Source organism: Pantoea sp. V106_11 (assembly GCF_029967885.1).
Classification (GTDB): Bacteria; Pseudomonadota; Gammaproteobacteria; order Enterobacterales; family Enterobacteriaceae; genus Pantoea; species Pantoea ananatis.
This window is the reverse complement of sequence record NZ_JASCAK010000029.1, coordinates 115,344-230,686: the sequence shown is the minus strand read 5'-3', so window position 1 is coordinate 230,686 and position 115,343 is coordinate 115,344. Positions and strand designations below refer to the sequence as shown.

The window sequence follows — 115,343 nt, the reverse complement described above, 5'->3', positions numbered from 1 at the left end:
TCGATATGGCTGATCATCGGCAACAAAATGCTCAAATTGCCTGACGCGGCGTTAGCACGCAGCATGGCGCGCACCTGCACCATAAAAATCTCGGGTTGGTCGAGCGTGAGACGGATGCCCCGCCAGCCCAGGCAAGGATTCTCTTCACTGATTGGCATGTAAGGCAGCTGCTTATCTGCCCCGATATCCAGCGTGCGCAGCGTTACCGGCTTTTCGTGGAACAGCTGCAGCATGCCCTGATACTGAGCAACCTGCTCTTCTTCCGATGGAAAACCACTTTGCAGCATAAAGGGAATTTCAGTGCGGTAAAGGCCAATGCCGTCAACCCAGCTGCCCAGCGTTTGCTCATGCTCCGGGCTCAGCCCCGCGTTCAGCATAACCTGTATACGTTGACCGCTACGCAGCTCGCCCGGCCTGTCCACGCCGCCTTCAGCCATTTTGCTGAGGGCATTTTCTTCACTAATTAGCCGCTGGTACTCCTGAACCAGAACCGGTTCAGGATCGATCAGCAGTTCACCGCGATAGCCATCGACAATCAGCAAACGTTTATTTAACTGACTGGGTTGAATGTCCGCGCCCATGACGGTCGGAATGCCCATCGCCCGGGTCAAAATGGCCGCATGGGAGTTCGCCGCGCCGTCGCGTACCACAATCCCTGCCAGCCGCTCGTGCGGAATTTCCGCCAGCGTTGTGGCGGTGAGTTCGTCTGCCACCAGCACGAAACGCTCAGGCCAGGCGTTCACGCCCACCAGAGAATCATCGAGATGGAACAGCAAACGTTGACCCAACACCCGCAGATCGCCGGCGCGCTCTTTCAGATAGCTGTCCGTCAGGCTGGCAAACTGGGCGGCAAACTTTTCAATGACGGTTTTGACCGCCCACTCGGCAACGGATCCCCGCTCGATCTCCGCGAAAAGATCCTTTTTCAGGCGGGCGTCCGTTAACAGGTGCGAGTAGAGATCGAAGATCGCCGCGCTCTCTTTTTGCGCGCTGGCGGTGAAGCGTTTACTGAAGCGACGGAATTCACTGGCGGCTTCGGTCATGGCCAGTGACAAACGCTCGCGTTCACGCTGCGGATCCAGCGTTGAGGCGGCAGAAACCTGATCGAGTAAGGGCTGGGTTTCGTCTACCCAGCCCGGCGCGACGGCAACGCCTGGGGCGGCAGCAATGGCCCGAATGCGTGCCAGACGATACTGACCAAACAACTGACTCAGTTGCGATTGTGACAGTAAGGCAGCCAGCTGCGTGGCCAGGGTAACGAGAAACGACTCTTCACTTTCGTCAAACTGCCGATGTTCACGCTGCTGAACCACCAGCACGCCCATAAGCTGGCGGCGGCTGATAATAGGCACGCCAAGGAAAGAGCGATAGCGCTCTTCCTTTACTGAAGGAATGTACTTAAAGCTGGGATGGCTCTGCGCATCGGCAAGGTTAATCGGCTCAGCGAGTCGCCCCACCAGACCGACAATACCTTCATCAAACGCCAGCTTGACCGTTAGCCCACGCGGTTTTTTCAAACCGCGTGTCGCCATCAGGTAATAACAGCGACGTTCGTGATCGGCGAGGTAGACGGAACAGACTTCCGTTTCCATCGCCAGGCAGATCTCATTAACCAGAATGTCGAGTGCTTCATTCAGACGTGGCGCACTCGCCACTTTTTCAACAATTTCTCGCAACTGAGTGAGCATAAAGGGCGTGGCCTATCCTCTTTTACGTCGATGGGCAGGATGATTTCGCTGCACCGCACTCTCCTGCATGGACATCACTACGCCAGCGAATTCTTTCATCACCCGACGATAAACATCGCGCTTAAAAGAGACAACCTGACGGACCGGATACCAAAAGCTTACCCACCGCCAGCCGTCGAATTCCGGCGTGCTGCTGTGCTGCACATTAATGTCTGCGTCATTACACATCAACTGCAGAAGAAACCACTTTTGTTTCTGACCAATACAAACCGGTTTTGTGTCCCAACGCACCAAACGTTTTGGCAACTTGTAGCGCAACCAGTTACGGGTAGATGCAAGTATTCGAACATCTTTGCGGTGTAACCCGACTTCTTCGAACAGTTCGCGATACATCGCCTGTTCCGCGGTTTCACCGGGATTGATGCCTCCCTGAGGAAATTGCCAGGAGTGCTGTCCAAAGCGCCTGGCCCATAACACTTGCCCCTGCCTGTTACAAATTACGATACCAACATTCGGGCGGTAGCCATCATCATCGATCACCGGACTACCTCAAAAGCTAAAATTGAATGGTCTGATTGTTTCACACTCCTTACAGGCGGTAAACCACTGGATTTGCGGGCGCTTAGGGGCGTAATGTCGGGATAACTCACAGACTCATGCGAAGTTATAAACAAAAGTCCGTAAAAAGAGAGATCTTATTCACGTTTTCTGTGGATAGCTTTGTGCAGAACACGGGAGTTAACTGAATAACGTACCAGGATGAATCTGAAGGTGCCAAAAACCAGACCACGATTTACTCTTGAAATATAAGCCTATTTTTTTACTCTGCTGCCTTTTACCCTGCCGGAAAGGGGGCGGATAATTCCTTCGCGCTGACAATTGGCTAAAGATCCACCACAATGCTTTTTATCCACAGCGATCGGCTCAAGCTTGCATCAAACGGCTTAATTTTTGTTGAAAAACAGCAAAGTCAAGGCTGTAAATGGAACCAGTAGGCAACCTGAGACGGGGTTATCCCATTTTTCTGTGGATAACTGGGCTTGAGATCCTGTTCATTGTTGATAGCAAGTTGGGATAACCTGCGACATGAGTTGGAGCCTGCCAATTTCGCTGTAAAAAAAAGTACTATGTTTCATGTTATTATGTGTTTTATACCGCGTTCTTTCCTGTGGAAAACCTGAGGCTGCCGCAGGCTGCTTAATTATTAATCATTATGAGTTATTCACATGACATTCCTTCCCGGGCCACCTGAAGACGAGTCAACACTGCTATCGCGCGCCCAGTCACTGGCAGGTTTAACGCTGCAAACCCTGGCCGACCAGGCAGGCATTCCGATACCGGCCAACCTGAAACGGGATAAAGGCTGGGTCGGGATGCTGCTGGAATGGCATCTGGGCGCCAGTGCGGGCAGTAAAGCAGAACAGGATTTCGCACACCTGGGAATTGAACTAAAAACGATCCCTGTCGATCGCTATGGCAAGCCGCTGGAAACAACATTTGTTTGCGTTGCGCCCCTCACCGGAAACAGCGGCGTCACCTGGCAAAACAGCCATGTCCGCCATAAGCTGGCGCGCGTCCTGTGGATGCCGGTAGAGGGCGAGCGTGACATCCCGTTAGGCGAACGTCGGGTTGGCGCGCCGCTGCTGTGGAGCCCCGACGCGCAGGAAGATGAGATGCTGCGCCAGGACTGGGAGGAGTTGATGGATATGATCGTACTGGGTCAGGTAGAACGCATCACCGCCCGTCACGGTGCCTGGCTGCAGATTCGCCCCAAAGCAGCAAACAGCAAAGCCTTAACGGAAGGGATCGGCGATCGCGGACAGCCCATCATGACGCTGCCACGCGGGTTTTATCTCAAGAAAAGTTTTACAGGCCCGCTTCTGGCACGCCATTTTTTGGTCTGACAGCCTTATTCTCGCGTCCCTGGCGGTATTTAAATGTGAGTTAGACAAATTTGGTGCGTATAATCTTTGTTTAATTTTCGTTTAGGATATGAGTGCAGGTATGTTCGAGTGGATTACCGATCCCAACGCCTGGCTGGCGCTGGGCACCCTGACCATTCTGGAAGTGGTTCTGGGCATTGATAACATTATCTTTCTGTCGTTAGTGGTGGCAAAACTCCCCAAACATCAGCAAGCCCGCGCACGCCGCATCGGTTTGATGGGCGCAATGCTGATGCGTCTGGGGTTACTGGCCTCTATTGCCTGGGTCGCAAGACTGACCAACCCATTGTTTACCCTCATGGATCATGCTTTTTCAGCACGCGATCTCATTCTGTTGTTTGGTGGATTATTCTTGCTGTGGAAGTCCAGCATGGAGATTCATGAAACGATAGAAGGCGAAGAAGCCGAGCACAAAACCAACGTTCACTCGTTCATGGGTGCCATTGTTCAAATCATGTTGCTCGACATCATTTTTAGTCTCGACTCCGTTATTACGGCCGTGGGCCTCTCCGACCATTTGTTTATTATGATGGCGGCAGTGGTGATTGCGGTATTAATGATGATGGTCGCTGCCCGCAGTATTGGTGAGTTCGTTGATCGTCATCCGTCGGTCAAAATGCTGGCTCTCTCGTTCCTGATTTTGGTGGGTTTTACCCTGATCCTGGAAAGTTTCGCGGTGCATGTACCAAAAGGTTACATTTATTTTGCTATGTTCTTCTCGATGGCCGTTGAGTGCCTTAACCTGATGCGCAGTAAGAAAAAAACGCACTAATGTTGTCAAGGGCGGCTCCGCGCCGCCCGGTTATTTTCAGATTGATACGATTAACCCAATCGGTAAAAGGATTTATTACTACACTTTTTGCAGTGGACGATTCGTGAGGATGAGCATAATGAAAGGGCTGAGTAAAATTGTATTATTGGCCGTTGCTGCGGTGACATTGGGTGGATGCAGTTCCAATTATGTTATGGCAACAAAAGATGGCCGGATGATTATGACCGAAGGGAAACCGAGCATTGATAAAGAAACGGGGCTGGTGCAATACACCGATCAGTCAGGCCATACGGTGCAGATCAACAGTGACGACGTTTCTACCATTATTGAACGCTAGATGCGAAAAGTATCGGCCTGTCGCCCCTCCCCCGCGTCGGCAGGCTATTTCTCTCTGTTATCCCCCTTTCTTAGCCGCTACGCCTCGCGCTATAGTCCCTGAAGTCATATTACTTATCCCTACAGAAAAGGAAGCCGGCAATGCACTATCACCGTATCCCCCATAGCTCGCTGGAAGTGAGCCAGCTTGGATTGGGCACCATGACGTTTGGTGAGCAAAACAGCGAAGCCGACGCCCACGCTCAACTGGATTTAGCCCTCAGTTCGGGCATCAACCTGATTGATACTGCCGAGATGTATCCTGTTCCCCCGCGTCCCGAAACTCAGGGGCTGACCGAAAAATATATTGGCAGCTGGTTAAAAAAGACCGGTAGCCGGGATAAAATCGTTCTTGCCAGTAAAGTTGCCGGCCCAACGCGCGGCAACGATGCGTCGATTCGCCCTAATATGGCGCTGGATCGCAAAAATATCCGCGAGGCGCTGGATGCCAGCCTGAAACGTTTAAACACCGACTACATCGATCTGTATCAGCTTCACTGGCCGCAGCGTCAAACCAACTTTTTTGGCAAGCTGGGCTATCAGTACAGTGAGAACAGCGTCCCTGTCACGCTGTTAGAAACGCTGGAGGCTCTGGCTGAGCAGGTGCGGGCAGGTAAGATCCGCTATATCGGCGTGTCGAATGAAACGCCGTGGGGCGTCATGCGTTATCTGCAGCTGGCAGAAAAGCATGAACTGCCGCGTATCGTCTCTATTCAAAACCCCTACAGCCTGCTAAATCGCAGTTTTGAAGTGGGCCTGGCGGAAATCAGCCAGCATGAAGGCGTGGAGCTGCTGGCCTATTCCTGCCTGGCGTTTGGCACGTTGAGCGGTAAATACCTGAATGGCGCGCAGCCCGCGGGTGCACGTAATACCCTGTTTAGCCGCTTTACCCGCTACAGCGGTGAGCAGTCTCAACTGGCGGTGGCGGAATATGTGGCGCTGGCCCAAAAACATCAGCTTGATCCTTCACAAATGGCACTGGCGTTTGTTCGTCAGCAACCTTTTGTGTCCAGCACCCTGCTGGGCGCAACCACGCTGGATCAGTTAAAGATCAATATCGACAGCGCCAACGTGACGCTCAGCAATGAGGTTCTGGAAGAACTCGAAGCGATCCATCGCCGTTACACCTATCCAGCCCCCTGACGGGGACGACCAGCCGTGCGGTGGCAAGGCTGGCCTGTCCGTCATCGTCTTTCAACAGGCGCAGTAGCCTCATTCCAGCGCCAGCAGATCTTCAATGCGCTGCGCGCGGCGGATTTCTCTCGGCTCGCCGTTTTCAAACAGGATCTCAGGAATCAGTGGGCGGCTGTTGTAGTTTGAGGACATCGATGCGCCGTAAGCGCCGGTGTCGTGAAACACCAGATAATCCCCGACTTTCGCGGCCGGAATAGCCCGGGTTTCCACCTTGCCACCTTCAAGCTGGGTGAAAACATCGCCCGACTCGCACAGAGGGCCTGCAACCACGCTGTCGATCGTTGCCTGTTCATCGATCGCCCGGTTATCGCCCGCCATCACAGAGATATGATGGTAGCTGCCGTACATGGAGGGGCGCATCAGATCACTGAAGCCTGCATCCACCAGCACAAAGTGGCGGCTGCCCATCTCTTTTACTGCCCGAACCTGAGAGACCAGCACGCCTGACTCCGCGACCAGGAAACGGCCGGGTTCGATTTCCAGCTTCACGGCATGGCCCAGATGGTCCGCCACGCGCTGGCGTGCCGCGTCCCACAGGCCAAAATAGTGATCGGTATCGATCGCCTCTTCCCCGTAGTGATAGGGAATGGATAAACCGCCTCCGGCAGAGATAGCCTCAAGATCCTGGCCAAATTCCACGACCAAATCCACCATGGCATCGCAGACCTGCTGCAGGTGCGCATAGTCCACGCCTGAACCGATATGCATATGAATGCCGATCAGGCGCAGTCCATATTGTTCGATAGCCGCCTGAGCAGCGGGCAAATCGCTGGGCCAGATACCGTGCTTACTGTTTTCGCCACCGGTATTGGTTTTTTGGCTGTGCCCGTGACCAAAGCCCGGGTTAATGCGTAGCCAGACGGCATGTCCTGGCGAAACGGCACCCAGTTGATGCAGCATATCGACGGATCCGGCGTTAACCGGCACCTTAAGCTCTGCAATCCTGGCAAGCGTAGGGTTATCCAGGACATCGGCAGTGAATACGATTTCGTCACTGTCAGGCTGAAAGCCGGCCACCAGCGCACGCTCAATTTCGCCCAGGGAAACCGAATCAACCTTAACGCCCGCAGAATGCATCAGGCGCAGAATGTGGGTGTTAGAACAGGCTTTTTGCGCAAAGCGCACCACATCAAATGCGTGGAGTTGAGCAATACGCTGTTGGATAACCTGCGCATCATAAGCCCAGAACGGGCCGCTGTACTGACGTGCCAGCGGCAGTAAATTATCGACGTTCAGGGCGGTTTCGGTGGTATTAAGTGGACGAGGCATGGGTTTCTCCTGTGGCAATAAAACCATTAAGCCAGAATCGTGCCATGCCGAAAAATATCTGTTTTAATAGCATCTATGCAAAAATGATATGGAATGATGCATGGCAAAAATCAACTGGCGGCATATCGAGATTTTTCATGCTGTTATGACCAGCGGAAACCTTACGCAGGCTGCGACCCTGCTGCAGACGTCCCAGCCTACCGTCAGCCGCGAGCTGGCGCGACTGGAACGGCAGCTGAGTCTGACGCTGTTTGAGCGCGTGCGCGGCCGCTTACAGCCTACCGTACAGGGCTTACGGCTGTTCGAAGAGGTGCAACGCTCATGGTATGGGCTGGACCGCATCATTGATGCCGCAGAGGGATTACGCCAGTTTCGCCAGGGTGAGCTCTCTATCGCCTGCCTGCCGGTTTTTTCCCAGTCACTGCTGCCGCCCGTCTGCCAGACCTTTTTGCAGCGCTACCCTGATGTCAGTCTGAACATTATTCCGCAGGAATCCCCGTTACTGGAAGAGTGGTTGTCGGCTCAGCGTTACGATCTGGGCATTACGGAAACGCAGCACGCCCCCGCCGGGACCGATCGCCAGGCGCTGCTGACCTGCGATGAAGTGTGCGTGTTACCGCAGCACCATCGCCTGGCGCAGCGCGCCTTGCTGACGCCGCAGGACTTCGCCGGTGAGAACTATGTCAGCCTGTCGCGCACGGATAGCTACCGCCAGCTGCTCGACGCACTGTTTCATGAGCAAGGTGTGACACGCAGGATGGTGATGGAAACCCATAGCGCGGCGTCCGTGTGCGCGATGGTGCAGGCCGGAGTGGGGATCTCAGTGGTTAATCCGCTGACGGCGCTGGATTACGCCGACAGCGGTGTGGTGATGCGCCCTTTTAGCGTCGCTGTGCCTTTTACCGTTAGCCTCGTCAGGCCGCAGCATCGGCCGGCATCCGCGCTGGTAGAGGCGTTTGTGAACCACCTGCAGCAACAGGTGGCCCGTTTTCCTGAGCAGATTGCGGACAGACTCGCTTAGGCATGCACGCGGGCCGCAGCACCGCCGGATTTGCGGAAGGTGATCAAGCAAACCATCAGTCCAACCGCCGCCAGCGCGGCGGCGGCAACAGGAACCGCGGTCAGTCCATAGCCGCGCGCAATCACCGCGCCGCCCACCCAAGCGCCAAGCGCATTGCCAACGTTAAAGGCAGAAATATTAAGGGTGGAAACCAGATTAGGTGCCGCTTTACCGTGACGCACCACATTGATCTGCAGGCCGGGAACCGTGGCAAAGGTTGCCATTGCCCACAGGAACAAGGTGATCTCCGCCAGCCAGAGCGCGTGGCTGGTCCAGCTAAACAGCAGTGAGAACAGCGTAATCAGCGAAAAACTGCCTATCAGGCTCAGGGAGACTTTGCGGTCGGCCATTTTGCCCCCCAGAATATTGCCCACGGTCAGGCCCGCGCCAATCAGAAACAACGTCCAGCTCACGCCACGATCGCTGATGCCGGTAACCTGCAGCAGCAGCGGTGCTATGTAGCTAAACAGGGCAAACATGGCGGCAGCAAAACAGACCGTCATCAGTAATGACAGCCACAGTTTGCCGTTGGCCAGCGCGCTGATTTCGCTCGCCAGATCGACCGGCTTCTCATTCTTATTTCCCGGCAGGCTGGTGATTAAGGCAATGAAGGCCAGTACGCCGATAGCCGAAACGCCCCAGAATGTCGCACGCCAGCCAAACAGCTGACCAAACCAGGTTCCCAACGGCACGCCTAATACATTGGCCAGCGTCAGACCGGTAAACATCAACGCCACGGCAGAAGCCTGACGATCGGCGGAAACCAGACTGGCCGCGACCACCGATCCAATCCCAAAGAAAGCTCCGTGACAGAGGGCGGTAATCACCCGTGCCAGCATCAGCAGGTTATAGCTGTAGGCCAGAGCACACAGCAGATTGCCGATAATAAAAATTACCATCAACAGAATCAGCGTTTTTTTACGGGGCAACTTCGCCGTTAACAGCGCCATGATCGGTGCACCGATTGCTACGCCTAATGCATAGCCGCTAATTAACCAACCTGCGGACGGAATGGACACGCGCAAATCGTTTGCGACCTCCGGCAACAGGCCCATGATCACAAACTCAGTGGTTCCGATAGCGAACGCACTCAGCGCCAGTGCAAGCAATGCAACAGGCATAACACTCTCCCAAAAATGATAATTACAACGAGACGGATGACGCATGCATCCTGATAAACGAGCTATAATTTATGATCTATATCACACTACGTATTACAGCATAGCTACCTGTCATCTGATACTCACATAACAACAACAATCTATTGCGTGTATGGCAATAATTGACACACACATCAACCAGGCTTATTAAACATACAGTTAGCGAGGATGCCGCCGCGTAACGCACCGGACGATGATAAAGGTTGCCAGCGAAGTAGCCGTTTTTTTGCTAATACCGATTTTAGTTATCAATAAAGTATTAGCGTTGCCGATATAGCTCTTATGAATCGCCAGATGAAATGCAGTCCAACTGACGCGGAGAGAGAAAATGCAACGGCTTATCGTTTTGATGGTAATCAGTCTTACAGGCTGCTCAGTCGGCCATTATGAATACAGTAGAGAAGCAGAGAAGCGCGTGGATATGACCGTAACAGGCATTCCCACCGTGCTGGGGCTGGGCACGCTGGGCACGACTATTCCCCTTACCCCTGACTACAGCCTCACGGCCGCCCACGTCGCAAAATATTCGCTTTACCGCGTGAAAGCCTGGCATCCTGAGTGCGATCTCGCGGTCGTCTACCACAAGAACAGCGAAGCCAACCTGCCACCGTCCTTCCGTAACAGCCATATTGGCGACAAAGTGAATCTTTACGGCTACAGCTTCATCTCTGCAATGCCCGTGAGCTCTACCGGGAAAAACCTTGTGAACACCACGCTGGCAAATGACTGGAACAAAGCGAACTGCGTTGTCGTGGCCGCCAATGCGGGCGTGGTTAAGGGCATGTCAGGGGGCGCGGTTTATAATGCATCTGACGACACGCTGGCAGGCGTGATTGTGGGTTACAGCCAGCGCATCAACGACAACAAGAGCGGAAAAACGCTGTATAAAGATGTGGCGCTCTATGTGCCCTACTCACGCTTCCAGACCTGGCTGGATAATGCTGTGAAATCTTAAGGCTTTTCGTCCGGCAGTCCGGGATGTGTGCCCATCTGCTGTTGCGGTGGGTTAAGCCACTTGTCTTCGCGCGTGGCTTCGTAGTCGCGGTTTAGCGGATAGGTAATGCGGTTCTCCGCTTTGCTGACCTCGCCGATCACCAGAAAGCGCGCGTCGGCGTCGCTGTTATTGATAAAGGTGTGACAAATGCCGGTACCGGCCGGAAACGCCACGGCTTCTCCCGGTGACAGCGGATACAATTCGCCATTGATCCACGCGTGTGGATAACCTTCCAGCACGAAGATAAACTCCTCTTCCGCACTTTCCGCATGGGGATAAGACATGCGGCGTCCGGGCGGCAACCTTTCATGATGAATGCCCAGCCGGGTTAATCCAGACAGTTTCGCCAGTGGTGTACCAATGGACATCAGCTCATCGCTATCGGAATAATGTTCGTTGTCTTCGCCTTCCAGCGCTTGCCAGTGAAGAATGCAGTCAGGACGTTGCTTCATGATGATCGCTCCAGGTTGAGATTGTCAGCCTGGCAGACGAGGGGGGATTACTCAAGCGCACATGCCGTGGCGGGTTGCAGAGCAGAAATAAAAAAGGCCGGAATCACCCGGCCTTTAACCAGCATCTGATAATTACTTTGAGCCTGGGCGCAACGCCGGGAACAGAATTACGTCGCGGATGGTGTGGCTGTTGGTAAACAGCATGACCATGCGGTCAATACCAATGCCTAAGCCTGCCGTTGGCGGTAAACCATGTTCCAGGGCGGTGACATAATCCTCGTCGTAGAACATCGCTTCATCATCGCCCGCATCTTTCGCATTCACCTGCTGCAGGAAACGCTCAGCCTGATCCTGCGCATCGTTAAGCTCAGAGAAACCGTTGCCGATTTCACGTCCGCCAATAAAGAACTCAAAGCGATCGGTGATCTCAGGATTTTCGTCGTTGCGACGGGCCAGCGGCGACACTTCAGCCGGATACTCGGTAATGAAGGTTGGCTGAATCAGGTGTGCTTCAGCAGTTTCTTCAAAAATTTCGGTCACTACGCGCCCTAAGCCCCAGCTTTTCTCGACTTTGATGCCAATGGTCTGAGCAATCGCCACCGCTTTGTCGAAATCGTCAAGATCGGCCAGATCGGTTTCCGGACGGTACTTCTTGATCGCTTCACGCATGGTGAGTTTTTCAAACGGCTTACCAAAATCGAATTCCTGCTCACCGTAAGGCACAACCGTGCTGCCCAGGATATCCTGCGCCAGCGTACGGAACAGGCTTTCGGTCAGTTCAATCAGGTCTTTGTAATCCGCATAAGCCATATAGAGTTCCATCATGGTGAACTCTGGGTTGTGACGAGGCGAAATCCCCTCGTTGCGGAAGTTACGGTTGATCTCGAACACGCGATCGAAACCGCCCACCACCAGGCGTTTCAGATACAGCTCTGGCGCAATACGCAGATACATATCGATATCCAGCGCGTTGTGATGCGTGATAAACGGACGCGCTGAAGCGCCGCCCGGGATCACCTGCATCATTGGCGTTTCCACTTCCATAAAATCGCGTCCAACCATGAACTGACGAATGCCGGCCATGATCTGCGAACGGATTTTGAAGGTGTTGCGTGATTCATCGTTGGCGATCAGATCAAGATAGCGCTGACGATAGCGCGTTTCCTGATCGGCCAGACCGTGAAATTTGTCTGGCAGCGGGCGCAGGGCTTTCGTTAACAAGCGCAGCTCTGAGCAGTGAATCGACAATTCGCCGGTTTTGGTTTTGAACAGCTTACCGCGTGCGCCGAGGATATCGCCCAGGTCCCATTTTTTGAATTGCTCGTTGTAGATACCTTCAGCCAGATCGTCACGTGCCACGTACAGCTGAATGCGGCCGCCCACGTCCTGCAGGGTAATGAAAGACGCCTTGCCCATGATACGGCGCGTCATCATACGGCCAGCCACGCTGACCTCAATGCCTAAGTCTTCCAGCTCTTCGTTACTCTTCTCGTCATAGCTGGCATGCAGCCGATCGGAGGTGGTATCACGACGAAAATCGTTAGGAAACGCCACGCCGTTTTCACGCAGCACGCTCAGCTTCTCGCGACGCGTTTTCAGTTCGTTATTTAACTCAAGTGCGACGTCAGCGCTCTGCGGTTGTTGTTCAGACATGTCGGTTCCTTATAGCCCTGCTTTTAAACTTGCTTCAATGAAACGGTCCAGATCGCCATCCAGCACCGCCTGCGTGTTGCGCGTTTCCACGCCGGTACGCAGATCTTTAATACGTGAGTCGTCCAGAACATAAGAACGGATCTGGCTGCCCCAGCCAATGTCAGACTTGTTGTCTTCCAGCATCTGCTTCTCGGCATTTTTTTTCTGCATTTCAAGCTCGTACAGCTTCGCCTTCATCTGCTTCATCGCCTGATCTTTGTTTTTGTGCTGAGAGCGATCGTTTTGACACTGGGTGACCGTACCGGTTGGAACGTGGGTAATACGCACCGCCGATTCCGTACGGTTAACGTGCTGACCACCTGCACCAGAGGCGCGGTACACGTCAATACGCAGGTCAGCCGGGTTGATGTCGATATCAATATCGTCATCCACTTCCGGATAGATAAAGGCTGAACTGAAGGAGGTATGGCGGCGACCACCGGAGTCAAATGGACTCTTACGTACCAGACGATGTACGCCGGTTTCGGTGCGGAGCCAGCCAAACGCGTAATCGCCAGACACGCGAATCGTCACCGACTTAATGCCCGCGACTTCACCTTCTGACTCTTCAATAATTTCTGTTTTGAACCCTTTGGCTTCTGCCCAACGCAGATACATGCGCATCAGCATGCTGGCCCAGTCCTGCGCTTCTGTTCCACCAGAACCGGCCTGCAGATCGATGTAACAGTCGGCGCTGTCGTACTCGCCAGAGAACATACGGCGGAACTCTAGCTCGCCGAGCTTGCCTTCCAGCGCGTCCAGCTCGGCGACCGCTTCGTTGAAGGTTTCTTCGTCATCGGCTTCTACCGCCAGATCAAGCAGCCCCTGCACATCTTCCAGCCCCTGGCTCATCTGATCGAACGTATCCACGATGGCTTCCAGGGAGGAGCGTTCTTTGCCCAGTGCCTGAGCGCGTTCAGGCTCGTTCCAGACGTCGGGCTGTTCCAGCTCGGCGTTTACTTCCTCAAGGCGTTCTTTCTTAGCATCGTAGTCAAAGATACCCCCGAAGAACGTCGCTGCGTTCGCTGAGGTCCTGAATACGGTATTTGACCGGGTTGATTTCAAACATGTGTTTAGCGTCTTTTTTACGTTCGATGGAATAAGAAATTTAACCTGCGAGTTTACCCGAAACCGACGGCGGTTTGTAGCGTTGAGAAAATGCGCAGAGGTTAATCTTTCGTTGAGCCAGCTGGACTGGCTCTGCCGACGCGGGCGTGGCAAGGTTAAACTGGCAACGGCGGGAATGTGAGGCCCCGCCGTCACCGCTGGCTAACTGAGCGGCCAGAGATGTTCAATGATCAGCTGGACGGATCGATTGCCGCGATACTCATTGATATCAAGCCGATAGGCCAGTTCGACCTGGCGCACGCTGCTGTCAGGCCACAACGTGGTATCCACGTTGAACGCGATACCGTCGATCAGCGGTCCGCCCTCCAGAGGTTCAACCATGACCTTCAGGTGACGTTCACCAACGAGGCGCTGCTGCAGTAGCCTGAACCGGCCGTCGAAAGCGGGCTCAGGGAAAGACTGGCCCCATGGGCCGGCATCACGCAGCACTTCCGCCGTCTGAAGAGAAAATTCAGCGGGCTGCAGGGCACCATCCGACCAGATGACGCCCTGCAACGCTTCGCCGGCCAGCCATTCGCCCACCAGGTCCGCAAAACGCTGACGAAACTCGTCGTAGCGGGCTTCTTCCAGCGACAGTCCGGCGGCCATCGCGTGACCACCAAACTTCTGCATCAGGCCAGGATGCAACGTATCAAGACGCTCCAGCGCATCGCGCAGATGCAGACCGGCAATCGATCGTCCCGATCCCTTCAGCATGCCATCACCGGCCGGTGCGAAGGCAATAACCGGGCGATGAAAACGCTCTTTCAGGCGGGAAGCCAGAATCCCGACCACGCCCTGATGCCACTCAGGATGATAAAAGGCCAGCCCCAGCGGCAAATCGGTTTGCTCGTTCTCCAGCTTTTGGCATAACGCCAGTGCCTCGCTCTGCATCCCCTGCTCAATCTCTTTGCGCATCTGGTTAAGCGCATCCAGTTCGCTGGCTAACATGCGCGACTGGCTGAGATCGTCGGTCAGTAACAGCGCCACGCCGACAGACATATCGTCCAGCCGACCGGCAGCGTTAAGCCGGGGCCCCAGGGCAAAACCCAGGTCGCTGGCGGCCAGCTGTCGGGCATCGCGGTTGGCGATTTCCAGCAGGGCCTTGATGCCCGGACGGCACTTTCCGGCCCGAATACGGCTCAGGCCCTGCCACACTAAAATGCGGTTGTTGGCGTCCAGCGGCACCACATCTGCCACCGTGCCCAACGCCACCAGATCGAGCAGGTCGGCCAGATTGGGTTCCGACCGCGTGACGCCAAACCAGCCCTGAGTGCGCAAGTGGGCGCGCAGGGCCATCATCAGATAGAAAGCGACGCCCACGCCCGCCAGCGAACGAGAGGGGAAATGACAGTCAGGCAGGTTGGGATTAACGATAGCATCGGCGTCAGGCAGCGTTTCGCCCGGTAAGTGGTGGTCGGTCACCAACACCGCAATGCCGTGCTGATGCGCAAGCGCCACACCCGCATGGGACGAAATGCCGTTATCGACGGTCAGAATCATCTCTGCACCGCGCGCGCGGGCCTGCTCAACCACTTCCGGACTCAGGCCGTAGCCATCTTCGAAACGATTGGGCACCAGGTACTGTACGTTGCTGCATCCCATGCTGCGCAGCGCCAGCACCGTCAGAGCGGTACTGGTGGCACCGTCAGCGTCGAAATCCCCGACGACCATAATGCAGCGGCCATCCAGCAGCGCCTGATGAAGCAGGTTAACGGCCTTGTCTATGCCGCTCAGTGCACTGAAAGGGAGCAGGTTTTTCGCGCCCCTTTCGAGCTCGGCGGCGTTGGTGACGCCACGTTGCAGATAAAGCCGACGCAGGAGCGGCGGTAAATCTGCCGGTAGCCCCGGCAAATCGGCTACCGCTTCACGGCGACGTAACTCGACTTCGTGCTTTACCACGCCTTAACCACCACGCTTTTGATTATCCAGTACCTGCTTGAGCTCCTGTGGACTTTGATAGCCGGGGATCATCATGCCACTATCAGTCAGAATCGCCGGCGTGCCCTGGATACCAAACAGTACGCCAAGCTGGTACTGCTTGCCGATATCAATCGTGCAGGAGGCTGGCGCATCCATCTTCGGCACATCGCCTTTCATCGCCTCATCAAAGGCTTTATTGCGATCGGCGCTGCACCACACGGCCTTCATGGCGCTGGCAACTTTGCCGTTCATGCCTTCACGTGGGAAAGCCAGATAGCGAACGGTGATGCCCAGCGCGTTGTAGTCAGCCATTTGTTCGTGCAGTTTGTGGCAGTAGCCACAGGTGATATCCGTAAACACTGTCACCACATGCTGCTCTTTGGGCGCTTTATACACGATCATTTCCGGAACCAGCGCCTCAACTTTTTTATCCAGTAGCGCGTTCGTCACGTTGACCGGCTGAGCACCGCTGACATCGTAAAGCGGTCCCTGGATCATGTGTTTACCATCATCGGTAACGTACAGCACGCCGCTTTCGGTGAGCACGGTTTTAAAACCCGGCAGCGGTGCAGGTTGGATCTCAGCCTGGTGCAAACCCAGTTTCTTCAGGGAAAGCTGAATGGCGCTGTCATCAGCGTGGGTCAAACCGGAAAAAGCGCTGGCCAGCAGCGCCAGCATGGCAACATGTTTGTTCATTGTTTTCCTTACTCTCCGCCAGCTATGCGCGCGGATGATGCTGTTGATGTAACAGTCGCAGACGTTCCGTGGCGACATGCGTATAAATCTGCGTCGTTGAGAGGTCGCTGTGCCCCAGTAACATCTGTACGACACGTAGGTCAGCCCCATGGTTCAGCAAATGCGTGGCGAAAGCATGGCGTAACACGTGGGGAGAAAGCTTTTCGCTATCAATGCCCGCCAGCATGGCGTAATGCTTGATACGATGCCAGAAGGTTTGCCGCGTCATCTGCTGGGCACGGTTACTGGGGAAAAACACGTCCAGCGTCTGCCCATTGAGCAACCACGGCCGCCCGTGCTCCATATAGTATTCCAGCCAGTGAACCGCCTCTTCACCTAATGGCACCAGCCGCTCTTTATTGCCTTTACCGATCACGCGCACCACGCCCTGGCGCAGGCTGACGTCATTCAGGGTCAGTCCCACCAGTTCCGAAACCCGTAAGCCGGTGGCATATAACAATTCCAGCATGGCTTTATCGCGCAGTTCAAGCGGCACGTTGACATCGGGTGCCTGCAGCAGGCGATCCACCTGCGCCTCACTCAGATCTTTTGGCAACCGCTGGGGCAGCTTGGGCGCGGCCAGCATCGCGCTGGGATCGTCAGTGCGCATCTTTTCGCGGTACAAATACTGAAACAGACGGCGCATGGCGCTGAGCAGGCGTGCAGAGCTGGAGGCTTTATAGCCGCCTTCCAGTCTCTCCGCGAGAAACTGTTGCAGATCGGGCGCGCTCAGAGTTGTCAGCGTTAAGCCGTGATGCGCCAGCCAGCCGGTGAGAGTTTGCAGATCCTGCCGATAGGAGGACAGGGTATTTTGCGCCAGATTGCGCTCGATCCACAGCGCATCAAGAAACTGTTCTGTCAGTTCACTATCTTGCACGTTTTCCCCACCGTTCAGTATGAAATCGTGCTCATTATGCCTGATTCAACCCTGCTTCTGATACAATTACGCCAAAGTCAGGATTAACAGAGCACTATCTGCATGAAAATAGGTCTTTTTTACGGTTCAAGTACCTGTTACACCGAAATCGTAGCGGAGAAAATTCGGGATTTTATTGGCGACGAGCTGGTGACGTTGCACAACGTGAAAGATGACGATCCGCGTCTGATGGAAGACTATGATCTGTTGATTTTGGGGATTCCCACCTGGGACTTTGGCGAGCTGCAGGAGGACTGGGAGGCTATCTGGCCCCAGTTGCCGACGCTCAATTTGCGCAACAAGATCGTGGCGCTGTACGGCATGGGCGACCAGATTGGCTACGGTGAGTGGTTTCTGGATGCTTTAGGCATGCTACATGAACTGCTCCAGCCGATGGGGGTGCAGTTTGTGGGCTACTGGCCGCTGGACGGCTATGACTTTACCAGCCCCAAACCGCTGAGTGCCGACGGCAAGCAATTTGTCGGACTGGCGCTGGATGACGTCAATCAGTTTGAAGCCACGGATGAGCGCGTTGAGCAGTGGTGCGAGCAGATTCTGACGGAAACCGCCGAGCGGCTTTAAGCCGCGCGCTAAAACGCAATCCTGAAATCCTGGCAAAGGACGCGCCGTCGATACGCCTGTATTTGGAAAGCCTGACCTGGAAAAGCGTGTTCTGAAATCGGCACGCTTTCTCGTGATGCGCTGTTCAGGGCACGCTATTTAGCGTCTTGCGGTTTCGCTGAAACAGCATGACCGCAAGGCGCGCCACGCCTCTGGCTGCATGTTGTCCTGCATCAGCCAGAGCCGTAAGATCTTGCCCTTGCGGTTTCGTGCGACCAGCAACACCGCGCCAGGCAACCAGTACAACGGCTGCTGCGTTTGCCAGTCTTCTCCCTGCCAGTGCCACTCACGATTGCTGTCGCGCCGTAACCGTCCATGCCGTTGACGCAAGCGGCGATCCTGTTTCCATCCTTCCCACAGCACCACCACGACCAGCCCGGGCTTTATCATCCACTCTGCCGCAGGCAGTTCCATAATGCCAACGCCTGCTATCGTTACTGACAGCATCAGTGCGAGGATCAGGCGTGCGCGCAAAGAGGGATGAAGTTTACATTGCCACCGGACCGCGTTCACGATTACGCTGCTGAATCAGATTCACCATGCGTTTCAGCTCGGGATCGGCAGGCTCACCGTGGTTCATCATCCAGTTGAAAAGATCGGGATCGTCACTTTTCAGCAGTGCGATAAACACCTGCTTATCGGTATCATTTAACGTGTCATATTCGTACTTAAAGAACGGCATAATAGCGACATCCAGTTCCAGCATGCCACGACGGCAGGCCCATTGAACGCGCGATTTATTATGAATATCCATGCATTCGTTTCCACATTTCACATCGTGGCAGCTAGTGTACCCTGGATTACTGCTGGCTGCAGGTTCACAAACCGACCCTGTGCAACGCGCCGCAGACTCAGGCTTTTTTTACACATCGGCACGCGTTTTGTGCGCCCTCTTTAGTAAACAGGTTGCATTGCCAGTGTGCTCTTTTACCATTGAAGACATTGTTTCGGATGAACCTTCAGACTCAGGATTTATCGATGCCAACATTTACGCTTCCCCCACGCCAACCTGCGGCCTCATCACGTCTGCCGCTCACGTTAATGTCTCTGGATGCCTGGGCACTGGTTGCCGTGGTCGGCCCTGACAGCACGTCCTATTTACAAGGCCAGTTGACCCTGGATGTGGCGGCACTGGATGCCTCTCATCACCTGCCTGCCGCCCACTGTGACGCCAAGGGCAAGATGTGGAGCAACCTGCGCCTGTTTCATCGCGCTGAGGGTTATGCCTATTTGGTGCGTCGTGAGTTGCGGGACACTCAGCTGCCGGAGTTAAAAAAATACGCCGTATTTTCTAAAGTTACCCTGACCGCGGATGACGATGTCGCACTGCTGGGCGTGGCGGGTTTCCAGGCCCGCGCGGCGCTGGCCAATGTTTTTGACACGCTGCCTGACAGCACCACCCCGGTGGTACAGCAGGGCGACACCACGCTGCTGTGGTTTGCCCATCCAGCAGAACGCTTTCTGCTGGTCACGTCGCCCGCCCAGGCCGATGCCCTGAAGCAGACGCTGGCAGACGATGCGCAGTTCAATGACAGCACCCAGTGGCTGGCCCTGGACATCGAAGCCGGAATTCCGGTTATTGGCGCAGCCACCAGCGCGCAGTTTATTCCCCAGGCCGCAAACATGCAGGCGCTGGACGCGATTAGCTTTAAAAAGGGCTGCTATACCGGCCAGGAGATGGTGGCCAGAGCCAAATACCGGGGCGCGAATAAACGGGCGCTCTACTGGCTGTCAGGACAAGCCAGCCACCTGCCCGCCGCCAACGATTCCCTGGAGCTGCAGATGGGCGAGCGCTGGCGTCGCACGGGCACCGTTCTTGCTGCGGTGCAACTGGACGACGGCGTCATCTGGGTGCAGGTGGTCATGAACAACGATCTGGAGCCGGACAGCGTATTACGGGTTGAAGGCGATGAAGGCGGTAAGCTGATGATTCAGCCCTTGCCTTACTCGCTGGAAGAAAGCTGAGTTCAGGGGCGGGACCACGTCCCGCCCTGTGACGTTACATAACGTAGAAGTAGATGGCGCAGAAATTGCAAACACAACCGCCTAAAACAAACGCGTGCCATATAGCATGGTTAAACGGCACCCGACGCGCGACGTAAAAAATCACGCCCAGGGAATAGATAATGCCCCCCGACGCCAGCAGCCAGATGCCCCCCGCCGACAGTTTCATCGCCAGCTGATAGACCACAATCAGCGACAGCCATCCCATGCAGAGATAGGTCACCAGCGACAGTGCCTTAAAGCGTTCGGCAATCGTCAGCTTAAAAATAATGCCCAACAGTGCCAGGCCCCATATTACCGCCATCAGCCCATAGGCGAGAGGCGACTGCAGACCAACCATCAGAAACGGCGTGTAGGTGCCAGCAATTAACAGGTAGATTGCGCAGTGATCCACTTTTTTCAGTACGCGCTTCGCACGTGGGTGGCTGACGGCGTGGTAAAGCGTTGAGGCCAGAAACAGCAGAATCATACTGCCGCCATAGAGGCTGGAGCTGACAATGGCGGTCAGCCCGGCATTCATGACCGATGCCTTATCGAGCAGCAGCATTAACCCTACAATGCCGAACAGACAACCCAGTCCATGACTAATACTGTTGGCAATTTCCTCTGCCAATGGATAACCCTGCGTCGGCAAACTTTTGTGACTCATAACATTCCTGCCTGAAAGTGATAGCAACTGCAGATTTATCGTCCAACAGATTACCCAGAAAAACTTTCAGTGTACAAGTGTAAGCTTAAAATAATTATTGCGGTCACCTCCCCTTCGAATTCTGTTAAAATGCGGGCCAGTTAATTGCCGGGTGAGCTTTTCCATGTTCTCGCATCACGATCTTGCTACCCTGAACGATCTTGAAATGCAGGTTTATCAGTACATTATCAAACATCGTGACAGCGTCAGTTACATGACCATTCGCGAGCTGGCTGAACAGGCTGCGGTATCGACCACAACGGTATTACGCTTCTGTCGCAAGATGCAGTGTGAAGGATGGTCAGAATTCCGTATCCGACTGCGTCTGGCCAGGGAACAAACCGCGCCTGCGCTGCCTGTCTCCGGCATCGCAGATATGCTGAGTTTTTTTAAAAGCATCAATAATGATGAGTTTGAGCAGGTCATACATCGGGCTGTGGGGATGATTAATCAGGCTGAGCGGGTGTTTTTTATTGGTGTCGGCACATCGGGCAGCCTGGGGAAATACGGGGCACGTTTTTTTTCGAACGTAGGCAAATTCAGCCACGCGATCGACGATCCCTATTATCCGATCAGTCCGAGTTTATATGAAAATGCCCTGGCCATTATTCTTTCTGTCTCCGGCGAAACGGAAGAGGTGCTGCGCATTGCCAGTCAGTTCAACCTGAATCAGTGTAAAATCATCGCCATTACGAATAGTGAAACCTGCTCGCTGGCAAAAATGAGCGACTTTACGGTGTCCTATCATGTACCGGTGATACGTATGCCCGACCAGAGCGATATTACGACCCAGGTGCCTGTCATGTATATTATCGAGTCACTGGGTCGGCAACTGGGTAAATAAAACAAAGCGTTTTTTAGCTGTAACAAATCCCTTTTTCGCGGCGGTGTTATAGCGTGACATTATTAAGTGCTTTGCTACACTCACCCCAATTTAATCCTCAGGGGAGAGTGCATAATGAGCTTACCAAAAACGTTTCTGTGGGGCGGCGCGGTCGCGGCTCATCAGGTAGAGGGCGGCTGGGATCAGGGCGGTAAGGGCATCAGTATTGCTGATGTACTGACCGGCGGCGCTCATGGCGTGGACCGCGTCATCACCGACGGCGTCCAGCCTGGAAAATTCTATCCAAATCATCAGGCTGTTGAATTTTATTCTCATTACAAACAGGATATCGCGCTGTTTGCTGAGATGGGATTTAAATGCTTCCGTACCTCAATTGCCTGGACCCGTATTTTCCCTAACGGCGATGAACCGCAACCCAATGAAGCCGGCCTGCAATTCTATGACGACCTGTTTGATGAATTGCTTAAATACGGTATTGAGCCGGTTATTACTCTCTCCCATTTTGAAATGCCCTATCACCTGGTAAAAGAATACGGTGGCTGGCACAATCGTAAGGTTGTCGATTTCTTTGTGCGCTTTAGTGAAGTTGTGCTGAAGCGTTATAAGAATAAAGTGAAATACTGGATGACCTTTAACGAAATTAACAACCAGCGTAACTGGCAATATCCGCTGTTTGGTTACTGCTGCTCAGGCGTTATTTTCACGGAACATGAAAAACCTGAACAGGCGATGTATCAGGTCATGCATCACCAGTTTGTTGCCAGCGCCAAAGTCGTGAAGCTGGGCCACGAGATCAACCCGGAGTTTAAGATTGGCTGCATGATCGCCATGGTGCCGGTTTACCCCTTCTCCTGCCATCCGGATGACGTCATGCTCGCTCAGGAAGCGATGCATCAACGCTATGTCTTTAGCGACGTGCAGATGCGCGGTTACTACCCGGCTTACGCCCTGAAAGAGTGGGCGCGCAAAGGCTATCATATCGACATGGAGCCTGAAGACGCTGAAACCCTGCGCAATGGCTGTGCCGATTATGTGGGCTTCAGTTATTACATGAGTACAGCCGTTCAGACCCGCGCCAGTGGCGTTGATGATCCTATTACCGGCTTCGAAGGCACGGTGAAAAATCCGCACGTTAAAGCCTCAGACTGGGGCTGGCAGATCGATCCTGTTGGTCTGCGGTATGTTCTTAATGATGTGTATGAACGCTATCAGAAACCCCTGTTTATTGTTGAAAACGGTTTTGGCGCCATCGACAAACCGAATGCGCAGGGCGTGATAGAGGATGATTACCGCATTGATTATCTGGCCGCGCATATTGAAGAGATGAAAAAAGCCGTCATTCATGACGGGGTGGATCTCATGGGGTACACGCCCTGGGGCTGTATCGACTGCGTGTCTTTCACTACCGGTCAGTACAACAAGCGTTACGGTTTTATTCACGTGAATAAAAACGATGACGGCAGCGGAGACTTCTCGCGCTCCAGGAAAAAGAGTTTTGCCTGGTATCAACAGGTCATCGCCAGCAATGGTGAAAAGCTGTAAGTCGTTTGCCGCAGCGCCCTGCTGCGGCATCATTCTAGCGCCCGCCGGCAGCATCGATAATGCTGCCCGTAATGTAAGAAGCGGCATCGCTGGCTAACCAGACAACGGCTTCTGCGATTTCTTCGGCATAGCCGCCACGCCCCATTGGTATGCCGCTGGCCAGCCTGTCTACCCTGCCGGGTTCTCCGCCGTCAGCATGCATCTCGGTGTAGATCATCCCCGGACGTACGCCATTGACCCGAATTCCCTGCTGGGCCACTTCCAGCGACAGGCCTTTGGTCATGGTGTCCATTGCGCCTTTCGATGCCGCATAGTCGACATATTCGTTTGGCGACCCCGTGCGGGCAGCTGCAGAGGAGACATTGACGATGCTGCCGCCCTGACCGCCATGATGCGTGCCCATGCGCCGGACGGCTTCACGACAGCAAAGAAATGTGCCAAGCACATTCGTGGCAAAAACCTGCTGAATACGTGAGGCATCCAGCTGCTCAAGGCGACATTGTTGGAACAGAATGCCGGCGTTATTCACCAGCAGCGTGAGCGGCAGATCTTCCTGATCCAGCCGTTGAAACAGCGACATCACCTGTGTTTCATCGCTGATATCGGCCTGAACGCTAAAGGCCTCACCGCCGTTACGTATAATCTCATCTACAACCTGATGGGCTTCACTGGCACGTGAACGGAAATTGACCGCCACCCGGTAGCCTCGGGATGCCAGTAAGAGGGACGTCGCGCGACCAATGCCGCGACTGCCGCCGGTAACGAGTGCGAGCTGCATACAAACCTCCATAAAAAAAGGGCCGAAAATCGGCCCTCATAACTTAACGCGTTAAGCTGACTTACGCATAATCGCTCATCGGGACACACGAACAGAACAGGTTACGATCGCCAAAGACATCGTCCAGGCGCTTCACCGTTGGCCAGTATTTATTGTGGCTGCCTGCAGGGAACACGGCCAGTTCACGGCTGTAGGAATGAGACCATTCTCCGATGACTTCCATTTGTGTATGAGGCGCGTTAACCAGCGGGTTATCCTCAAGTGACCACTCACCCGTTTCCACCCGGCCGATTTCCACGCGAATCGCCAGCATGGCATCAATAAAGCGGTCCAGTTCAATTTTGCCTTCTGATTCTGTCGGTTCGACCATGAGTGTTCCGGCGACCGGGAACGACATGGTGGGCGCATGGAAACCGTAGTCGATGAGGCGTTTCGCGATATCCAGTTCACTGATACCGGTTTGCTCTTTTAACGGACGAATATCAAGAATACATTCATGCGCTACGCGGCCGTCGCGCCCTGCATACAGGATGGGATAGGCCGATTTTAGCCGGCTGGCAATATAGTTAGCGTTAAGGATCGCGACCGAACTGGCCTGCTTCAGCCCTTCTGCCCCCATCATACGGATATACATCCAGCTGATAGGCAAAATAGACGCGCTGCCAAATGGCGCAGCGGAAACTGCGCCCTGCTGCGTCAGCATGCCGTCAATTTGTACAACGCTGTGGCCCGGCACAAACGGCGCCAGATGGGCTTTCACGCCGATCGGTCCCATTCCCGGCCCACCTCCGCCGTGCGGGATGCAGAAGGTTTTATGCAGGTTAAGGTGCGAAACGTCTGCGCCGATGTAGCCCGGCGTGGTAATGCCTACCTGCGCGTTCATGTTGGCGCCATCAAGATAAACCTGGCCACCGAACTGATGCACAATCTGGCACACCTCGCGAATAGTTTCCTCGTAAACGCCGTGGGTGGACGGATAGGTCACCATAATGCATGACAGCTTATCGCCAGCCTGAGCCGCTTTTTCACGCAGGTCGCCCAGATCGATGTTGCCCTGCTTGTCACAGGCGACCACCACGACATCCATGCCCGCCATCTGAGCCGAAGCCGGATTAGTACCGTGCGCCGAGCTGGGGATCAGGCAGAGATGCCGTTCACCCTCACCGCGGCTTTCGTGATAACGACGAATCGCTAACAGACCGGCATATTCACCCTGCGCACCCGAGTTAGGCTGCATGCAGAGTGCATCGTAACCAGTCAGTTGAACCAGCCACTGTGAAAGCTGCCCAATCATTTGCAGGTAGCCGCCAGCCTGTTCAGCCGGGCAGAACGGGTGCAGTTCGGCAAATTCAGGCCAGGTGATCGGGATCATCTCGGCGGCGGCATTGAGTTTCATGGTGCAGGAACCCAACGGAATCATGGCCTGATTCAGCGCCAGATCTTTTTTCTCCAGGCTGTGCATATAGCGCATCATCTCAGTTTCGCTGTGATGACGGTTAAACACCGGATGCGTCAGAATCTCGCTTTCACGCTGCTGCGCGGCCGGAATGGACGGGTTGTCAGCCGTGACCAGGCTGTCGAGTCGATCGATATCCTGGCCGTGCTCATCCCCCAGCAAAATAGCGAACAGTGTAACGATGTCTTCACGGCGCGTGGTTTCATCCAGCGTGATACCGACGGCATTGAGAATGTCGCTACGCAGGTTCACACCGAAGCTCAGCGCACGGTTGAGTACGCCCGCTTTATCCGCAACCTCTACCGTTAGTGTGTCAAACCAATGGCTATGACGCAGTTTAAGCCCGCCACGCTGCAGTCCGGCAGCCAGAATATCGGTAAAGCGGTGGATACGCGACGCAATACGTTTCAGCCCGACCGGCCCGTGGAACACGGCATACAGCCCGGCGATATTGGCCAGCAGCACCTGAGAAGTACAGATATTGGAGTTCGCTTTTTCGCGACGGATATGCTGCTCACGGGTTTGCATCGCCATGCGCAAGGCGGTGTTGCCTGCGGCATCGCGGGAAACGCCGATAATGCGGCCAGGCATTGAACGCTTATGTTCGTCGCGGCTGGCGAAGAAGGCAGCATGCGGGCCACCATAACCCATTGGCACACCAAAGCGTTGGGCCGAACCGAACACGATATCCGCGCCTTGTTTGCCCGGAGATGTCAGCAGCACCAGCGCCATAAAGTCGGCAGCGACGCTGACAACCACCTTGCGCGCTTTCAGCTCGCTAATCAGGTGGGTGTAGTCGTGTACTTCTCCCGTGGTGCCCACCTGCTGTAGCAGCACACCAAACAGGTTGTCGTGGTCCAGTGCTTTGGCCGGGCTGTCGATAATCAGTTCAAAGCCAAAGGTTTCGGCACGGGTACGCACGACGTCCAGCGTTTGCGGATGAATATCGTCAGCGATAAAGAACCGGGTCGCGTTTTTCAGTTTGCTGATGCGTTTTGACATCGCCATCGCTTCGGCGGCGGCGGTCGCTTCATCCAGCAGAGAAGCGGAGGCAATGTCCATGCCGGTCAAATCGATCGTAACCTGCTGGAAGTTAAGCAGGGCTTCAAGCCGTCCCTGCGACACTTCTGGCTGATACGGCGTATACGCCGTGTACCAGCCGGGGTTCTCCAGCATATTTCGCAAAATCACCGGCGGCGTAATCACCGCGCTGTATCCCATGCCGATCCAGGATTTATAAAGCAGGTTTTGCCCGGCAATGGCCTTCAACTCAGCCAGCGCCTGTTGTTCAGTTGCGGCATCGCCCACCGCTGGCGGGCCTGGCAACTGAATGTCGGCGGGAACGATAGAACCAATCAACGACGCCAGAGAGCTGGCACCGATCGCCTCCAGCATGACGGCCTGTTGTTCTGGCGACGGACCAATATGGCGCTCAATGAAGGCACCGTTGTATTCAAGCTGGCTGAGAGTCTGAGTCATGAGCTGTAAATCCTGAATCGGGCTGGGGAACAGAGAATGCAAGTCAGATATCTGCGGCCTCAGTTTGAGGCCGCACGACGATTACTCGTCAATGGAGGCTTTATAAGCATCCGCATCCAGCAGCGAGTCGATTTCTGACTCATCGCTGGCCTTAATCTGGAATAACCAGCCGCCTTCATAAGGCTCGCTGTTAACCTGTTCAGGGGAATCGTTAAGGGCGTCGTTGACGGCAACGATTTCACCGCTGATGGGCGCGTAAATGTCTGAAGCGGCTTTGACCGATTCCGCAACTGCGCACTCTTCTCCGGCAGAGAAAGTGGCACCGACCTCAGGCAGGTCAACAAACACCATATCGCCGAGCAACTCCTGCGCATGTTCGGTGATACCAACGGTATAGGTACCGTCCGCGTTTTTGCGCAGCCATTCGTGACTGTCGCGGTACTTCAACTCCACTGGCACATTGCTCATCGCCCTTTCTCCTGTAATTATGTTTTACTGCGCAACCGGTTTTCCGGCGCGAACGAAAATTGGTTTAGTGACTTTCACAGGCATTTCACGGTTACGGATCTCAACAATCGCGTTTTCCCCAATCCCTGCCGGCACGCGGGCCAGTGCAATGCTGTAACCCAACGTCGGTGAGAAGGAACCGCTGGTGATCACCCCCTGCTGCAACTGACCCTGCTGATCGGTAAAACGCACCGGCAACCCGTTACGTAGAACGCCTTTTTCCGTGAGGATCAGCCCAACCAGTTTTTCAGTGCCCTTTTCTCGCTGGCTTTCCAGCGCTTCACGTCCGATAAAGTGGCGGTCGCCAGGTTCCCAGCTAATGGTCCAGCCCATATTGGCCGCCAGCGGCGATACGCTCTCGTCCATTTCCTGACCGTAAAGATTCATACCCGCTTCCAGACGCAAGGTGTCGCGTGCGCCCAGCCCGGCGGGTTTGACGCCCGCACTCAACAAACGCTGCCAGAATCCGACGGCATCGGCGGCAGGCAGCGCAATTTCATAGCCCGCTTCGCCGGTATAACCGGTTGTGGCAATGAACAGTTCACCGGCCTGCACGCCGAAGAATGGCTTCATGCCCTGTACAGCCTGGCGCTGTGCGTCACTGAATAAGGTTTGGGCTTTTTGCTGTGCCTGCGGGCCCTGTACAGCAATGAGTGCGAGATCGTCACGTTCTGTTAACGCGACGCCGTAACCCTGTGCATGCTCGCCGATCCAGGCCAGATCTTTTTCACGCGTCGCGGAGTTGACCACCAGACGAAAAAACGTCTCGTCCATAAAATAAACAATTAAATCATCAATTACGCCAGCGGAAGCATTCAGCATGCCGGTATACAGGGCTTTGCCCGGCTGAGTCAGTTTGGCGACGTCGTTTGCCAGCAGGAAGCGCAAAAACTCGCGCGTGCGCTCACCTTTTAAATCCACAATGGTCATGTGCGAAACATCGAACATGCCCGCGTCGCTGCGCACGGCATGATGCTCATCCATCTGAGAGCCATAGTGCAACGGCATCATCCAACCGTGGAAATCCACCATCCGCGCGCCATTTGCCTGGTGCTGTTCAAACAAAGGTGTGTGCTGAGTCATAACTATCCTGTGCAGAAACGAGTGAGTTTGAAACCACGCGCCATGTAGCCGACGCAAACGTTCTCTTTGCCTTGACGTTACCACCGAATCAGGCGATTAACCATAAGCAAAGCGAGGTCGAAAGACGTTGCACAGCCTAACCAGGCCCCGGGTTAATCAGGATAAAAAACTATAATTTTGTGATTAACCACGCAATAAATACGCCATAGTGATTTATTCACAGCAAATTTATGCGCGCAGTCCAGCAGGATGTTAAAAAAATAGCGGGTCGAAAACAGCCATGGATAAAAAAAAGTAATGCGAAACTTCACGCAAAATTAGAATAAATCAAACGATGCGCAGTCAGAGTGCAGCCCTGCATTTTTACGGTACAGCGGAGGGTGAGCATAAAAAAAGCCAGCAATTATGCTGGCTTTTTACGGGTGAGCGGCGTTACCGCAGCCATGCTGGCATATCGTTCAGGCCCATGGCCTGACGCAGCATTACCGGCTTCACGCCCGGCAGGTTGTCAGCCAGTTTCAGGCCCAGATCGCGAAACAGCTTTTTGGCTGGATGATTGCCTGCAAACAGTTCACGAAAACCCTGCATTCCGGCAAGCATCATGGCAGCGCTGTGTTTGCGACTGCGCTCGTAGTGGCGCAGATAAAGGTGCTCGCCGATATCTTTGCCCTGCTGGTGCAGGCGGCGGATTTCGCCAATCAGCTCAGCAGCATCCATGAAACCCAAGTTAACGCCCTGTCCTGCCAGCGGATGAATGGTATGTGCCGCATCGCCCACCAGCGCCAGCCGGTGAGCGGCAAAGTTACGTGCATAGCGTGCCGTAAGCGGGAAACACTTGCGCTCGCCTTCCAACTGGCACAGCCCCAGGCGCATATCGAACGCGACCGACAGTTGTTGATTAAACAGCGCCTCCGGCATGGTTTCGAGACGGCTGGCTTCCTGAGGAGAAAGAGACCAGACGATAGAACAAAGATGGGGATCCTGCATCGGCAGGAAAGCCAGAATGCCATCGCCGTGAAAAACCTGGCGCGCTACGCCGTCGTGTGGCAGCGCCGTGCGAATATTCCCGACCAGCGCATGATGATCGTAATCCCAGAACGTCAGGGGAATATCGGCTTTGTTACGCAACCAGGAGTTGGCCCCGTCCGCCGCCACCATTAGCCGTGCACTCATCATGCTGCCATCCTGCAGCGTAATAAAGGCTTCATTATCGCCAAAGGCCACCTGCTGCAGTTGGGAAGCAGGCAGCAGCGTAACATCACTGCACTGGCTGGCGCGCTGCCATAAGGCGCTGTGGATCACAGGGTTTTCGATGATGTGCCCAAGATGCGTCAGGCCCTGCTGCTCACCGTCAAATGCGATCGTACCGAAGCTGTCGCGATCCCAGACCTCCATTGCCTGATAAGGGCTGGCACGGAGCGACAGAATCGTTGACCAGACGTCCAGCTTCTGCAAAAGACGTTCACTGGCCGCGTTAATTGCGGATACGCGTACGGATGGCGATGCGCCTGCATCAAATTGCGGCCCGGCAGACTGCTCCAGCACGGCAATGCGTAATCCGCTCCCTTGCAGACCGCAGGCTACTGCCAGACCCACCATACCGCCACCGGCGACCACTACATCGTAAGTTTGCATCAGTGCCTCTCAGTTAACGCTTAACCCAGCCGAGCGTACGCTCGGCCAGAAGATTTCTCAGCCATGGCAGGTGATCCATTGCCAGCAGGCCAAGGTTGCGCCCGACGACCAGCGGCGCATGGCGGTTGGCAAACATACGCACCAGGCCGTCAGTGATGCCCACGGTAATGGCCCGATCCTGCTGGCGACGTTGGCGGTAATGTTGCAGGACCGCATAGCTGCCAGGGTCCTGCTGCTGTCGGTGCGCGGTTGCCAGGGTTTCTGAAAGCGACATCACGTCACGCAGGCCAAGATTGAACCCCTGACCGGCAATAGGATGCAGCGTCTGTGCCGCGTTACCAACCGTAACGACGCGATGGGAAACCACCGAATCGGCCTGCTGCAGCGCTAACGGATAAACGTCACGCTTACCGGTATGGATAAATTTGCCCAGTCGCCAGCCAAACGCGCGCTGAAGCTGGCTGAGAAACGCCTCGTCACTCCAGCTTTCGACCTGCGGGCGCTGATCCAGCGGATGGCACCACACCAGCGAGAGGCGATTATCTGACATTGGCAACAGCGCCAACGGGCCAAACTCGGTAAAGCGTTCAAAAGCCCGGCCCTGATGGGGAAGTTCACTGGTGACGTTGGCAATAAGCGCTAACTGCTGATAAGGCTCGGTGTGCCACTGCATGCCGCAGGCGGCCGCAACGGCTGAACGGGTGCCATCAGCGGCTACCAGCACATCGCCTTCCAGTTGTTCATCATTATCAAGCGTGACCCGCACGCTTTCCTGGGATCGGGCCACCTGAGTGACGCGCGCGGGACAGCGCAGTGTGACGCCAGGTGCCTGTTTTAACTGTGTGAACAGGCTTTGCCCTACGTCGAATAATTCAACCACCTGCCCCAGCGCGGGAATCGCATAATCGCTGGCGGCGAGTGACACGAAACCGGCATGGCCGCGATCGGATACGTGAATCGTGGTAATCGGTGTGGCACGGGGGGAAATCCGCTGCCAGAGATTGATATCAGCAAGCTGCTGGCAGGTTCCGGCAGACAGCGCAATCGCCCGGCCGTCATAGCCCGGATGCGCACGGCTGCCAGGCTCGCTGCTTTCAATCAGCGTCACGGGCAGTTTACCCTGTGTCAGGTGCGCGATGGCCAGCGCCAGGGTGGCGCCGGTCATTCCTCCACCGGCGATAAGAATGGTCATAACGCGCGTGCCGCCGCCATCAGCGATTCGATTGCATCAGGATCTTTCACGACGCTGTCGGTGAGGTTCTCAATACCGGTTTCGGTAATCACAATGTCATCCTCGATGCGGATGCCGATACCACGGTATTCCACAGGGACGTCAGCATCGGGCGCGATATACAACCCCGGTTCGACGGTGATAACCATGCCCGGCTCCAGAATACGATCGCGGCTTGGTGTGCCGTAGTGCCCCACATCGTGGACATCCAGACCCAACCAGTGGCCCAGACCATGCATAAAGAATTTACGATGGGCATCTTCAGCGATCAGCGTATCTACCTCGCCCTGCATTATCCCCAACTCAACCAGTCCAGTGACCATAATGCGCACGACGTCATCATTAACCTCGCGGATGCTAACGCCAGGGCGGAATCGGGACAGTGCCGTTTCCAGTGATTTGAGTACGATGTTGTACACCGCCCGCTGCGGCTGAGTGAATTTACCGTTAACCGGGAACGTCCGGGTAATGTCACCCGCATAGCCCTGCCATTCACATCCGGCATCGATAAGCACCAGATCACCGTCCTGCATCTCACACTCGTTTTCGGTGTAGTGCAGAATGCAGCCGTTTTCGCCGGAACCCACAATCGTGTTGTAAGACGGGAATCGCGCACCGTGGCGGTTAAATTCGTAATGAATTTCGCCTTCCAGATGATATTCGTACAGGCCCGGACGACAGGCCTGCATTGCGCGCGTATGCGCCAGCGCACTGATCTCACCCGCACGGCGCAGAATGGCAATCTCTTCCGGACTTTTGAACAGGCGCATCTCATGCACCCAGGGACGCCAGTCTGTCAGGCTGGCAGGCGCGCTGAGATTCTGGCGAAAACCCTGCCGCAGTTTATCCAGCGCACCGAACACCAGTTTATCGGCTTCAGCATATTGGCCCAGCGCGTGGTAAACCTCATCCAGGCCGTTCAGCAGCAGGTGGAGTTGTTCACCAATATCGTTCCAGGGAAGGGCACGATCCACGCCGAGCTTAGCGGGCGCAGCATCCTGTCCCAGACGGCGGCCAAACCAGATTTCTGCAGTCAGGTCGCGAACACGATTAAACAGCACACTGTGATTGTGGTTCTCATCACTTTTGATCAGCACCAGTAACGCCTGAGGCTCATTGAACCCCGTGAAGTACCAGAAGTCGCTGTTCTGACGAAACGGATATTCGCTATCATTACTGCGCGTTACTTCAGGCGCGGCAAAAATTAACGCTGCGCTGCCCGGAACCATTTTCGCCAGCAGCGCCTGACGGCGCTGCTGAAAATTTTCCAGTGAAATCATGTCTGCACTCCCTGTTAAACTCAGATAGCTGGCTTAGTGTAGCGTTGGCTTTTGTACTTCTGGCGCAGTCGGTTGCGGACGAGTGAAAGTGTCGTGGCAAAGTAGTGCTGCAACACGAACGTACTCAATCACCTCTTCCAGCGACTGCTCTAATTCTTCCTGATCTTCGTCTTCGTCGTAGCCCAACTGAGCAATCGTGCGCAGATCGTCAATGGCCTCGCCCGTTTCACCGGTGACCTTATCCAGTTTAGGCTGGGTTACGCCCAGACCAAGTAAAAAATGGTTTACCCAGCCCGCCAGTGCATCAGCGCGATCAAACACCGTAATGTCATCATCGGCGGGCAGCATCAGTTGAAAAAGGAAGCCATCGTCCTCTAGCGCAGTCGCAATGCTTTCATGCAAAGACTGCAGTGGCAGGGACAGCGTCTGCGAAAAAGCCATGCCTTCGTTCGCAAGATCGTGGACCAGCGTTTTCCAGCTGTTATCCGCGTTACCGCCACATAAGATGCCGCTGAGTAAGCCGTGCATTTCCGCAGGCGTCATGCCCACGCCATGCTGTGAGAGCGCCGCCGCCAGCGCGTTGTAATCGGGGGTTGCGTTCTGTGAAGACATCATTTTTCATCGTCGTTGGCTGTAAGAGTTCGTGGTATGCTACCACTAGCTGCCTCAAGGTTTCCAGAAAAGGGGTTGTATCTTATTTCTCAGGTCTATATAGTTGCCCGCCTCCCAGGCCATTGAAGGCTAAGGGGAATGGCGAGCCAGGTAATCAGTCAGGAAGGTGGCATGTCTGCACAACCGGTAGATTTACAAATTTTTGGTCGTTCTTTGAGAGTGAATTGTCCGCCTGAACAGCAAGATGCGCTGAACGCGGCAGCAGAAGATCTCAATCAACGGTTGCAAGATTTAAAAGTTCGCACTAGAGTCACAAATACAGAGCAACTGGTGTTCATTGCCGCGTTAAACATTTGCCATGAACTGGCACAAGAGAAAGGTAAGACGCGTGACTATGCTGCTAACATGGAACAACGAATCCGTATGTTACAGCAGACAATTGAACAGGCTTTAGTTGAGCAAGGTCGCATAACCGACCGCCAGGATGCGAAGTTCGAATAACACTTCATGGTCAGTGTGCTACACTAACGGTGAAGTCAATTTTCTCTGAGATGTTTGCAAGTGGGCCAGTCCCCTGAGCCGATATTTCATACCAACAGAATGTGACGCTCCGCAACCTGTGAGCATGCTCGGTCCGTCCGAGAAGCCTGATGGTTGCGACGGCATGTTCACCTTGAACCAAGGGTTCAAGGGTTACAGCCTACGGCGGCATCTCGGAGATCTCCTTTCTGGTCGTACTGCATTACCTCCCACCAGGCATGATATAATGCGTCGCTTAAGCGACTTTGTCTGGGGGACACCATGTCAGCACCCTCTTTAGTACTGCGTCAGGACATCCGTCAGCACGTTCGCCACCTACGTCGCGCTCTGAGCGCTGAGCAGCAACATGCGGCAGCCGAACAACTCGCCCAACATGCGATCAACTTTGCACCACTGGCCGATGCCAACAACGTGGCACTGTTTTTGTCTGTTGATGGCGAAATCAATACACGACCGCTTATCGCCAGGCTGTGGCAGCAAAACAAACGGGTTTACCTGCCGGTTCTGCACCCCTTCGCAGCGGGCCATCTGCTTTTTCTGCGCTATACGCCAGAAACACAGTTAATCCAAAATAAACTGCGCATTCCCGAACCCCCGCTGGATATCCGCCATCTGATCACGCTGGATGAACTGGACGTAATGATGGTACCGCTGGTGGCGTTTGATCGCGCCGGACAGCGTTTAGGAATGGGGGGCGGCTTCTACGATCGCACCTTACAGAACTGGAAACAGCATGGGTTTTTACCGGTGGGTATCGCTCATGACTGTCAGCGGGTTGACGCGCTGCCTACAGCGGCGTGGGACATTCCTTTGCCGGCCGTGCTGACGCCATCAAAACTGTGGCTATGGGATGAATAAACCCGGGCATGCTTGTGTGCCCGGGTAGGTGACAGCGTGGGATCAGTAAAGCAGGCGGGCGCGAATCGTTCCCGGAATCGCCTTCATCAGCTGCAGAGCTTTCTCTGCCAGTTCGTGCTCAGCATCAATGTCGATGACCACATAACCCATCATCGGAGAGGTTTGCAGGTACTGAGCGGCAATGTTGATGCCTTGTTCAGCGAAAATCTGGTTGATCGCGGTGAGAACGCCCGGACGGTTTTCGTGAATATGCAGCAGACGACTGGCGCTAATGCCGTGCATCGGCAATGACACTTCCGGGAAATTGACGGCGGACAGCGTTGAACCGTTATCCGAATATTTCGCCAGCTTGCCCGCGACTTCAATCCCGATATTCTCCTGCGCTTCTTCCGTCGATCCCCCGATGTGCGGCGTCAGGATAACGTTGTCGAATTCGCTCAGTGGGGAAACAAACGGATCGCTGTTGGTCGCCGGCTCTACAGGGAACACATCAATCGCAGCGCCACCAACCTGCTTGCTGGCCAGCGCTTCGCACAGTGCAGGAATATCTACCACGGTGCCGCGTGAGGCGTTTATCAGCAGGCCGCCAGGCTTCATCTGCGCCAGCTCATTGGCAGAAATCATATTTTGCGTAGAGGCGGTTTCCGGGACATGCAGGCTGACAACGTCACTCATATTTAGCAGCTGCGTCAGGCTACGAACCTGTGATGCGTTGCCCAACGGCAGCTTGTTTTCGATGTCATAGAAGTAAACGTGCATGCCCAGACTTTCTGCCAGCACGCCCAGTTGCATACCGATATGGCCATAGCCAATGATACCCAGCTTTTTACCGCGCGCTTCAAAAGAGCCTTTGGCGATTTTATTCCAGATACCACGGTGCGCTTTGGCATTCGCTTCCGGAACACCGCGCAGCATCAGCAGCATCTCGCCAATAACCAGCTCGGCCACAGAGCGCGTATTTGAGAAAGGTGCGTTAAAAACCGGGATACCGCGTTTCGCTGCGGCATTTAAATCAACCTGATTCGTTCCGATACAGAAACAGCCCACCGCTACCAGTTTTTCTGCAGCGGCAAAAATCTCTTCGGTCAGTTGGGAACGGGAACGGATACCGATAAAATGCGCATCGCGAGCGGAAGCTTTTAACGCCTCGGCATCCAGTGCGCCTTTGTGGAATTCAATATTGGTGTAACCTGCAGCACGAAGATTTTCCAGCGCGCTCTGATGGACACCTTCCACCAGCAGGAACTTAATTTTGTCTTTTTCCAGTGATACCTTTGCCATTTCCCAACCCTATTCAGAATTCAACGAGGACTGAACGCAGTCAGCCGTCTGTCAAAATATCAAAAAAATCGCCTGCGGCAATACAAACGATTGCCTGACCGCCAGCATGGCAGGGCTCAGAGGACGTACTTTGCCAGACAAAATCGTGGGTTGGCCGCATCGAGAAGAACGAACCCGCTGCCGATGACGGTTATGTGACATAAGTCACCAAATTTCAGCCTGGTGAGAAAAGTTTTTTTAAATCAAAAAAAGCGGGCGCCCTGTTGTGCGCCCGGTGCTTTATTTTTTGAGGGTTTTGACACCGTCAGGTCCGCCAATCAATGCGACATCTGCGCCACGCGTGGCGAACAGCCCCACGGTGACAACGCCAGGCAGGGCATTAATCGTTTTTTCCAGCTCGATGGGATCGAGAATACGCAGGTTGTGCACATCAAGAATGATATTACCGTTGTCGGTCACCACATTCTGACGATATTCCGGCAAACCGCCCAGCTTCACCAGTTCACGCGCGACATAGCTTCGCGCCATCGGGATAACTTCAACCGGCAACGGGAAGCGTCCAAGCACGTCCACTTCTTTGGATGCGTCGGCGATACAGATAAACTTTTTGGCGACCGCCGCGACGATTTTCTCGCGAGTTAAGGCAGCACCGCCCCCTTTGATCATCTGCATTTGTGGGTTAATTTCATCGGCACCGTCGACATAAATGGCCAGATCATCAATCTCGTTCAAATCAAACACCTGAATGCCCAGGCTTTTTAGCTTTTGCGTCGACGCTTCGGAACTGGATACGGCCCCCTCAATCTGATGTTTAATGCTGCCGAGCGCATCAATAAAGTGAGCGGCCGTAGAACCCGTACCGACGCCAACGACAGTACCGGGCTGCACATAATCCAGTGCGGCCCAACCAACAGCTTTTTTCAGTTCATCCTGGGTCATGATATGTTTAGAACCTGTGCGATAAGGAAATGCGCGTAGTATAAAGCAAGGCTTGCTGAAAATGCTCGGATGCATTGGGCGGATTTAATGCTTTGGAAGCCAGCCCACAAAAATATCGCTGACATTTCCGTTGGAATATTTGTGGCATAGTAACGTCCATCCTGAAGGAGAGAGAAAAATAATGAAACGCCCGGACTACAGAACGCTTCAGGCGCTGGACGCAGTGATACGTGAACGCGGATTTGAACGTGCCGCACAAAAACTTTGCATTACGCAGTCTGCCGTCTCGCAACGCATTAAACAGTTGGAAAATCTGTTTGGTCAGCCGTTATTAGTTCGTACGGTACCGCCTCGTCCCACTGAACAGGGGCAAAAGCTGCTCGCACTTCTGCACCAGGTTGAGTTACTGGAGGAAGAGTGGCTGGGCGATGAGAACAGCGGCACCACGCCGCTACTGCTGTCGCTGGCGGTCAACGCCGACAGTCTGGCAACGTGGCTGTTACCGGCATTAAAAGACGTACTGGCCGATTCGCCTGTGCGCCTGAACCTTCAGGTTGAGGATGAAACCCGCACTCAAGAGCGTCTGAGACGAGGCGAAGTGGTTGGCGCAGTCAGTATTCAACCGCAGCCGCTACCCAGCTGTCTGGTGGATCAACTGGGTGCGCTGGATTATTTGTTTGTGGCGTCAAAGGATTTTGCAGAGCGCTTTTTCCCCAATGGTGTAACGCGTTCCGCCCTGCTTAAAGCGCCAGCCGTGGCATTTGATCACCTGGATGATATGCATCAGGCCTTTTTGCAGCAGAATTTTGATTTATCACCGGGTAGCGTTCCCTGCCACATCGTCAACTCGTCCGAAGCGTTTGTGCAGATGGCCCGGCAGGGCTCGACCTGCTGTATGATCCCTCATCTGCAGATTGAACGCGAACTGGCGAGTGGCGAGCTAATCGACCTCACGCCGGGGCTGTATCAACGTCGGATGCTGTACTGGCACCGCTTTGCACCTGAAAGCCGCCTGATGCGTCGAGTAACGGATGCGCTGATTGCGCATGGCCATCGGGTGCTACGTCAGGATACGGCGGAATAATCGCCCTTTGCCGCAGCAAAATTTGGGCGTTGCGGTGAGAAGGTGCACTTGTGAAAGCGGCACGGCGTTAATGGCCGTCAGGGGCATTTTTTAGAAGGCAATACGCAGCGCTGAGCAGAGGGAATCAACCAGGATTTACCCGCAAGGATGCGGGTAAAAGGCGCAGCCGGCACAGGGATGTGCCGGCTGCGCCGGTCCGTCAGGTTGATGAGCGATGTGAAGGAACCGCATCAGCGGCGCGAGGACCGCCTGGCAAAAATTGCCCCTGATGGCTTAACCACAATACCAATAAAGGCTTACTGTGCCGTATTTGGTTTCATCTCAAAAACCACATCCACCTGGTCATCAAAGTTGATGCTTTGCTGATCGTAGGTTTCCTGTGCAGAAGTATCTGCCACAGCCGCGGCTTTAAACATGCGGTTCATTGGCATTGGCTGATAGTTTGCCACCTGATAACGAATGCTGTAGATCGGGCCCAGTTTGGCATTAAAACCTTCAGCCAGTTCAGCCGCCTGTTGGGTCGCATTTTTGATTGCGGCCTGACGTGCCTGCTGCTTGTAGCTTTCAGGATTAGCGACGCCCAGTTCAACGCTACGCACTTCATTCAGACCTGACTTCAGCGCACCATCAAGCAGATCGTTAAGTTTGTCCAGCTGACGTACGGTGACCTGAACCTGACGCACCGCACGGTAGCCTTTGAGCTGTGACTTACCGTCTTTGGTGTAATCATATTCTGGCTGCGTCGTCAGGTTCGCGGCTTCGATATCCTTTTTCTCAATATCGTTTTTTTGCAGGAAATCAAAATATTGCGCTACGCGGCTATCGACCTGCTTTTTTGCCTCTGCGGCATCTTTCGATGAGACATTCACCACAATTGACAGCGTCGCGATATCCGGGCGGGCATCTACAGTTGCCTTACCTGACGTAACAACATGGGGTCCGTTCGGCAGTTCGTCAGCCTGTACGCTCAAAGGCAATGCCCCTGCACTCATCATCGCGGCAAGCGCCAATGCTTTCAGTTTCATGAAAGTCCTCCTTGAAAAGGTCAGTTCGATGGCTCCCAGTACATGAAGCCCACAAGCGCATCATATTACGCGTTGTTTGGAGTGAAGATTATGGCAAAAGTTCGGCAGACTGGCCTCAATAACCCGTTTTCGTATAGCTTTTACTCAAAATCCCGTGATGACCTGCCGGGCAAGCTGAAACGCAATAAACCACATGACCGCACCGACCAGCAGATTGATGATGCGTTGAGCGCGCGCCGTTTGCAGTAGAGGCGCAAGCCAGGCCGCCAGCAGCGCCAGACCGAAAAACCACAGCACCGAGGCGCTGATGGTCCCCAGCGCAAACCACTGTCGTGCAACCGTTCCGGGCAACTGCCCGCCCAGGCTTCCCAGCACAACAAAGGTATCAAGATAAACATGCGGATTCAGCCAGGTCACCGCCAACATCGTCGCGATAATTCGTTTTCTGCTCTGCGTTGCGTGGCTACCCGACGCCAGTTCAATGTTACGGCTAAATGCCGTGCGTAAGGCGCCCCAACCGAACCAGAGCAGAAAGGCAACCCCGGCACAAGTAATCAGCATCAGCAGTAAGGGAGACTGGTTCAGGAGCGCACTGCCGCCAAAAATGCCTGCACAGATCAATGCGATATCGCTTAACGCACAAAGCGCCGCAGTCATCAAATGATACTGGCGCTTTACCCCCTGGTTCAGCACGAAGGCGTTTTGTGGGCCTAACGGCAGGATAAGCGCCGCCCCAAGAGCAAGCCCTTGAAAGTAAATGGTTAACACTGGATGACATTCCTTACATCGGTGAGATGCAGGGATTATAAAGAGCGAGTCAGATTAGCGGAAATTGAAAAAATTAATCTGCTATTAACAAAATTAATGGGCGACCGCTGCCGCCCATTAACATTACTGCGTTGCGGTCGTCTCGCTTTCAGGTTGTTGAACCTGGTGCAGGTGCACATCCATTTGTGGATAAGGGATGCCAATACCTTTGCTGTCCAGCGCACGTTTAAAGTTTTTCAGTAAGTCCCAGTAAACGTCCTGCAGATCGCTGCTGTTACTCCAGCAACGCACCACGAAGTTAAGCGATGACGCCCCTAATTCATTCAGGCCAATCTGGATGCCACGTTCTTTAAGTACGCGCTGATCGGCCTCAACGACGCCGCGCAACAGGGCAATCACCTCATCCACATCGGCTTCGTAGGCAACGCCGATAATGAATTCATTCCGGCGCACTGGCTCGCGCGAGAAGTTGATGATATTGCCACTGATGATTTTACCATTTGGCACCACAACGATTTTGCCGTCGGCAGATTTCAGGGTGGTCGAGAAAATTTGCACATTGAGCACGGTGCCCATTACGCCGCCCAAATCGACAAACTCACCGGTGCGGAAAGGACGGAAGGTGACCAGGAGGACGCCAGCCGCCAGATTGGAGAGCGAGCCTTGCAGGGCTAAACCTACTGCCAGACCGGCGGCACCCAGCACGGCGATAACCGATGCCGTCTGCACGCCGACACGACCCAGCGCAGCAATGACCGTGAAAGCGATAACGCCATAGCGCACCAGGGCGGAAAGGAAATCGGCTACGGTGGCGTCAATATGGCGCGCAAGCAGCAGGCGATTAACCGTGTTAGAAATCACCCTGGCGATGATCATGCCAACAATGATAATAGCAATTGCCGCGACGATATTGACGGCATAACTCAGAATCAGCGCCTGGTTATGTACCAGCCAGCCACCGGCACTGTTAATGCCATTAACAACATTCAAGTCTTCCATTTGTAAGCCCTGTCGATGGATCCCCTGTGGGGAAAGACAAAAAACTGCCAGATGTAATCCGACACCCAATGGTTAAGGGTAATCAATTATTTAGCCAGACGCCAAACTGAGTGATACGGGAAGGCGGTTTTGCACACTTACGCATCAGCACGCCAGGATCAGCGCAGGATGTTTGTTCAGGGCACATGGCTGAGTATATTAATCAGCCTGCCAAACGGATCACGGACATAAAAACGACGCACGCCCCACGCTTCTTCTGTAAGCGCATAGTCGACCGGCAGCCTCGCAGCGACAACGCGTTGATACACCTCATCAAGATTATCAACCTCAATGGATAAATCCGGAACAGCTGTGCCGGCGCCGCCTTCCCGCGCAATACTGACCTGCGGCACCATCGTGTTATCCGCGGCCCAGGTCATGATCCATCCGTGATCCATCGCCAGTTTCAGATCGAGAATGTCACCGTAGAAGCGTTCTGCTTCTTCCATATTTCCGGCCCGAATATTCGCCACAATGCGTTTGACGGCCATACGATTGCCCTCACCTGTTAAGCCACATACAGGATACAGCGCACGCTGCAGTGAGGTTGTGACAGCACGTCAGAATGTGTCGCCCGACAAAAAGAAATGAAACTGAGCGTGAGCAGAAAGGATAAAAAAAAAGTCCCGATCGGACGATCGGGACTGAGTCGTTCGTCTGCCGTTCTCTCGAACTCAGACGCCAGCAACGTGATGCTTACAGAACGTCAACGGCGTTGAGTTCTTTGAACGCCTGCTCCAGACGCACCACCATGGATGCCTGGGCAGAGCGCAGCCATACACGTGGGTCATAGTATTTCTTGTTAGGCTTGTCTGCGCCTTCTGGGTTACCCAGCTGCGCCTGAAGATAGCCTTCGTTCTTTTTGTAGTACTGCAGGATGCCGTCCCAGGTTGCCCATTGGGTATCGGTATCGATATTCATCTTGATCACGCCGTAGCTGATAGACTCTTCGATTTCTGCAGCAGATGAACCTGAACCACCGTGGAATACGAAATCCAGCGCGTTGTGCGGCAGACCGTGTTTTTCACAGACATATTTCTGTGAATCACGCAGAATGGTTGGGGTCAGTTTAACGTTGCCTGGCTTGTAAACGCCGTGCACGTTACCGAAAGAGGCCGCAATGGTGAAGCGCGGGCTGATCGCATTCAGTTTTTCGTACGCGTAGTTTACGTCTTCTGGCTGAGTGTAAAGCGCTGAAGCATCCATATGGCTGTTATCTACGCCATCTTCTTCACCACCGGTGCAGCCCAGCTCGATTTCCAGGGTCATGTCGATTTTCGCCATGCGCGCCAGGTATTTGCTGCTGATTTCGATGTTTTCTTCCAGTGACTCTTCGGACAAGTCGATCATGTGAGAAGAGAACAGCGGCTTACCGGTTTTCTTGAAGTGCTCTTCGCCCGCGTCCAGCAGACCGTCGATCCACGGCAGCAGTTTCTTGGCGCAGTGGTCGGTATGCAGGATAACCGGCACGCCGTACTGCTCAGCCATCAGATGCACGTGGTGTGCGCCAGAGATGGCACCGAAAATCGCTGCGCCCTGTGGCTTGTCTGTTTTAAAACCTTTACCGGCGATGAATGCAGCACCACCGTTGGAGAACTGTACGATAACCGGCGCTTTTACTTTCGCCGCGGCTTCCAGTACAGCGTTAATGGAGTCGGTGCCGACGCAGTTGACCGCAGGCAGAGCGAATTTGTTCTCTTTCGCTACTTTGAAGATCTTCTGAACGTCATCACCAGTGACAACGCCGGGTTTTACGAAATCAAAAATTTTAGACATGATTGTGTCCTGTTTCGTGACCGGTTATCCCCGATACGGGGACAGCGATTTAAACGCCCGGTTTCGGGCGAGTTTTTAGGCGATGCCGTAGGGCACCGCCCCCAAAGGATTACTGCTTCGCACGCTCTTCCAGCATGGCTACGGCAGGCAGTTTTTTGCCTTCCACGAACTCCAGGAAGGCACCGCCGCCGGTAGAGATGTAGGAGATTTTGTCTTCGATACCGAACAGGTCGATAGCCGCCAGCGTATCACCGCCGCCCGCCACTGAGAATGCTTCGCTGTCTGCAATGGCGTTAGCCACAATCTCGGTGCCTTTGCGGAAGTTCGGGAATTCAAACACGCCCACCGGGCCGTTCCACAGAATGGTTTTGGCATTCTTCAGGATGGTCGCCATGGCCTGAGCGGTTTCATCACCGAAGTCCATAATCTCTTCGTTATCTGCGACTTCCGAAACCTTTTTCACGGTTGCCGGGGCAGTTTCAGAGAATTCCGTGCCAACACGTGAATCGGTTGGAACAGGAATGCCGTACTGATCGCGCAGGCCTTTAGCCGCGTCAACGAAGTCTGGCTCATACAGCGATTTGCCCACGTTGTTGTCGATAGCGACAAAGGTGTTGGCGATGCCGCCGCCGACAATCACGGTATCGGCAATCTTCACCAGCGACTGCAGCACGTCAAATTTGGTTGAAACCTTAGAACCACCGACCACAGCCACCAGCGGGCGCTCAGGGTTCTTCATCACTTTACCCAGCGCTTCCAGCTCAGCTGACAGCAGCGGGCCAGCACAGGCGACAGGGGCAAATTTGCCAACGCCATGCGTGGATGCCTGGGCGCGGTGCGCGGTACCAAAAGCATCCATAACAAAGACGTCGCACAGCGCAGCGTATTTCTTAGACAGCGCTTCGTCGTCTTTCTTTTCGCCTTTATTGAAGCGAACGTTTTCCAGTACGACCAGTTCGCCCGCGCCGATATCGACGCCGTCGAGGTAGTCTTTCGCCAGGGTAACCTGAGTACCGTTCAGTTTCTCTTTCAGGTAGTTCACTACTGGCAGCAGTGAGAATTCTTCGTTGTATTCACCTTCGGTCGGACGACCCAGGTGAGAGGTAACCATCACTTTGGCGCCCTGTTTCAACGCCGCTTCGATAGTTGGCAGTGAAGCACGAATACGTGCATCTGACGTCACTTTCCCTTCTTTCACTGGTACATTGAGATCGGCGCGAATTAAAACGCGTTTGCCAGCAAGATCCAGATCGGTCATCTTAATTACGGACATGGTGAACCCTCTCGTTGATTCTCATAAGTTTTGCCAGACGCAAACCGCGTCTTACCTGAAACCGCTTGCGGCCATCGCTAACGTTGTGTCGAGCATTCGGTTAGCAAAGCCCCATTCGTTGTCACACCAGACCAGGGTTTTGATCAGATGCTGACCGCTGACCCGCGTTTGTGTACCGTCCACAATGGCACTGTGCGGATCATGGTTGAAATCTACTGAGACTAACGGCAATTCTGTATAGTCAACTATACCACGAAATGCCCCTTCTGCCGCGCTTTGCAACAAGGCGTTAACCTCACAGGCCCGAACGGGCTGGCGCACGGAAACGCTGAGATCAATGGCCGTCACGTTGATCGTCGGTACGCGAACCGCGATGGCTTCGAAGCGATCGTTAAATTTCGGAAAAATACGCGCAATGCCTGCCGCCAACCGGGTATCCACCGGGATGATAGACTGACTGGCCGCACGCGTACGGCGCAGATCGCTGTGGTAGGCGTCAATTACCTGCTGATCGTGCATCGCCGAATGGATAGTCGTTACCGTCCCCGACTCGATACCAAAAGCGTCATCCAGTAGCTTGATCACCGGAATAATGCAGTTAGTGGTACAGGATGCATTAGAGACAATACAGTCCGTTTGTTTCAGTTCCTGCTCGTTAACGCCGTACACCACGGTTGCATCAAGATCGTTCCCCCCTGGATGGGAAAACAGCACTTTCTTCGCTCCTGCACGCAGATGGGCTTCGCCGTCATCACGGGAACCGTAAACGCCTGTGCAGTCCAGCACCACGTCAACTTTAAGCTCGCCCCAGGGCAGTTCGTCCAGTCCGGCACGATGCAGAATACGGATAATATCGTCTCCGACCCACAGCTGATCACGCTCCTGACGCACATCCAGCGCGAAACGCCCATGACTGGTATCGTACTTTAGCAGGTGCGCCATGCCCGCAGCCTCAGCCAGTTCGTTAACTGCCACCACTGTGATCTCCGCGCGGCGGCCCGTTTCATAAAGTGCACGCAACACGTTGCGCCCAATGCGACCAAAGCCGTTTATCGCTACCCGAATGGTCATCTTTCTCCTGCCAAACCAGACTGAAAAAAAGGTGCAGATAGCCTGAGCGTTTCACTGCATTTTGTACAGGAGATTCTTAGCCCGACCGCAGGCAAAGCAGCCTCAACTGAAACGGTTCAGCTAGGATAATAGAAGGAAGGAATAACGGGAATGATTGCGATCAAGCGGGCTGCGTATTTTTGGATCTACATCACAAAATTACGCAAAAAATCGCTATTACTACAGGAATAATTTTGTCGATAAGGGGGCAAACTGCGCCCCCTTTCATCTGGGCACAGGCGAGCCTTCACTCGCCTGTGCCCTTCTGTCAGGCCAGCAACGCTTTTGCTTTCGCTACTACGTTGTCTACCGTGAAGCCGAAGACTTCAAACAGCTTCTCAGCAGGCGCTGACTCACCAAAGGTGGTCATGCCGACGATAGCGCCGTTCAGGCCAGTATATTTGAACCAATAGTCTGCAATACCCGCTTCAATGGCAACGCGAGCGGCAACGGCCTTCGGCAGGACAGATTCACGATACTCTGCAGACTGCTTGTCGAACGCATCCGTTGATGGCATGGAAACCACGCGAACCTTACGGCCTTCATCGGTCAGTTTCTGATACGCAGCCACAGCTAGTTCAACTTCTGAACCGGTGGCGATCAGAATCAGCTCTGGCGTGCCCGCGCTGTCTTTCAGCACATAACCGCCGCGGGCCACGTTTGCCAGCTGCTCTGCGGTACGATCCTGCTGCGCCAGATTCTGACGAGAGAAGATCAGTGCGCTTGGACCATCTTTACGCTCAATCGCATATTTCCACGCCACTGCTGATTCCACCTGATCACACGGACGCCACAGGCTCATGTTTGGTGTGGTACGCAGGCTCGCCATCTGCTCTACCGGCTGGTGCGTCGGGCCATCTTCGCCCAGGCCAATAGAGTCGTGGGTATAAACCATAATCTGACGGATTTTCATCAGCGCGGCCATACGGGCGGCGTTACGTGCATACTCAACAAACATCAGGAAGGTCGCGGTATAAGGCAGGAAGCCGCCATGCAGCGCCAGACCGTTGGCAATCGCGGTCATACCGAATTCACGCACGCCGTAATGAATATAGTTGCCGGCAGCGTCTTCATTGATGGGCTTAGAGCCAGACCAGATGGTGAGGTTACTGGGTGCCAGATCAGCCGAACCGCCCAGATATTCTGGCAGGATTTTACCAAAGGCTTCGATCGCATTTTGTGAGGCTTTACGGCTGGCGATTTTCGCCGGGTTAGCCTGTAACTGCTCGATAAACTTCTGCGATTCCTGCTGCCAGTTAGCCGGCAGTTCGTTGCTCATGCGGCGCGTAAATTCTGCAGCCAGCTCTGGGAAGGCACTGGCATAGGCCGCGAATTTCGTGTTCCACGCATCCTCTTTCGCCTTGCCTACTTCCTTAGCATCCCACTCAGCATAAATGTCTGAAGGAATAACGAAAGGCGGATAGTCCCAGCCTAACTGTTTGCGGGTGAGCGCAATCTCGTCATCGCCCAGCGGTGCGCCGTGTGAGTCGTGGGTCCCCGCTTTATTCGGTGAACCAAAACCGATCACAGTTTTGCACATCAGCAGTGACGGCTTGTCGCTCACCGCTTTCGCTTCTTCAATGGCTTTCGCGATGGCGTCGGCATCGTGACCGTCAACGCCGCGCACCACATGCCAGCCGTACGCTTCGAAGCGCTTCGCGGTGTCATCGGTGAACCAGCCGTCAACATGACCATCGATAGAGATACCATTGTCATCATAGAATGCCACCAGCTTGCCCAGCTTCAGCGTACCCGCCAGCGAGCACACTTCGTGTGAGATGCCTTCCATCATGCAGCCGTCGCCCATAAAGACCCAGGTATTATGATCTACGATCTCATGGCCCGGACGGTTGAACTGTGCTGCCAGCGTGCGCTCCGCAATGGCAAAACCTACGGCGTTAGCGATGCCCTGCCCCAGCGGACCGGTCGTGGTTTCCACGCCCACGGTATAGCCATATTCAGGGTGCCCCGGCGTTTTAGAATGCAACTGACGGAAGTTTTCCAGCTCGCTAATCGGTAAATCGTAGCCGGTAAGGTGCAGCAGGCTGTAAATCAGCATCGAACCGTGACCATTGGACAGAACAAAACGGTCGCGATCGGCCCAGTGTGGGTTGGTTGGGTTATGATTGAGATAGCCGCGCCACAAGACTTCGGCGATATCCGCCATTCCCATCGGGGCACCCGGATGTCCCGATTTAGCTTTTTGCACTGCGTCCATACTTAACGCGCGAATGGCGTTGGCAAGATCTTTACGAGAGGGCATCTTCTACTCCAGTTCGGATTAATGATTTGCGCCTTAACCTGTTGTAATTAATCAGCTATCGGGCAAAGCACGGGGAAAAGTTTCACCACAATGTACATGAAAAACGGGGCAAAAGTAATGTCGTAAAACGCTAAATGTTCCCGCTTCGTCTGGCTTTTCCAGTCATGTCTGCTAGCAAAAGGGTTTATCACGAACTATAACCTGTTGGTTAAACCACCTTGTACGGATTCAGGTGTTTGTTTTTTATCTTGTTACTTATGGGACGACAGAATGAAAATTCATAAAATGGCACTGGCTCTGGGCCTGGTTGCGCTGCTTAGCGGCTGTGAGGGTGTAAATAGTAATGGTCTGCTGCAATCCGGCGCACAGGCATTTCAGGCTTACACGTTGAGCGATGCTCAGGTTAAGCAGCTTAGCGATCAGTCCTGCGCCCAAATGGACAAAGAAAATCAGGTCGCGCCAGCTGACAGCGAGTACCAGCAACGGCTGAATAAAATCGCTGCGGCACTGGGCGACAACATCAATGGTATTCCGGCTAACTACAAGGTTTACCAGACCAAAGACGTTAACGCCTGGGCAATGGCCAATGGCTGCATCCGCGTTTACAGCGGACTGATGGATATGATGACCGACAATGAAGTCGAGGCGGTACTGGGCCATGAAATGGGCCACGTTGCGCTGGGTCATACGCGCAAAGCGATGCAGGTCGCCTTCACCACAACGGCAGCACGCACCGCGGCGGCATCGGCTGGCGGTATTATTGGTTCGCTGTCACAGTCGCAGTTGGGTGATATGGGTGAAAAATTAGTAAATGCCCAGTTCTCGCAGACGCAGGAGACTCAGGCTGATGACTACTCATACAACCTGCTGAAAAAGCGCGGTATTGATCCGGTCGGGCTGGCAACCAGCTTTGAAAAACTGGCAAAACTGGAACAGGGCCGTCAAAGCTCAATGTTTGACTCGCATCCTGACTCCGAAGCGCGTGCGCAGCATATTCGCGATCGCATCGCCGCAGACGGCAAGTAAGTCAGAATCAGAGGGATAACCCTGAAGTTATCCCTCTGTCGCATCAGCCTTTATTCGCTGCCTGAACGTGCAACATGTCCAGCGCCAGCGTAGCGGCGGCAAGTGCCGTCAGATCGGCGTGATCGTAACCCGGCGCGACTTCCACCAGATCCATCCCCACGATATTCATGCCCTGTAAACCACGAATCAGTTTAGTGGCTTTATCTGTGGTTAAACCGCCAATGACCGGCGTACCGGTGCCCGGCGCATGCGCAGGATCCAGACAGTCGATATCAAATGTCAGATAAACCGGCAGGTCGCCGACGGTGCGCTTAATTTCCGCCAGAAGATCGTCCACGCTGCGGTCGTTAACCTGAGCAGCATCCAGCACGTTAAAGCCCAGGCTTTTGTCGAATTCGGTACGAATACCGATTTGCACCGAGTGCTGAGGATCGATGAGCCCCTCTTTCGGTGCGGTAAAGAACATGGTGCCATGGTCAAACGTTGGACCATTAGAGTAGGTATCGGTATGGGCGTCAAAGTGTACCAGCGCCATTTTACCAAAGTGCTTCGCATGCGCGCGCAGCAGGGGAAGCGTGACGTAGTGATCGCCACCAAAGGTCATCATGCGTTTGCCGTTCGCCAGCAGTTTCTCTGCGTGGGCCTGCAGCTTGTCAGACAGATCCTGTGAATCACCAAAGGCGTAAACCAGATCGCCGCAGTCCACCACGTTCAGGCGCTGACGCAGGTCAAACTCCCACGGCCAGCGGCAGCCTTCCCAGGCGAGATTGGTCGAAATCTGGCGGATAGCGCCTGGGCCAAGACGGCTGCCCGGACGGCCTGAGGTCGCGGCGTCAAAGGGCACCCCGGTGATCACCCACTCTGCGTCGCTGTCGTAAGGCTGGAAATTAACCGGAAAACGCATAAAACCAAAGGCGTTAGAAACCAGTGAATTGTCGTACTGATTGCCGAGGGTATTGTACATAAGTCGTCCTCTGTCTGTGCATGAGGCGGGCCTGGGCCGCGCACCATGAAGGTTGAGATAAAAAAAATCCCCTCCGCGTCGTTAGGCCCGACGAGGAAGGGATGGGTTGCTGCCGATTATCAACAATGTCCCGACCCGCTGCAAGCGCTTCGCGGGGCTTTATTCGTCTTCTAAATAGGTGTAGCCATACAGACCACTTTCGAACTCCTGCAGGAACTGCTCACGCAGTTCGTCATCCAGTTCAGAGGTCTGAATCTGCTTACGGAACAGCGTCATCAGTTCGTTCGGATCGAGCTGAACATACTGCAGCATGTCGGCCACGGTATCGCCCTCATCCGACAGCTGAACCTCCACCTCGCCATTCTGGAAGGCAAACACGTCAACCGCTTCGGTGTCACCAAACAGGTTATGCATGTTACCCAGGATTTCCTGATAGGCGCCGACCATAAAGAAGCCGAGCATCGGTGGGTTGTCCACGTCGTACTCCGGCATCGGCATGGTTGTGGCAATACCGTCACCATCAACATAGTGATCGATGGTACCGTCAGAGTCACAGGTGATGTCCAGCAGCACGGCACGACGTTCCGGCTTTTTATTCAGGCCTTCCAGCGGCAGCACAGGGAACAGCTGATCGATGCCCCATGCATCCGGCATGGACTGGAACAGCGAGAAGTTAACGTAGATCTTGTCCGCCATGCGCTCCTGCAACTCGTCGATGATCGGACGGTGCGCGCGGTTGCTGGGATCAAGATGCTGCTGAATGTAGTGACAGATGCTCAGATAAAGCTGTTCTGCCCAGGCGCGCTGTTTCAGGCTGTAGGTTCCGGATGAGTAGCCTGTATGGATATCAAACAGGTCCATCTGGCTGTCGTGCAGCCATTCACGCAGCGAACGACGCGTGTCCGGCTCGTGCATCTCCTGCCAGGTTTCCCACATGCTCAGGATAGGACGCGGGGCATCCTCAATCTCTGGCGCTTCTGGCTTACTGAATTCGTTACGCTCAACGCCGATGATGTTAGATACCAGCACCGTGTGGTGAGCCGTGACTGCGCGGCCGGATTCGGTAATCACCGTTGGGTGCTCAAGTCCATGCTCGTCACAGGCTGCGCCAATTCCCCAGATCACGTTATTGGCATATTCATTCAGCCCGTAATTGACCGAACAGTCGGACTGCGAACGGGTACCTTCATAGTCAACGCCGAGGCCGCCGCCAACGTCAAAGCACTTAATGTTGACGCCGAGTTTTGCCAGTTCCACATAGAAGCGCGCAGACTCACGCACCCCGGTCGCGATATCGCGAATGTTAGACATCTGCGATCCCAAATGGAAATGCAGCAGCTGCAGGCTGTCGATTCGGCCCGCTTCACGCATGATTTCAACCAGCTTGAGCACCTGCGTTGCTGACAGGCCAAATTTAGATTTTTCGCCGCCGCTCGACTGCCACTTACCAGACCCCTGCGAAGCGAGACGTGCACGAATGCCCAGACGCGGTACCACATTCAGGCGCTCGGCTTCTTCCAGCACCATGCGCACTTCAGTCATCTTCTCCAGAACCAGATAAACCTTGTGCCCTATCTTCTCGCCAATCAGCGCCAGACGAATATATTCACGATCTTTGTAACCATTACATACAATAACCGAACGGGTCTGACCGGCATGGGCCAGTACCGCCATCAGTTCGGCTTTTGAACCGGCTTCCAGACCCAGCGGTTCGCCAGAATTGACCAGGGATTCGATGACGCGCTTATGCTGGTTCACCTTGATGGGATACACCAGGAAGTAATCACCGGTGTAACCGTAAGACTCACGTGCGCGTTTAAAAGCAGCGTTTATTGAGCGCAGGCGATGCTGAAGAATCTGAGGGAAACAGAACAGCGCGGGCAGGCGTTGGCCCTGGGCCTCGCGTTCCTTAACCAGCTTAGCCAGATCGACACGCACATCCGGACGATCCGGATCGGGGCAGACGCTAATATGACCCAGTTCATTGACGTCATAGTAGTTATTGCCCCACCAGGCAATGTTGTAGGTCCGCAGCATCAGGCTGGCGTCCTGATCGTTCATCGCCACCTCCTGCATTGAGCGGAGTGCACCTTGTTCGCCAGCTGACGAACCCTTGATATTCTTCATGCCGTCAGACATCGCGAACCTCAATTTTCCGTTGAAAGATAATAATGTAAACCGACTTGAAGGTCGGGAGTCTGGAAATTCGTTGCCACATATTACGTCATGCTCTGTCTGCGTTGCGAACCTGCACGATGCATCACTGTAGTGTTAAGTGTAAAACACTCAGCCGCGTCAGGTACAAAAGGGCCGCGAATAATTCACGACGCTCACCGCCTGGACGATATAAACCGCTATCGCGTCAGAGGTTAACCAGCGCTTGTGTCGGGATAATTACCGAAACCAATAAAATGTCGGCAGAAGAGAAATAAGGACGGGAAACAGGATAACGCCAGCGCCGTACCAGCACGCGAAAAGGCCGGGAGAGAGAAGATAAGGCTCATTACTCGTATCACCTCCGCACATGTCCTGGACATGTGGAAAACCACCAGGGTGAAAGCCAGACAGCTGTCTGACGGGCGCGACGCGGTAAGCGCGTCATCCTTCTTTCTGCTGAGAACGCAGCGGCGTTTTATACATTTTGCGCCTAAAAAAAGCAAAGAGATTATTTGCTTAAAGCACGCGCTGTCAGCAGGATTTTCCACTGCTGCGCGTAAAGTTAACAGTGCAACATCAAAAAGGGCTGGTAATTCGCTCACCGCGTAACCTAAAATAGACGTCCAGATGGTTTTCCATCTAAACAGGTTAATATCCAGGCGGAGTTGGCCTGCGTGCTGACACTACCTGACTGCTCACGGCTTTGCCTTAAGGGGCGTTAAGTCAGCTAATACTCACTTGCGCTATGCAGTCGAATTCAAACCATTGGTAAGGTAAAGAACATAATGGCTAAACATCTTTTTACATCCGAGTCCGTATCCGAAGGACATCCTGATAAAATCGCCGACCAGATTTCTGATGCTGTGCTTGATGCGATCCTGGAACAGGATCCCAAAGCGCGCGTGGCCTGCGAAACGTACGTTAAAACCGGTATGGTTCTGGTTGGCGGTGAGATCACCACCAGCGCCTGGGTTGATATTGAAGAAATCACTCGTAATACCGTACGTGAAATCGGCTATGTTCATTCCGATATGGGCTTTGATGCCAACTCCTGCGCAGTATTAAGCGCTATTGGCAAACAGTCTCAGGATATCAACCAGGGCGTTGACCGCAGCGATCCGCTGGAACAGGGTGCGGGCGATCAGGGTTTGATGTTTGGCTATGCGACAAACGAAACCGACGTTCTGATGCCAGCCCCGGTGACCTATGCGCACCGTCTGGTTCAGCGTCAGGCCGAAGTGCGTAAGAACGGCACGCTGCCATGGCTGCGTCCGGATGCCAAAAGCCAGGTGACCTTCCAGTACGACGACGGCAAAATCGTCGGTATTGATGCGGTCGTTCTGTCAACTCAGCACAGCGAAGCGATCTCACAAAAAGATCTGCAGGAAGCGGTGATGGAAGAAATCATCAAGCCCGTCCTGCCTGCCGAGTGGCTGAGCGCATCCACCAAATATCACATCAACCCAACGGGCCGTTTTGTTATCGGTGGCCCAATGGGTGACTGTGGCCTGACCGGTCGCAAAATCATTGTTGATACCTACGGCGGTATGGCACGTCACGGCGGTGGCGCCTTCTCAGGCAAAGACCCGTCAAAAGTTGACCGTTCAGCCGCCTATGCCGCCCGCTATGTTGCAAAAAACATCGTGGCAGCGGGTCTGGCCGATCGTTGTGAGATCCAGGTTTCCTACGCCATCGGTGTTGCCGAGCCGACCTCCATCATGGTCGAGACCTTTGGCACTGAGAAAGTGTCTACTGAACAGCTGACCTTACTGGTGCGCGAGTTCTTCGATCTGCGTCCTTACGGCCTGATTCAGATGCTGGATCTGCTGCATCCGATCTATAAAGAAACCGCTGCCTATGGCCACTTTGGTCGCGAACATTTCCCTTGGGAAAAAACTGACAAAGCAGAACAGTTGCGTGAGGCTGCGGGCCTGTAAGCCTGTAAGCCTGTAAGCCTGTAAGCCTGTAAGCCTGTAAGCCTGTAAGCCTGAAAACGTCTCAAAAAGTCCTGCCTCGCGGCGGGGCTTTTTTTTTCTTTTATTCCTCTCGGGCCTTCAGTTTCCCCCACCTGCACATTTTTTTAACTCAGCTACACTTTCTCTCAGCCTGTGCTCAGCTAATGTGTTAACGCTTACAATTTGAAACGCTTTAGATATCGGCTATTTAGGAATTTATCGCCGTAGTTATTCTTCCTAAAATGCGTTATTTTCAGCGTCATCTGATAGGCGTTAAACAGGGCATTGTCAGAAACTTCGAGGGTGCTATACCTCACTGGTTACTTGACCTTTCTGGGTTATAAATGCTGGATTTCAGGGTTTCAGCAAGTGTAAGCGATTACATCAATGTGATCGGGCTCACTTTTTGCCCAGATAAGGTTTTTTAACATCGATAACAACAATGATGGATAATTTTGGAGGCAACCATGCCTGGCAATTCACATAAAAGCAGAACCTCAAATAAGGCAATGACCTTATTTGTCTGCTTTCTGGCAGCCCTTGCAGGCCTGCTGTTTGGGTTGGATATCGGCGTTATCGCCGGTGCACTGCCCTTTATCGCGAAGGACTTTAACGTTACGGCACACCAACAGGAGTGGATTGTCAGCTCAATGATGTTCGGGGCGGCCATCGGTGCTATCGGCAGCGGCTGGATGTCATCGCGTCTGGGGCGTAAAAAAAGCCTGATGGCTGGTGCGATCCTGTTTGTTATTGGCTCACTGTGGTCAGCCATGGCACCTAACCCAGAAATGCTGATCAGCGCACGCGTGCTGTTAGGCCTGGCGGTCGGTATCGCCTCTTACACTGCGCCGCTCTATCTTTCTGAGATTGCGCCTGAAAAAATCCGCGGCAGTATGATCTCGCTTTATCAGTTGATGATTACCATCGGTATTCTGGGTGCGTACCTTTCCGATACCGCGTTCAGCTTCACAGGTAACTGGCGCTGGATGCTGGGCGTGATCACCATTCCTGCCCTGCTGCTGCTGATCGGCGTGTTCTTTCTGCCAAACAGCCCACGCTGGCTGGCGGCGAAAGGAAACTTCCGTGATGCGCAACGCGTACTGGATCGCCTGCGTGATACCAGTGAGCAGGCGAAGCGCGAGCTGGATGAGATCCGTGAAAGCCTGAAGATCAAACAGTCAGGCTGGGGATTATTTACCAGTAGCAGCCACTTCCGTCGTGCGGTGTACCTGGGCATTCTGCTGCAGGTGATGCAACAGTTTACCGGCATGAACGTCATCATGTATTACGCACCGAAAATTTTTGAGATTGCGGGTTTTGCGAATACCACCCAGCAGATGTGGGGAACGGTGATTGTCGGCCTGGTTAACGTACTGGCAACCTTTATTGCTATCGGTCTGGTGGATCGCTGGGGCCGTAAGCCTACCTTGATTCTGGGCTTCCTGGTGATGGCAGCCGGTATGGGCGTTCTTGGCACCATGCTGCACATGGGCATTCATTCACAAGGTGCGCAGTACTTTGCCATTGGCATGCTGCTGATGTTTATCGTGGGCTTTGCCATGTCAGCCGGTCCGCTGATCTGGGTTCTGTGTTCTGAAATTCAGCCTCTGAAAGGACGCGATTTCGGTATCACTGTTTCAACCACGACTAACTGGATCGCCAACATGATTGTCGGCGCAACCTTCCTGACCATGCTGAATACGCTGGGCAATGCGCCGACCTTCTGGGTCTACGGCCTGCTCAACGTCTTCTTCATCGTCCTGACGGTGATGTTGATTCCCGAAACCAAAAACGTTTCGCTGGAGCACATTGAACGTAACCTGATGGCAGGTAAAAAGCTGCGCGATATCGGTCAGTAAGCCCTCCTCAGTATGTCCCCTAGAGCCAGTCAAGGTAAGCTGACTGGCTTTTTTCTTGCCGCTTTCCCCACAACTGACAACGAAAAATATCCTACCGTTTCAACGCCCAGACCTTGCCGTTACTGGCTTACACCTCCCCGCTTCGCTTTTCTTTCATTAAAGTCGAAAAAATATACGCCGATAAATTACCTGACGTTTTCATTATAAAAAGCTTTTTTCAGACTTCGCGTTGACCAGGAAATAGCATGAACAATACCAGCCCTAAAAAGACGATGAGCACCCGTGCTCAGATGCTGCTGGCAGGCGGAATGACGATCGTCGTGGGGTTTACTGCGACCATCGGATTACTCAGTTGGCAGTCCTCGAAAGAACAAAAATCTCTTGCCGCTAACTACCTGCAGCAAATTGCTGCTAGTCACGCCGGGCAAATTCAGCAGGAACTGACGCATGCATTGGATGCCGCTCAAAACCTGGGGCAAAGCCTTGCTGCCCTGCCTGCAGCAGGGATAAATGATCGTAAAGTTGCCGACAAGCTGATGGAATATGCATTGAATAAAAACCCTGACTTTGTGTCGATGACCGTAGTGTTTGAACCCGATGCCTTTGATGGCCGTGACAGTGCCTTTGTCGGCCCGCAGGGAACGCCACCGGGTGGTCGCTATGCCTGGTATGTTGACCGGGACAAAGACGGGCGCTACAAAATGAATCCGGCACTGGACTTTCTGCAGCCGGGGGCCGGTAATTACTATTTACTGCCGAAAGAAACGCAAAAGGACACCCTGATTGAGCCTTACAGCTTCGCTTATGATGGCGCAAAACCAGAGTGGTTAACCTCGGTGGCTACCCCTGTTATGGTCAATGACAAACTGAAGCTGGTTGTCAGTTCCGATATCCTGCTTTCCGCCATCCAGAAAAAAGTAAACCAGATCAAACCCTGGCACGAAACCGGCTACGCGCTGCTGCTTTCGAACAGCGGCAACGTGATTTCCTCCCCCAATGCAGGTGAAGCCGGCAAAAAATGGCAGGGAAACAGCAACAGCTACCGTACGGCAGTGACAGAACAGTACGATCCCGTACTGAAAGAAAATGCCATGTACACCTGGTACCCGATAAGCGTGGGCAACAACACGAAACCCTGGTATGTAGGGATTGTGGCACCCGTCAGCCAGGTAATGGCGGCGGCTGACAAGCAGCTTTACTGGGCTATTGCGCTGATGATTGTCAGTATCCTTTCCGTGGGGGCCGTGCTGGGTCTGTTATTCAACCGTAAAGTGATGCGTCATCTTGGCGGTGAACCCGAAGAGGCGGCGCGCATTGCGCTGGCCGTTGCTGAAGGTCAGTTAAACAATGGCATTCAGGTTGCGCCAGGCGACAGCAGCAGCCTGTTTTATGCCCTCAACACCATGCAGACACAGTTGCAGAGCATTGTGGGACAAATCAAAGACGCCAGCACCTCGGTCCAGCAGGGAGCGGGCGAAATTGCCGGTGCAAACCTCAACCTCGCCTCACGCACCGAGGAACAGGCTGCGGCACTGGAAGAAACTGCCGCGAGCATGGAGCAGATTAGTGCAGCTATCCGCATGAACGCGGATAATGCACAGCAGGCAACGAGCCTGACTGAAAATGCCACACGCATCGCCAGCCGGGGGGAAACCCTGGTCGATCAGGTGGTCACTACCATGGCGCAGATTGATGAAAGTTCAAAGAAAATCGGTGATATCACCACGCTGATTAACAGCATCGCGTTTCAGACCAACATTCTGGCACTTAATGCTGCTGTTGAAGCTGCACGCGCAGGCGAACAGGGGCGCGGCTTTGCGGTCGTAGCCGCCGAAGTCCGGAATCTCGCGCAGCGGACAACCAGCGCCGTGAAAGATATTTCCGCCCTGATTGAGGAATCAGTTGTTCGGGTTGAAAATGGCGTTGTGCTAGTCAACGATGCAGGCAAAACCATGCATGAGATGACAAATGCCGTTTCATCAGTGCAGCGCATCATTGGTGAAATCGTTGCTGCATCCGATGAGCAAGCCCGCGGTATTGCGCAGGTGACCATCGCGGTCAATGAAATGGATGGCACGACCCAGCAAAACGCTGCGCTGGTTCAGCAGATGTCAGCGGCGTCAAGCTCACTTGAGGATCAGGCGCAGCAACTTGCTCAGACAATAAGGCAGTTCCATTAAAATAATGTCATGTCTGCCCGTCGGGTTCGGCGGGTACGACTTTTTTGCAGGACCGATATTGCTGTTGAGTTGAGTTCCACGCCGCTGCCGCTTATGCTGAGCGCCATGAAAACATCCCGTCTTCCCATTGCCCTACAACAAGCCGTTATGCGCGCCCTGCGTAGTGGGCTCGAACGGGCAAATGAAAAGCTCGAACAACATTATCCCGAACCCAGGCTGGTTTATCAGCAGCGCGGCACGGCTGCCGGAACGGCCTGGCTGGAAAAATGGGAAATCCGCCTGAATCCTGTCCTGCTGATGGAAAATCAGCAGGCCTTCATTGATGAGGTCGTTCCCCATGAGCTGGCCCATTTGCTGGTGTGGAAAACCTTCGGCCGCGTTGCACCGCATGGCAAAGAGTGGAAATGGATGATGGAGACTGTGCTGGGCGTGCCGGCGCGGCGCACCCATCAGTTTGAGGTCGAGTCGGTGCGCAGCCGCACCTTTGCTTATCGCTGCCAGTGTCAACAGCACCAGCTTACCGTGAGGCGCCATAATCGTGTCGTTCGCGGCGAAAGCGAGTACCGCTGCGTTCACTGCGGTAGCTTATTGAAAGCCGAGGTTTTTCCCCTTTCCTGAGCGGATTCTCATTCCGCCTGAGCAGGCATTCTGTTACCCTGCCGCCCTTTTAAGGACCAGGGGTAAAACTGGAACATGTCTCGCAAATTTCTCATCACGACTGCACTGTTACTCGCGTCTTTTAACAGCCAGGCCCTAAACCTCAACAACTATCATCAAAATAATTTTCAACAGGCAAAAGCCTACGCCGCAGAGATTAATGACGATGCGCCCGGCAGCTTTTACTGTGGCTGTAAAATTACCTGGCACGGCAAAAAGGGGGAGCCTGATCTGAACAGCTGTGGCTACCAGCCGCGCAAAAATGCCCGCCGCGCCGCACGTATCGAGTGGGAACACGTGATGCCCGCCTGGGAGTTCGGCCATCAACGTCAGTGCTGGCAGAACGGCGGCCGCAAAAATTGCAGCAAAGATGCCGACTATCGCCGTATCGAAACCGACCTGCATAATCTGCAGCCGGCAATCGGTGAAGTGAATGGCGATCGCGGTAACTATGCCTACAGTCAGTGGAACGGTACGGATAAACAGTACGGTCAGTGCAGCATGCAGATTGATTTTAAAAACAAGCAGGCGCAGCCGCCCGAACGGGCCCGTGGCGCGATCGCCCGGACTTACTTCTATATGCGCGACCAGTATCATCTGCGTCTGTCACGTCAGCAAACGCAGTTATTTACAGCCTGGAACAAGCTCTATCCGGTCAGCAAATGGGAATGCGAGCGCGACCAGCGCATCGCTCGCGTACAGGGGAATCATAATCCTTATGTGCTTGAGGCTTGCACGCGTTAAAATCCCTGCCCTAAACTAACTGTTTCACAGCCCCGCCGCGTCAACCTCGCGGCGTTTAGCTCTCAGGGACATTATGCGCATACCTCGCATTTATCACTCACAGCCTGTTCATGTTGGCAGTGAAATCACGCTTGATGAAGACGCGTCCGGTCATGTTGGTCGCGTGCTGCGTATGACCAGCGGACAGCATGTAGAACTCTTTGATGGCAGTAATCTGACTTTCGCTGCAGAAATCACGCATGTTGATAAAAAACGTGTAAAAGTATCCATCACGGCAAGTCAGGAAGACGATCGCGAGTCGCCCCTCCATCTGCATCTCGGTCAGGTCATGTCTCGCGGCGAAAAAATGGAATTTACCATCCAGAAATCAATCGAACTGGGCGTTAATGTTATTACGCCGCTGTTTTCTGAACGCTGTGGTGTCAAACTGGATGCCGAACGCCTGGCAAAAAAAATTCAGCAGTGGCAAAAGATTGCTGTTGCCGCCTGCGAGCAGTGTGGTCGTAACCGGGTACCCGAAATCCGTCCGGCCATGGCACTGGAAGCCTGGTGCAGTGAAGCGGAAAGTGGGTTAAAACTGAACCTGCACCCGCGCGCCAGCCACAGCATCAACACATTGCCTCAGCCGGTTGAGCGCGTTCGCCTGCTGATTGGTCCGGAAGGCGGGCTTTCAGCTGACGAAATTGCCATGACGGCGCAGCACGGTTTTACCGATATTCTGCTTGGCCCACGGGTTTTACGTACCGAAACAACGGCCCTGACTGCCATTACGGCACTTCAGGTGAGGTTTGGTGACCTGGGTTAAGCGATACTTTTAGCTCCACTGGGACGCCTGTAATCAACATCGCGTTCTGACTGCTCAGCCCCTTTTTGCCCGAACGAAACGAGACGGTAACCGCCGCCTCCTTCAGGAGATAATAATGATCAAGCTTGGCATCGTGATGGACCCAATCTCATCCATCAACATTAAAAAAGACTCCAGCTTTGCAATGCTGCTGGAAGCACAGCGCCGGGGTTACGAAATCCACTACATGGAGATGAACGATCTCTCCCTGCGCGGTGGTGTGGCTTACGCCCGCACTCGCCTGCTTAGCGTGGAACAGAATGCCGAAAGTTGGTATCAGTTTGGCAGTGAGCAGCAGATTAAACTGGCCGATCTCAACGTCGTATTGATGCGTAAAGACCCGCCGTTTGACACCGAGTTTATCTACTGTACCTACATCCTGGAACGGGCTGAAGAGCAGGGCACGCTGATCGTCAACAAGCCGCAAAGCCTGCGCGACTGTAACGAAAAACTGTATACCGCCTGGTTTGCTGAATTCACGCCGGACACCCTGGTCACGCGTTCTAAGCAACAGCTGCGGGCGTTCTGGCAAGAGCATGGCGACGTCATCATGAAACCGCTGGACGGCATGGGCGGCGCCTCTATTTTCCGAGTGAAGCAGGACGATCCGAATTTCGGCGTTATCGCTGAAACCCTGACTGAACATGAAAGCCGTTACTGCATGGCGCAAAACTACCTGCCAGCTATCAAAGACGGTGATAAGCGCGTGCTGGTGGTGGATGGCGAACCGGTTCCTTATTGTCTGGCGCGTATTCCCCAGGGGGGAGAAACCCGCGGAAACCTGGCGGCTGGCGGACGCGGTGAAGCGCGCCCGCTGAGCGAAAGTGACTGGGAAATCGCCCGCCGCGTCGGTCCAACACTGAAGGCCAAAGGCCTGATTTTTGTGGGCCTCGACATTATTGGTGATAGACTGACTGAAGTTAACGTGACCAGCCCAACATGCATTCGTGAAATTGAGGCCGCCTTCCCTGTCTCCATCACCGGTATGCTGATGGACGCCATTGAGAAGCGCCTGAGCTGAGCATAACGCTGGGGCCATGCTCCGTGATCAACCCAACACCGGTGCAGCAATCACGCACCGGTTATCTTTGGTAAAGCATGTGAGAATGAATTTACAGCATCACTTTTTAATTGCCATGCCATCGTTGCAAGATCCCTTTTTTAAACGTTCTGTCGTCTACGTTTGTGAGCATAACGAAGAAGGGGCAATGGGGCTGATTATCAATAAGCCGATGGAAAACCTGACGGTTGAAGGCATTCTGAAAAAGCTCAAGATCGCCGAAGATAACCGCGATCCGGCTATCAATCTTGATAAGCCGGTGTTCAGCGGTGGTCCGCTGGCGGAAGATCGGGGCTTTATCCTGCACTCGGCACAGCGCACCTTTACTTCCAGCATTCGGGTGTCAGACAACACCGTGATTACCACCTCACGTGACGTGCTGGAAGCGATCGGTACAGCCTCACAGCCCGATCATGTGCTGGTCGCGCTGGGTTATTGTGCCTGGGAAAAAGACCAGCTTGAAAATGAGCTGATGGAGAACGCCTGGCTGACCACACCGGCTAACAGCAATATTTTGTTCCAGACGCCCATCGCCGAGCGCTGGCGTGAAGCCGCGCGCAGTATGGGCATTGATATTCACAACATGGCCAGCGATGCAGGTCACGCCTGATGAATACACAAACGTTGTTAGGTTTTGACTTCGGCACCAAAAGCATCGGCGTTGCGGTTGGTCAGCAGCTGACGGGCAGCGCCCGTCCGTTAAGCGCGATTAAGGCGCAGGACGGGACGCCAGACTGGCTGCAAATTGAAAAGCTGCTTAAAGAGTGGCAGCCCGACTTTGTTGTGGTGGGTTTGCCACTGAACATGGACGGCACCGAGCAACCTTTAACAGCCCGCGCCCGTAAGTTTGCGAATCGCCTGCATGGCCGTTTTGGTATTCGCGTTGAGCTACAGGATGAGCGCCTCAGCACCGTTGAAGCGCGCGCTGGTTTGTTTGAACGGGGTGGCTATCGTGCCCTGAATAAAGGTTCAGTCGATTCCCAGTCAGCGGCGATTATCCTGCAGGACTGGTTTGAAACCCATTAATGAATCACCCCTTCGGCCTGACGGGCTAACCGACTCTGCTCAAAGGTTTGCATTCCGGCCTGCGCGCCGGTTTGCAAAATAGCGGGAATCTGATGCATTTTGCCTTCCCGAATCAGATTGACCACCGCGCTGGTGGCAATCAGCACTTCAAACAGCCCCACGCGTGTCTCATCTGTGGCTGAAACTAGCTGCTGCGCAATAACGGCTTTCAGACTGCCCGCCAGCTGGGTGCGTATCAGCGCCTTTTCATCTGCAGGGAACACATCCACCAGCCGATCCACCGCCTGGACCGCGCCGCGCGTATGCAACGTCGCCAGCACCAGATGTCCGGTTTCTGCCGCGGTTAATGCCTGGCGAATGGTATCGCTGTCGCGTAATTCTCCCAGCATAATCACATCGGGATCTTCGCGTAAGGCCGCTTTCAGGCCCAGACTAAACGAGCGGCAATGCAGCCCCACTTCGCGCTGTTGAATCAGGGACTGCTGGCTGTGATGAATAAACTCAATGGGATCTTCCAGCGTGAGAATATGACGGGCCTGCTGCCGGTTGATGGCATCGACCATGGCGGCGAGCGTGGCGGATTTACCGCTACCGGTCGCGCCGGTAATCAAAATCAGCCCGTCCTGTTTGTTCAGCAAGGTGGGCACAACCTGCGGAAGGCGTAAATCCGCAAGCGAAGGACAGCGGCTGGCAATAATACGCAGCGCCAGAGACAGCCCGTTGCGCTGCATAAACAGGTTCGCGCGTAGGCGCTGCCCGTTAACCAGTGTTAAGGCGAAATCCAACTGCCCTTCTCGCTTCAGCACCTGCTGCTGTTCGCTGTCCAGCCATGACGAGGTAAATCTCGCCATCCAGTCGGATGGCAGGATGGGCTGGCCGGGCAGCGTTTCAAGCCCGCCCTGACGGCGCCAGTACGGCGAATGTCCGTTACAAAGGTGCAGATCGGCGGCGTTATGCTTTACACTAAGCTCCACTAATTCATCCAAATCCATTTTGATCTCCAGACTATGACTTCAATCCAGCACAACTTACAGCAAGTCCGTCAGCGAATCGCTGCTGCTGCAACCCGTTGCGGCCGGTCGCCAGAAGAAATTACGCTACTTGCAGTGAGCAAAACAAAGCCTGCGAGCGCGGTCGAAGAAGCCGCAGCGGCGGGACAGATCGATTTTGGTGAGAATTACGTTCAGGAAGGGGTTGAAAAGATTCAGTCACTGACCTCACATCCTGCCTTAACCTGGCACTTCATTGGCCCGCTGCAGTCCAATAAAAGCCGCCTGGTCGCTGAACACTTTGCCTGGTGTCATACGGTCGATCGTCAGAAGATCGCACAGCGTCTTAACGATCAGCGGCCTGAACATCTGCCGCCGCTCAATGTCTTAATCCAGGTAAATATCAGTGATGAAAACAGCAAATCTGGCATCATGCTGGAGGCAGTTGCCGGACTGGCTCAGGACATCCTGACGATGCCGCGTTTGCGTTTGCGCGGGCTGATGGCGATTCCGGCACCCGAAGAAGATTATCAGCGACAGCTGGCGGTATGCCAGCAAATGGCTGATGCTTTTGACCAGCTTAAACAGCAGTATAGCGACGTTGATACGCTTTCCCTTGGGATGAGCGATGACATGGAGGCGGCAATTGCCGCTGGCAGTACGATGGTGCGCATTGGCACCGCCATTTTTGGCGCGCGAGATTACACACAACCTTCACAACAATAATTGAGGAACTTCATGTTAACAATGACGTTTTTAGTAAAAACGCTAATCGATCTCTACGTCATGGTGCTGCTGCTGCGCATCTGGATGCAGTGGTCACGTTGTGATTTTTATAACCCGCTTGCGCAGTTTGTCGTGAAGATTACCCAGCCGATTGTAAAACCCCTGCGTCGTATCCTTCCGGCTCTGGGTCCGATTGATACGGCCTCCCTGCTGTTGGCCTTTGTGCTGACAACGCTTAAATATCCCCTTCTGCTGCTGATTCAGGTCGGCGTGTTCTCTGTCGATCCCACGAATTTGCTGGTTGGCCTGCTGTCGCTGTTGAAATCTGCAGGTTATCTGGTGTTCTGGGTCATTATCATTCGCTCCCTGATGAGCTGGATCAGTCAGGGCCGCGGCCCGATGGACTATGTGCTGATTCAGTTGACCGAGCCGTTAATGGCGCCGATTCGTCGTATTCTTCCTGCCATGGGCGGCATCGACTTCTCAGCCATGATCGTGATTCTGGTGCTGTATGCCCTGAATTTCCTTGGCATGGATCTGTTCCCGGGTCTCTGGTATTTGCTGTAAATGAATCAAACTGGAACTGTTATGCAAAAAGTTGTTCTTGCCACCGGCAATCCCGGCAAAGTACGTGAACTGGCGGATCTGCTCGCTGACTTTGGTCTGGATGTCGTGGCGCAAACCGAACTTGGCGTGGAATCCGCCGAGGAAACCGGCCTGACCTTTATTGAAAATGCCATCCTGAAAGCGCGCCATGCCGCGCAGTTGACCGGCCTGCCGGCTATCGCAGATGACTCTGGCCTGGCCGTGAATGCGCTGGGTGGCGCGCCCGGGATTTACTCAGCCCGCTATGCTGGTGAAGACGCCAGCGACCAGCAGAATCTGGAAAAGCTGCTTCAGGCTCTGGAAAACACGCCTGACGGACAACGTCAGGCGCAGTTTCACTGCGTGCTGGTTTATCTACGTCATGCTGCCGACCCAACGCCGCTGGTCTTCCACGGTGCCTGGGAAGGGGAAATTACCCGAACGGCAGCCGGTGAAGGTGGCTTTGGTTACGATCCGGTGTTCTGGGTTCCGGCACTGGGTAAAACTGCAGCCGAACTGACTAAGGCAGAGAAAGGAAAAGTCTCTCATCGTGGTAAAGCATTGACGCTGTTACTGGAAGCGATGCGTAATGCCTGATTTACCGCCTCTGAGTTTGTACATCCACATTCCCTGGTGTGTACAGAAATGCCCCTACTGCGATTTTAATTCTCACGCATTAAAGGATGAGGTGCCGCACGTTGAGTATGTGCAGCACCTGCTGCGCGATCTTGAACACGACCTGCCGCTGATTCAGGGTCGTGAGGTTCGCACGATCTTTATCGGCGGCGGGACGCCAAGCCTGTTAAGCAGCAGCGCCATGCAGATGTTGATGGATGGCGTACGCGAGCGGCTGACGCTGACAGCCGATGCTGAAGTCACGATGGAAGCCAATCCGGGCACGGTGGAAGCGGATCGTTTCAGCGCCTATCAACGCGCCGGTATTAACCGAATCTCGATTGGTGTCCAGAGCTTCAGCCCGCAGAAACTGGAACGTCTGGGCCGTATCCACGGACCGGAAGAAGCGAAGCGTGCCGCAGCACTGGCACAGGGTTTAGGGCTGCGCAGCTTCAACCTTGACCTGATGCACGGCCTGCCCGATCAGTCGCTGGCCGAGGCGCTGGATGATTTGCGCCTGGCGATTGCGCTCAACCCGCCGCATCTCTCCTGGTATCAGTTGACGATTGAGCCCAATACGCTGTTTGGCTCTCGCCCGCCAACCCTGCCGGATGATGATGCGCTATGGGATATTTTTGAGCAGGGCCACCAGTTGCTGACTGCGGCAGGTTATGAGCAATACGAAACCTCGGCCTATGCTAAACCGGGCTACCGCTGTGAGCACAACCTGAACTACTGGCGCTTTGGCGATTATCTGGGCATTGGTTGTGGTGCGCATGGCAAACTGACTCAGCCAGATGGCCGTATTGTCCGTACCGTAAAAGTGCGCCATCCGCGTGGCTTTATGAAGGGCAATTATCTCGATAAGCAGTACGACGTTGCAGACGAGGATAAGCCTTTTGAGTTCTTCATGAACCGTTTTCGTCTGCTGGAGGCCGCGCCGCGTGCAGACTTTAGCCGCTATACCGGGCTGCATGAAACGCTGATTCGCCCACAGCTCGACGAGGCCATTGCCGCAGGTTACATCACTGAATCGCCGGAACACTGGCAGATTACAGAGAAAGGGAAACTGTTTCTGAACTCGTTGCTGGAGCTGTTTTTAGCGGAAGCCTAGAGCATTCTGGCCCGGAAGCATCACTAAAGCGACCGGGCCGTTTGCGCGAACATCAACCGCGTTCGGTATTCTGTCTCAGTTGTAACAGCTTCGTATTTATAATGGCGATGTTGACCTCACAGGGCATACCATCATCCAGATAGACGGTTTCGTTGATCTCCAGCGCCGCCTCATTCGCATTAAAATTCAATAGTCTGAGCTGCTCACCATCGGTAACATTGATGGCATTCAGTTGCTGATCGCGACGCTGAATTTTCTTGCCGGTGATCTGTTCAATGTACGAATATTTTGAGATCTCCAGTCGTCCAAACTCCATGCTGCTAAACAGGCTGACAGGCAGGTGGATATATTCCAGCGCAACGGGGATGTCATCAAAACACATCAGACGAACAATTTTGTAAATCTGGTCACTGTTCTTGATGCGTAAAGCCTGCGCCATATCCGGCCCGGGCACTTTAATGATGCTGGCAGTCAGCACCTTTCTGACCGCTTTATGCCCTTTTTTGTGTGCCTGATAATCAAACGGGGAAAGCACATGAAACCGGCCTGAGTGATTACTCTTGCCGATGGACCCCACGAACAGCCCGGAGCCTTTCACCCGATAAATACGCTGTTGCTCAATAAGAATGCGGGTGGCTTCCCGCACCGTCGCCCGGGTAATACCAATGTTCTTAGCAATCGCGATTTCCGTGTCCAGCTTATCGCCCGGCAGCAGTCCATCCTGCATGATCTTTGTCAGGATATAGTCGACTACCTCTTTTTGCTTCTCTGTAATGCCATCGAACATCAGCATATTCCCGAATAGTGTGCCCGTGCCTGCGGTGCCCTACAGCAAACCCTGCAGGCCCGGTTTTCGTCACGACGTGCCCGTGAGCAAAGATCCAGATGTGATCCAGCTAACGATTTTGCACTCAAACCCCACGCGCCCCGCCAGAAATGATTCTTGCATATTGTATCTGTACAGGTCGAGGTGCATCATCAAGATGACTAGACAGCTTGAACATGTCTATACGTACAAGCCGGTTTTTGCAACAGCAATTTGTCAGAACTGACGAGTGCAACTTAAATTAATACCTTGTTTTAGAGTAAGTTAATGTCATTTACGTTTACCCCTCAGCCGTGAGTAGTTTTGTCAGATGAAATAAAAAAGGCAAAGCCGCAGGGATAAACAGAGAAAGATGACTGTACAGCTTGATGAATTCTGGAAGCCAGCTGGCTGACTTTTTTGCCTAACCTTTTATCCAGGACATTGTATGCCGAATCTGACCCAATGGCTGAATGCTGAAAAAATTCAATATATTGAGCGCGTATCCGACTGGAAAGCCGCGATTCAGGTCGCGGGCGATCCTCTTCTTAGTGAGGGGGCGATTTCACAGGATTACATTGACACCATCATCCGCCTCAAACAGGAAACCGGTCCCTACTTCGTTATTGCGCCGCGCATTGCCATGCCGCATGCCCGCCCTGAGCAGGGTGCCAAAAAGTTGGGATTATCCGTAGTCAAGCTGGCTAACCCGGTCACCTTTGATGCAGGAGAGAATGATCCTGTCGATATCCTTTTTATGTTCTCCGCCCCTGACAGCAACAGCCACATTGAGATGATCTCCCAGCTGGCTGAGGTGCTTACCGATGACGACGTGATGGAACGCGTTTATCAGGCACAAAGCCAACACGCACTCTGTGCCCTGTTGTTAGCAGACAGCATATCCCTTTAACTCGTTAAAATTAAAAGAGGTTTTTATGAAAATTATGGCAGTTTGTGGTTCAGGCCTGGGAAGCAGCTTCATGATGGAAATGAACATCAAAAAAGTGCTTAAAGCGATGGATATGACGGCAGACGTTGAACACGCCGATCTCGGTTCGGTCACGCCAGACGTAGCGGATGTGTTCGTGATGGCAAAAGACATCGCCTACAGCGCTAACCTGCCACCGGAAAAAGTCATCATTATCAATAACATTATCGACCTGAAGGAAGTTGAGCAGAAAATTCGCGACTACTTCAATAAATAACCCTGTCACCCACTTAAAAAAGAACACTTACCGCTGAGGTTATTATGTTTATACAAAACCTTTTACTGGTAGTTGTCGACGTGCTGAAGGTCCCCTCTATTCTGGTCGGGCTGGTCGCCATGTTCGGTCTGATAGCGCAACGTAAACCGCTGCCGGATGTGATAAAGGGTACGGTAAAAACCATCCTGGGTTTTTTAGTACTGGCAGGCGGTGCCACTGTGTTAGTGGGATCGCTGACGCCGCTGGGGGATATTTTCAAACACGCGTTCAACGTCCAGGGCATTATTCCCAATAACGAGGCGATGGTTTCTATCGCCCTGGCGAAGTATGGTGCGCCCACGACGCTGATTATGGCCTTCGGCATGGTGGCCAATATTACCGTCGCCCGCTTTACGCGTCTGAAATATATCTACCTCTCTGGTCATGTCACTTTTTATATGGCCTGCATGATCGCGATTATTCTTTCGGTGGCGGGTTTCGAGGGCGTGCAGCTTATTTATACCGGCTCGCTGACGCTGGGCATGTTAATGGCCTTTTTCCCGGCACTGGCACAGCCCTACATGCGTAAAATCATTGGGCACGATCAGGTCGCGCTGGCGCACACCGGTACGGTTGGCTATGTCCTGTCGGGCTGGATAGGTTCTTTGGTGGGCAAAGGTTCTAAATCCACCGAAGAGATGAACATGCCAAAAAACCTGAGTTTTTTGCGTGACAGCACCATCTCTATTTCCCTGACGATGATGGTCATCTATTTTATTTTGTCCATTTCGGCAGGCAGAGAATACGTGGAGAGTCAGTTCAGCCACGGGCAAAACTATCTGGTGTACTCCTTTGTGCAGGCCATTACCTTCGCTGCCGGTGTTTTTATTATCCTCCAGGGCGTGCGTTTGATTCTGGCCGAAATTGTGCCGGCGTTTACCGGGTTTTCAGAGAAGTTGGTGCCAAGCGCGCGTCCGGCACTCGACTGCCCGATTGTGTTCCCCTATGCGCCTAACGCCGTTCTGGTCGGTTTTATTTCCAGCTTTATCGGCGGCCTGGTCGGGCTGTTTATTCTGGGACAGCTGCACTGGATATTAATTCTGCCTGGCGTGGTACCGCACTTTTTCTGCGGCGCAACCGCAGGCGTTTTTGGTAATGCTACCGGCGGGAAACGCGGGGCCATGTTAGGTGCCTTTGCCCACGGTATTCTGATTACCTTCCTCCCGGTCGCCTTATTGCCTGTTCTGGGCGCCATCGGCCTGACGAATACCACCTTCTCAGACACCGATTTCGGCGTCACGGGGATTCTGTTGGGGAATATGGCCAGATTCCTTGATAAAGGGACCATTACCATGGTGATCACTGGAATTTTTGCCCTGCTGGTTATCTATAACTATGTCGCCCGTAGCAAAACGGTCGTCAAAGAGGCCAACAACGATTGACAGGCATCAGGGGCTGACTCCAGCCCCTTTTTTCAACAACGTGCTAAAGCAGAAAAACGCCAGCCCGTGGCGGCGTGACGTTCAGGATGAAAGGCAGACGACCAGGCGGCGCAGGCCGTCTGAAAAGTACTATTTCAGCGAACCGACCAGGGCTTTACGGTCATTCTCAAGCGTAATCACCCGGTTACAAACCGCTTTGCCAAACTGCTGGAAATCGGCTTCCTGATTGTTCCACTCGCTCTGAATGGCGTTTTGCAGGCCGCCAAGATTGCCCATCAAGCCCTGCAAACCGCTACCGCCACCGTTGGACATCGCCTTGCTGCCCATCTCATTGATGCTGTCCTGCAGAATACCGCCCATCGCCTGATTAACCAGTTGTTGACCATCGGCACGCACCTGATCGATCGCCTGATGATGGAAGGTTAAACCATCGCTGCGATGCTCAATAATACGGTTCATCTGGGTTTTTAACTGCGTATTCAGCGTAGCCAGTCGGCTATGTAACCGGCTGGATTCGCCAACCTGCTGAGTAATGATGTTATCCAGCGCGGCACGCCCTTTCTCCAGACGGGATGTTGCTCCGTTATCGATCCAGGGAAGATCGCGGCGTAAGGCATTTTGATAATCAATCGCCTCCTGACGGTTAGCGGCGTTCAGGGCCATCTTCTGACCGTTGAACTGCACATCCCCTAGCGTCGATATCTGCAGATTGCCATTTGCGCCCACCACCTGCACGCTTTGTGGCGTAATCACAACATCATCCTGCGGTTTGACACTGCACTCCCAGGCAGCCTGGGCCTGCGTTGCCGCCAGTAAAAGGCCGGCGACCAGCGCGTTACGAATCATACAATCTCCCTGTCTGGGTGTGAAAGCGACACTGCTGGTAACTTAGTCCCACCAGACGTCAAAGAGTTCGGTAACTTTCACATCCTGCAGCTTGCGGTCTTCCAGCCACTTGCGCACGAGTTCACGATGCTCATCGGTGCATTTACCGGTTTGCTGCAGGCAAATCAGCCCTTCCCACGCCAGATAACCGCTGCCATCGTAAGCCAGACCATTAGGATCGATCGCTTCGTTGATGAACTGGTTCAGGGTTTCATCGATGTCACTTTCAGACGTGCCTTCAGGAAAACGCCAGGCCACGGAAAAGCCCAGTTCCTGGAATTCATCGATATGTAATTTTTTACGTAAACGGCGGCTGCGTTGTGTGGCCATTATTTCACCCTCTCAAACATTAAATCCCATACGCCATGGCCTAAACGCTGCCCGCGCTGCTCAAATTTTGTCAATGGACGCGTTTCAGGACGCGGCACATAGGTGCTGTCTTCAGACAGGTTACGATAACCTGCGATGCTGCTCATGACCTCAAGCATATGTTCTGCATAAGCTTCCCAGTCGGTTGCCATATGGAATACGCCACCCAGCTTGAGCTTACGCATCACCAACTCGGCGAAAGGCACCTGCACGATACGGCGTTTATTGTGACGGGCTTTGTGCCACGGATCGGGAAAGAACAGCTGAACCATGCGCAGTGAGTTATCAGGGATCATCTTTTCCAGCACTTCAACCGCATCATGGCACATCACGCGCAGATTGCTGACGTCGGCTTCTTTCGCCGAGGCCAGGCAGGCACCTACGCCTGGCGCGTGCACTTCAATTCCCAGGAAGTTTTGGTGGGGAGTGTTTTGCGCCATGGTCACCAGCGAGGCCCCCATGCCAAAGCCGATCTCCAGCGTTACCGGGGCTTCGCGGCCAAACAGCGCGGGCAAATCTACGGGATCAGGCTGATATTCAACACCCATCTCTGGCCAGTAGTTATCCAGCGCCAACTGCTGGCCTTTGGTTAAGCGGCCCTGGCGGCGCACAAAACTGCGAATCCGACGCAACGGGCGTCCATTCTCATCAAATTCCGGGGTGATGACATCATTAATCATGTTGAAGCCTGCTGGTTTGCCTGTTCTGGGAAACGGGCATTATGCAAAGTTCAAAAGCAGAAGCAAGCCTTTGCCACGTTCTGCTTTATTCCTGCGTGCCCTGAAGCGCAATTTCCTGCCTGAGTGTAGAGTAAACCGCAAAAATTTCCTTGTTATGATGCCAGCCTGCAGGCAAAGACGGCCAACGCTATCGGAAACTTATAAAGACATTGTCTGCCGCCGCTGCTGGCTCAGCTTGCGGTACTGCTGAGGAGACATGCCAACATACCTGGCAAACGTGCTGTAAAAACGGCTGCTGGAGCGGAAACCGGCCGTCAGCGCCACATCCAGAACGGTGATATCGGTATCGCTCAGAAGCGCCCTGACATGATTGATCCGCATGGCCGTGATGTACTGTTTTAGCGTCAGCTGCATCACGCGCTGAAAAATGCCCATCGCATAATTCGCATTAAGTTTAACGTGTTCGGCCACGTCATTGATGGTTAAAGCCTGATCGTAGTTATCTGCGATAAACTCCAGCATCTGGCTGACATAAAACTGAGCATGGCGCGAAACGCTGTTCTTGTGCGTACGCGACGTTTTGTTCACCAGCACCGGCTGCCATCCCGACAGACTAAAGCGCTTAAGCATCAGACCAATCTCATCAACGGCAAGCTGGCGAATCTGTTCGTCGGGACTGTTCAGCTCCTGCTGCCAGCGCTGCACTTCAAACGCGCTGAGCTGCTGCTTCGCCACAGATTTAATCACCATGCCGTGGGTAACATGATTGATTAACTCCCTGTCGAGCGGCCAGGACAAAAACAGATGCATCGGCAGGTTCAGAATAGCCATGTTCTGGCAGCGTCCGGGACGGGTGAGTTGATGTGGCGTACAGGCCCAAAACAGGGTGATGTAACCCTGCTTGATCTGAACGACCTCGTTATTAATGAGGTACTCCACGTCACCGTCAAACGGCACATTCACCTCAACCTGACCGTGCCAGTGGCTGGTGGTCATGGCCAGCGGCGGACGCAGTTCGATATCCATGCGCTGATATTCAGAATAGAGCGACAGCGGGCTGCGGGTCTGCTTTTCATCGCTGCTGCACATATGCGGGTCGGGCGGAAGTGGTACGACAGGCTGCATAATCATCATTCCCTCTCCTGAATTATCAGAACCCTGCCATATCTGAACGGCTCAGGCCAGTATCAGAGGCGAGAAATGCGCGGTCAGCATGACGTTTTCGCCTGTTAGCACACCAGATACTCTTCTTTCCGTGCAAATTTGTCCCAAAAACACAGATCTGCTCGCCGCCAGCATCAGATCTGTGTTTTCGGGAATGCTCGTTCCGTAAGGCGGAAGTTTCTTGATGAATGGCGTGACATTCTGGCGTTATCCAACCTTGCAATGGAGCGTCCTGATGTCTGCACCCAAAATTACCTTTATTGGCGCGGGTTCCACTATTTTCGTCAAAAATATCCTTGGCGATGTCTTTCACCGCGATGCGCTGAAATCCGCCCATATCGCGTTGATGGATATTGATGCGACCCGGCTTGAAGAGTCCTTTACCGTGGTCAGTAAGCTGATGAGTTCGGCTGGTGCGGCCGGAAGAATCACCTGCCACACCGACCAGAAAGCGGCATTAGCGGATGCCGACTTTGTTGTGGTCGCGTTTCAGATAGGCGGCTATGAACCCTGTACCCTCACTGATTTTGCGGTGTGTAAGCGTTACGGTCTTGAGCAGACCATCGCCGACACGCTTGGCCCGGGCGGCATCATGCGTGCGCTGCGCACCATCCCGCACCTCTGGCAGATTTGTGAAGACATGACGGCAGTATGTCCTGATGCCACCATGCTTAATTACGTTAACCCCATGGCGATGAACACCTGGGCGATGTACGCGCGTTATCCGCATATCAAACAGGTTGGCCTGTGCCATTCCGTTCAGGGAACGGCGGAAGAGCTGGCTTACGATCTCAATCTTAACCCGGCCGATTTACGTTACCGCTCTGCCGGCATCAACCACATGGCCTTTTACCTGGAGCTGGAGCGTAAAACTGCAGACGGGGCTTACGTGAATCTCTACCCGGAACTGCTTGCCGCTTTTGACGCCGGGCAGGTACCGAAACCCAACATGCATGGCAATACGCGCTGTCCCAACATTGTGCGCTATGAGATGTTCAAAAAACTGGGCTATTTCGTCACCGAGTCTTCAGAACATTTTGCAGAATATACGCCCTGGTTTATCAAGCCGGGACGAGAGGATCTGATTGCGCGCTACCAGATCCCGCTGGATGAGTATCCCAAACGCTGCGTCGAGCAGCTGGATAACTGGCGTACCGAGCTTGAACATTACAAGCGCGCTGAGCGTATTGAAAGCAAACCCTCGCGCGAATATGCCAGCGCCATTATGAATGCCATCTGGACAGGTGAACCGGCCGTGATTTACGGCAACGTGCGTAACGATGCATTAATCGACAACCTGCCGCAGGGATGCTGTGTTGAGGTCGCCTGCCTGGTGGACGCCAACGGGATTCAGCCTACGAAGGTGGGAACCCTGCCCTCACATCTGGCAGCCATGATGCAAACCAATATCAACGTGCAGACGCTGCTGACCGAAGCCATCCTGACCGAAAACCCTGACCGGGTTTACCACGCGGCCATGCTGGATCCCCATACGGCGGCGGTGCTGGGCATCGAGGAGATTTATGCGCTGGTGGATGAGCTGATCGCCGAACACGGGGACTGGCTGCCCGCCTGGCTGCACAAATAATGCCTGTGTCTCCGGGCGTGCTGTCCGGCTGCGGCTCTATTCCTTAACAGAAGGCGGGCGCTGGCAACAGCGTCCCGGTACCCGATGAGCATTTCAATAACGACAAAACTCAGCTATGGATTCGGCGCATTTGGGAAAGATTTTGCTATTGGCATTGTTTATATGTACCTGATGTATTACTACACCGACGTGGTGGGTTTGTCGGTTGGCCTCGTCGGTACGCTGTTTTTAGTGGCCAGGATCTGGGACGCAATAAACGATCCGATCATGGGCTGGATCGTAAATGCCACGCGATCGCGCTGGGGGAAATTCAAACCCTGGATTTTTGCAGGCACGCTGGCAAACTCGCTGGTGCTGTTCCTGTTGTTTAGCGCCCATCTGTTTGAAGGCACCACGCAGGTTATTTATGTCTGTGTGACGTATATCTTGTGGGGCATGACCTACACCATTATGGATATTCCGTTCTGGTCGCTGGTGCCTACCATCACGCTGGACAAGCGCGAACGTGAACAGCTGGTTCCCTGGCCACGCTTTTTCGCCAGCCTTGCCGGGTTCGTTACCGCAGGCCTGGCCCTGCCCTTTGTCAGTTATGTTGGCGGCGACAATCGTGGCTTAGGCTTCCAGATGTTTACCCTAGTGTTAATCGCCTTTTTTATCGTCTCCATGTTAGTCACGCTGCGAAACGTGCATGAAGTCTATTCGTCCACCCGCGACGAAACCTCAGGCAGTGACCGCCTGGGGCTAAAAGCCATTGTTGCCCTCATTTACCGTAACGATCAGCTTTCCTGCCTGCTGGGAATGGCGCTGGCTTACAACATCGCGGCTAACATCATTACCGGCTTTGCCATTTACTATTTCACCTACGTCATCGGCGATGCCGGGCTGTTTCCCTACTACCTCTCTTATGCAGGCGCGGCAAACCTCGTCACGTTAATCCTGTTCCCGAAACTGGTAAACATCCTGTCGCGCCGCATTCTGTGGGCGGGCGCGTCCGCGCTGCCGATACTGAGCTGTGGCGTGCTGTTCGCTATGGCACTGGCAGGCTATCACTCAACGCTGCTGATTGTGGTGGCCGGCATCCTGTTAAACACCGGTACCGCGCTTTTCTGGGTGCTCCAGGTCATTATGGTGGCGGACACCGTTGATTACGGCGAATACAAGCTGCACGTGCGCTGCGAGAGCATCGCCTATTCAGTGCAGACGATGGTGGTGAAAGGCGGCTCCGCCTTTGCCGCTTTCTTTATCGCCGTGGTGCTGGGCATGATTGGCTATATGCCCAATATCGTACAGTCGCAGGAAACCCTTGCAGGCATGCAATTTATTATGATTGCGCTGCCGGCTGTGTTTTTTATGCTGACGCTACTGCTCTATTTCCGCTTCTATAAGCTGAACGGCGATATGCTGCGGAAAATCCAGATCCATCTGCTCGATAAATACCGTAAACCGCAAGAGCCAGAAACCCTCCCGCTCAGGATGCAAGACAAGATCAACGTCTGACCAGTAAAAGCCCTTTGCGGGCTTCTGTGAAAGGTGTCGCGGGCCGGATTCACATCGTCTGGCCTGCTACTGTCTCCCGGCGGCTCCCGATATTGTCAGGCCCGGCACGACGCTGCCGCACGGGACAGACAGGCCGGTATGAAACAGGCCTTTTCAATCTTCCGGTTTACTCTCACTGGCGCTTATGCTGGAATTCCTGCCCGAATATCGCGTAATCACGGAAATATCCTTTTTATGATGCAAGCCCCGCAGTTCGCGCAACAGGTGCTGGACTGGTATCAGCGCTTTGGCCGCAAAACCCTGCCGTGGCAGCTGGAAAAAACACCCTACAAGGTGTGGCTGTCCGAAGTCATGTTGCAGCAAACTCAGGTTGCCACGGTTATCCCCTATTTTGAGCGCTTCATGGCGCGGTTTCCTGACGTCAGCGATCTGGCCGCCGCGCCCCTGGATGAGGTGCTGCATCTCTGGACCGGTCTGGGCTATTACGCCCGTGCGCGCAACCTGCATAAAGCGGCAAAACAGGTGGTGGACCTTCATGGCGGTGAGTTTCCCCGCCACTATGATGAGGTCGCCGCTTTACCCGGCGTTGGCCGATCCACCGCTGGCGCGATTTTATCTCTGTCGCTGGGTCTGCATTTCCCTATTCTCGATGGCAACGTTAAACGGGTTTTAGCGCGTTGCTACGCGGTAGGCGGCTGGCCGGGTAAGAAGGATGTGGAAAAGCGGCTCTGGCAAATCAGCGAAGAGGTCACGCCTGCTCAAGGCGTCAGCCAGTTTAACCAGGCGATGATGGATCTGGGCGCCATGGTGTGCACGCGATCCAGACCAAAATGCGACATCTGCCCGCTCAACAGCGGATGCGAAGCAAGGGCTAACAACAGCTGGGCCAGCTATCCGGGTAAAAAGCCGAAGCAGACGTTGCCGGAACGCAGCGGTTGGTTTTTGATGATGCAACATGGCGACAAGGTCTGGCTGGAGCAGCGTCCGCCGGTGGGCCTGTGGGGCGGTTTATTCTGCTTCCCGCAATTCACCACTGAAGAGGCGATGACCGACTGGCTGCATGCGCGCGGCATTCACGCCAAACCCCAGCAGCTTACGGCATTTCGTCATACCTTTAGCCATTTCCATCTGGATATTGTCCCAATGTGGCTGTCATGGCCTTCTGCCGGGGCATTAATGGATGAAGCTGGCGGTCTCTGGTATAACTTAACGCTGCCGCCGCCTGTGGGATTAGCCGCACCTGTAGAGCGTCTTTTGCACGAACTGCGCCATCCCCAGCAGTTGCCTTTAGGCAGCTGTGAGATTAACGAGGAAGAATAATGAGCCGCACTATTTTTTGTACTTTTTTACAACGTGATGCTGAAGGGCAAGATTTCCAACTCTACCCTGGCGATCTGGGAAAACGCATTTACAATGAAATCTCGAAAGAAGCCTGGCAGCAATGGATGGCTAAGCAGACGATGCTGATCAACGAGAAAAAACTCAACATGATGAACCCCGAAGATCGCAAAGTGCTGGAAAAGGAAATGATTAACTTCCTGTTCGAAGGCAAAGACGTTCACATTGAAGGCTATACGCCACCCGAAGCATAACTTTTTTTGGCCTCAGTACTGGGGCCGTTTTCCAGGTCAGGCACGTATTTTAGATGAATAAAAAGCTGATAGCCCTGCTGGTGATTGCACCCCTTTTAGTTTCCTGTTCCGGCAAAAAGAACCCGACCTATTCAGAAGAGTGGGTGAAGGACACCAACGGATTTGACATCCTGATGGGGCAGTTCGCCCATAACATTGAGAACATCTGGGGTATCAATGAGGTTCTGATTGCCGGACCGAAAGACTACGTCAAATACACCGACAACTATTACACCCGCAGCCATATCAACTTTGAAAGCGGTAACATCACGATTGAGACCATTTCCGGTACCGATCCCGCTGCCAGCCTGCGTCAGGCGATCGTGACCACCTTGCTGATCGGCGACGATCCGGGCAATGTCGATCTTTATTCTGATGTCAACGATATCCAAATCAGTAAAGAACCGCTGCTTTACGGACAGGTACTGGATAACACCGGGCAGGCCATCCGCTGGCAGGGCCGCGCTCAGGCGTTTGCGGACTATTTGATTGCGAATAAACTGCAGCGTCGCAATTCCGGCCTGCACGTAATCTACTCGGTTACCATACCGATGGTGCCGAACCATCTTGATAAGCGTGCGCATAAATATCTGCCGATGGTGCGCAAGGCTGCTGAGCAATATGGTGTTGATGCGTCTCTGATCCTCGCGATTATGCAGACCGAATCCAGTTTTAACCCCTACGCCGTCAGCCATTCTGACGCACTGGGTTTAATGCAGGTGGTACAGCATACTGCGGGCGTCGATGTATTCCGTATGAAGGGTAAATGGGGCAAACCAAGCCGCAGCTACCTGCTGGATCCCGAGAACAACATTGATGCCGGTACGGCTTACCTGTCATTGCTGCAGCGCAGCTATCTGGCAGGCATTCAGGATCCGCTGTCGCGTCGCTACGCGGTCATTACCGCCTATAACGGCGGTGCAGGCAGCGTGCTGCGCGTGTTCTCCAGCGATAAGGATCGTGCGGTCACTATCATTAACGGCATGTCACCCAGTCAGGTTTATCAGACGCTGTCTAAACAGCATCCGTCTGCGGAATCGCGGCGTTATTTGTATAAGGTGAGCTCGGCGCAGCGGAGCTACCATCGGTATTGATGGCGAAGGGTTTCCCCTGGCGGGGGATTGCTGGCGCGGAGAGGTTTTTGCGCGCAAGGCGCTGGGGTTCTGCCCTCTGGCTCTGAGAGGGTTCCGCCCGCCAGGCGATGGGATTCTGTCCTCTGCTTCTGATAAGGTTCCGCCCGCCAGGCGATGGGCAGTTTCAGCCTGCCCGTGCAGGCGGACGTGTTAAGGGGCTTACGCCAGCCCCTTAACAATCCCGGCGCCCGGCAGCCGTCGCTGTTCCTTCGTCACTCACTGCGGCCTGACGGGCCGGCCGGATGCGCCTTCCCTGGCGCAGCCGTCCTCTGCGCGGCATCCCTGCCGCTCCGCCCTGGCCTTCATTCTTTCCTCAGCGCTCCGGATGCCTCCTGAAAACCCACGCCTGTAAGATCGAATGTTTTCCCGGAAGACTGGCTTCGCCTGTTGTTAACATGTGCGATCAGAACTGAAGACTGGAAAGCCTGAAGAAACAGAAACAGATGAACCGTAATGAGCCAGAAGGCTTTTCCTGCATCTGAAGCGGCAACGCGGTTTGTTTTACTACAGATATCGAAGCGGGGGTTTTGGGCGGCCTTCCCGACCGCTGAGCGGATGAGGGATTTCCGGATGAGCCGACAGGACGTCGGCGAGAGCCGGGCCGCGCCAGGGATGGCGCGTCCTGGCGGTCCGGCAGAAATCCTGAAGCAGCGAAGGGACCGCGCAGCGGCGGGTGGGCAGGACGGGAGCCCGGGGTCAAGGGGCCGCGGCGGCTGGCGGCCCCTTGTCGGTCGCCCGCAGGGGCAAACTGAAACTCCCTGCCGCCTGGCGAGCGAAACTTTCTCGGAGTCATTAACTGAAAGCTTCGCGAAACACCAAACCGCAGGCACAAACCGATACCTTCTCAGCGCTAACAGTTAAGCTCTATGAGCTATCCAGGCGACAGCCCCCTCAACCCACCATCATATTCGCCACCAGATACTTACGTCCGTCAGCGCCTTCCTCGGTGTAAACCCCTTGCAGCTCCGGCGAAAAACCGGGCAGTTGATTGATGCCCGCTTCCAGCGCCAGAAAATAGCGCTGTACCGCCCCGCCCCATGTTTCGCCCGGAACCACACAAAGGACGCCCGGTGGATAAGGCAGAGCGCCTTCCGCCGCGATGCGACCTTCTGCCGTTGCAATAGGTACCAGTTCGACTTCGCCACGAATGTAAGCCTGATGCGCATCCTGTGGGTTCACCTTAACCTGCGGCAGCCCCTGTTCGCGGAACATCATGCGCTGCAGGTCTTTTACGTTATAGCTTACGTACAGGTCGTGCATCTCCTGACACAGACGGCGCAAGGTATAACCCGCATAGCGTTTAGCGTTTTTGCGGTACAGCGTCGGCAACACTTCGGCCAGCAGCGTATCGTCTTTTACATGCTGCTCGAACTGCGCCAGCATCGCCACCAGCATCGCCATTTTTTCCGGACTTTCGGCTGGAGTCAGCAGGAACAGAATAGAATTGAGATCGCATTTTTCCGGCACGATGCCGTTTTCACGCAGGTAATTCGCCAGAATGGTCGCCGGGATGCCAAACTCAGCATATTCACCGCTGGCGGCGTCAATGCCTGGCGTGGTCAGCAACAGCTTGCAGGGATCGACACGGTACTGATCGCGATCGTATCCGGCAAAACCGTGCCATTTAGCGTTGGGTTCAAAGCTGAAATACTGCAGATCGCGAGCGATCGCTTCCGTTGGTGCATCCTGCCAGCGCTGGCCGTTTACCCTTTCCGGCACGAAAGGCAGGATCATGTCACAACGATCAAAGATCGCTTTACGTGCCTCGATCCCCAGCATCACGCACTCATCCCACATGCGGCGTCCCGCCTCGCCCTGATGCATTTTGGCGTTAATATCCAGCGCGGCAAACAGCGGATAGAACGGGCTGGTTGAAGCGTGCAGCATGAACGCGTTATTCAGGCGCTTATGCGGGCAGAAACGCTTTTGCCCACGAATATGGTTATCTTTCTTGTGGATCTGCGAGGTCTGCGAAAAGCCCGCCAGCTGCTTGTGCACTGACTGGGTAACAAAAATGCCGGGATCGTTTTCGTTCAACTCCAGCGTCAGTGGAGAACAGCCTTCCATCAGCGGAATAAACTGCTCATAGCCCAGCCAGGCCGAGTCAAACAGAATGTAGTCACACAGATGCCCAATGCGATCCACCACCTGCCGCGCGTTGTATACCGTGCCGTCGTAGGTGCCCAACTGGATAATCGCCAGCCGGAAGGGACGCGCCTCGTTAGCCCTTTCAGGTGCCACTTTCTTGATCTGTTCGCGCAGGTAGCCATCATCGAAACAGTGCGCATCAATGCCGCCGATGAAGCCAAACGGATTACGGGCCGCTTCAAGGTAAACCGGCGTCGCGCCCGCCTGAATCAGCGCACCATGATGGTTGGACTTGTGATTATTGCGGTCAAACAGCACTAAATCACCGCGCGTCAGCAGCGCATTGGTGACCACTTTGTTCGCGCTTGACGTGCCATTTAACACAAAGTAGGTTTTATCCGCGTTAAACACTCTGGCGGCAAACTTTTGCGCATGCTTAGCCGACCCCTCGTGAATCAGCAGGTCGCCCAGCTTGACGTCAGCGTTACACATGTCCGAACGAAAAACGTTCTCGCCATAGAAATCAAAAAATTGCTTACCCGCTGGGTGCTTTTTGAAAAATGCGCCGCCCTGATGGCCAGGACAGGCAAAGGTGCTGTTCTGCATATCAACATAGCGGGTCAGCGTTTCAAAAAACGGGGGCAGCAGCGCGGCTTCATAAGCCTGAGCCGCCGCTTCCAGCGCTACCCAGTCCTGCGGCTCGCCATTCAGTTCGCCGGTCACGCCGGGCAGGTGCATCACCTCTTCTTCAAAGGCATTAGCAACGAACACCGGTAAATTAAAACCCGTGTGGCGTAACAACGCCAGCACGCCACTGCGCGTATCAGCCAGCGAGACGACAACAGCCGCCACATCGGTAAAATCAGTATTATCCAGCGTGACCACGTCGCGCGCAGTATTCAGGGTCAGGTTAGGCGCAACAGCAGCGCTGGCAGCAATTTTCAGTGGTGTCATAACACAAATCCCTAACAGTCAGGGAGTGGGTGCCTGAGGCACGGCAATGGGGAAATTTCCCCGGCGAATAATGTCTGACGCGATAAACCGATAGACATCAGTAAAGAGTAGTCCTTACTCATGTCCAACAGCAGCGGCCCGGTTGGCCTCACCGCATAGTGAACGATGTGTGTGTAACTGACATGACGAAGAACAGATCGCGCGCGAATTCAGGCGAGTGGGGACACGTGCAGTTGCACATTGAACCGGACATGGCAGCGTCCTCTGTTATCGGGCGGTGGCGAGAAAAAAGTGGCCGTCATAATGTCATTTTTTATCCGCAGGAACAACCCGACAACTTTAAATATCAGGTCAATAAATGAAAAATATAAAACCATTAAATATCAAAAACTTATAAAAATAAACCTGTGAATAACCGCTTAAGTTTCTGTTATTTATGCGCAATTATGCATTTTTCAGCACGCTGGCAGTCGCTCCTACATTGCCACTGAAATCGCCACTGAAATGCCTCAGGTTTGCGGCAAGCCTCGCACTTGTCGGGCCAGTGCCCTACCCTAATCGACGCATCGGGCGTAAACTTGCCTGATTATTCTTACGCCTGACGGAGGATACATGTTTAAGGCAATGGTCATTGATAAGGACGAACAAGGTTACCGCTCTCAGCTAAAAGAACTCTCCGAAACACAATTACCCGATGAAGACGTCACCCTCGACGTCAGCTATTCCACCCTCAACTACAAAGACGCGCTGGCCATCTGCAATAAAGGGCCGATTGTGCGCCAGTTTCCAATGGTGCCGGGCATTGACTTTGTGGGACGGGTCACAGCAAGTCGCCATCCCGACTGGAAACAAGGCGATGCGGCGCTGCTCACCGGCTGGGGCGTCGGGGAAAAACACTGGGGCGGGCTGGCTCAGAAAGCCAGCGTGCCTGGCGACTGGCTGGTAGCCGTGCCTGAAACGCTAACTCCGTTGAATACCATGGCCATCGGAACGGCGGGCTTTACCGCCATGCTGTGCGTGCTGGCACTCGAAAAACAAGGCATTACGCCTGCCAGCGGCCCGGTTTTGGTGACCGGGGCCAGCGGAGGCGTTGGCAGCTTCAGCGTCTCTCTGCTGGCAAAACTGGGCTATAACGTCATCGCCTCCAGCGGGCGAGCCAGCGATGAAGACTATTTAAAAACCACCCTGGGCGCAGCCGAAGTGATAGATCGCGACGAGCTGGCTCAACCGGGTAAACCCCTCGGGAAAGAGCGCTGGGCCGCCGCCATCGACAGCGTCGGTAGCCATACGCTGAGCAACGTGCTGGCCGGCACCCAGCGTGACGGCGTGGTCGCGGCCTGTGGTATGGCACAAGGCCTGGATCTGCCCGGTAGTGTCGCGCCCTTCATTCTGCGCGGTGTGACACTGGCTGGCGTAGACAGCGTGATGTGCCCTAAACCGCTGCGCCAGCAGGCCTGGCAGCGGCTGGGGCAGCTTCTGGATGACGCGTTACTGAACCAGATAACAACGGTCATTCCATTGCGTGACGTGCACCAGGGCGCACAGGATCTGCTGGATGGCAAAGTTCGGGGCCGTCTGGTGGTTGACTGCGCTTAACGTTCGCCTTCCGCCAGGGGCGACGAAGGCGGGCGCATCAGTCATTCGCTTAGTTCCTGAATTGCCCCGCTCGCCCCTTCCCTTACCACTTCTGGCTGCCGGGAAAGTGCTGCCAGCGGGCGATAACTTCACCTGCTGGCAATGCCCGGCTCATCCAGACTGAGCCTACGGGCGGGCTATCTTCCCCGCCCGCAGGCTCGCATTACTGCTGACAAGCCTGGCTCATGGGCTTACCTGAGCATCCTGAGCATCCCGAGCATCCCGAGCATCCCGAGCATCCCGAGCGTCCCGAGCGTCCCGAGGCATCTTACAGAGGGCCTCCTGACTTACCGCCATCTGTTTTTTTAGGGCTTCCCACTCACGTCAGACAGCCTTACCCCGGCCCCTTCGCTGTCGGTTCCGGAGCCGCTAATTTGATGTTTTATCAGAATAAACGCAGGGGCACACCGGTACCGTTTCGGCCAGCGATGCGGTAAGGTTTGCGCTGCTGTCTGCCACGGGTGAGGATTCGCGTCAGGGTTAGCAACGTATAAAGAAAACAGAAAACCCATGCGAAAAGCCCGGCCGGCATGCTTGCGGCCCCTGCTGGCCTGAGCGTTAATTAATGATAAAGAGAGGGAAAGATGCAAAAACCCGTGGTCGTCATTCACTATTGTACCCAATGTAACTGGCTGCTGCGCTCCGCGTGGATGGCACAGGAACTGTTACAGACCTTCGCACAGGATCTCGCCAGCGTGACGTTGCGTCCCGGCACCGGCGGCGTATTTGAAATCACCCTGGATGAACATCTGCTGTGGGAGCGCAAGCGCGATGGCGGATTCCCGGATGCTCAGGCACTCAAGCAGCGGGTAAGGGATATTTGTTTTCCGGAGCGTTCGCTAGGGCATATCGATAAAAACCGATCGGACGACAGCTGATCGTCCACGTCAGATTAACTGCGGCTGATATCCTCTGCCGCAGTCATCAGAGCAGCGACGATTGTTTGCCGGGTTTCATCGGTAATGTCCTGCTGCGCCAGACGCGTGTTCAGGGCAGTTTTAAAATGATCGATCGCCTGCTCAATTTCAGGAATGCTGCGGTTGTTGACCAGCACTGCCAAAGACGATAACCGGTCGATGAGACCTGACAGCGGCTGTGCATCGTGCTTTAGCATGGCCTGCCCCGTTTCGGTGAGCACGTAAGCCTTACGTGCAGCCTGAGGGTCACTGATGTGAATAGCCCCCATCTCCTCCAGCCATGTCAGATTCGGGTAAATGATGCCTGGACTGGGCGAATACTCGCCCTTTGACAGGTCTTCAATGCATTTAATCAGCTCATAGCCATGTGTCGCGCGCTGCGAGATAAAATGCAGCATCAGCAGACGGATCTCGCTGGCATCAAGCATTTTCTCACGGCGCTTGCGCCGTCCACTGCAGGGCGCATCGCGGTTATCTTGCCCTGAACGTGCCGAATCCATTTTCATTATCTGCCTGAGTCAGTGGAAAGAGCCTGATGGTAGTGGGCCATCAGGCGAAATTCAATCAACGGCAGGTCACTTAAATTCAGTTAACGAACGGCAGCGGGTTTTTGATGCCAGTAGGCCACGGCGCGCACCAGGTCAGCGTCAACCCCGCGCTGTGTGGTGAAATAGTCACACAGCTGTTTTACGAACTGCCCTTCTCCGGCCAGCCAGATAAAAGCGTCGTGCTGCGGAATCGCGATCCTGTCCAGCGCGGCCGTCAAATGTGGTAAATCCGCCATCGTCATCTTGCCGCTGCCAAGCCAGTTAACAGAGGCATTGCCGGTATCGCCCAGGTAGGCTTGTCCGGTCACCTCATCAGCACAGGCAAACAGATGCAGCGCCTGAGCCTCCACACTACTGCTACGCCGCCTGAAAGCAGGCAACCCGGTTTCGTCACAGACGTAAAGCTGAAAAGCATAATCCGTTGGCACCAGCAGAGAGCCACGCGGCCCACCAATGATCAATCTGTCACCCGGCTGTGCCTGGGATGCCCAGTCGCTGGCAACACCGCTGTCGTGGATATAAAAATCCAGCGTCAGCGATGACGCACCATCAAACGCCAGCGGCGTATAGTCGCGCGCGACAGGGCGCAATCCGCCTTGCCACTGAATACCGTCATCGTTGATCGTCGGCAGTGCCAGCGGCGCGCCGTCAGCAGGGGGAAAGAAGACCTTAATGTGATCGTCAAAACCGGGAGAATGAAACCCCTTCAGATCGTCGCCCGTGAAGACAATGCGCCAAAACGTCCCGGCAATTCGGGTTTTCTCGGCGACGTGGATAGCGCGGAAGCGCAGTTCGTTACGCACGCGTTCAGGTAAGCGGCGGGAATAAGATGTAGGCACGAGGACTCTCCGTAAACGCGGCTGCATGCAAAGAAGCTGTTTTCGCGCCGCTTAAGTAAATAGAAATCATTCTCATATAAACCCGCTAAGAATAGCCATGATATATCTTAAGAACAATGACTAAAAATGCGATACGTTGTGAAAAAACACGGACAAAAAGGAAGGAAGCACAGAAAACGAAAAAGGCGCTCAGGCGCCTTTTAAGGGGATAGCGGTAATAACGTGGTTACCGCGCCGGGTTTTGTCCACTGCCTTGCGGCAGGGAGCTGTCACCGAGTATCTCGCTATGCGTCCCCTGCGATCCAGGATGTAACCCTGTGGGCACATTGGCAGGATCGGTCAGTTGTGCGGCAGCCAACGTTGGGGCCGCACACAGCGCGATAGCCAGCAGCATCGCTGATATCTGAGAGATTTTAATCATGTGTTTTAGCCTGATAAGGCGTAGAAAGCAGGTGAATATTCCAGCCCTGAGAAATAAAAGCCGTGGTAATGGCGCCTCTGTGAGCTTCAGGAAGAATTTTACGCCTGCACAGCTAATCCGCTTATAAAATCGTGCGCTTTATCACATTATGGCGCACGTTATGTGCATTCAGCCCTGGGTCACCGGGATGAAAAATACGCCTTCGATTCTGTCCTGCGTGCTTCGGGCCAAGTCCAGACACAGTAAATCCATCCCCGGCCGACAGGCTACGCCCAGCTTAGGCAAATGCAGATAATAAATGTCTGCGATGAAGCGCGTAAGCTGGTCCGGCGACCCGCTCCACGCGAGGCTGGCGTAGAGGCCTGGCGCAATGGTACGAACCGGCAGGGCGGAATGTGCATCAGCCGTTTGCTGTGCTTCCAGGCCACGAAACAGGCTAATATGCTGCTGCTCGACAGAGCCGTTTCCCGGCCCGTACTGGAACCCCAGCCAGCCCTGCGCAGCCCCGTGACGGGCGCGAACAACCTGGCGCACCTGCTCAGCAACGCGATGATGGCGGTCGCTTATATAGTCGCCATAGCGGCACTCCCACTCCAGTGTCTCACCCTGTAGCTGAAGGGCTTCTTCACGTATAACCAGCACCGCCTGCTTGACTGGTGCGCGCTGCGCAATGCGGCCGTGAAAATGGCGCACAGGTAAGACTCTGTGGCGACGGAAGGCGCCCGGCGTCATCATAAAGTGGTTTTTAAAGACCCGGTTAAAATTCTGCTGATTTTCGAAGCCGAAGCGCACCGCAACATCAATCAACGGCATCCGGGTCAGCCGCAGCGCCATGGCGGCGAGAGTCAGGCGTCGTTTTCGGGTATAGGCCGCCAGGGTTTGCCCGGTCATCTCTTTAAACAAACGCTGCATATGCCATTTGGAGTAGCCAGACTTGAGGGTAATCTGGTCGATATTGATGTCGTTGGTGAGATTGGCCTCAATCCAGTCGACTAAATCATTAATATGCTGTTTTTTTATGGTTTGACTTAGCATTGATGTATGAACAGAAAACAGAAGGGAAATTCGTCATAAAAGAGTAACAAAAAGCCTTAGGGATTGTAATGAAGCACCGGGTAAACGAGAGGGTGGAAAGGCAAAAAGCGCATTAATTGCCTGGGTTACTATTTAAAAAGCCAGCCCGAAGGCTGGCTGAGTAGACAGGCAGAGTGCAGCCTGGCGTAAAGCGCGCGTACTGCGGTTAAGAAACGTACGGAGAAGAAATCCTCAGTGGCTTCGCATACCGGCGGCGGTCATCATCATTCTGAACAGCGTGGCCACCACACCGAGCGCCAGCACACTTGCCCCATAGATGACCACCAGCCACAGCACACGTTTCCACCACGGCGACCGGGTTTCATTCTGACGTTCTTTGCTGTCGACCTGGGTTTGCATATCAATGGTATCCTTCGTCTGCTTTGATTTTTCCGCGGAACACGTAGTAGCTCCAGAAGGTGTAGCCCAGGATCATCGGGATAATCAGCAGGCTACCCACCAGCATAAAGGCCTGGCTCTGAGGCGGTGACGCCGCCTGCCAGATCGATACCGATGGCGGAATAATATTCGGCCAGATACTGATACCCAGACCTGAGAAGCCCAGGAAAATCAGCGCTAAGGTGAGAAGGAAAGGCGAATAGTGCGCCTCACGCTTGATCGCCCTTCTCAGCCCCCAGGCACTCAGCACGACCAGGACTGGCACCGGCAGGAACCAGAACAGATTAGGCATGCTGAACCAGCGATGCGAAATATTCTCATGCGTAAACGGCGTCCAGATGCTGATCACGCCGATAATCACCAGCAGCGCGATAAGCAACGGCGTTGCCAGAGCGGACATCTTGCGATGCAGCTCATGCTCGGTTTTCATAATGAGCCAGGTACAGCCCAGAAGTGCATAGGCCACCACCAGTCCTACGCCGCAGAACAGCGGGAACGGCGCCAGCCAGTCCAGTGTGGAACCGGCGAAGCTACGACCTGATACCGGAATGCCATCCAGCATGGCACCCACCGCAACCCCCTGGCTGAAGGTTGCCAGCAGCGAACCGGCGATAAACGACTTGTCCCAGAACGCCCGGTGATGCTCCACGGCCTTGAAGCGGAACTCAAATGCCACGCCGCGAAATATCAGCCCAATCAGCATCGCGGTCAGCGGAATGGAAAGCGCATCCGCAATCACCGCATAGGCCAGTGGGAAAGCGCCATACAGGCCCGCACCGCCGAGCACCAGCCAGGTTTCATTACCATCCCAGACCGGCGCAACGGTATTCACCATCATGTCGCGCTCACCTGCATCCTTATTAAAGGGAAACAGCAGGCCGATGCCCAGGTCGAAACCGTCCATCACGATATACATCAGAACAGCAAAGACAATAATCGCGAACCAGATAACAGAGTAATCAACCATCTCAACGCTCCTCATTCTTGTGAGTGGCAGCAGAGAGCGGACGTGCTGGCGTTTTAATCTGGCCGGGACCACCCGTTTCAACAATATCGCCTTCGCCCGTGACCGGACCTTGCTTAATCAACCGCATCATATAGTGATAACCCACACCGAATACGGAGGAGTAAACCAGGATAAAGGCGAGCAGGCTGATACTCATGTGCATTTCACCATGCGGTGACACCGCATCAATAGTGCGCTGCACGCCATAAACCACCCAAGGCTGACGGCCAATCTCGGTGGTGAACCACCCCGCTAAAATGGCAATCAGGCCGGAAGGGCCCATCAGCAAGGCAAACCACAGGAAGGGACGTGACTGATACAGGCGACCTTTATAGCGCAACCACAAGCTGACCACGCCCAGCGTAATCATCAGCAGCCCCAGCGCCACCATCACACGGAATGACCAGAAGATGATGGTTGAGTTTGGACGATCTTCCTTCGGGAAGGATTTCAGCGCCGGCACCTGCTTATCCAGGCTGTGCGTCAGGATGAGGCTGCCCAGGTAAGGAATCTCCAGCGCATACTTGGTGCGCTCCTCCTCCATATCCGGCAGCCCAAACAGAATGAGCGGTGTTGCCTCACCCGGCGGATTTTCCCAGTGGCCTTCAATCGCCGCAATTTTTGCCGGCTGGTGCTCAAGGGTATTAAGCCCGTGCGCATCCCCAATCATTGCCTGAACGGGTGCGACAATCAGGGCCATCCACAGCGCCATCGAAAACATCTTACGAATGGCGGGATTGTCGTTGCCTTTAAGTAAATGCCAGGCGGCGGAGGAGCCGACAAAGAAGGCGCTGGCCAGGAAGGCCGCTACAGACATGTGCAGCAGGCGATAAGGGAAAGAGGGGTTAAAGACAATTTTAAACCAGTCTTCCGGCACGACAACGCCGTTCTGAATAAGGTAGCCCTGCGGGGTTTGCATCCAGCTGTTTGACGAGAGGATCCAGAACGTCGAAATCAACGTGCCGAGCGCCACCATGCAGGTCGCAAAGTAGTGCAGGCCCGGACCGACGCGGTTCCAGCCAAATAACATGACGCCCAGAAAACCGGCCTCCAGGAAGAACGCCGTTAAGACTTCATAGGTCAGCAAGGGGCCGGTAATACTGCCCGCGAACTGGGAAAAGCCACTCCAGTTGGTGCCAAACTGATACGCCATCACCAGCCCGGACACCACGCCCATGCCGAAGTTGACAGCAAATATTTTTGACCAGAAATGATAGAGATCGCGATAGGTTTGATTACGCGTTTTGAGCCACATTCCCTCCAGCACAGCCAGAAAACTGGCCAGGCCGATCGTGATGGCTGGAAAGATAATATGGAAGGAAACAGTAAATGCGAACTGGATCCTGGCGAGATGAAAGGCATCTAATCCAAACATTGCTTACCTCTTTGCCACATAGAACACCGTATAGTTACTTATAATTAACAACTTATGTACAAAGAACGTCATTCCATTGCACAGAAAAATTCCATGGCGAATGTAAAACGCTTCGCCTTGGTGAAACAGAGACAATTGGATAAGTAAAAACTATAACAGTATTTTTTGATTTAGATCATTTTTTTGTTGAAAGATCTTTTATTTAAAAAACAACGAGGAAAGGTTAATTACAGCGTAGCTTTGTGACATTATTGTTATTAAATTAGGGGATAAAAAAGTGAGTTCCTGTCCAGACAGGCTTAGCACGAAAAAACGCGCAACCCGCTGTTTTTAGCTGTTATTCAGCACAACTCCGCGCACCTGTCTCGGGCTAAAATGCACATCCCACACTGAAATTATGTGTTTTTTTATATCGTTAGCAGGGGATTTATCTTATCTATCCCTTCTGAGGTTATTTTTCAGATTGGGACATATTTAATGAACTGTAAAAAAGCGTTTATCCACCGCAGGCGGCCTGGATTAGTTTGCTATTTATGTTAAAAAATATCGAACATGTAAATGACCCGGTGTTCATTAACTGGCAGTGCCATTATTTACGGGTGCAGCCTTGTCAAAATAATCGCAGTAGTAAAAATGATGTTAAAAGCTACGGGATATCATCTCCAGGCTGCAGATAAGGCCGACGGTTTATCTCCGCTAAGCGTTGCGCATTCGTTAGCGGGCATCGTCTGGTCAGGGAACGTCGCTTCGCCCCGGCAGGCGCTCGCCCGTCAGGATCAACATGCTATTCAGCGGCAGTGTCCTTTTCGCGGTGAGACAGGATGCGCTCAAGATTCTCTTCTAACCAGTCTGCCAGCCCTACGACCTGCTCCCCGACTTCACGCCCCAGCGGCGTCAGGCGGTATTCCACATGCGGTGGCACGACATCATAGGCTATACGTTGCACAAAGCCGTCCTCTTCCAGATAGCGCAGGCTCTGGGCCAGCATACGTTCACTGACGCCCCCCACCGCGCGACGGAGTTCGCTAAATCGCAGCGTTTTATCTTTAAGCGCGAGCAGGATCAGCACGCTCCAGCGACTGGTGATACGCTTTAACAGGTCGCGTGACGGACAGTTAACATTGAGCAACTCGCCCCGACTAAATTTTTCGCTTAGTTTTTCAGACATTTAACGCTTTCATCCCATGCTAACAATTCTGTAAGTACTTACTAAAAGTTAGTTTATCGCTTAGGCTGCCTTTTACCAACTGTCATCTTAAGGAGTAACCTCATGATCGCTGTTACGGGTGCCACTGGCCAACTGGGCCGTTTAGTCATTAATGCATTAAGCAAAAAAGTTGCGGCAGACAAGATTGTTGCCACCGTACGCACGCCTGTTAAAGCGGCGGATATTGCCGCATTGGGCGTTAACGTGCGTGAGGCGGATTACAATAAACCTGAGACGTTAGCGGACGCCTTTGCAGGGGTCGAAAAATTGCTGCTCATTTCGGGAAGCGAAGTCGGCCAGCGTGAACCTCAACACAGAGCCGTTATTGAGGCCGCCAGGTCCGCAGGTGTGAAATTTATTGCCTATACCAGCCTGCTGCATGCGGATACCTCTCCGCTTTCGCTCGGGATCGAGCACCGCGCAACCGAAGCCATGCTGGCGGCGTCAGGTGTGCCTTATGCCTTGCTGCGCAACGGCTGGTACACGGAAAACTATGCAGCGAGCATCGCACCTGCTCTGGCACATCATGCGTTCATTGGTGCGGCGGGCGAAGGACGGATTTCGTCTGCTGCGCGTCAGGACTATGCCGATGCGGCGGCTGAAGTGATGGTTCGTGACGATCAGGCAGGGAAGGTCTACGAACTGGCAGGCGATCACAGCTACACCCTGGCTGAATTTGCCGCTGAGATTGCCGCGCAAAGCGGTGAGCAGGTTGATTACGTTAACCTGCCGCAGGCAGACTTTGCGGCGGCGCTGAAAGGCGCAGGCTTACCGGCGCCGTTGGCGGACTTACTGGCGGACTCTGATGTCGGCGCGTCTCAGGGCGGTCTGTTCGATGATTCCCGCGCGCTGAGCCAGCTTATTGGTCGTCCAACCACGCCTTACCAGGACGTGATTCGCGCCACGCTGGTACAAGGATAAGATCAGCCGAATCGCAGGCGTTTTGCCCTGCGATCGCGCCGTTGTTTACCGGAGCAGAGTCGCCGGCAGGCAACGGCGGATTTCTCCCCTGTCGGTTTTTACTCTGCCAGGCGCACGTCCCTTCTCTCTTCTCGCCCTGCCCTTCTCCACATGGAGCACGCCATTGTTCGGTACACGCCGAAGCATCGCATTCTGCCGCGCGTAAACTGCCCGCATGCTTACTCATGGAGATCTAAAATGATTGCTGTTCTTTTTGAAGCAGAAGCCTTACCCGCAGCGCAACAACGCTATCTTGCGCTGGCGGCTGAGTTGTCGCCCGGGCTGGCTGAATTACCGGGGTTTATCCAGATTGAAAGGTTCCAGAGCCTGAGCACGCCCGGAAAGATCTTATCGCTCTCCTGGTGGGAAGATGAGAGTGCGGTAAAAAACTGGCGAGAAAACAGAGAACATCAGTCAGCGCAGGAAGAAGGTAAAAGCCATATTTTTTCACATTACCGGATACGCGTTGCTCAGGTGATGCGCGACTATTCAGGGCCAGAGGGACGTCATCATGTTTGATATTCATGTCGTATTCAGCAACACGCCAGGCGCGCTTGCCGCCTTTGGCACGCTTCTCGGCCAGCATGGCATTGGTCTGGAAGGGGGCGGTGTGTTTTCTACGCCCCCAGGAGAGCCATGCCCACTTCCTTGTTGAAGATGGCCCCAAAGCCCAACAGGTATTGTCGCAGGCCGGTTTTGACGTCAGGGACGTTAAAAAGCCACTCATCAGAAAGCTGGCACAGGCGCGGCCGGGGGAGCTGGGCGAAATTGCGCGGATTATTGCGCAAAACGGCATTAATATATGCGTTCAGTACAGCGATCACAGTAACCGCCTCATCCTGCTCACAGATGACGATTTGCGGGCTGGCAACCTGACCCGTCAATGGACATGCGCGACAGAATGAAACTGATCCCTTCCCGCCATCATCAGGATAATCAGCCCTCGCTGGAGATCAGCATGTCTGTGGTCGCCTCGGCGATGGCAGATGCCTCCAGAATGCACATGCTTTGTGCATTGATGGATGGCCGGGCATGGACCGCCACCGAGTTGAGCGTGGTGGCCGATATCGCCCCGTCAACCGCCAGTGGCCATTTGAATAAGCTGCTTGAGACGGGCCTGCTCGTCTGTGTGGTGCAGGGAAGGCATCGTTATTACAGCCTGTCCGGTCGCGAGGTTGCCAGCCTGCTGGAAAATCTGATGGGCGTTTCGGTAAGGCCCGACGCCCCGCTTAAAACCACGACGCCAAACCGTCTGAGGCGAGCCCGAACCTGCTACGATCATCTGGCCGGCGAAATTGCCGTAGCCATCTATGATTTTCTGCAACTGGAAGGCTGGATATGTGAGGACGGCACTGGGCTGACGCCACGTGGCACAGCTAATTTCGCAAATGCAGGGATTGCGCTTGCGCCCCGCTCCCGGCGAAAAGCCTGCTGTCCCTGCCTGGACTGGAGTGAAAGACGCTTCCATGCGGGAGGCGAAGTGGGTGCCGCCTTGTTACGCTTTCTGTTGCAAAAGCACTGGCTGGTTCAGGCGCCGGGATACCGCGAACTGGTTGTGACAGACAGCGGCAAACTGGTCCTTCAGCGCCTCTTCAACATCAGCCTGAGCTGACGCACACTTCACGTCGCCCGTTAGTTCTACGGGTGACGAAGCACGTAAGGCTTATTGCTCAGCGTTCGGGTTCTTTGTCCAGCCGCATCAGCAAGGTATCGTGATAAACGCCGTTGACATAAAGCGCGGCCACATCCATGCCATAGGTCTGAAACCCTGCCGAGCGGTAAAGCCGGACGGCCGCCGTATTGGTGGTGCTCACGGCGAGCTTCAGGCAGCAGCATTCACCGGCTTCGGCTATCGCGGCCGTGAGTAACGCCTTTGCCAGCCCGCTTCCACGCCATTCCGGGCACAGATACATTCCCCAGATCGTGGCGTAATGGCGCTGTTTCAGCGCGGCATTAAAGCGCACACCGACGATGCCGCCCAACCGGCCCCGATCGTCTGCTCCTGCCAGCACGCAGTTTTCACGTAGCCTTGCCGCAAAAAACGCGTCAGGCTGATGACGCTCAGTGTCATAATCTGCGCCAAAGGCAGCGGGATGACGCTTGAGCCCGTCAAGCCTGATAGTCCGAAATGCCGCCATATCCCGGTCAGTGAGACGCTGTAAGGTATAAGGTTTCACGCTAAATTGTCCTTCGCGGTCTTGTTCACGCCATTGTGCTCCATCGTGACATTTTTGTGTATTATCACCTTCACCTGCGTCATAAACATTACCCTCCGGGTAGATTAAAATTTATTTCGTTGTTACCTAAGAGATTCATCTGAAATGCATTTACGGCTAAACCCGCCATATTTAGTTGAATTGACTGTGTTTTATTCAATGCATACGATTAATAGACAATTTTTATTACGTTCATAGACAATCTGCATTGTTGTTCCTGCCTGCGAGAGGTCTATAATTCCTTCTTTGTGCAACCCCGTTCGCTCAGGAGGCCGTTATTAATACTTATCGCCAGCAACTCAATGCATTCGAAGAGAATCGTGCCGGGGCGGAAGTTGAGTATCAATACGATCCCCATGAACTAAAGCTGGACCGCATGCAAGATTCTGAACCCGAGCCGGAGCTGATTGAAGGCTTACCGGCTCCGGATGCGCTGACGCCTGCCGATCGCTACCTTGAGCTGTTCGAAGCCGTCCAGATGTCAGGCATTTTCGAGGACAGTAAAACTTTCCCCGACTGCTCGCCTAAGTACGATCCTCTGGATGTGCTGATGCGCTATCGTCGTCAAAAGCGCAGCAATGAGTTCGACCTGTCGCGTTTTGTTGCTGAGCATTTTTATATGCCGGGCATTAATGAAAGCTTTTACGTCTCGAATCCCGACAAGACGCTCAACGAGCATATTGACGATCTGTGGCCGGTGTTGACCAAAATGCCGCAGCAGCATATGCCGCACTCATCGCTGCTGCCGTTGCCCAAACCCTATGTCGTACCGGGCGGTCGCTTCGGTGAAACCTACTACTGGGACTCTTACTTCACCATGCTTGGTTTGGCGGAGTCGGGCCGCGACGACCTGCTGCGCCATATGGCGGACAACTTCGCGTGGCTGATCGATAACTACGGCCATGTCCCAAACGGCAACCGTACCTATTACCTCAGCCGCTCACAGCCGCCGGTGTTCGCCCTGATGGTTGAGCTGTTCGAAGAAGATGGTGTGCAGGGCTCTCAGCGCTATCTGGAGCAACTGATGAAAGAGTATCAGTTCTGGATGGATGGCGCGGGCTCGCTGATGCCAAACCAGGCTTACCGCCATGTGGTCAGAATGCCTGACGGCTCGCTGCTGAACCGCTACTGGGACGACCGCGATACGCCGCGCGACGAATCCTGGATTGAAGATGTGGAAACGGCGCGTCATTCAAAACGTCCGGCAAGCGAAGTTTACCGCGATCTGCGCGCAGGGGCGGCATCGGGATGGGATTACTCGTCACGCTGGCTGCGTAACCCAAAACGCCTGGCCAGTATTCGCACGACACAATTTATCCCTATCGATCTCAATGCGCTGTTGTACAAGCTTGAGTTGATGATAGCCACGCTCTCGCATGCTAAAGGTGAAGAGCTGACTGCGCTGGCCTGGCAGAAAAAGGCCGAGGCGCGTAAGCGGGCGATTACCCGTTACCTGTGGGACAGCACGGCAGGAGTCTTTCGCGATTATGACTGGCGCCGTGCGCGCTTCGGTGCCTTTACCGCCGCCGCCGTCGTGCCGCTGTTTGTCGGGCTGGCAACGCCCTACCAGGCCCACCTGCAAGCTATCGCCCTGCGCCACCTGCTGCTCAGCAACGGCGGCCTGCTGACCTCAATGGTGGAAAGCGGTGAACAGTGGGATAAACCGAACGGTTGGGCGCCCATGCAGTGGATGGCCGTTGTGGGCTTAAACAACTACGGGGAAGAGTCGCTGGCGAACGAGATTGCCGTTAACTGGCTGACCACGGTGAACAATTTCTACCAGCTCCACCATAAGCTGGTAGAAAAGTACGATATCAGCGGCGATCGTGCCCGCCCGGGCGGCGGTGGCGAATATCCGTTACAGGACGGCTTCGGCTGGACAAACGGCGTAACGCGTCGCCTGATGGCGATGTACGGTCATTTAATGGCTGACTAACCGCCGCAGAAGCACGTAAAAAAGCCGGGAACATTTCCCGGCTTTTTACCGCCTGCGGCACCGCAAACGCATTATTTCTTCGCTTCAACGCCCGGCTGCGCGGAGCGCTGCAGGAACTGTTGCGTCACCTCAGGCAGATGCTGGAACAGCCATTCAGCCATCGCAATCTCCTGATTGCGAATTTCGCTCAGCACTCTGACACCTTCACTGTCACCGACCTGTTCTGCTGCCGCAATCAGGCTGGTATAGCTGGCGATCTCTGCGTTCTCGAACACATAGCCGCTCATTGCCCCTTTCACGACTTCATCAGAGGTAAACATACCGCCGATCGCCTGCCCCATTGCCGCCATTTTTCCCATCACGTCTTTCATGATGGAGTGGTCAATGCCGTGACGATCCAGCAGTTGCTCAAGCAGCTGAAGCTGATGTTTGGTTTCTTCCAGATGCTGTGCCAGGCGTTGTTCCAGTGCCGGGTAGTGCTCAAGGCGGCCCGACATTTTGCTCAGCATGCTCTCGGCCTGCTTCTCCATGGCATGCGCATCGCGTAGCCAGTCATGATAGTTTTCAATCGCCGTGGTCATTTTGCTGCTCCTTCAACCGTGCTGATCGCCTGAGCAAGAGTGGTGAGTTTTACATCGGTTTGTTTTTCTTCCTCAAGCGTCAGTGCCAGCAGCTTCGCCGCTTTGGTGTAGCCTAGCTTGAGTGCCAGCGCCTGCAGGGTACCGTAGGTCGCGATTTCATAATGCTCAACTTTTTGCGCCGCTCCGATCAATCCCTGATCGCGTACCTCTCCCTTTTCTACCGACTCGATAATTTCCTGTGCTTCTTCCGCCAGCCCTTCCAGCGCATGACATTTCATACGTTTAATTTTTATCTCGGGCGTGGCCTCAACTAATTCATCCAGACGCTCAATTTGCCCGCGTGTCTCTTCAAGGTGCTGATTAAACGCAGCAACCAGGTTTTCATCACTGGCAGCGCGCGCCATTTTTGGCAGAGCCCGGGCAATCTGTTTTTCTGCACTGTAAACATCTGACAGGTCGTGGATGAAAAGATCATTTAACGTTTTAACAGTCATGAAAAGAGCCTCATTAATTAAACAGCAGCACCGAGGTTTCAGCGCCGCTTCAGTCAATCGCACTTTATATAACCTTAGTGGAGTTGGCGGGAATAGTGTTTAACTTTGCAAAACCTGACAACATAAGTGGCATTAAAAATGCATTTTTTTCTTTCATTACCAGTGATTTATCTTTTTTAATTTAAATTTATTAAAAATGAGGATCTGTTTAAATTCAGCCAAATCTGTACGAATATTCCCATTCGCGTACAACTTAGCACCCAAGGAAAATAATGCCCATTCCGCCCATTGGATTGAGGTTCCATTTTTTATATTTATTTTTTGATGTCAGCGGAGCGCTGAAAAAGACACCGGAAAGGGGGCGTTCTTTCCGGTAAGATTCTTGCGACCTCACACCAGAGCGTGTTTTCACAACAGGTCAGACGGGAAGACAGAAGCGTACTGAACGTATTTCCCTTTTTTAAACCGCCAAAGATAATAGCAAGTCATTGTAAGTAAATGATTAACTACGACGGCTTACTTTACCTCCTTTGCGGCCTGCTTCGATCGCTCGCTGCGGGTCATTCTTAAAGTTCCCACCGCTGTTCTGCCCGCCTTTACGCCCGGCCTCTGCCGCGCGCTCTTTATCTGCGGCGAAATTACCCGCGCCACCACGATATTGCGTCATTCTGTATTCTCCTCAAATTTCATTATTCAACTGGCACAGTTAAAGCTGCATTACCTTAAAGGCTACAGAATTAAATGTAGCCATAAAAATCACCTTATCAAGCATAAACGCTGAGCGCTGGCGTGGGTTGCCAGACAAAACCATTTTGCGGCTCATCCCTTTAATTCTTTAGTAACGAAACTATCTAAACAAGAAACTTAACGAGAATGGCGATCATGTCAGCCCTGTGACAGCCACTCTTCCCGCCCCCTATTAATCGATCGATTCATTAAAAAGTCCACCCCGTTTTTCTTTATAAGCGAAGCGGTAAATCGGATCAGCATCACGGAACGTCGTCAATATGATCAATAAATGTTCTTTTTAACCACGCCTGATAAAGCAAATTCAACAACATCACACTTCCATCATCTAAAAATAAGCGAAGCGGTAAATTCGTTAATTATCGATGTTTCTGTTAAAAGCAGATCATTAAATAATCAAAAAAGCATCAATTAGTAAAACGGTCATGAAAAATAAAAGAGAAGAAGGTAAAAAAGGTTTTTTAAATAAGCGAAGCGTTGAGGAATAAAAAAAAACGCCCTGACGGGCGTTGCTTTCAGATTATTCTGTTCCGTTACTGTTGTAAAAACGTCAGTAAATCCTGATTGAGTTGGTCCTGATGCGTGACGGCAAAACCATGTGGGCCATTGTCATAGATCTTAAGTTCCGAACCCGGTATCAGCGCATGTGCCAGCTTGCCCGTGGCTTCAAAAGGCACTATCTGGTCATGACTGCCGTGAATAATTAAGGCTGGCACATCCACTTTCCCCAGATCTGCGCGGAAATCTGTTTCGGCAAACGCGGTAACACAGTCCAGCGTTGCTTTAAGCGATGCCAGTAAAGCGATGTTTAAGGTCTGCGTGAGCACGCCTTCTGAAACCTGCTGACCGGCATTGGTGCCATAAAACGGCGCAGCAAACTCGTTGATAAACTGCGCACGATCTTTCAACAATCCCTGTTTAATGCCGTCAAAGACCGATTTCTCGACACCTTCGGGATGATCGTCAGTCTGGCCGAAAATCGGCGTTACCGCCCCCAGCAGCACCAGCTTTTTAACCTTATCTGTCCCGTATTTGCCGATGTAGCGTGACACATCCCCGCCGCCCATTGAGAAGCCAATCAGGGTCACGTCTCTGAGTTGCAGATGTTCAATCAGGCAATGAATGTCGTCAGCAAAGGTGTCGTAATCGTAACCGTCCCAGGGCTGATCGGAACGCCCAAAGCCACGTCGGTCAAAGGCGATGGCGCGGTAGCCGCGTTCTGCAAGAAAATTGAGCTGACTGTCCCACATGTCCGCATCCAACGGCCAGCCATGACTAAACAATACTGGCTGACCTTTACCCCAGTCTTTGTAATAGAGATTATATCCATCTTTGCTTTTAAACAGACTCATGCGTGCCTCGCTCCAGGTGGAAGTCATTACGCCTCAGGCCTCCGCCGCTCATGTTGCCGCGACAGCGCTGGCAGAATGGTGATACCACATAAGCCTGGCAGAGGGCGAAAAATGTTCCAGTCGCGGGAAGCGTCCTTATAAGCCTTCCCCGTGTGACAGGGCGACGCCACATTTGCCATTTTTTTTGATGCTGTACATGGCCTCATCGGCCCGGGCGAGCGCGCTGTCAAAGTTCTCGGGGCTGTTAACCTGAACCACACCAATCGAAGCGCCAATGGACGCTGTACCGTTAGCCAGTTCGAAGGGCTGCAGGGCAGCTTCAAGACAGGCTTGTGTGAGTTTATCTGTGAGCGGATGGGACAAGGCGAAAGGGATCAACAAAACAAATTCATCTCCGCCCAGTCGGCCAATAATGACATTAGACGGACAGGCGGCGATAAAGCGCTGGCTGAGCTGAATCAGAACGTCGTCGCCGCTGCGATGCCCCAGCGTATCGTTGACGTGTTTGAAATTATCTAAATCAATAAAGGCAATGCAAAACACGGCTTCCGTTTTCATATCGCGAAAATGGGTGAGTAATGCATGGCGGTTAGTTAACTGCGTAAGAGGATCATGCATCGCCAGTGTCGCCAGCTGCTCTTCGTACTGTTTCTCTTTGGTCATATCAATATGGGTGCCCGTTACTTTGGAGGGCCTTCCCTGCTCGTCCCATTCGCTGACCCGACCGCGATCCAGTACCCAGGTGATCTTGCCCGTTTTGCCCACCATGCGGTGCAACGCCTCATAGAAAGGTGCCTTTCCGTTAATATGATCGTAGAAAGCCTTCAATACGTCGCTGGCATCGTCCGGATGCAGGCAGGATTTCCATACGTCGAAATGCGCACCAACTTCTTTGGGCTGAAAACCCAGCATCGATCCCCAGCGTCGGTTAAAAATGACCAGTTTGCCGCTGGGAATATCCAGCTGCCACAAGCACAGTCCTGTTCCGTCCAGTGCGGCGCTTAATTTATTACGGGCATCGTGCGCAATACGCTTTAATCGCGCATTGTGCTTTTTTAAATTCGCGATTTGCTGCCGCAGAGCTTCTTCAGACATAGCGATTACTGGAAAGGGAAATGACTATTTTGCCAGTGCCAGAGGTTGTGTAAAGCAGCCTACTCAAAAGAAGACGAGACGCGGATAAAATCCACACACACAGGATTTCCCACGCTTAACGGCCACCGGGCCAGCACACGACAAAATCTTAAGGGGAAAAAGACAGTGTGTTTCCTCTGTCGTTACCCGCCTTATTTTCCCGTTAACAGGATGATGAAAATTCAACCTGATGTCAGCCTGTACGTTTTCTTCTATAGAAAACTCAGGTTTCTTAAAGAACGGAGGACCTGTTACAAACTCATTCATCTAACTCAATGACTTTTAATGAAAAATAAAGATGAAAAATGTAACGATGACATTTTTCTGCAAACTCATAATCACACTTAAATATCTTTCGGGTGTTAATTAAAGACGTCAGCACGACATCAAGGAGATAAATTATGGCCCGGTTAATGACCCTTTCTTTTCACGGCAGCCAGTGTGAAAACCCGTCACAGCAGGATGTACACCTTACCGAAGCATGCTTTTCAGGCGATATGTTTTTTACCCAACTGCGCAGCAGCAACTGCCCTGTAAAAGATTACGCCTCAGACAGCGCCGCTCCCGATCGTTTCTGTGTCAGTAATGCTGTTCTGGATAATCATTTCCACAATAGCAAAACCCAGACCGCGATATTCATCTGACAATCACTGTCTATGATTTTCCCGGAAAGATTTATTACCCGTAATAAGGCACGCTTTATGTAATTAATGACGTTAGCACCTTTCGGATGCATACATACAGAGGATTAATATCATGAAAAAGATGATTGTTAGCTCAATGATTGTAGCCGTATTAGTGTTTACTGGCGGAGCCGCTGCCGCTGAATCTTTTAAAGACAGCCACACGTTAAATAACGAAGTCGTATCCGCGCAGGCGGCCCAGGCGATGAATGATATTCAGCTTTCTCGCAACGCGTTATTTAACGGTCAGACGCAACAGGCAAAAGCGCTGGCCACCCAGGCAGAAACCTACCTGAAAGATAATAGCGTGGACTGGACCAAATATATTCGCTACGACAAGAAAGCTCCTATGAATGGCGATAACTATATTCGTATCGGTTCTGACGTCTCCGTTTCAGAAGATTATCAGTTTTCGAAACAGAAAAATGATGCTATCGATCAGGCCAACCAGCATATCAAAGCGGGTGATAAACAGGGCGCGCTTGATGCGCTGAAACTGGCAGGCGTTGCCGTTACCGAAACGCAGGAACTGATGCCGTTGCAGCAGACTGAAAACGATGTTTCCAGCGCACTCGCCATGATGAAACAGGACAAATACTATCAGGCAGGTATGTTGCTGAAATCCGCTGAAGAAGGGGTAATTTATGATACTCAAACCTATTCTGAGCTTCCTGTGAGCCCAACGATGCACCACACCCAAACGGGCGCTCATGCGCAGACAGGGAATAAAGGCTAATCATCGCAGTTAATAAAAACGACGTTATTTAACTGCTCTGTCGCTTTCATTATTTCGAATGAAAGCGACATTTTTTATACATATCCATTAGCAACTTTCTCCATGTTTTTTTCTGCATTAGCGTTTTGAATCCCTTCACCTCCGCAAAGCGAAATTGCTTTCTCTTTATTAAGCTGTTTTGTCACGTGCTTATGGAACGGCTAAAAGTCACGTGACTGCTCGTAACATACGGTTATGTTATCCCCACGGCATCGTATCCTTTCTATAGATAACCCAGGTAATTATCTGCGGCTAACCTTAAGGACAGGTTTTATAAAAAAAGGAGGTGCGGTTATAAACTGCCACTCTTCTTTGCCGATAAACGAAATGTAATGGCTTTTATCACAAAAATAATAAGATCACTTATCGGGGAAAAACATGAAAATCACAACCGGCCGTAAAATCGCCTTCGCGTTCGGCATCATCGTTATTGTTTCGCTGATTGGCAGCAGCTTGTCGATCGCCAATTTTCTTAAACTGCGTCAGGCCAACACCTGGAACATCCACAGTTATCAGGTCATGAGCGTCAGCGACAGTATGCTGACCGATATGGTGAATATGGAGACGGGCGTGCGTGGGTTTGTTGTTTCAGGCAATGACAATTTCCTGGCACCGTTTAACGCTGGTAAAACCGCTTTCGATCAGAAGTACAATCAGCTTCGCAGCATGACGGCGGATAATGCCGAGCAGCAGCAAAGGCTGACCTCGCTGCTTGAACTGCATAACAGTGTTCAGGCTGTGGACGATCAACTGATCGCCTTGCGCCGGGATGTAAACAGCGGCAAACAACCGCTGGAAACGCTGACGCATTTCTTTCAGGAGGGCCGTGATAAGGCATTTATGGATCGCTATCGCGCCCTTGCCGCTGAATTCAACAATGCGGAAGCCACGCTGTTAACTAAACGCTCTGAAGAGGTGAACAGCCTGGCCTTTGCCACCAAAATGACGCTGAGCCTGGCCGGTATTATTACGATTCTGCTTTCGATTATTCTGGGTACGATTATTACGCGCAGCATTATCCGCGCACTGGGCGGCGAGCCAAAAGCGGCGGCCGATATTGCCGGAATGATTGCGCAGGGTAACCTGACCGTGGACATTGCTGTTCCGCTTAAAGGCCAGGGCAGCCTGATGGCGTCGCTTGAAGCCATGCGTCAGCAGTTGGTCACCATCGTCAGCGGCATTCAGTCGTCTGCGGAGCTGATCAACAATTCAGCCAACGAAATCGCGCAGGGCAATATCGATCTGGCTCAGCGCACAGAAGAGCAGGCTGCCGCGCTTGAACAAACGGCTGCCAGCATGGAAGAACTTACCGCCACCGTTCGTCAGAATACTGACAACGCACGTCACGCGAATACTCAGGCCGACACTACATCACATGTGGCGATTCAGGGCGGGGATGTCGTGAAGCAGGTGGTGGAAACCATGCGCTCTATTTCAGAAAGCTCGGGCAAAGTTGCCGAAATCATTTCAGTCATTGAAGGCATTGCATTCCAGACCAATATCCTGGCACTTAACGCCGCCGTTGAAGCCGCAAGAGCGGGCGAAGGTGGACGCGGATTTGCGGTCGTCGCCGGTGAGGTGCGTTCGTTGGCCTTACGCAGTTCAACCGCGGCCAAAGAGATCAAAGATTTGATCACACAGTCGGTCGAGCATGTGGCGAAAGGCTCAGGCCTGGCAAGAGAAGCCGGTAATACGATGGAGGAGATCGTGAAATCGGTGCAGGGCGTAACGACCATTATGGGCGAAATAACCATCGCATCGGACGAGCAGAGCAATGGTATCGGTCAGGTCAGCATTGCCGTTAGCCAGATGGATCAGGTTACCCAGCAGAACGCCGCGCTCGTTCAGCAGGTTTCCTCCGCCGCGCAGGGCATGCTGGAACAAACCGTAATGCTGCGCAACGCAGTGTCTATTTTCCGCACCGAAAGAAGCGGCACTCTCGCGACGCCGGCTTTCCGATAACTGACGCGCTTTTCTTCCGATAACCGCGTTTTATCGCCTCACCCGGGCCAGCGCCTCGCTGGCCCGGCCATGTTACAGCATGATATATCACCGTACGCGGTCCCCGCGCATCCCCAATAAAAAGCATTTCACAAAGCGCCAATGATCACTAAAGTGAGCATAACCTCACTCACTACTGGCGCTATTATGTTTACGAAAACGTATCAGGTTGACGAAAAGCACATCGATTTTCAGGGCGTGGTGGACGGACTCTACTATCCGTTTTATATGGAATGGACACGTCACGCTTTTATGAAAGAGCACCTTGGTGTCGATCTCGAAGAAGAGTTTACCGCGGGTCGTATTCATATGCTGCTGGAGTACACCCTGCGCTTCAAAAAGAGCCTGAAGAAAGGTGATGAGATGCAGGTGACCTGTACACTGGCGGCCAATGAAAAACGCAACCGCGTTAACTTCATCCAACAAATTCTGGTGAATAATGTCGTTTATGCCGAGGCGGTTTTCACCGGCACCTGTCTGGAAAACGGTCGCCCTGCCATCCCTGAATTTTTGCGCAGTGCAATACCGGATAACCCGTCATAACGCGGCTTCAGGCCGCTTCATTGCAGCACCATCCGCTCCCCGACACTGACAGTGTTGAGAGCGAAACCTACGCTGAAGGGCATGCGCATTGTTGACGTCACCGCATGCCCTTTGTGAATAGCGTGATGCACCTCACCAGACTTTAATTGTGTCCGTAATGTGACCTAAATATGACACGCGCGATGCCGATAACGTTAGTGGACCCGAGCCGATCGACCTCCCTGTAAACAGGTCGCTGTCTCTCCACTACGTGGTCAACTCTTTGACCTTTTTACGGCTATAAATGGAGAGTGCTATGTTTTCCTTTACGCGTTTTAAACCGGGCAAAACCCCGCTGAATATCTCCGACGATCGGAGTAACGTACAGGCGATCAAAGCCTGTAGCGGCTGGATTGAATTTACGCCCGAGGGCATCATTCTTACGGCCAACCCGGTCTTCCTGGCGGTCACGGGCTACCAGCTCAGTGAAATTACCGGCCAGCATCATCGTATGTTCTGTAAGCCAGACTTTGTGCGCTCTCGTGAATATGCCGAATTCTGGGCAACCCTGGCATCAGGCCAGTCTTTCAGCGGCATCTTTGAACGCTACAGAAAAAATAAAAGTCTGCTCTACTTAAGCGCCAACTATTTCCCCGTGAAAGACAAACACGGCACCGTGAAGAAAATCATCAAAATCGCCAATGACATCACTGACCGGCACGAAGAGCTGACGCATAAAGAAGCGATTATTACTGCGTTGAACAACTCCATGGCGATGATCGAATTTACCCCGCAGGGCGAGATCCTCAACGCCAATAAAAACTTTCTGACGCTGATGGAATACGATCTTGCGGCGATTCAGGGTAAACACCACCGTATATTCTGTTTTGATACCTTTTACAAAGAAAACCCTGATTTTTGGCAGAAAATTCAACATGGACGCGCGTTCACCGGGCGTTTTGAAAGGGTAACGGCATCAGGAAAACGTGTCTGGCTTGAGGCCAACTACAACCCGGTTAAAGATGCTGCGGGGCACATTTATAAAGTGATTAAGCTGGCTTCGGATATCACCCAACGTGTCGTCACGGCGCAGGAGGTTGCGGATATTGCCATGAATACCTCTGAAAAAACGTCGCATCTCACCGCGAATACCAATGAGGTTCTGAGCCAAACGGTGCGAAATGCAGAATCCATGGCCTCTCAGGTAACAGCCGCTGCGGAGATCAGTGACAAACTGAATTATTCGGCCAAAGACATCAAAGAGATTGTCTCCACGATTCACAACATTGCCGGACAAACCAATATTCTGGCGCTGAACGCCGCCATTGAGGCCGCACGCGCGGGCGAAGCGGGACGTGGGTTTGCGGTAGTCGCGGAAGAAGTCAGACGTCTTGCCGCCTCCACCTCTCAGGCAACGCAGAAAATCAGTAAGGTAGTTGAAGAAAATGCCAGTCTTATCGGCGACATGCATCAGCAGCTTGATGGCATCAACAGTTTTCTCACGACGGAAAACGACAAGATGATTCATCTCTCAGACAGTATTCAGGAAATTTTCAGCGGTGTGAACGAATGCGTTACGGTGATTCATCGACTGAATGTGTGACGGCACAGGCGATGTTGCAGGCAGACATTGGCGACACCGCCTGAGATGTCATCGCCACGGCAGCGCCCCACCCGCTGGCGCGTGATTGTTTGGCTCGTCAGTCCCTGCCACTACCCGCCCTCTACGCGCCAGTATTTTATTCTCGTCGCCTGCGCCTCAGCCCGGCAGAGGCCCACCCGCTGGCGCGTGATTGTTTGGCTCGTCAGCCCCTGCCACTATCCGCCCTCTACGCGCCAGTATTTTAATCTCGCCGCCTGCATGTCAGCCCGGCAGAGGCCGGTACTGGGGATTGCGCTATCGCCGGTATCTTTTGCTGTCCGTCTGAGAAAGGGGAGCGGACGCTATCACCTTGCGCTGCGCTCCTCAGGTATTTCGTTGTCTTACGCAGAGCGCCTTCGCTTAAGCCGATGATAAAAACGCAGCTGGGTTGCCCGAAGTGAAATCAGTCCAGTTGAACGAACGCCTGTCAATCGAATCATCCCCCGATTCATTTGGATAACAAAAACGTCCCCAATGTTTTTTGTCATCATTCAACAAGTTATGATTAACAATTCCACCGGTGTGCTGGCAATTTTTAATGGCTTCCGTCCTGAAACAGGCCGTCCGCTGCCCCTGGCGTTTTTTCAGTCGGAACAGCAAACATGGCGAGGGAACCCGCTAAATTACTGCTGCTCGCGTATTTTACGCCACCTTCTCATCTTCGGGCTGCACTCCCGGCAAGAAAGTCCGCGTGCTTATACCGCACTGGATCGCTTTGCCTGCCATTGTGATAAACATCACTTTTTTTAATCTATTTCTAAATATGAATCCATCAGTGCCGATAATCTAAGACGACCCGCGCCGGACGCTTTACTTTTCACAGGCAGCAAACTCCCCGACACAGGCCCAAATCGTTTGTCCCTTTTATCTGAAAAAGATGGAGAGCGTTATGTTTGCCCTGACACGTTTTATGCCCGGTAGCGCTTCATGGGGGTCCGCAGATGACCAGACCAACACGCAGGCGATCAAAGCCAACATTGGCTGGATTGAATTTACGCCTGACGGCAGCATCATTACGGCAAACGAGCCTTTTCTTGAACTGACGGGTTACACGCTCAACGAGATTGCGGGTCAGCACCATCGCCTGTTCTGCGATGATAACGTCGTGCGCTCCAGCGACTACGCGCATTTCTGGCAAACCCTGGGCGCCGGTCACTCCTTTAGCGGCATTTTTGAGCGCTTTCGCAAAAATCACAGCCGGCTGTATTTAAGCGCGACGTATTTCCCTGTGAAGGATCGTCACGGCGCGGTAAAAAAAGTCATCAAAATCGCCAACGACATTACTAACAAACATGAAGCGTTGAAGCATAAAGAAGCCATTATCACCGCCCTAAATAACTCTATGGCCATGATCGAGTTCACCCCGCAGGGCGAGGTTGTTGATGCCAATAACAATTTTCTGAAATTAATGGGCTACCCGCTTGATGGCCTCAAGGGCAAACATCATCGTATGTTTTGCTATGATGAATTTTATAAAGAGCACCCTGATTTTTGGCAAAAGATCCAGCAAGGCCGGGCTTTTACTGGACGTTTTGAGCGGGTCACCGCCTCAGGCAAACGCGTCTGGCTGGAAGCCAGTTACAACCCTATAAAAGATGATGCTGAGCACGTTTATAAGGTCATCAAACTGGCATCTGATATTACCGAACGTGTCGAGAATGCTAAACAGGTTGCTGACATTGCCGTCACAACGTCGGAAGAGACGTCTCAGATCACCTTTAATGCGAATGATGTACTGGGTGAAACCATCCGTAATGCGGAATCGATGTCGTCACAGGTCAGTGCGGCAGCAGAAATTGGCGATAAGCTCAATCATTCTTCGATGGATATTAAAGAAATCGTCTCGACGATCAACGCCATCGCCGGGCAAACCAATATTCTGGCGTTAAACGCCGCGATTGAGGCGGCACGTGCAGGCGAAGCGGGGCGTGGATTTGCCGTGGTGGCCGAGGAGGTCCGGCGACTGGCGGCCTCGACATCGCAGGCGACGCTTAAAATCACCAGAGTGGTGGAAGAAAATACCACCCTTATTGAAAACATGACCCAGCAACTTGAAGAAATTAAACGCTTTCTTACCGCCGAGAATGACAAAATCAGCAACCTCTCGCGCAGTTTTCAGGAGATTAATCGTGGGGTGAATGAATTCGTGACGGTTATTCATCGGCTCAATGTATAGACGTGGGAAAGTCATGCCAGCGCTGAATACGCTGGCTTCTTCTTGCCCTGGCTAACAGGACAAATACGATCCACTGCGCCCCGCCGATTAGGTTGCGTCCCGCAGGCTGAATGCACCCAACCCGGCCGAGAACGCCGGCGCGCGGTTCCTCTTCTGGACTTTACACTCTCCCTTCATCTTTTAGTCACAGACATTCGCCAGGATGGCCGATTGAGATGCGCGTCCCCTTGATTAACCAGCACGATGATGCCGGGATCTGTGCTCCCGCGCAGGTGTGTTATCGCCCCCTCATCATTGCATCAGGCTTCTGCTGGCCTGTGACATCCCGGCCAGACAGAGAAGACGTCCTCTCTTCATGCCCGTGCAAGATCGCACAGGCGAGGAACCCATTAATGATTTTGCCGGAATCTGCTCAATACTGAGGTAGGACGATGACAACACGGAGAATGCTGTTGAAAGGTACGATTGCCACTCTGGGCGGCATGGCCGCCGCCCGCGCTATTGGTGCGGAACACCGCCCTAACGACGTGGGCCGTAAGTTTGCCGCGGACGGCCGGGTTGTGCCGTTTAGGGGAAACACGATTATTTGCCATCTGCCGCAGCAAGGTGAAGGCTCGGAACCCTTCGATGCCCTGCTTGATGTCTATCGTGAGTTACCCGGTGAAAGCTGGTCACGAAAGGTCACCGCGCTGCCTCCCTCCAGTTATCATATGACCGTTTTCGGCGGTGCCAACGACAAGGAAAGACGCTATCCCCTGTGGCCTGCTGGGTTGGCTCTTGATATGCCTATGGAAGAGTGCGATCGGATCCTGGCTGAGCGCCTGCGGTCGTTTAAGCTGGGTGAAGATGCCGCGCCATACCGCATGCGCGTTAATCCGGAGGCGCCCTCTGCGCATGAAACCCCGTTAACGCTGCGCCTGTTAACGGCCGATGCCGATACGGAGAAGCGCTTGCGCCAGTTGCGCGATCGCCTGTCTGAAGTCACCGGCATTCACGAGCCGGGCCACGATCGTTACCAGTTTCATATTACGCTGGGATATCAGGTTGCGCCGTTAACCGACGACGAGGATGCCGCCTGGCGACATTCACTGGCAAACTGGAAAACCATGATTGCTCAACGCGCGCCGGTTATCACGCTCGGCAATCCCGAGTACTGCCTGCTGAATGATATGTTTGCTTTTAAGCGCCAGTTTTATCTGTCGTGAATCTGCCCTGCGGGAAATGCGCGAGGCCCTTTCTTCGCGCTTCCCTTATACATCCTGGTTTCCCGAAAAAAGCCTTCCTTATCCATCGTCGCTGAATCGTTTACAGATTTTTGACTACTGCCGATAAAAAGATGACTTAACACCATTAAAAAGCATTTTAAATGTGAGCAACATCCCACTAACACGCTTAATCCTTCCTCATTTTCCAGCAGGTGAGGAAAATCACGTTTCCGTTACGTTCGAATCAGTAAATTCCTCTGATGATTGAAAAAACGATTCAGCTAAAGGGGTAAATGATGAAGACAAAACTCGCACTGACGGTATTAGCCGTGATGATTTCTGGTTCTGCGTCTGCCAAAACCTGGGTGCTGACGAGTGCTGAACAAGGCACAGACAAAGGAACCTGGCAGGTTAACAGCAGCGAGCTGAAATTCCAGGGCAAGCCGTTCAGCATTGAGCAGAAAGTGTTGCACGGCGGTAAGCAGGAAGGCAGTAAGATCCTGGAGATTCGAAGTCAGGATGGCCTGACCATCACGATCGTTCCCACCCGGGGAATGAACCTGCTCCGCGTGGAAGGCTTTGGCACCCGACTGGGCTGGGATTCACCGGTTAAAGAGGTGGTGAATCCCGCTTTTATCAACCTTGAAAGTCGCAATGGCCTGGGCTGGCTGGAAGGGTTCAACGAGATGATGGTGCGCTGCGGCTATGAATGGACCGGCCATCCTGTTAACGACAAAGGCCGCATCTATACGCTGCACGGCAAAGCTGGAAACACACCGGTCTCACAGCTTGAAGTCGAGGTGGCGGATGCGGCCCCGCACGAAATCCGCATCCGCGGTTTGATCAAAGAGAGCACCTTCAAGAAAGCCGATCTCCAGACGTGGACGGAATTGCGCTATGTACCGGGCAGCAATCAGTTCAGCCTGCATGACGTGCTGACTAACCATTCCGATTACCCACACGATTACGAGATTATCTATCACAGCAACTTCAGCACGCCAATTCTGGAAGAAGGCGCACGGTTTCTCGCTCCGATGTCGCAAATCAGTCCGTTTAATGACTATGCCAAAGCCGGTTTGAAAAACTGGCAAACTTATCAGGGCCCGACAAAAGACTTCGATGAAATGGTGTTTAACATCAAGCCGCTGTCTGACAAGGATCATCAGACCCTTGCCGCCGTAGTGAATAAAGCCGGAAACAAAGGTGCCTCTATCCAGTTTGATACCCAACAGCTGCCGCTGCTGACCCTGTGGAAAAATACCGATACGCTGAAACAAGGCTATGTCACCGGGATTGAGCCCGGCACCAACTATGCCTATCCGGTGACCATTGAACGAGAACAGAAGCGCGTGAAACAGCTGGCACCGGGCGCGAGTGCAACCTTCGATCTGACCTATACCTTGCTGCATAACAGCGAGCAGGTGAATGCGGTGGAAAAACGCATCCAGGCGATTCAGGGCGATACGAAGATTGATGAGAATGCTACGCCAATAGCGACAGAGTAAAACATCCTGCCTCTCTGCCGGGAAATTTGTCGTCTCTCAGAGCGGACAGATGATGAATCACACTTACGGGCATAATTGCCCGTAAGTGCATCAACGAAGCCTGGGCGCGTTTACTTCTACGCCCTGTTGGCTGTTCCTCATAATGCTGTTTCTGCGAACCGAAGATGCATGAGATATCATCGATAAATCATCGGGTTAAACCTCACAGGCGAGGCGCTTTACTTCAAGGAACGTTGAATCAGTTGGATGCTGTTTTTAATTTCATGCTGAATCTTGTTCTCATCCCAGTCCGCCAGTTCTGGCGCAAAAGGTTCAAAGGCATAAATGCCTTTATAGCCTCGTTCTTCAAGCTGTTTAACCTGGCGACAGGTGAACAGGCGATCTTCCGGCGTTAACATTATGCGCTCGGCATCTGTCAGGCTTTCACGCGGACGTTTGTCCTCCACGCCCGACAGGTGAACCAGACCAATTTGGGCGATATCCACCTGACTGAATTCGGCGTCAGCATCGGGATAGAGATGATGATGGAAGGTGTCGATTAATAATTTAAAGGGAACATGGGCATCGCGAATAAGCTTCTGCGCCTGCGCTGCCGAACGCAGCGAGCTTTGTGGGAAGCCGAGTGGCTCAACCAGTCCGGTTATTCCATAGGTCGCGAACAGCGGTGCCAAATCGCGCAGTGCGTTTAATGTTACCTCTGGCGCAACCGACGAGCCGTCGTTTAGGGGACAAAGCACCAGCGAACGCGCCCCCACCGCTTTCGCATCGGCCAGCAAGGATTCGGCCAGTTGGCGAACCTGTTCCGTACGCTGATTGAAGGGATAAACGGCATTTATGGTAATAATGTCAATGCCATAGCGTTCAGCCAGTGCGCAAACCTGGGCAGCACTCAGGTTGTCCATCACGTTACCGCTAGGCAAATCGTTACGAAGTTCCACCTTATTCAACCCTAAACCGTTCACCAGCCTGAAGAAGGCTTCAATGCTCAGCGAGGGGGCGATCTTTCTGTTAATACAAAAACGTTCTGCGGCGATGGTCATGCGACTCTCCTGAACCCGGTAACATCAAGCGAACCCAATGGGATAATGAAAATATTTATTTCATTTTAGATTAAAAGGAAAATAAAGTTCTTTGATGACACTCGCAAATACGTTAACGCCCGGTTAAATAACCCAGAAAATAAAGAATAAAACCCACCATTTCTCTTAATTAACAATTAACTGTTCATTATTCTTTTCCTGACAAGAATCGGCAGGTTCACGTGAAAAAATGCATCCCTGATGAAATGGAAATTTCATTTAAATTCCCTTAAGCACCCTGCGAGGACTGCGACAGTCAGGTGTGAATCTTTTACCGGTGTCAGGCCAGTACCTGATTATCGCGGGTTAGGTTATTAGTGGAGATCAGCCATCCAGCAGCTAACCGGCGTTAACACCATTATGTATTATGCCCCCACCGTGCTGAAGTCAGTCGGTATGTCGGATAACGCCGCGCTTTTTGCCACCTTCGCCAATGGCGTGGTGTCCGTCTTGATGACGTTCGTTGGGATCTGAATGCTGGGTAAAGTGGGTCGCCGAACCATGGTGATGGCGGGACATTTTGGTTGCACCGCCTGCCTAATCTTTATCGGTACGGTGAGCTATCTGCTGCCTGAAACGGTTAATGGTCAGCCAGATGCGCTACGGCCTTATAGGGTACTGGCGGGCATGCTGATGTTTCTCAGTTTCCAGCAGGGTGCCTTATCAACCGTGACATGGTTGTTATTGTCAGAGATATTTCCGACGCGACTGCGTGGCATCTTTATGGGCGGTGCCGTATTCGCCATGTGGATAGCGAACTTCCTGATCTCTCTTTTCTTCCCTCTTCTTCTTGTCTGGGTCGGTCTGGCGAGTACGTTCTTTATTTTCGCCGCCACTGGACTCTTTGGTGCCATTTTTGTCATCAAATGCGTGCCGGAAACCCGTAACAGAAGCCTGGAGCAGATCGAGCATGATCTTAAGGGCTGGCTTGATGATGAAAATCGCCATACGGCCGACCATGCCGTTTTCGTTTCAAAAAGCCGCTAACGGCACAGGCGCTTAAGAGTTGGTAATCGCCTGTGCCGTAATGAGGACGTTTAAGGGATGATAGTGCTCAATGTTATCTGACGATGCCCCGTGGATGATCGCGTTCCAGTCAGTAAACCGTCATCTAAACGCTGCGCGGGGCATGCCGAAGATTGATCACCTTTTGCGCCACCATCTGAGCCGTCATGCAGTATAACCGCCCCGGATACAGAGACAGGCTGATATCCGGGGCGTTATTAATTACCGTCAGGCGCTGAGCTAAGCATCGGTGTTCCCCCTACGGACTCATTTAGGGGAAAGCCGTTAGGCCGAAAAGCGACAAGGACGATCAAGCTCGTCCAGTTTCTTTTCCACCAGCCACTGAAACGCTTTGCCATCCGGGCGGGAATAAAGCGCTTTTCTCACCGGCACCAGCGCCACCCACTTCTGGGCAATCGTCATTTTTTTAACGTCGGACAGCGGCAGCCCATGACTTTCGCTAATCGCCCGATTAACGGCCTGTTCGGCAGTGATGCCCTTCCAGTTACGGTTACGCTTCAGCGCCTCGCCAAACCACAGCAGGCGAAAACTCTGGTGACGTTCGATAAGCCCTTTCATCGCACTGACGCGCTGCCAGAACGTTTTACTGAGGGTATCAATGACATCCTCAGGAAAGAAAGAATCCATGGTGGTTCTCCTTTGCAGATGAATGTTCAGGTCAGTATGTGCACCGCTCTCTGTTATATCGGCATATGACCGTCAGAGTGACAGTGACGCATAGCAGGAATGATAAGCGTGTCACAGGTAAATAACGCGCCTGTTTACAGCCTTTTACGTCCTTTACACTATCTAACGAGAGATATCATGGTGTGACCACGGCGCGGTATAGCCCCCTTGTAAGCGAGCTGTTAGCCATCAAAGGCTGCGCCATAACCTTCAGGCGCTTTGCATCCTTTTACTGCGGGTATTTCAGCAATTCACCCGGCGGTTTTATCAGAAACGACGCGCCTGCGGTGGCAGTCGCCCGGTTGCAGTTTGTTTCCCTGAGAGGAGCGCACATCCAAAAACTGAACCGGCTTACCCTGTTCGTTATCAAGCAGAACAGAATAGGTTTCCCCTTGTTCAAACATATAACGCTCTCCCCATTGCCGCATCGCCACAACAATGGGGAAAACGGAACGCCCCTTTTCCGTCAGGACGTATTCCCTGTAGGCGCTGCCATCCGATGCTGGCAAAATGTCGAACACGCCGATATCGACCAGATGTTTCAGGCGCGAAGCCAAGATGTTTTTGGCAAGCCCCAGGTTTTTTTGAAACTCACTGAATCTCCGCACATCATCAAATGCCTCGCGGATAATCATCATGCACCAGCGCTCACCAATCGATTCCAGCGTCCGCGCAACGGGACATTCGCTGGTTCTTAGCGATTCCTGTTTTGCCATGGGTGTTCTCCCTGTCAGTCTGTCTACTGATGTAAGCTTAATTCCCGCATTTAACAGTTGCAAAAAAAAACCACTCTTGTTACTTCTATAAGCAACCTAGTTTTAAAAAGAAACCAGAATAAAGGCACCTTATGGCAGGTAAGGCAAGTACGTGTCGCAATGACGGGACGAAAACCGCATCGACCAGTGTCACTGCGCTGAGTTCAGGGATGACGATGCTATTTTCATTGACCTGTGCACTGGCGGTAGCCAATGTGTATTCTGCGCAACCGTTACTCCAGTCGATGGCGACAAGCCTGAAAGTCTCGCCCGCTATGATCGGCAGCATTGTTACTGCCACACAGGCGGGCTATGCCATCGGCTTGCTTTTTCTGGTGCCGCTCGGGGACTGGATGAACCCTAAACGCGTAGTGATGACGCAGTTGTTATTCTCCGTTGTGGCGTTAGTTATGGCGGGGTTATCACGCAGTGTCACGGTCCTGCTCTGCGCCGTGCTGGTTATTGGCCTGATGGCCGTGGTGGTGCAGCTTATCGTAGCGTGGGCAGCGAGACTGGCGACACCACAAAAACGAGGCCAGGTGATTGGCACCCTGACCAGCGGAATTGTTACAGGCATCCTGTTATCCCGTTTTATCTCAGGCGCCATTGCCGATATCGCCGGCTGGCGGGCTGTTTATCTCACCTCTGCCTGCCTGATGTTGCTGATTACCTGTTTCGTCTGGAAAGTGATGCCATCGCCCCCGCCACGGCCCTGCAGGCCCAGTTACCTCTCCCTGCTGAAGTCGGTTTTCCGGTTGTTTATCACGGAACCTCAACTGCGAAAACGTGGGATGATTGCGCTCCTGATCTTCGCGGCTTTCAGCATGCTGTGGACAACCATGGTAATGCCACTTACGGCACTTTCCCTGACACATACCCAGACAGGTATGTTTGGCTTAGCCGGAATGGCTGGCGTGCTCGCGGCATCACGCGCGGGCAAGTGGGCTGACAGAGGATTTGCCCAACGCACAACAGGGTTAGCATTGGCACTATTGGTGTTCTCATGGCTGCCTGTCGCATATGTCGAAAACTCTTTGTGCTGGCTGGTGGCAGGCATCATCGCGCTGGACTTTGCGGTGCAGGCCGTTCATGTCTCCAGTCAGAGCCTCATCATTGCAGCCAGACCCGCAGCAGCAAGCCGTCTGGTCGGTGCTTATATGTGTTTTTATTCGCTGGGCAGCGCAGCAGGCGCCCTCATTGCAACGCAACTGTATGCCTACTGGGGATGGCAGGCCGTCTGCCTTGCCGGTGCCTCGGTCAGCGCGTGTGCCTTTCTTATCTGGTCAGGATCCCGTTAATCATGAAATACCCACATCTTCTGCTCGCCATCCTGGTTACCGCAATCTGGGGCGTAAACTTTTCCGTCATTAAACTTGGCCTGCACACTATCGATCCCTTCATACTGGCAGCCATTCGCTTCACGCTGAGTGCCCTGCCTGCCCTTTTTTTTATCAAAAAGCCCGATGTGCCGTGGCGTTACCTCATCGGTTACGGCCTGATTTTTGGCATCGGCTTGTGGGGGCTGGTCAATCTGGGAATCAAAACAGGCTT

General features: G+C 53.5%; 109 protein-coding genes, 1 other RNA gene and 2 pseudogenes (2 of these 112 cut by a window edge). 55 read left to right on the top strand and 57 right to left on the bottom strand.

Features of this window, described 5'->3' with window-relative positions:
• A protein-coding gene (gene ptsP, locus QLG08_RS13375) for a phosphoenolpyruvate--protein phosphotransferase (RefSeq protein ID WP_028715746.1) crosses the window boundary here: on the bottom strand, nt 1–1,688 show its 5' portion. It extends 559 nt beyond the left edge of the window; 1,688 of the gene's 2,247 nt are visible here — the first part of the coding sequence; the start codon lies at nt 1,686–1,688; its stop codon lies off the left edge, out of view.
• A gap of 12 nt (nt 1,689–1,700) precedes the next feature.
• Entirely contained in the window at nt 1,701–2,228 is a 528-nt protein-coding gene (gene rppH / locus QLG08_RS13370; protein WP_013026988.1) for an RNA pyrophosphohydrolase, read from the bottom strand.
• A 686-nt stretch (nt 2,229–2,914) separates the two neighbouring features.
• Here rppH and mutH point away from each other — a divergent pair.
• The 4 genes from mutH to QLG08_RS13350 all read left to right on the top strand — a co-directional run bounded on the left by mutH (nt 2,915) and on the right by QLG08_RS13350 (nt 5,921).
• The gene (gene mutH, locus QLG08_RS13365; protein ID WP_013026989.1) at nt 2,915–3,592 is read left to right on the top strand and encodes a DNA mismatch repair endonuclease MutH; all 678 of its coding nucleotides are present in this window, start codon (nt 2,915–2,917) and stop codon (nt 3,590–3,592) included.
• A gap of 100 nt (nt 3,593–3,692) precedes the next feature.
• A complete protein-coding gene (locus QLG08_RS13360) occupies nt 3,693–4,403 on the top strand; it encodes a TerC family protein (protein WP_014605139.1) in 711 nt (236 codons plus the stop codon).
• Between the two features lie 118 nt (nt 4,404–4,521).
• Complete coding sequence (locus tag QLG08_RS13355; RefSeq protein WP_014594481.1) at nt 4,522–4,740, top strand: YgdI/YgdR family lipoprotein; 219 nt, start codon at nt 4,522–4,524, stop codon at nt 4,738–4,740.
• A gap of 140 nt (nt 4,741–4,880) precedes the next feature.
• Nucleotides 4,881–5,921, top strand: coding sequence for an NADP(H)-dependent aldo-keto reductase (locus tag QLG08_RS13350; RefSeq protein WP_013026992.1), 1,041 nt, complete (start codon nt 4,881–4,883; stop codon nt 5,919–5,921).
• A 69-nt stretch (nt 5,922–5,990) separates the two neighbouring features.
• On the opposite strand, the gene lysA is transcribed toward QLG08_RS13350, so the two are convergent.
• Nucleotides 5,991–7,241: a diaminopimelate decarboxylase gene (gene lysA, locus QLG08_RS13345; protein ID WP_019104749.1), complete on the bottom strand. Its 1,251-nt coding sequence runs from the start codon at nt 7,239–7,241 to the stop codon at nt 5,991–5,993.
• Between the two features lie 100 nt (nt 7,242–7,341).
• Here lysA and QLG08_RS13340 point away from each other — a divergent pair, with 100 nt between their 5' ends.
• Nucleotides 7,342–8,262, top strand: coding sequence for a LysR family transcriptional regulator (locus QLG08_RS13340; protein WP_013026994.1), 921 nt, complete (start codon nt 7,342–7,344; stop codon nt 8,260–8,262).
• Here the strand turns inward: QLG08_RS13340 and QLG08_RS13335 are convergent.
• Nucleotides 8,259–9,422 (bottom strand): MFS transporter, encoded by a 1,164-nt coding sequence (locus tag QLG08_RS13335; protein ID WP_028715749.1) that lies wholly within the window; start codon nt 9,420–9,422, stop codon nt 8,259–8,261. The genes QLG08_RS13340 and QLG08_RS13335 overlap by 4 nt on opposite strands.
• A gap of 367 nt (nt 9,423–9,789) precedes the next feature.
• On the opposite strand from QLG08_RS13335, the gene QLG08_RS13330 reads away from it, so the two are divergent.
• Entirely contained in the window at nt 9,790–10,416 is a 627-nt protein-coding gene (locus QLG08_RS13330) for a hypothetical protein (protein WP_013026996.1), read from the top strand.
• Here the strand turns inward: QLG08_RS13330 and QLG08_RS13325 are convergent.
• The 6 genes from QLG08_RS13325 to xerD all read right to left on the bottom strand — a co-directional run bounded on the left by QLG08_RS13325 (nt 10,413) and on the right by xerD (nt 17,241).
• Nucleotides 10,413–10,907, bottom strand: a complete 495-nt coding sequence (locus tag QLG08_RS13325; RefSeq protein ID WP_013026997.1) for a cupin domain-containing protein — start codon at nt 10,905–10,907, stop codon at nt 10,413–10,415. The two genes, QLG08_RS13330 and QLG08_RS13325, sit on opposite strands and share 4 nt — an antisense overlap.
• A gap of 132 nt (nt 10,908–11,039) precedes the next feature.
• Complete coding sequence (gene lysS, locus QLG08_RS13320) at nt 11,040–12,560, bottom strand: lysine--tRNA ligase (protein ID WP_013026998.1); 1,521 nt, start codon at nt 12,558–12,560, stop codon at nt 11,040–11,042.
• Between the two features lie 9 nt (nt 12,561–12,569).
• Nucleotides 12,570–13,668, bottom strand: a protein-coding gene (prfB, locus tag QLG08_RS13315) for a peptide chain release factor 2 (RefSeq protein ID WP_104933680.1) whose coding sequence is annotated in 2 segments (ribosomal slippage) — nt 12,570–13,592 and nt 13,594–13,668 — 1,098 coding nt in all. Because the reading frame shifts where the segments join, the coding sequence is not laid out codon by codon here.
• 200 nt (nt 13,669–13,868) lie between these two features.
• Nucleotides 13,869–15,608, bottom strand: a complete 1,740-nt coding sequence (gene recJ, locus QLG08_RS13310; RefSeq protein ID WP_013027000.1) for a single-stranded-DNA-specific exonuclease RecJ — start codon at nt 15,606–15,608, stop codon at nt 13,869–13,871.
• 3 nt (nt 15,609–15,611) lie between these two features.
• Entirely contained in the window at nt 15,612–16,325 is a 714-nt protein-coding gene (gene dsbC / locus QLG08_RS13305; protein ID WP_015699601.1) for a bifunctional protein-disulfide isomerase/oxidoreductase DsbC, read from the bottom strand.
• Between the two features lie 22 nt (nt 16,326–16,347).
• The gene (gene xerD / locus QLG08_RS13300; RefSeq protein WP_013027002.1) at nt 16,348–17,241 is read right to left on the bottom strand and encodes a site-specific tyrosine recombinase XerD; all 894 of its coding nucleotides are present in this window, start codon (nt 17,239–17,241) and stop codon (nt 16,348–16,350) included.
• A 102-nt stretch (nt 17,242–17,343) separates the two neighbouring features.
• Between xerD and fldB the strand changes: the two genes are divergently transcribed.
• Nucleotides 17,344–17,862, top strand: coding sequence for a flavodoxin FldB (gene fldB / locus QLG08_RS13295; protein ID WP_013027050.1), 519 nt, complete (start codon nt 17,344–17,346; stop codon nt 17,860–17,862).
• A 138-nt stretch (nt 17,863–18,000) separates the two neighbouring features.
• Here the strand turns inward: fldB and QLG08_RS13290 are convergent, their stop codons facing one another.
• The gene (locus tag QLG08_RS13290) at nt 18,001–18,414 is read right to left on the bottom strand and encodes a protein YgfX (protein WP_013027051.1); all 414 of its coding nucleotides are present in this window, start codon (nt 18,412–18,414) and stop codon (nt 18,001–18,003) included.
• Nucleotides 18,389–18,655 (bottom strand): FAD assembly factor SdhE, encoded by a 267-nt coding sequence (gene sdhE / locus QLG08_RS13285; protein WP_041457788.1) that lies wholly within the window; start codon nt 18,653–18,655, stop codon nt 18,389–18,391. Before sdhE ends, QLG08_RS13290 begins: the two co-directional genes overlap by 26 nt.
• A gap of 224 nt (nt 18,656–18,879) precedes the next feature.
• On the opposite strand from sdhE, the gene ygfZ reads away from it, so the two are divergent.
• A complete protein-coding gene (gene ygfZ, locus QLG08_RS13280) occupies nt 18,880–19,866 on the top strand; it encodes a tRNA-modifying protein YgfZ (protein ID WP_028715754.1) in 987 nt (328 codons plus the stop codon).
• Between the two features lie 34 nt (nt 19,867–19,900).
• Here ygfZ and QLG08_RS13275 read toward each other — a convergent pair whose 3' ends face one another.
• Nucleotides 19,901–20,554 carry a hemolysin III family protein gene (locus tag QLG08_RS13275; protein ID WP_282472971.1) on the bottom strand — a complete coding sequence of 218 codons (654 nt, stop codon included), beginning with the start codon at nt 20,552–20,554 and terminating at the stop codon, nt 19,901–19,903.
• Between the two features lie 163 nt (nt 20,555–20,717).
• On the opposite strand from QLG08_RS13275, the gene QLG08_RS13270 reads away from it, so the two are divergent.
• Both QLG08_RS13270 and QLG08_RS13265 read left to right on the top strand, forming a co-directional pair.
• Nucleotides 20,718–21,437: a MurR/RpiR family transcriptional regulator gene (locus QLG08_RS13270; protein ID WP_014594495.1), complete on the top strand. Its 720-nt coding sequence runs from the start codon at nt 20,718–20,720 to the stop codon at nt 21,435–21,437.
• 114 nt (nt 21,438–21,551) lie between these two features.
• A complete protein-coding gene (locus QLG08_RS13265; protein WP_014594496.1) occupies nt 21,552–22,979 on the top strand; it encodes a 6-phospho-beta-glucosidase in 1,428 nt (475 codons plus the stop codon).
• Nucleotides 22,980–23,013: 34 nt separating this feature from the next.
• Here the strand turns inward: QLG08_RS13265 and QLG08_RS13260 are convergent, their stop codons facing one another.
• The 8 genes from QLG08_RS13260 to QLG08_RS13225 all read right to left on the bottom strand — a co-directional run bounded on the left by QLG08_RS13260 (nt 23,014) and on the right by QLG08_RS13225 (nt 33,040).
• Nucleotides 23,014–23,757 carry an SDR family oxidoreductase gene (locus QLG08_RS13260; protein WP_282472970.1) on the bottom strand — a complete coding sequence of 248 codons (744 nt, stop codon included), beginning with the start codon at nt 23,755–23,757 and terminating at the stop codon, nt 23,014–23,016.
• Nucleotides 23,758–23,818: 61 nt separating this feature from the next.
• Entirely contained in the window at nt 23,819–26,692 is a 2,874-nt protein-coding gene (gene gcvP, locus QLG08_RS13255; RefSeq protein ID WP_275233763.1) for an aminomethyl-transferring glycine dehydrogenase, read from the bottom strand.
• Nucleotides 26,693–26,773: 81 nt separating this feature from the next.
• Nucleotides 26,774–27,160 carry a glycine cleavage system protein GcvH gene (gene gcvH, locus QLG08_RS13250; RefSeq protein ID WP_072138276.1) on the bottom strand — a complete coding sequence of 129 codons (387 nt, stop codon included), beginning with the start codon at nt 27,158–27,160 and terminating at the stop codon, nt 26,774–26,776.
• Nucleotides 27,161–27,184: 24 nt separating this feature from the next.
• Nucleotides 27,185–28,282 carry a glycine cleavage system aminomethyltransferase GcvT gene (gene gcvT, locus QLG08_RS13245; protein WP_014594499.1) on the bottom strand — a complete coding sequence of 366 codons (1,098 nt, stop codon included), beginning with the start codon at nt 28,280–28,282 and terminating at the stop codon, nt 27,185–27,187.
• A gap of 432 nt (nt 28,283–28,714) precedes the next feature.
• On the bottom strand, nt 28,715–29,917 hold the full coding sequence (gene ubiI / locus QLG08_RS13240; RefSeq protein ID WP_105087648.1) for an FAD-dependent 2-octaprenylphenol hydroxylase: 1,203 nt from the start codon (nt 29,915–29,917) through the stop codon (nt 28,715–28,717).
• Between the two features lie 13 nt (nt 29,918–29,930).
• Complete coding sequence (gene ubiH, locus QLG08_RS13235) at nt 29,931–31,109, bottom strand: 2-octaprenyl-6-methoxyphenyl hydroxylase (RefSeq protein WP_105087647.1); 1,179 nt, start codon at nt 31,107–31,109, stop codon at nt 29,931–29,933.
• Nucleotides 31,106–32,428: a Xaa-Pro aminopeptidase gene (gene pepP / locus QLG08_RS13230; RefSeq protein WP_282472969.1), complete on the bottom strand. Its 1,323-nt coding sequence runs from the start codon at nt 32,426–32,428 to the stop codon at nt 31,106–31,108. The genes ubiH and pepP overlap by 4 nt, the downstream gene beginning before the upstream one ends.
• 33 nt (nt 32,429–32,461) lie before the next feature.
• Nucleotides 32,462–33,040 (bottom strand): YecA family protein, encoded by a 579-nt coding sequence (locus QLG08_RS13225; RefSeq protein ID WP_024471434.1) that lies wholly within the window; start codon nt 33,038–33,040, stop codon nt 32,462–32,464.
• 171 nt (nt 33,041–33,211) lie between these two features.
• Here QLG08_RS13225 and zapA point away from each other — a divergent pair, with 171 nt between their 5' ends.
• The 3 genes from zapA (at nt 33,212) to QLG08_RS13210 (ending at nt 34,438) form a co-directional block, all read left to right on the top strand.
• Nucleotides 33,212–33,541, top strand: a complete 330-nt coding sequence (gene zapA, locus QLG08_RS13220; RefSeq protein ID WP_015699590.1) for a cell division protein ZapA — start codon at nt 33,212–33,214, stop codon at nt 33,539–33,541.
• Nucleotides 33,542–33,580: 39 nt separating this feature from the next.
• A non-coding RNA gene (gene ssrS / locus QLG08_RS13215) (6S RNA) lies at nt 33,581–33,764 on the top strand.
• A 77-nt stretch (nt 33,765–33,841) separates the two neighbouring features.
• Nucleotides 33,842–34,438, top strand: a complete 597-nt coding sequence (locus QLG08_RS13210; protein ID WP_013027066.1) for a 5-formyltetrahydrofolate cyclo-ligase — start codon at nt 33,842–33,844, stop codon at nt 34,436–34,438.
• A gap of 42 nt (nt 34,439–34,480) precedes the next feature.
• On the opposite strand, the gene serA is transcribed toward QLG08_RS13210, so the two are convergent.
• Nucleotides 34,481–35,719: a phosphoglycerate dehydrogenase gene (serA, locus tag QLG08_RS13205; protein WP_013027067.1), complete on the bottom strand. Its 1,239-nt coding sequence runs from the start codon at nt 35,717–35,719 to the stop codon at nt 34,481–34,483.
• A 279-nt stretch (nt 35,720–35,998) separates the two neighbouring features.
• Nucleotides 35,999–36,658 carry a ribose-5-phosphate isomerase RpiA gene (rpiA, locus tag QLG08_RS13200; RefSeq protein WP_014605122.1) on the bottom strand — a complete coding sequence of 220 codons (660 nt, stop codon included), beginning with the start codon at nt 36,656–36,658 and terminating at the stop codon, nt 35,999–36,001.
• Nucleotides 36,659–36,839: 181 nt separating this feature from the next.
• Here rpiA and QLG08_RS13195 point away from each other — a divergent pair, with 181 nt between their 5' ends.
• A complete protein-coding gene (locus tag QLG08_RS13195; protein WP_014594503.1) occupies nt 36,840–37,742 on the top strand; it encodes a LysR family transcriptional regulator ArgP in 903 nt (300 codons plus the stop codon).
• A gap of 296 nt (nt 37,743–38,038) precedes the next feature.
• Here the strand turns inward: QLG08_RS13195 and QLG08_RS13190 are convergent, their stop codons facing one another.
• The 8 genes from QLG08_RS13190 to tkt all read right to left on the bottom strand — a co-directional run bounded on the left by QLG08_RS13190 (nt 38,039) and on the right by tkt (nt 46,995).
• Nucleotides 38,039–38,767: an oxidative stress defense protein gene (locus tag QLG08_RS13190; protein WP_282472968.1), complete on the bottom strand. Its 729-nt coding sequence runs from the start codon at nt 38,765–38,767 to the stop codon at nt 38,039–38,041.
• Nucleotides 38,768–38,911: 144 nt separating this feature from the next.
• Nucleotides 38,912–39,535, bottom strand: a complete 624-nt coding sequence (argO, locus tag QLG08_RS13185) for an arginine exporter ArgO (RefSeq protein WP_013027071.1) — start codon at nt 39,533–39,535, stop codon at nt 38,912–38,914.
• A 123-nt stretch (nt 39,536–39,658) separates the two neighbouring features.
• Nucleotides 39,659–40,534 (bottom strand): small-conductance mechanosensitive channel MscS, encoded by an 876-nt coding sequence (gene mscS, locus QLG08_RS13180; protein WP_014594505.1) that lies wholly within the window; start codon nt 40,532–40,534, stop codon nt 39,659–39,661.
• 176 nt (nt 40,535–40,710) lie between these two features.
• On the bottom strand, nt 40,711–41,064 hold the full coding sequence (locus QLG08_RS13175) for a VOC family protein (protein ID WP_015699585.1): 354 nt from the start codon (nt 41,062–41,064) through the stop codon (nt 40,711–40,713).
• A gap of 205 nt (nt 41,065–41,269) precedes the next feature.
• Complete coding sequence (gene fbaA / locus QLG08_RS13170; RefSeq protein ID WP_013027074.1) at nt 41,270–42,349, bottom strand: class II fructose-bisphosphate aldolase; 1,080 nt, start codon at nt 42,347–42,349, stop codon at nt 41,270–41,272.
• A gap of 109 nt (nt 42,350–42,458) precedes the next feature.
• Nucleotides 42,459–43,622 (bottom strand): phosphoglycerate kinase, encoded by a 1,164-nt coding sequence (gene pgk, locus QLG08_RS13165; protein ID WP_013027075.1) that lies wholly within the window; start codon nt 43,620–43,622, stop codon nt 42,459–42,461.
• A gap of 51 nt (nt 43,623–43,673) precedes the next feature.
• A complete protein-coding gene (gene epd / locus QLG08_RS13160; protein WP_024471431.1) occupies nt 43,674–44,693 on the bottom strand; it encodes an erythrose-4-phosphate dehydrogenase in 1,020 nt (339 codons plus the stop codon).
• 307 nt (nt 44,694–45,000) lie between these two features.
• Nucleotides 45,001–46,995: a transketolase gene (gene tkt, locus QLG08_RS13155; RefSeq protein ID WP_013027077.1), complete on the bottom strand. Its 1,995-nt coding sequence runs from the start codon at nt 46,993–46,995 to the stop codon at nt 45,001–45,003.
• Nucleotides 46,996–47,265: 270 nt separating this feature from the next.
• On the opposite strand from tkt, the gene QLG08_RS13150 reads away from it, so the two are divergent.
• Nucleotides 47,266–48,021, top strand: coding sequence for a M48 family metallopeptidase (locus QLG08_RS13150; RefSeq protein ID WP_015699583.1), 756 nt, complete (start codon nt 47,266–47,268; stop codon nt 48,019–48,021).
• A gap of 43 nt (nt 48,022–48,064) precedes the next feature.
• Here the strand turns inward: QLG08_RS13150 and speB are convergent, their stop codons facing one another.
• The gene (gene speB, locus QLG08_RS13145) at nt 48,065–48,985 is read right to left on the bottom strand and encodes an agmatinase (protein WP_013027079.1); all 921 of its coding nucleotides are present in this window, start codon (nt 48,983–48,985) and stop codon (nt 48,065–48,067) included.
• Nucleotides 48,986–49,144: 159 nt separating this feature from the next.
• On the bottom strand, nt 49,145–51,124 hold the full coding sequence (speA, locus tag QLG08_RS13140) for a biosynthetic arginine decarboxylase (protein WP_014594507.1): 1,980 nt from the start codon (nt 51,122–51,124) through the stop codon (nt 49,145–49,147).
• Nucleotides 51,125–51,927: 803 nt separating this feature from the next.
• On the opposite strand from speA, the gene metK reads away from it, so the two are divergent.
• The 9 genes from metK (at nt 51,928) to ruvX (ending at nt 61,467) form a co-directional block, all read left to right on the top strand.
• On the top strand, nt 51,928–53,079 hold the full coding sequence (metK, locus tag QLG08_RS13135; RefSeq protein WP_013027081.1) for a methionine adenosyltransferase: 1,152 nt from the start codon (nt 51,928–51,930) through the stop codon (nt 53,077–53,079).
• A 485-nt stretch (nt 53,080–53,564) separates the two neighbouring features.
• Entirely contained in the window at nt 53,565–54,956 is a 1,392-nt protein-coding gene (locus QLG08_RS13130) for a sugar porter family MFS transporter (protein ID WP_014594508.1), read from the top strand.
• Between the two features lie 245 nt (nt 54,957–55,201).
• The gene (locus tag QLG08_RS13125; RefSeq protein WP_013027083.1) at nt 55,202–57,136 is read left to right on the top strand and encodes a methyl-accepting chemotaxis protein; all 1,935 of its coding nucleotides are present in this window, start codon (nt 55,202–55,204) and stop codon (nt 57,134–57,136) included.
• A 105-nt stretch (nt 57,137–57,241) separates the two neighbouring features.
• The gene (locus tag QLG08_RS13120) at nt 57,242–57,754 is read left to right on the top strand and encodes a SprT family zinc-dependent metalloprotease (protein ID WP_042677525.1); all 513 of its coding nucleotides are present in this window, start codon (nt 57,242–57,244) and stop codon (nt 57,752–57,754) included.
• A 75-nt stretch (nt 57,755–57,829) separates the two neighbouring features.
• Nucleotides 57,830–58,537 carry a deoxyribonuclease I gene (gene endA / locus QLG08_RS13115; protein WP_250331167.1) on the top strand — a complete coding sequence of 236 codons (708 nt, stop codon included), beginning with the start codon at nt 57,830–57,832 and terminating at the stop codon, nt 58,535–58,537.
• 73 nt (nt 58,538–58,610) lie between these two features.
• Nucleotides 58,611–59,342, top strand: a complete 732-nt coding sequence (rsmE, locus tag QLG08_RS13110) for a 16S rRNA (uracil(1498)-N(3))-methyltransferase (protein ID WP_014594512.1) — start codon at nt 58,611–58,613, stop codon at nt 59,340–59,342.
• A 115-nt stretch (nt 59,343–59,457) separates the two neighbouring features.
• Nucleotides 59,458–60,402 (top strand): glutathione synthase, encoded by a 945-nt coding sequence (gshB, locus tag QLG08_RS13105; protein WP_013027087.1) that lies wholly within the window; start codon nt 59,458–59,460, stop codon nt 60,400–60,402.
• An 85-nt stretch (nt 60,403–60,487) separates the two neighbouring features.
• The gene (locus tag QLG08_RS13100; protein ID WP_019104764.1) at nt 60,488–61,051 is read left to right on the top strand and encodes a YqgE/AlgH family protein; all 564 of its coding nucleotides are present in this window, start codon (nt 60,488–60,490) and stop codon (nt 61,049–61,051) included.
• Nucleotides 61,051–61,467: a Holliday junction resolvase RuvX gene (ruvX, locus tag QLG08_RS13095; RefSeq protein ID WP_013027089.1), complete on the top strand. Its 417-nt coding sequence runs from the start codon at nt 61,051–61,053 to the stop codon at nt 61,465–61,467. Before QLG08_RS13100 ends, ruvX begins: the two co-directional genes overlap by 1 nt.
• On the opposite strand, the gene QLG08_RS13090 is transcribed toward ruvX, so the two are convergent.
• Nucleotides 61,464–62,459, bottom strand: a complete 996-nt coding sequence (locus QLG08_RS13090) for a type IV pilus twitching motility protein PilT (RefSeq protein ID WP_282472967.1) — start codon at nt 62,457–62,459, stop codon at nt 61,464–61,466. The two genes, ruvX and QLG08_RS13090, sit on opposite strands and share 4 nt — an antisense overlap.
• Before the next feature lie 15 nt (nt 62,460–62,474).
• Between QLG08_RS13090 and QLG08_RS13085 the strand changes: the two genes are divergently transcribed.
• Genes QLG08_RS13085 through hemW form a run of 4 tightly spaced genes read left to right on the top strand, consistent with a single transcriptional unit; the run spans nt 62,475 to nt 65,496 of the window.
• Nucleotides 62,475–63,182, top strand: a complete 708-nt coding sequence (locus tag QLG08_RS13085; protein ID WP_013027091.1) for a YggS family pyridoxal phosphate-dependent enzyme — start codon at nt 62,475–62,477, stop codon at nt 63,180–63,182.
• A 12-nt stretch (nt 63,183–63,194) separates the two neighbouring features.
• Nucleotides 63,195–63,749, top strand: coding sequence for a YggT family protein (locus QLG08_RS13080; protein ID WP_014594515.1), 555 nt, complete (start codon nt 63,195–63,197; stop codon nt 63,747–63,749).
• Between the two features lie 21 nt (nt 63,750–63,770).
• A complete protein-coding gene (locus QLG08_RS13075) occupies nt 63,771–64,364 on the top strand; it encodes an XTP/dITP diphosphatase (protein ID WP_042677522.1) in 594 nt (197 codons plus the stop codon).
• Nucleotides 64,357–65,496 (top strand): radical SAM family heme chaperone HemW, encoded by a 1,140-nt coding sequence (hemW, locus tag QLG08_RS13070; RefSeq protein WP_210453919.1) that lies wholly within the window; start codon nt 64,357–64,359, stop codon nt 65,494–65,496. Before QLG08_RS13075 ends, hemW begins: the two co-directional genes overlap by 8 nt.
• Before the next feature lie 52 nt (nt 65,497–65,548).
• On the opposite strand, the gene QLG08_RS13065 is transcribed toward hemW, so the two are convergent.
• Nucleotides 65,549–66,283, bottom strand: a complete 735-nt coding sequence (locus tag QLG08_RS13065; RefSeq protein WP_041458028.1) for a GntR family transcriptional regulator — start codon at nt 66,281–66,283, stop codon at nt 65,549–65,551.
• Between the two features lie 466 nt (nt 66,284–66,749).
• On the opposite strand from QLG08_RS13065, the gene QLG08_RS13060 reads away from it, so the two are divergent.
• From QLG08_RS13060 to QLG08_RS13050, 3 genes are read left to right on the top strand one after another with little or no spacing between them, the layout of a single operon-like run.
• On the top strand, nt 66,750–67,211 hold the full coding sequence (locus QLG08_RS13060) for a PTS sugar transporter subunit IIA (protein WP_238492923.1): 462 nt from the start codon (nt 66,750–66,752) through the stop codon (nt 67,209–67,211).
• A gap of 25 nt (nt 67,212–67,236) precedes the next feature.
• Nucleotides 67,237–67,506, top strand: coding sequence for a PTS sugar transporter subunit IIB (locus tag QLG08_RS13055; RefSeq protein WP_013027097.1), 270 nt, complete (start codon nt 67,237–67,239; stop codon nt 67,504–67,506).
• Nucleotides 67,507–67,550: 44 nt separating this feature from the next.
• Nucleotides 67,551–68,927, top strand: coding sequence for a PTS ascorbate transporter subunit IIC (locus QLG08_RS13050; protein WP_013027099.1), 1,377 nt, complete (start codon nt 67,551–67,553; stop codon nt 68,925–68,927).
• Nucleotides 68,928–69,056: 129 nt separating this feature from the next.
• Here the strand turns inward: QLG08_RS13050 and QLG08_RS13045 are convergent, their stop codons facing one another.
• The 4 genes from QLG08_RS13045 to melR all read right to left on the bottom strand — a co-directional run bounded on the left by QLG08_RS13045 (nt 69,057) and on the right by melR (nt 71,992).
• Complete coding sequence (locus QLG08_RS13045; protein ID WP_238492924.1) at nt 69,057–69,773, bottom strand: DUF2884 domain-containing protein; 717 nt, start codon at nt 69,771–69,773, stop codon at nt 69,057–69,059.
• A gap of 42 nt (nt 69,774–69,815) precedes the next feature.
• Nucleotides 69,816–70,142: a YggL family protein gene (locus QLG08_RS13040; protein ID WP_013027101.1), complete on the bottom strand. Its 327-nt coding sequence runs from the start codon at nt 70,140–70,142 to the stop codon at nt 69,816–69,818.
• On the bottom strand, nt 70,142–70,861 hold the full coding sequence (gene trmB / locus QLG08_RS13035; RefSeq protein ID WP_013027102.1) for a tRNA (guanosine(46)-N7)-methyltransferase TrmB: 720 nt from the start codon (nt 70,859–70,861) through the stop codon (nt 70,142–70,144). Before trmB ends, QLG08_RS13040 begins: the two co-directional genes overlap by 1 nt.
• Nucleotides 70,862–71,059: 198 nt before the next feature.
• On the bottom strand, nt 71,060–71,992 hold the full coding sequence (gene melR, locus QLG08_RS13030; protein ID WP_029569116.1) for a transcriptional regulator MelR: 933 nt from the start codon (nt 71,990–71,992) through the stop codon (nt 71,060–71,062).
• 265 nt (nt 71,993–72,257) lie between these two features.
• Here melR and QLG08_RS13025 point away from each other — a divergent pair, with 265 nt between their 5' ends.
• The 5 genes from QLG08_RS13025 to mltC all read left to right on the top strand — a co-directional run bounded on the left by QLG08_RS13025 (nt 72,258) and on the right by mltC (nt 77,835).
• The gene (locus QLG08_RS13025; protein ID WP_105091914.1) at nt 72,258–73,613 is read left to right on the top strand and encodes an alpha-glucosidase/alpha-galactosidase; all 1,356 of its coding nucleotides are present in this window, start codon (nt 72,258–72,260) and stop codon (nt 73,611–73,613) included.
• Between the two features lie 84 nt (nt 73,614–73,697).
• The gene (melB, locus tag QLG08_RS13020; RefSeq protein ID WP_072137168.1) at nt 73,698–75,110 is read left to right on the top strand and encodes a melibiose:sodium transporter MelB; all 1,413 of its coding nucleotides are present in this window, start codon (nt 73,698–73,700) and stop codon (nt 75,108–75,110) included.
• Between the two features lie 234 nt (nt 75,111–75,344).
• Nucleotides 75,345–76,430, top strand: coding sequence for an A/G-specific adenine glycosylase (gene mutY / locus QLG08_RS13015; RefSeq protein ID WP_019104771.1), 1,086 nt, complete (start codon nt 75,345–75,347; stop codon nt 76,428–76,430).
• Nucleotides 76,430–76,702 (top strand): oxidative damage protection protein, encoded by a 273-nt coding sequence (locus tag QLG08_RS13010; protein WP_013027107.1) that lies wholly within the window; start codon nt 76,430–76,432, stop codon nt 76,700–76,702. The genes mutY and QLG08_RS13010 overlap by 1 nt, the downstream gene beginning before the upstream one ends.
• Before the next feature lie 53 nt (nt 76,703–76,755).
• On the top strand, nt 76,756–77,835 hold the full coding sequence (mltC, locus tag QLG08_RS13005) for a membrane-bound lytic murein transglycosylase MltC (RefSeq protein ID WP_013027108.1): 1,080 nt from the start codon (nt 76,756–76,758) through the stop codon (nt 77,833–77,835).
• 930 nt (nt 77,836–78,765) lie between these two features.
• On the opposite strand, the gene QLG08_RS13000 is transcribed toward mltC, so the two are convergent.
• The gene (locus QLG08_RS13000) at nt 78,766–80,916 is read right to left on the bottom strand and encodes an ornithine decarboxylase (protein ID WP_089517079.1); all 2,151 of its coding nucleotides are present in this window, start codon (nt 80,914–80,916) and stop codon (nt 78,766–78,768) included.
• A gap of 612 nt (nt 80,917–81,528) precedes the next feature.
• On the opposite strand from QLG08_RS13000, the gene QLG08_RS12995 reads away from it, so the two are divergent.
• Both QLG08_RS12995 and QLG08_RS12990 read left to right on the top strand, forming a co-directional pair.
• Nucleotides 81,529–82,512 carry an MDR family oxidoreductase gene (locus QLG08_RS12995; RefSeq protein ID WP_014594526.1) on the top strand — a complete coding sequence of 328 codons (984 nt, stop codon included), beginning with the start codon at nt 81,529–81,531 and terminating at the stop codon, nt 82,510–82,512.
• 623 nt (nt 82,513–83,135) lie between these two features.
• Entirely contained in the window at nt 83,136–83,429 is a 294-nt protein-coding gene (locus tag QLG08_RS12990) for a SelT/SelW/SelH family protein (protein WP_013027111.1), read from the top strand.
• A 14-nt stretch (nt 83,430–83,443) separates the two neighbouring features.
• On the opposite strand, the gene QLG08_RS12985 is transcribed toward QLG08_RS12990, so the two are convergent.
• The 8 genes from QLG08_RS12985 to QLG08_RS12950 form a co-directional block, all read right to left on the bottom strand.
• Entirely contained in the window at nt 83,444–83,974 is a 531-nt protein-coding gene (locus tag QLG08_RS12985) for a PadR family transcriptional regulator (RefSeq protein ID WP_013027112.1), read from the bottom strand.
• A gap of 83 nt (nt 83,975–84,057) precedes the next feature.
• Nucleotides 84,058–84,882 carry a siderophore-interacting protein gene (locus QLG08_RS12980; protein ID WP_029569121.1) on the bottom strand — a complete coding sequence of 275 codons (825 nt, stop codon included), beginning with the start codon at nt 84,880–84,882 and terminating at the stop codon, nt 84,058–84,060.
• A 199-nt stretch (nt 84,883–85,081) separates the two neighbouring features.
• Complete coding sequence (locus tag QLG08_RS12975) at nt 85,082–85,276, bottom strand: hypothetical protein (RefSeq protein WP_015699569.1); 195 nt, start codon at nt 85,274–85,276, stop codon at nt 85,082–85,084.
• Nucleotides 85,277–85,444: 168 nt separating this feature from the next.
• Entirely contained in the window at nt 85,445–86,311 is an 867-nt protein-coding gene (locus QLG08_RS12970) for a helix-turn-helix domain-containing protein (RefSeq protein ID WP_013027114.1), read from the bottom strand.
• Nucleotides 86,312–86,542: 231 nt separating this feature from the next.
• The gene (locus tag QLG08_RS12965; RefSeq protein WP_013027115.1) at nt 86,543–86,710 is read right to left on the bottom strand and encodes a DUF2474 domain-containing protein; all 168 of its coding nucleotides are present in this window, start codon (nt 86,708–86,710) and stop codon (nt 86,543–86,545) included.
• 1 nt (nt 86,711) lies between these two features.
• A complete protein-coding gene (cydB, locus tag QLG08_RS12960) occupies nt 86,712–87,716 on the bottom strand; it encodes a cytochrome d ubiquinol oxidase subunit II (protein ID WP_014605101.1) in 1,005 nt (334 codons plus the stop codon).
• A gap of 1 nt (nt 87,717) precedes the next feature.
• Entirely contained in the window at nt 87,718–89,130 is a 1,413-nt protein-coding gene (locus tag QLG08_RS12955) for a cytochrome ubiquinol oxidase subunit I (protein ID WP_014594530.1), read from the bottom strand.
• A gap of 784 nt (nt 89,131–89,914) precedes the next feature.
• A complete protein-coding gene (locus QLG08_RS12950) occupies nt 89,915–90,298 on the bottom strand; it encodes a helix-turn-helix domain-containing protein (protein ID WP_014594531.1) in 384 nt (127 codons plus the stop codon).
• 102 nt (nt 90,299–90,400) lie between these two features.
• Here QLG08_RS12950 and QLG08_RS12945 point away from each other — a divergent pair, with 102 nt between their 5' ends.
• The 4 genes and pseudogenes from QLG08_RS12945 to QLG08_RS12930 all read left to right on the top strand — a co-directional run bounded on the left by QLG08_RS12945 (nt 90,401) and on the right by QLG08_RS12930 (nt 92,909).
• Nucleotides 90,401–91,258, top strand: a complete 858-nt coding sequence (locus tag QLG08_RS12945) for an SDR family oxidoreductase (protein ID WP_029569122.1) — start codon at nt 90,401–90,403, stop codon at nt 91,256–91,258.
• Nucleotides 91,259–91,495: 237 nt separating this feature from the next.
• Nucleotides 91,496–91,816: an antibiotic biosynthesis monooxygenase gene (locus tag QLG08_RS12940; RefSeq protein ID WP_015699568.1), complete on the top strand. Its 321-nt coding sequence runs from the start codon at nt 91,496–91,498 to the stop codon at nt 91,814–91,816.
• Nucleotides 91,809–92,202, top strand: a pseudogene (locus tag QLG08_RS12935) (amino acid-binding protein). The gene QLG08_RS12940 and the pseudogene QLG08_RS12935 overlap by 8 nt, the downstream one beginning before the upstream one ends.
• Nucleotides 92,181–92,909, top strand: a complete 729-nt coding sequence (locus tag QLG08_RS12930) for a winged helix-turn-helix domain-containing protein (protein WP_238492819.1) — start codon at nt 92,181–92,183, stop codon at nt 92,907–92,909. Before QLG08_RS12935 ends, QLG08_RS12930 begins: the two are co-directional and overlap by 22 nt.
• 58 nt (nt 92,910–92,967) lie before the next feature.
• On the opposite strand, the gene QLG08_RS12925 is transcribed toward QLG08_RS12930, so the two are convergent.
• Nucleotides 92,968–93,474 (bottom strand): GNAT family N-acetyltransferase, encoded by a 507-nt coding sequence (locus QLG08_RS12925; RefSeq protein ID WP_078829036.1) that lies wholly within the window; start codon nt 93,472–93,474, stop codon nt 92,968–92,970.
• A 316-nt stretch (nt 93,475–93,790) separates the two neighbouring features.
• On the opposite strand from QLG08_RS12925, the gene QLG08_RS12920 reads away from it, so the two are divergent.
• Complete coding sequence (locus tag QLG08_RS12920; protein ID WP_238492853.1) at nt 93,791–95,449, top strand: alpha,alpha-trehalase; 1,659 nt, start codon at nt 93,791–93,793, stop codon at nt 95,447–95,449.
• Between the two features lie 71 nt (nt 95,450–95,520).
• On the opposite strand, the gene QLG08_RS12915 is transcribed toward QLG08_RS12920, so the two are convergent.
• From QLG08_RS12915 to QLG08_RS12895, 5 genes are all read right to left on the bottom strand, one after another.
• Complete coding sequence (locus tag QLG08_RS12915) at nt 95,521–96,030, bottom strand: DUF892 family protein (RefSeq protein WP_013027125.1); 510 nt, start codon at nt 96,028–96,030, stop codon at nt 95,521–95,523.
• Nucleotides 96,027–96,524, bottom strand: a complete 498-nt coding sequence (locus QLG08_RS12910) for a DUF892 family protein (protein ID WP_210509864.1) — start codon at nt 96,522–96,524, stop codon at nt 96,027–96,029. The genes QLG08_RS12915 and QLG08_RS12910 overlap by 4 nt, the downstream gene beginning before the upstream one ends.
• Before the next feature lie 502 nt (nt 96,525–97,026).
• Nucleotides 97,027–97,191 carry a general stress protein gene (locus tag QLG08_RS12905; protein ID WP_006118264.1) on the bottom strand — a complete coding sequence of 55 codons (165 nt, stop codon included), beginning with the start codon at nt 97,189–97,191 and terminating at the stop codon, nt 97,027–97,029.
• A 613-nt stretch (nt 97,192–97,804) separates the two neighbouring features.
• Nucleotides 97,805–98,623, bottom strand: a complete 819-nt coding sequence (locus tag QLG08_RS12900) for an alpha/beta hydrolase (protein WP_014605095.1) — start codon at nt 98,621–98,623, stop codon at nt 97,805–97,807.
• A gap of 135 nt (nt 98,624–98,758) precedes the next feature.
• Nucleotides 98,759–99,718, bottom strand: coding sequence for a sensor domain-containing diguanylate cyclase (locus tag QLG08_RS12895; RefSeq protein WP_013027128.1), 960 nt, complete (start codon nt 99,716–99,718; stop codon nt 98,759–98,761).
• A 440-nt stretch (nt 99,719–100,158) separates the two neighbouring features.
• On the opposite strand from QLG08_RS12895, the gene QLG08_RS12890 reads away from it, so the two are divergent.
• From QLG08_RS12890 to QLG08_RS12850, 9 genes are all read left to right on the top strand, one after another.
• Nucleotides 100,159–100,401, top strand: a complete 243-nt coding sequence (locus QLG08_RS12890; protein ID WP_282472966.1) for a hypothetical protein — start codon at nt 100,159–100,161, stop codon at nt 100,399–100,401.
• Between the two features lie 112 nt (nt 100,402–100,513).
• Complete coding sequence (locus QLG08_RS12885; protein WP_015699559.1) at nt 100,514–101,176, top strand: YfdX family protein; 663 nt, start codon at nt 100,514–100,516, stop codon at nt 101,174–101,176.
• Nucleotides 101,177–101,593: 417 nt separating this feature from the next.
• The gene (locus tag QLG08_RS12880) at nt 101,594–103,177 is read left to right on the top strand and encodes a methyl-accepting chemotaxis protein (protein ID WP_019104781.1); all 1,584 of its coding nucleotides are present in this window, start codon (nt 101,594–101,596) and stop codon (nt 103,175–103,177) included.
• Between the two features lie 186 nt (nt 103,178–103,363).
• Nucleotides 103,364–103,759 (top strand): thioesterase family protein, encoded by a 396-nt coding sequence (locus QLG08_RS12875; RefSeq protein ID WP_019104782.1) that lies wholly within the window; start codon nt 103,364–103,366, stop codon nt 103,757–103,759.
• A 295-nt stretch (nt 103,760–104,054) separates the two neighbouring features.
• A complete protein-coding gene (locus QLG08_RS12870; protein ID WP_029569126.1) occupies nt 104,055–105,341 on the top strand; it encodes a PAS domain-containing methyl-accepting chemotaxis protein in 1,287 nt (428 codons plus the stop codon).
• A gap of 513 nt (nt 105,342–105,854) precedes the next feature.
• Nucleotides 105,855–106,130, top strand: coding sequence for a hypothetical protein (locus QLG08_RS12865; protein WP_022623142.1), 276 nt, complete (start codon nt 105,855–105,857; stop codon nt 106,128–106,130).
• Between the two features lie 139 nt (nt 106,131–106,269).
• The gene (locus tag QLG08_RS12860) at nt 106,270–107,556 is read left to right on the top strand and encodes a PAS domain-containing methyl-accepting chemotaxis protein (RefSeq protein WP_282472965.1); all 1,287 of its coding nucleotides are present in this window, start codon (nt 106,270–106,272) and stop codon (nt 107,554–107,556) included.
• 431 nt (nt 107,557–107,987) lie between these two features.
• Nucleotides 107,988–108,761, top strand: a complete 774-nt coding sequence (locus QLG08_RS12855) for a DUF1868 domain-containing protein (RefSeq protein ID WP_028715782.1) — start codon at nt 107,988–107,990, stop codon at nt 108,759–108,761.
• 296 nt (nt 108,762–109,057) lie between these two features.
• The gene (locus QLG08_RS12850) at nt 109,058–110,266 is read left to right on the top strand and encodes an aldose 1-epimerase family protein (protein ID WP_207806676.1); all 1,209 of its coding nucleotides are present in this window, start codon (nt 109,058–109,060) and stop codon (nt 110,264–110,266) included.
• Nucleotides 110,267–110,484: 218 nt separating this feature from the next.
• Here the strand turns inward: QLG08_RS12850 and QLG08_RS12845 are convergent, their stop codons facing one another.
• Nucleotides 110,485–111,306, bottom strand: a complete 822-nt coding sequence (locus tag QLG08_RS12845) for a TIM barrel protein (RefSeq protein WP_207806517.1) — start codon at nt 111,304–111,306, stop codon at nt 110,485–110,487.
• A 369-nt stretch (nt 111,307–111,675) separates the two neighbouring features.
• On the opposite strand from QLG08_RS12845, the pseudogene QLG08_RS12840 reads away from it, so the two are divergent.
• Nucleotides 111,676–112,332, top strand: a pseudogene (locus tag QLG08_RS12840) (MFS transporter); the annotation flags it as partial.
• Between the two features lie 303 nt (nt 112,333–112,635).
• On the opposite strand, the gene QLG08_RS12835 reads toward QLG08_RS12840, so the two are convergent.
• Together QLG08_RS12835 and QLG08_RS12830 are read right to left on the bottom strand one after the other, a co-directional pair.
• The gene (locus QLG08_RS12835; protein ID WP_013027140.1) at nt 112,636–112,998 is read right to left on the bottom strand and encodes a hypothetical protein; all 363 of its coding nucleotides are present in this window, start codon (nt 112,996–112,998) and stop codon (nt 112,636–112,638) included.
• 290 nt (nt 112,999–113,288) lie between these two features.
• Nucleotides 113,289–113,753: a helix-turn-helix domain-containing protein gene (locus QLG08_RS12830; protein ID WP_014594538.1), complete on the bottom strand. Its 465-nt coding sequence runs from the start codon at nt 113,751–113,753 to the stop codon at nt 113,289–113,291.
• Between the two features lie 209 nt (nt 113,754–113,962).
• On the opposite strand from QLG08_RS12830, the gene QLG08_RS12825 reads away from it, so the two are divergent.
• Nucleotides 113,963–115,090 (top strand): MFS transporter, encoded by a 1,128-nt coding sequence (locus tag QLG08_RS12825; RefSeq protein ID WP_161610951.1) that lies wholly within the window; start codon nt 113,963–113,965, stop codon nt 115,088–115,090.
• Between the two features lie 2 nt (nt 115,091–115,092).
• Nucleotides 115,093–115,343: the 5' portion of an EamA family transporter gene (locus QLG08_RS12820; protein ID WP_014605084.1), read on the top strand. It continues 640 nt past the right edge of the window; only the first 251 of its 891 coding nucleotides appear in the window; its start codon is at nt 115,093–115,095; its stop codon lies off the right edge, out of view.

Bases quoted from the DNA above. Each gene is read 5' to 3' on its own strand.
- QLG08_RS12825 (WP_161610951.1), top strand. From the start codon at position 113,963: ATGACGATGCTATTTTCATTGACCTGTGCACTGGCGGTAGCCAATGTG.
- serA (WP_013027067.1), bottom strand. From the start codon at position 35,719: ATGGCAAAGGTATCACTGGAAAAAGACAAAATTAAGTTCCTGCTGGTG.
- QLG08_RS12930 (WP_238492819.1), top strand. From the start codon at position 92,181: ATGGACATGCGCGACAGAATGAAACTGATCCCTTCCCGCCATCATCAG.
- QLG08_RS13065 (WP_041458028.1), bottom strand. From the start codon at position 66,283: ATGTTCGATGGCATTACAGAGAAGCAAAAAGAGGTAGTCGACTATATC.
- rpiA (WP_014605122.1), bottom strand. From the start codon at position 36,658: ATGACCCAGGATGAACTGAAAAAAGCTGTTGGTTGGGCCGCACTGGAT.
- epd (WP_024471431.1), bottom strand. From the start codon at position 44,693: ATGACCATTCGGGTAGCGATAAACGGCTTTGGTCGCATTGGGCGCAAC.
- fbaA (WP_013027074.1), bottom strand. From the start codon at position 42,349: ATGTCTAAAATTTTTGATTTCGTAAAACCCGGCGTTGTCACTGGTGAT.
- QLG08_RS13190 (WP_282472968.1), bottom strand. From the start codon at position 38,767: ATGAAACTGAAAGCATTGGCGCTTGCCGCGATGATGAGTGCAGGGGCA.
- QLG08_RS12910 (WP_210509864.1), bottom strand. From the start codon at position 96,524: ATGACTGTTAAAACGTTAAATGATCTTTTCATCCACGACCTGTCAGAT.
- QLG08_RS13195 (WP_014594503.1), top strand. From the start codon at position 36,840: ATGAAACGCCCGGACTACAGAACGCTTCAGGCGCTGGACGCAGTGATA.
- QLG08_RS12965 (WP_013027115.1), bottom strand. From the start codon at position 86,710: ATGCAAACCCAGGTCGACAGCAAAGAACGTCAGAATGAAACCCGGTCG.
- QLG08_RS12875 (WP_019104782.1), top strand. From the start codon at position 103,364: ATGTTTACGAAAACGTATCAGGTTGACGAAAAGCACATCGATTTTCAG.
- QLG08_RS13080 (WP_014594515.1), top strand. From the start codon at position 63,195: ATGTTAACAATGACGTTTTTAGTAAAAACGCTAATCGATCTCTACGTC.
- QLG08_RS12905 (WP_006118264.1), bottom strand. From the start codon at position 97,191: ATGACGCAATATCGTGGTGGCGCGGGTAATTTCGCCGCAGATAAAGAG.
- QLG08_RS12970 (WP_013027114.1), bottom strand. From the start codon at position 86,311: ATGCTAAGTCAAACCATAAAAAAACAGCATATTAATGATTTAGTCGAC.
- ubiI (WP_105087648.1), bottom strand. From the start codon at position 29,917: ATGCAAACTTACGATGTAGTGGTCGCCGGTGGCGGTATGGTGGGTCTG.
- dsbC (WP_015699601.1), bottom strand. From the start codon at position 16,325: ATGAACAAACATGTTGCCATGCTGGCGCTGCTGGCCAGCGCTTTTTCC.
- QLG08_RS12995 (WP_014594526.1), top strand. From the start codon at position 81,529: ATGTTTAAGGCAATGGTCATTGATAAGGACGAACAAGGTTACCGCTCT.
- QLG08_RS12940 (WP_015699568.1), top strand. From the start codon at position 91,496: ATGATTGCTGTTCTTTTTGAAGCAGAAGCCTTACCCGCAGCGCAACAA.
- endA (WP_250331167.1), top strand. From the start codon at position 57,830: ATGTCTCGCAAATTTCTCATCACGACTGCACTGTTACTCGCGTCTTTT.
- QLG08_RS13350 (WP_013026992.1), top strand. From the start codon at position 4,881: ATGCACTATCACCGTATCCCCCATAGCTCGCTGGAAGTGAGCCAGCTT.
- QLG08_RS13275 (WP_282472971.1), bottom strand. From the start codon at position 20,554: ATGAGTCACAAAAGTTTGCCGACGCAGGGTTATCCATTGGCAGAGGAA.
- QLG08_RS13100 (WP_019104764.1), top strand. From the start codon at position 60,488: ATGAATTTACAGCATCACTTTTTAATTGCCATGCCATCGTTGCAAGAT.
- melB (WP_072137168.1), top strand. From the start codon at position 73,698: ATGAGCATTTCAATAACGACAAAACTCAGCTATGGATTCGGCGCATTT.
- QLG08_RS13210 (WP_013027066.1), top strand. From the start codon at position 33,842: ATGTCAGCACCCTCTTTAGTACTGCGTCAGGACATCCGTCAGCACGTT.
- QLG08_RS12860 (WP_282472965.1), top strand. From the start codon at position 106,270: ATGTTTGCCCTGACACGTTTTATGCCCGGTAGCGCTTCATGGGGGTCC.
- QLG08_RS12895 (WP_013027128.1), bottom strand. From the start codon at position 99,718: ATGTCTGAAGAAGCTCTGCGGCAGCAAATCGCGAATTTAAAAAAGCAC.
- QLG08_RS13120 (WP_042677525.1), top strand. From the start codon at position 57,242: ATGAAAACATCCCGTCTTCCCATTGCCCTACAACAAGCCGTTATGCGC.
- mutY (WP_019104771.1), top strand. From the start codon at position 75,345: ATGATGCAAGCCCCGCAGTTCGCGCAACAGGTGCTGGACTGGTATCAG.
- tkt (WP_013027077.1), bottom strand. From the start codon at position 46,995: ATGCCCTCTCGTAAAGATCTTGCCAACGCCATTCGCGCGTTAAGTATG.
- QLG08_RS12830 (WP_014594538.1), bottom strand. From the start codon at position 113,753: ATGGCAAAACAGGAATCGCTAAGAACCAGCGAATGTCCCGTTGCGCGG.
- metK (WP_013027081.1), top strand. From the start codon at position 51,928: ATGGCTAAACATCTTTTTACATCCGAGTCCGTATCCGAAGGACATCCT.
- QLG08_RS12865 (WP_022623142.1), top strand. From the start codon at position 105,855: ATGTTTTTTGTCATCATTCAACAAGTTATGATTAACAATTCCACCGGT.
- lysA (WP_019104749.1), bottom strand. From the start codon at position 7,241: ATGCCTCGTCCACTTAATACCACCGAAACCGCCCTGAACGTCGATAAT.
- mscS (WP_014594505.1), bottom strand. From the start codon at position 40,534: ATGGAAGACTTGAATGTTGTTAATGGCATTAACAGTGCCGGTGGCTGG.
- trmB (WP_013027102.1), bottom strand. From the start codon at position 70,861: ATGATTAATGATGTCATCACCCCGGAATTTGATGAGAATGGACGCCCG.
- QLG08_RS13265 (WP_014594496.1), top strand. From the start codon at position 21,552: ATGAGCTTACCAAAAACGTTTCTGTGGGGCGGCGCGGTCGCGGCTCAT.
- rsmE (WP_014594512.1), top strand. From the start codon at position 58,611: ATGCGCATACCTCGCATTTATCACTCACAGCCTGTTCATGTTGGCAGT.
- ygfZ (WP_028715754.1), top strand. From the start codon at position 18,880: ATGCCAACATTTACGCTTCCCCCACGCCAACCTGCGGCCTCATCACGT.
- QLG08_RS12950 (WP_014594531.1), bottom strand. From the start codon at position 90,298: ATGTCTGAAAAACTAAGCGAAAAATTTAGTCGGGGCGAGTTGCTCAAT.
- QLG08_RS12855 (WP_028715782.1), top strand. From the start codon at position 107,988: ATGACAACACGGAGAATGCTGTTGAAAGGTACGATTGCCACTCTGGGC.
- QLG08_RS13325 (WP_013026997.1), bottom strand. From the start codon at position 10,907: ATGAAGCAACGTCCTGACTGCATTCTTCACTGGCAAGCGCTGGAAGGC.
- gcvT (WP_014594499.1), bottom strand. From the start codon at position 28,282: ATGACTCAGCACACACCTTTGTTTGAACAGCACCAGGCAAATGGCGCG.
- QLG08_RS13355 (WP_014594481.1), top strand. From the start codon at position 4,522: ATGAAAGGGCTGAGTAAAATTGTATTATTGGCCGTTGCTGCGGTGACA.
- QLG08_RS12845 (WP_207806517.1), bottom strand. From the start codon at position 111,306: ATGACCATCGCCGCAGAACGTTTTTGTATTAACAGAAAGATCGCCCCC.
- QLG08_RS12980 (WP_029569121.1), bottom strand. From the start codon at position 84,882: ATGCAGCCGCGTTTACGGAGAGTCCTCGTGCCTACATCTTATTCCCGC.
- QLG08_RS13090 (WP_282472967.1), bottom strand. From the start codon at position 62,459: ATGGATTTGGATGAATTAGTGGAGCTTAGTGTAAAGCATAACGCCGCC.
- gshB (WP_013027087.1), top strand. From the start codon at position 59,458: ATGATCAAGCTTGGCATCGTGATGGACCCAATCTCATCCATCAACATT.
- gcvH (WP_072138276.1), bottom strand. From the start codon at position 27,160: ATGAGCAATGTGCCAGTGGAGTTGAAGTACCGCGACAGTCACGAATGG.
- fldB (WP_013027050.1), top strand. From the start codon at position 17,344: ATGAAAATAGGTCTTTTTTACGGTTCAAGTACCTGTTACACCGAAATC.
- mutH (WP_013026989.1), top strand. From the start codon at position 2,915: ATGACATTCCTTCCCGGGCCACCTGAAGACGAGTCAACACTGCTATCG.
- QLG08_RS13040 (WP_013027101.1), bottom strand. From the start codon at position 70,142: ATGGCCACACAACGCAGCCGCCGTTTACGTAAAAAATTACATATCGAT.
- QLG08_RS13270 (WP_014594495.1), top strand. From the start codon at position 20,718: ATGTTCTCGCATCACGATCTTGCTACCCTGAACGATCTTGAAATGCAG.
- pepP (WP_282472969.1), bottom strand. From the start codon at position 32,428: ATGATTTCACTGGAAAATTTTCAGCAGCGCCGTCAGGCGCTGCTGGCG.
- lysS (WP_013026998.1), bottom strand. From the start codon at position 12,560: ATGTCTGAACAACAACCGCAGAGCGCTGACGTCGCACTTGAGTTAAAT.
- QLG08_RS12915 (WP_013027125.1), bottom strand. From the start codon at position 96,030: ATGACCACGGCGATTGAAAACTATCATGACTGGCTACGCGATGCGCAT.
- QLG08_RS12985 (WP_013027112.1), bottom strand. From the start codon at position 83,974: ATGAAAATGGATTCGGCACGTTCAGGGCAAGATAACCGCGATGCGCCC.
- hemW (WP_210453919.1), top strand. From the start codon at position 64,357: ATGCCTGATTTACCGCCTCTGAGTTTGTACATCCACATTCCCTGGTGT.
- cydB (WP_014605101.1), bottom strand. From the start codon at position 87,716: ATGGTTGATTACTCTGTTATCTGGTTCGCGATTATTGTCTTTGCTGTT.
- QLG08_RS12900 (WP_014605095.1), bottom strand. From the start codon at position 98,623: ATGAGTCTGTTTAAAAGCAAAGATGGATATAATCTCTATTACAAAGAC.
- QLG08_RS13330 (WP_013026996.1), top strand. From the start codon at position 9,790: ATGCAACGGCTTATCGTTTTGATGGTAATCAGTCTTACAGGCTGCTCA.
- QLG08_RS13335 (WP_028715749.1), bottom strand. From the start codon at position 9,422: ATGCCTGTTGCATTGCTTGCACTGGCGCTGAGTGCGTTCGCTATCGGA.
- QLG08_RS13010 (WP_013027107.1), top strand. From the start codon at position 76,430: ATGAGCCGCACTATTTTTTGTACTTTTTTACAACGTGATGCTGAAGGG.
- gcvP (WP_275233763.1), bottom strand. From the start codon at position 26,692: ATGACTCAGACTCTCAGCCAGCTTGAATACAACGGTGCCTTCATTGAG.
- QLG08_RS13050 (WP_013027099.1), top strand. From the start codon at position 67,551: ATGTTTATACAAAACCTTTTACTGGTAGTTGTCGACGTGCTGAAGGTC.
- QLG08_RS12955 (WP_014594530.1), bottom strand. From the start codon at position 89,130: ATGTTTGGATTAGATGCCTTTCATCTCGCCAGGATCCAGTTCGCATTT.
- QLG08_RS12835 (WP_013027140.1), bottom strand. From the start codon at position 112,998: ATGGATTCTTTCTTTCCTGAGGATGTCATTGATACCCTCAGTAAAACG.
- zapA (WP_015699590.1), top strand. From the start codon at position 33,212: ATGTCTGCACAACCGGTAGATTTACAAATTTTTGGTCGTTCTTTGAGA.
- QLG08_RS13125 (WP_013027083.1), top strand. From the start codon at position 55,202: ATGAACAATACCAGCCCTAAAAAGACGATGAGCACCCGTGCTCAGATG.
- QLG08_RS13260 (WP_282472970.1), bottom strand. From the start codon at position 23,757: ATGCAGCTCGCACTCGTTACCGGCGGCAGTCGCGGCATTGGTCGCGCG.
- QLG08_RS12945 (WP_029569122.1), top strand. From the start codon at position 90,401: ATGATCGCTGTTACGGGTGCCACTGGCCAACTGGGCCGTTTAGTCATT.
- QLG08_RS12880 (WP_019104781.1), top strand. From the start codon at position 101,594: ATGAAAATCACAACCGGCCGTAAAATCGCCTTCGCGTTCGGCATCATC.
- QLG08_RS12870 (WP_029569126.1), top strand. From the start codon at position 104,055: ATGTTTTCCTTTACGCGTTTTAAACCGGGCAAAACCCCGCTGAATATC.
- QLG08_RS13360 (WP_014605139.1), top strand. From the start codon at position 3,693: ATGTTCGAGTGGATTACCGATCCCAACGCCTGGCTGGCGCTGGGCACC.
- ruvX (WP_013027089.1), top strand. From the start codon at position 61,051: ATGAATACACAAACGTTGTTAGGTTTTGACTTCGGCACCAAAAGCATC.
- QLG08_RS12990 (WP_013027111.1), top strand. From the start codon at position 83,136: ATGCAAAAACCCGTGGTCGTCATTCACTATTGTACCCAATGTAACTGG.
- melR (WP_029569116.1), bottom strand. From the start codon at position 71,992: ATGATTATGCAGCCTGTCGTACCACTTCCGCCCGACCCGCATATGTGC.
- speB (WP_013027079.1), bottom strand. From the start codon at position 48,985: ATGTACAATACCCTCGGCAATCAGTACGACAATTCACTGGTTTCTAAC.
- QLG08_RS13000 (WP_089517079.1), bottom strand. From the start codon at position 80,916: ATGACACCACTGAAAATTGCTGCCAGCGCTGCTGTTGCGCCTAACCTG.
- QLG08_RS13060 (WP_238492923.1), top strand. From the start codon at position 66,750: ATGCCGAATCTGACCCAATGGCTGAATGCTGAAAAAATTCAATATATT.
- QLG08_RS13150 (WP_015699583.1), top strand. From the start codon at position 47,266: ATGAAAATTCATAAAATGGCACTGGCTCTGGGCCTGGTTGCGCTGCTT.
- QLG08_RS12885 (WP_015699559.1), top strand. From the start codon at position 100,514: ATGAAAAAGATGATTGTTAGCTCAATGATTGTAGCCGTATTAGTGTTT.
- QLG08_RS13085 (WP_013027091.1), top strand. From the start codon at position 62,475: ATGACTTCAATCCAGCACAACTTACAGCAAGTCCGTCAGCGAATCGCT.
- QLG08_RS13340 (WP_013026994.1), top strand. From the start codon at position 7,342: ATGGCAAAAATCAACTGGCGGCATATCGAGATTTTTCATGCTGTTATG.
- QLG08_RS12975 (WP_015699569.1), bottom strand. From the start codon at position 85,276: ATGATTAAAATCTCTCAGATATCAGCGATGCTGCTGGCTATCGCGCTG.
- QLG08_RS13045 (WP_238492924.1), bottom strand. From the start codon at position 69,773: ATGATTCGTAACGCGCTGGTCGCCGGCCTTTTACTGGCGGCAACGCAG.
- QLG08_RS13175 (WP_015699585.1), bottom strand. From the start codon at position 41,064: ATGGCCGTCAAACGCATTGTGGCGAATATTCGGGCCGGAAATATGGAA.
- QLG08_RS13075 (WP_042677522.1), top strand. From the start codon at position 63,771: ATGCAAAAAGTTGTTCTTGCCACCGGCAATCCCGGCAAAGTACGTGAA.
- QLG08_RS13225 (WP_024471434.1), bottom strand. From the start codon at position 33,040: ATGTCTTCACAGAACGCAACCCCCGATTACAACGCGCTGGCGGCGGCG.
- sdhE (WP_041457788.1), bottom strand. From the start codon at position 18,655: ATGGATATTCATAATAAATCGCGCGTTCAATGGGCCTGCCGTCGTGGC.
- pgk (WP_013027075.1), bottom strand. From the start codon at position 43,622: ATGTCCGTAATTAAGATGACCGATCTGGATCTTGCTGGCAAACGCGTT.
- speA (WP_014594507.1), bottom strand. From the start codon at position 51,124: ATGTCTGACGGCATGAAGAATATCAAGGGTTCGTCAGCTGGCGAACAA.
- mltC (WP_013027108.1), top strand. From the start codon at position 76,756: ATGAATAAAAAGCTGATAGCCCTGCTGGTGATTGCACCCCTTTTAGTT.
- QLG08_RS13130 (WP_014594508.1), top strand. From the start codon at position 53,565: ATGCCTGGCAATTCACATAAAAGCAGAACCTCAAATAAGGCAATGACC.
- QLG08_RS12850 (WP_207806676.1), top strand. From the start codon at position 109,058: ATGAAGACAAAACTCGCACTGACGGTATTAGCCGTGATGATTTCTGGT.
- QLG08_RS12890 (WP_282472966.1), top strand. From the start codon at position 100,159: ATGGCCCGGTTAATGACCCTTTCTTTTCACGGCAGCCAGTGTGAAAAC.
- QLG08_RS13055 (WP_013027097.1), top strand. From the start codon at position 67,237: ATGAAAATTATGGCAGTTTGTGGTTCAGGCCTGGGAAGCAGCTTCATG.
- ubiH (WP_105087647.1), bottom strand. From the start codon at position 31,109: ATGACCATTCTTATCGCCGGTGGAGGAATGACCGGCGCCACCCTGGCG.